The following is a 110605-nucleotide window of genomic DNA, read 5'->3' as shown; positions in this document are numbered from 1 at the left end:
CTGGGAGCGGTCGATCAGGCCGACGGGCGGGGCGGTGAAGGCCATGCCGATTTCTTTGGTGAAGCTCGCCTCGGCGTCGCCCAGCAGGTGGATGCCGGCCTTGTCGGCGCCGGTGTCCTTTGCCCATGCGTCCAGCACGAAGGGATCGTTGACCGACACGCAGATCACCTCGGCCACGCCGGCCTCGCGCAATTTGTCCATGTTGTCGATGAAGCTGGGCATGTGGGATGTGGAGCAGACGCCGGTGAAAGCGCCGGGCAGGCCGAAGATTACGACCTTCTTGCCGGTGGTGATGTCTTTCAGGGCCACTTGTTCGGGCCCCTCAGCGCCCATCCGCACGAAAGTTGCCGATGGTAGCGTGTCGCCGACCGAGATTTGCATGATTGTCTCCCATTTTCTATTTGCTGTTCGCGGCATTCAGGTCATGAGTTGCCGCTGAAGCGCCGGAATGCAAGGGAGTATGGCCATGGATATCGTCGTGATCGGGGCAGGGCAGGCGGGGTCGTCGCTGGTGAGCAAGCTGCGGGCGTTGGGCCATGAGGGCGGTATTACACTGATCGGCGAGGAGCCGGTGGTGCCCTATCAACGCCCGCCGCTGAGCAAGGCCTACCTGCTGGGCGAGATGGACATTGAGCGGCTCTACCTGCGCAGCGAAGAGTTTTATGCCGAGCAGAACATCACCCTGAAGCTGGGCACGCAGGTGACGGGGATCGACCGCGAGCACCGGGAGGTGCATCTGGGCGAGGAGCGGGTGAAATACGACATGCTGGCGCTGACAACGGGCAGCACCCCGCGCCGCCTGCCTGCGGCGATTGGCGGTGATCTCGACGGTGTGTTCACCGTGCGCACGCTGGCTGACATCGACCGGATGCAGCCGGAGCTGGGCGCGGGCAAGAAGGCGCTGATCATCGGCGGTGGTTACATCGGGCTGGAGGCGGCGGCGGTGTGCGCCAAGCTGGGGCTGGATGTGACGCTGGTGGAGATGGCCGACCGGATTTTGCAGCGGGTTGCCGCGCCGCAGACCTCGGATTACTTCCGCGCGCTGCACAAGAGCCATGGCGTCGACATCCGCGAGGGCACCGGGCTGGAGAAGCTGATTGGCGAGGGCCGTGTGAGTGGCGCGTTGCTGACCGATGGCGAAGAACTGGCGGCGGACGTTGTGATTGTGGGCGTGGGCATCACCCCCTGTACCCAGATTGCCGAGCTGGGCGGGCTTATCCTGGACAACGGGATCAAGACCGATGCGTTCGGCCGCACTTCGGACCCGGCGATTTTTGCCGCCGGGGATTGTGCGTCTTTTCCGTGGAAGGACGGGCGCATCCGGCTGGAGTCGGTGGGCAATGCGATTGACCAGGCGGAGGTGGTGGCGGCCAATATGCTGGGGGCGGAGAAGCCCTATGTCGCCCGCCCATGGTTCTGGAGCGACCAGTATGACACCAAGCTGCAAATCGCCGGGCTGAACACCGGCTATGACGAGATCGTCACCCGGGGCGAGGGCGATGCGGTGAGCTTTTGGTATTACTGCGGCGACGAGCTGCGGGCGGTGGATGCGCTGAACGATCCACGGGCCTACATGGTGGGCAAGCGGCTGATCGAGGCTGGCAAGAGCCCCGACAAGGCGGCGCTGGCCGACCCGGCGACCGAGCTGAAGGCGCTGCTGAAGGCGTGAGGATCGTTGGTGGCAAGTTTCGCGGCACGGCGCTGGCGGCGCTGGGCAAGGGCGATGCGGGGGCGCATTTGCGGCCCACGTCCGACCGGGTGCGGGAGGCGCTTTTCAACGTGCTGGCGAGCCGGGGCGGCGTGGAAGGCGCGCGGGTGCTCGACCTCTTCGCCGGGACCGGGGCGCTGGGGCTGGAAGCCCTGAGCCGGGGCGCGAGCCATGTGACGGCGGTGGATGACGGGCACAAGGCGCGGGCGCTCATTCGGGAAAACATCGAGAAGCTGCGCGCGATGGGCGAGGTGAAGCTCTATCGCCGCGATGCCTGCCGGATGGGCGAGAACCGGGGCGCGGCGTTTGACCTCGTGTTTCTTGATCCGCCCTATGGCAAGGGCCTCGGGCAGCGGGCGCTGGCCTCTGCCGTGGGGGGCGGCTGGATTGCCGAGGGGGCGCTGATCGTTTGGGAAGAAGCCGCGCCGATGGAGCCGCCGGAGGGGTTTGCGCTGGAGGGCCACAGGGCCTATGGCGACACGCATATAACCCTGATGGAGCGCCAATGACCCCGGAACTTGTGATTTTTGACTGCGATGGCGTGCTGGTGGACAGCGAGGGGCCATTGGCGGCGTTGGCGGTGGAAGACCTTGCGGGGCATGGCTTTGAGGTTGCGCCGGACGACTTCCATGACCGTTTCGTGGGCGGCACGCTGGCTGATGTGGAGCGGCGCTTGCGCGAGGCGGGGGCAAAGCTGCCCGAGGGGTGGACCGACAGCCTTTATGAAAAGGTTTTTGTGCTGATGGACGCGGGCGTGCCGTTGAGCGAGGGCACGGCGGAGATGCTGGACTGGCTTGAAGGCGCGGGCGTGCAGGTGGCGGTGGCCTCCAACGGACCGATGCGCAAGATGCAGGGCTCGCTTGGCGCGTCGGGGCTGTTCGTGCGGTTGGGCGGGCGGATCTTTTCGGCCCATGATCATGGCACTGCCAAGCCACAGCCGGGACTGCTGCTGAAGGCGGCGGAGGCTGCCGGGGTGCATCCGGCGCGGGCTGTGATGGTGGATGACAGCCCGGTGGGCGCGGCGGCGGCAAAGGCCGCCGGGATGCGGTTTTTCGGCTATGTCGAACATGGCAATGCCGAGAAGATGGCGGCGCTGGACGTGCCCTTGGTGCGCTCGATGCGCGAGCTGCGCGCAGGGTTGGAGGGGTTGGGACTTGGCTGACAAACCGGCACTCCCGGACCACTTCTGCCCCGGCTGCGGCGCACCGCAGAAGGTTTTTCTCCGCTATCCTTGGTACTTCTGCCGCGATTGCGTGAAGACGGCGACCGATGGCGAGGGGCGGACAATCGTGACCGGGAATACCGCGCTTTATGGCGGGTTTGGCTGGCGCTATGCGGACGAAGACAGTGACGCGGTGCGCGAATGCTCCGGGGTGATTGCGCTGATTGCGCGGCGCTCGGTGTACATTCACGAGGCGCGGTTTGGCGGGGTTGTGGCGGAGCCGATGTTTTCGATGGCGCACCCCGACCGCGCGCGGGTTTGGCGGATTGACGGGCGCTTTCCGGTGGAGCCGACGGGCTACAAGCCGCGTGCGCCGCGTGGGCGGACGGCAGAGACAAAGCCCGCCCCCAAGCCGGAGCCGCGGGGGCGGAAGCGCTAGGCTGTGATGCGCCACACAATGGCGGCGGGGCTTTATGGCGGGGCCGGTTAGCTGTAGGTGGGGTGGAAGCGGCCTGCGGGCGAGAGCGTGAAAATCTCTGCCCCATCGGCGGTGATGCCGACAGAATGCTCGAACTGTGCCGAGAGCGACTTGTCGCGGGTCACGGCTGTCCAGTCATCTGACAGAACCTTGGTTTCGGGGCGCCCGAGGTTGACCATCGGTTCGATGGTGAAAAACATGCCCTCTTCCAGCACAGGGCCGGTGCCGGGGCGGCCATAGTGCAGCACGTTGGGCGGGGCGTGAAACACCCGGCCCAGCCCGTGGCCGCAGAAATCGCGCACCACGCTCATGCGGTGGCTTTCGACATAGCTTTGGATCGCATGGCCGATGTCGCCGAAGGTTTTGCCCGGGCGGGCCGCCTCGATGCCGTGCATCAGCGCATCATGGGTCACCTCGATCAGCCGCTCGGACTTTCGAGAGAGATTGCCGGCCACGAACATGCGCGAGGTATCGCCAAACCAGCCATCGACAATCACCGTGACGTCGATGTTGAGAATGTCGCCATCCTTCAGCTTTTTCTCGCCGGGGATGCCGTGGCAGACCACGTGGTTTACCGAGATGCAGGAGGCGTGCTTGTAGCCCTTGTAGCCGATGGTGGCCGATTTGGCCCCGGCGTCGTTGACCCGCCGCTCGATCTCTGCGTCGATCTCGCCGGTGGTGGCGCCGGGCACCACAAGGGGAATGCAGGCATCCAGAATTTCTGCGGCCAGCTTGCCTGCTGCGTGCATCCCGGCGAAGTCTTCCGCCGCGTGAATGCGAATACCGTCTCGTGTCAGCCGCTCGCGCGTTTCATCCATCATAACATCGTCTCTTGGAGTTTCTCTCACCAAATAGGCCCTTTGACCGCGAAACGCTAGGTCGGCTCTGGCCACTTCCGCTTTCAAGCCGGAACGTTTTTTGACATGGCGGCGTTGAGGCATTGTGAACACGGCGTTTTTTGCGCCGCATATGTCATGTGACGCAAGGGAAAGACGGGACATACCGGCATGGAATTTCTGAACGATCTGATGAGCACGCCTGTAGGGGCGGACAAGGTGTTGGGGGACTATCTGACGATAGGGTTCCTGGCCTCCATCCTCGGCAGCGTGGTGACGGCGATCCTGATCTTGATTGTCGGTTTCGTTATCGCCGGGTGGGTGAAACGGCGGATCGTCGCCATTGCCGAGAAGAACCCGAAGCTGGATGACACGCTGTTCCACTTCCTTGGCAATATCGTGCGCTGGGTGATCCTTGGGTTCTGTTTCCTGATCATTCTCAACACCTTCGGGGTGCAGACCACCTCGATCATCGCCGCGATCGGTGCCGCCGGTCTGGCGGTTGGCCTTGCGTTGCAGGGCACGCTCTCGAACGTGGCGGGGGGCGTGATGATCATCGTGTTCAGGCCGTTCAAGATGGGGGATTTCGTGGAGATCAACGGGCAGATGGGCACGGTGAAGGACATCACGCTGAACACCACCGAAATTGCCGACCTCAGCAATGTGCAGGTGATCGTGCCCAACAGCGATGTCTGGGGCAACACGATCAAGAATTACTCCACCAACAAGACCCGCCGCGCGGAGTGGACCTTTGGCGTGGGCTATGGTGCGAACCTTGCGAAGGCGGAGCAGGTGATCCGCGACACGATCATGGCTGACAGCCGCTCCAAGACCGATCCTGAGCCGTTCTTTCAGGTGACGAACCTTGGCGACAGTTCGGTGGATTTCCTCGTGCGGGTCTGGGTCGATGCGGGCGATTACTTTGCCTACAAGGCGGATATCACCCGCAAGGTGAAAGAGGCGCTGGACAGCGCGGATATCGACATCCCCTTCCCGACGCGGACGGTTTACACGATGGCCGCCGAGTGAGGGCTGCCGGGGTGGTGGGCAGATTGCCCACCCTACAGTAGCGGAAGCGGTGCGCCCGGGGTGATCGCCTCGGGCGTTATGCTGCATGAGAGCGCCATGGCCTCGACCCCGGCGGCGCGGGCGGCGTTGAAGGCCTCAGCATAGGCCGGGTCGATATCGGCGGCGACGGAGACGCGGGTGGCGTCTGTGCGTTGGACGAGGAAGAGCACCACGGCGCGGTGGCCCTGCGCGGCCATGGCGGCGAGGTCGGCCATGTGGCGGGCGCCGCGGGCGGTGACGGTATCGGGGAACTCGGCGAGGCCCGGTTGGCGCATGAGGGTGACGCTCTTGATTTCGAGGTAGCAGGCGGGGCCGGTGCCGGTGAGCAGGAAATCCACCCGGCTTTTCTCGCCATAGGGGACTTCGGCGCGGATCTCGGCGTAGCCGGTGAGGCCGGGCACGGTGCCGGCCCGCAGCGCCTCGGCCAGCGCGCGATTGGGCAGGGCGGTGTCTATGCCGGTGAAGTGGCCGCTCTCGTGCTCCACCAGACGCCAGCCGAATTTCAGCTTCTTCTTCGGATCATCGTTGGGCTCCAGCCAAACCCGGGTGCCCGGCTCGGCCAGCCCGGTCATCGCGCCGGGGTTGGGGCAATGGGCCACCACCTCGCGGCCATCTTCCAGCTGAACATCGGCGAGGAACCGCTTGTAGCGGCGCAGCAGGCGGGCCGGGACGAGGGGGGTGGCGAAGCGCATGGGGCGGGCCTATACCGGCAGGCAGGAAGGCTCAAGGAACGACCACCCATGAATAACCCGACCGCCGCGATGCTGGTGATTGGCGACGAGATCCTCTCTGGCCGCACCCGTGACAGCAACATGCACCACTTGGCGGGGGAGTTGACCAAACGGGGGATCGACCTGCGCGAAGTGCGGGTGGTGAGCGATGAGCGGGGCGCGATTGTGGCCGCCGTTCAGGCGCTGTCGCTGCGCTTTGACCATGTGTTCACCTCCGGCGGCATTGGCCCCACCCATGATGACATTACCGCCGAAGCGGTGGCCGCCGCCTTTGGCACCACCGCGCCGCAGCGCGCCGATGCGCTGAAGCTGCTGGGCGATCACTACGCGGCGCGGGGCGTTGAATTTACCGAGGCGCGCAAGCGGATGGCGCGGGTGCCGGAAGGCGCGGCGCTGATCGAGAACCCGGTGAGCATTGCGCCGGGTTTCACCCTTGAGAACGTGCATGTGATGGCCGGGGTGCCGAGCGTGTTTGAAGCGATGGTGGCGGGCGTGCTGGCCACGCTGGAAGGTGGCGCACCGCTGCTCAGCCAGAGCCTGCGGGTGATGCAGGGCGAGGGCGTAGTGGCTGATCCGCTGGGCGCGCTGGCGGAGGAATTTGCGGACCTGTCGTTTGGCTCCTACCCGTTTCAGCAGGACGGGGCCTATGGCACCAACATCGTGGTGCGCGGGCAGGATGCCGCGCGGCTGGATGCGGCGATGGTACGGCTGGCGGAGCTTTTTGGCACGTGACACCCGACCTTGACGCCCTCTTCGCCGCGCTTGATGCCACATGGCCCGCAGCAAGCATGGTGGAGGCCGGGGCGTGGCGGGTGCGCGAGGGGGCCGGGGGCGGAAGCCGGGTGTCATCGGCCACAACGGCAGATGAAGAGGCCGATCTATCGGAGATGGAAGCCGCCCAAGCGGCGCTGGGGCAGACCCCGCTGGTGCGGCTGCGGGGCGAGCAGGCGCGGCTGGAGGCGCGGCTGGAGGCGGCGGGCTACGTGTCGAAAGACCCAACCAACATTCGCCTCGCCCCGGTTGAGCGCCTCGCGGCGGGCGCCTTGCCGCCTGTTCGGGTCTTTGCGGTGGAATTTCCGCCGCTGACCATTCAACGCGAGATGTGGGCCGAAGGCGGCATTGGCCCGGAGCGGGTGGCGGTGATGGAGCGGGCGAAAGGGCCGAAAACGGCGCTGCTGGGCCGCGCGAATGACACGCCGGCGGGCACAGCCTTTGTGGCCTTGGATGGCGATATTGCCATGTTGCACGCGCTGGAGGTGCGCAGCGTGATGCGTCGGCAAGGGGCCGCCGTCAACATGATGCGTGGCGCGGCGCGTTGGGCACAAGATCATGGCGCACGCTGGATGACAGTTCTCGTCACGCAACAGAATGCCGCGGCAAATGCGTTGTATGAACGGTTAGAAATGGATTTGGTGGGCCACTACCTGTATCGTCAGGGGCAGGCCCGACAAGAGGCCCGATGAGAGGCAGAGATTTGGCAAAGACTGAGAGCGTGACAGCGCTCGACCTTCCCATGGTCGACCCGCTGCCCGAGGATACGGCGAAGTACTTCGACATTTGCGAGGAAAAGCTGGGCCTCGTGCCCAATGTGCTGAAGGCCTATGCCTTTGATATCGACAAGCTGAACGCCTTCACCGCGCTCTACAATGACCTGATGCTGGCCGACAGCGGGCTGACCAAACTGGAGCGCGAGATGATCGCGGTGGTCGTCTCTTCGATCAACCATTGCTTCTACTGTCTTGTCGCCCACGGGCAGGCGGTGCGGGCCCTCAGCGGCGACCCGGCGCTGGGGGAGCAGATGGTGATGAATTACCGGGTGGCCGACCTGCCCGAGAAGCAGCGCAAAATGCTCGATTTCGCTGCAAAATTGACAGAATCGTGCGCCAAGGTGGATGATGAAGACCGCGCCCTGCTGCGCGCTGTCGGTTGGAGCGACCGGGACATCTGGGATATCGCCTCGGTTGCTGGCTTCTTCAACATGACCAACCGTGTGGCGACGGCAACGGAAATGCAACCGAACCCGGAGTATCACGGCCAAAACCGATGACCCTTCGACTGGCCCTTCTGGCCGCAACGCTGTTTGCCCCCTGTGCGGGCGTTGCCGATGCCCTCAGGCTGGAGTTTCCGGCCGGTGCCCGCCAGACGGCGGAGCAGGTGGAGAGCTTTGGCAGCTACCGTGTTGCGATCAGCCCCTTCCGCAACGGCGACATCCAGAGCCTTTGGGCCGAGGGGCAGGTGCGCCAGCAGGCCTGGCAGGTGCAGACGCGGGGGATGACAACGCTGCAATTGCTCGCGCCGCTGCGCGAGCAGGTGGAAGCGGCGGGCTTTGAGGTGATCTTTGAATGCGAGGCGCGGGAGTGCGGCGGCTTTGATTTTCGCTATGCCACCGAGAACATCCCCGAGCCGGATATGCATGTGGACCTTGGCGATTATCGCTTCATGGCCGCGCATCGGATGGGCGAGGAGCGGCCTGAGTATGTGTCCTTCCTCGTGAGCCGCTCGTCGGGCCGGGGGTTTGTGCAGATCACCCGCGTCGGGCCGGAAGAGGCGGAGGCCGATGTGCTGGTGGCCTCGACCAAGAACCCCGACATTGCCGCGCCTGACCTTGCCGTGGAGCCGGATCAGGATGAGGTGGCCGGGCCGCCGGTGGGGCTCACGGCCCCGAGCACCACGGCGATGCCGCTCACCCAACAGCTTGAGATTCATGGCCGTGCAGTGCTGGAAGATCTGGATTTTCCCACCGGGTCCTCGCGGCTGGAGGCGGGCGATTATACCTCGCTCGATCTGCTGGCGGGCTACCTGAAGACCCACCCGGAGCGCTCTGTTGTGCTGGTGGGCCATACTGATGCCGAGGGCTCGCTGGCGGGCAATATCGCCCTGTCGAAAAAGCGCGCCGGGGCGGTGCAGGCGCGGCTGACGGCGCTGGGCGTGCCGGGCAGCCAGATCAAGGCCGAGGGCGTGGGCTTTCTGTCGCCGCTCACCTCAAACCTGACCGAGAAGGGCCGGCAGGCCAATCGGCGGGTGGAGGCCATTCTTTCATCAACGGAATAATCGGGCCGCTCGTCCGCCCTTCGAGGCGTCCTCGCGGGGGATGGCGGGGGCGGCCAGCGGCATTTCATCACCGCTGATCCGGGCGGCGTGCTGATTGACGTGATCACCCCGATCCCGCCGTCACCGGAGTTTGCGGCGCAGTTCGAGCAGGGGGCGGTGCCGCTCTAAAGAAAATAGGCCGGGCAATGCGCCCGGCCGAGTTTGTCTTCTGGGGAAACATTGGCAAGCCAGTGGCTTACCAGGTATCCGGGCCCTTCGTTGCGAAACTCTGGACCAGGAAATCAATGAACGCGCGGACCTTCGGCTGGGTGAAGCGGCCGGGCGGGTAAACGGCGTAGATGCCCAGCATCTCGACCGGAAGATCGGGGATGGCCTCTTGCACAAGGCCCTCTTTCTCGGCCTCGCAGTAGAGGAAGTTGGGCAGGTAGGCGATGCCGAGGCCGGAGATTGCGGCGTTGAGCAGCGACTGGCCGTCGTTGACGGTGAGCCAGCCGGCGGTGCGGACCTGACGCTTTTCGCCCGAGGGGGCGGCGAGCTTCCAGACGTTGCCGGAGGACTGGTTGGAATAATGCAGCAGCTTGTGCTCGTTCAGATCGTCGATCTTTTCGGGGCGGCCATATTTTTCGAAATAGGCGGGCGAGGCGATCATGCGTTTGGTGGTGTCGGCCAGCTTGCGGGCGCGCAGGGTGCTGTCTTCCAGCTCGCCGATGCGGATGGCCATATCGAAGCCTTCCGAGATCAGCTCGACGTAGCGGTTGTTGAGCACCATATTGACGGTAATGTCCGGAAATTCGCGGAGGAACTCGCCCAGCACGGGGCTGAGGTGGTTGACCCCGAAGTCGGTGGCGACGGAAATGCGCAGCAGCCCGGAGGGGGCCGATTGCATGGAGGTGACCAGCGCATCGGCTTCGCCCGCGTCATTGAGCACGCGGCGGGCGCGGTCGTAATAGGCAAGGCCGATCTCGGTGGGAGACACGCGGCGCGTGGTGCGGTTGAGCAGGCGCGCACCGAGCCGGGCCTCCAGAGAGGAGACGTGTTTTGAGACGGCGGATTTCGAGATCCCCATTTTCTTGGCCGCATCTGTGAAGCCGCCTTGGTCTACGACCGTGGCGAAGGCTTCCATTTCGGTCAGACGATCCATACCGCACTACCTTTGCTCGTGTTATTTCCGAGCTTGGGTATGGCCATCAATTCGGGCGCAAATGGGACGGGAGCCGGACAATACCGGGGAAATCCGGGCGATCGTAAGGCCAGTGGAAACGTGTGGACGTAGGGGCAAGTGCGGCCATATCGGACTTAAGCCCCTGTTACGCAAGAAATATGTCGGAAAAACCCTGTTTTTGGGCTAAAAAGGCTGTGGGGGCCGGTAGCGGCAAGGCCTTAACCTTGCCGCTCCTTTTGGGCCGCTCGTGGCGCGCCGTCAGGCCGCCTTGCGGGAATGTTCGCCTTCTTCGATCTCCTCAACGATCTTGGAGACGAAGGCCTTGAGGTCGTCAGGCTTGCGAGAGGTCACGATTCCATTGTCGGCCACCACTTCGCGGTCGACGTAATGAGCGCCTGCGTTCTTCAGGTCGGTCTTGATGGAATTGTAGCAGGTCATCTCGCGGCCCTCGACAATGCCAGCCTCGATCAGCACCCAAGGGGCGTGGCAGACGGCGGCAATGGTTTTGCCGGTGTCGTGGAAATCGCGCACCAGCTTGAGCACGTCGATCTCGACGCGCAGCAGGTCGGGGTTGATCTGGCCGCCGGGGATGACGAGGGCGTCATAATCGGCAGAGGCAACGCTAGAGATTTCGGCGTCTGCCTCGGCCTCTCGGCCCCAGTTGGCGCCTTCCCAACCAGTGATCGGCTTGCCGTCAAGCGTGGCCACATGAACCGTGGCCCCCTTGGCGCGGAGTTGGTCACGCGGAAATTCGAGCTCGGACTGCTCGAAGCCGTTGGTGGCGATCATCAGAATCTTTGCGTCTTCGATGCGGGGCATAAGAATGCTCCTCCTTCTTGCTTCGGATGTGCCGACTCAACGGGAAAACCGGGCGGGGGTTCCTGCCTGCGGATTAGCAGATTGGCGCTCACGGCGCGGCGCGGGGAATTCTGGGCAGAACCCGGCGCAGCGGCGCGTTTGCGGTGGGCGGCAAAAGGATCAGCGGGCGGGGCAGGCGGGAAAACGCAGGCCGCGGAATTCGAATTTGGCGGTGCAGCGCCGGGGTTTGGCCGACCGGCGCGGGAGGCATGGAAAAGCGGAGGGTGGCGGACTTACTTCTCTCGTGCAGGCCGCGGCAAGGATGACAGCCGGGGCCGCTTAACCAACTGAGAGGAAGTTAAGAGTAATGACCAAGATCATGATGACAGCCGCAACCATTGCTGCCTTCGCCGCTGCGCCGCTGATGGCCCAAGACGCGCCGATGGTGGAAGACACGGATGGCAACGGCACCTTCTCGATGGAAGAGATGCAGGTGGCCTACCCCGACATCACCGAGGAGATCTTTACCGAGATCGACACCTCGGCTGACGGTGAAGTGGACACCGCCGAATGGGAGGCCGCCGTGGGGGCGGGCCTTCTGACCTCCGGCTAAGACCGGAGCGGCGGCGGGGCAGACCCTACCCATTCCCAGGCGCCCCGCCGCCATTTTTGCAAGTGGCATACTTGCGTGGAGCCGTCAGCCAGCGTGAAGCGGGCTGGCGGTTTTGCATGTTTAAGGCTGTGCGGCCCGCCTCAGGGCGCGAGGCTTGGCCAGCCTGCCAGAAAGGCCTTGCGGGTGAGGTTGCCCGGGGGAGCCTTTGCTGCGCTCCTGCGCCTGTGTCAGCCGGGCGAAGATGAGCCTGCGCCCATCCTTCTCGGCCCAGCCGACATACCAGCCGTAGCCACGTGCATAATCGAAGCTGCGATCTGCGCGGCGGGGGTAGGCAGTGCCGGTTTTGCCGTGCAGGTGCCAGCCGCCGCTTTGGTGGCTTTCGGTGATGGCGCGGGTTTGCGCCATGGCCTGCGGCGACACGGGCAGGGAGCCGGTGGTGAGGCCGCGCAAGAAGGCGACCTGCTCGCGTGGCGAGATGGCCAGCGATGAGGCGATCCACGCGCGTTCGAGCCCGTTGTCATGGCCCGGGTCGCCGGAGAAATCGGCGTTGCCGTAGTTCAGGCGGCGGGCGTAGCGGGTGAGCGTGGCTGCGCCGAGCTGGCGGGTCAGGCGCTGGGAATACCAGACCACGGAATAGCGCAGCCAATCGGTTGGGTCGGTATTGCGCGTCCAATTGGCCCCGCCCCAGTCGGGGTCGCCCTGCTGGAAGGGCAGCACGGGGGCATGGGGGCCGGTGAGCAGCCCCGCGTCATAGGCGATGACGGCGAGGGCGAGCTTGAAGGTGGAGGCGGGGGTGGTGCGGGTGTCGCAATCGCCCTCCTCCAGCAAGGTCGCGCCGGTGCTTGCCTCGGTGACGAGGGTGCAGAGCGTGCGGGGCGCGGCCTGCGCTGCCGGGGTGAGGGCAAGGAGGAGGAGGGCGGCAAGGAGCGGGCGCATGGAGGCGGTGGGCAGATTGCCCACCCTACGGGCGGTCGTCTTCGATGTAGTAGCGGATGTTGTCTTCGAAGCTCTCATCGGCCTCAAGCCCCAGTTTCAGCGCCTTTTCGGGGCGCAGGTCAAAGCGCCAGCCTTTGACGATGGCCTGGATCTCGGGGTCGTCGTTCCATGTGATGAGCTTTTCGGCTTCGGGGCCTGCCACCGCTGTCATCGCGTCGATGCATTGGCGGATCGTGTGCATCTTTCCGGGCATCTGCACGGCGCGGTTGGGGCCGAAGTCTTCTGCCGGGATTTCGGCGCCTTTCACGAGGTTCTCCACGCATTTGCGCGGGGAGAGGTAGTAATGCGGAAAGCTGTCATCCACCGGGCAGTTGGCCTCCACGCCGTTGAGCGGCTCGCGGAAGATCGACGACATGAAGGAGGAGGCGGCGAGGTTGGGCTTGCCGGGGCGCACCGAGATGGTGGGCAGGCGGAAGGCGCGCCCATCGACGAAGCCCTTGCGAGAATAATCCGTCACCAGCATTTCACCGATGGCCTTTTGCGCGCCGTAGGAGGTTTGCGGGTTGAGGGAGGAGTGATCCACGATCGGGTCGGGCGTGTCGCCGCCGTAGACGGCCATGGAAGAGGAGAACACGACCACCGGGCAGGTGCCGAGGGCGCGGGCGCGCTCCAGCACGTTGATGGTGCCGTGCATGTTGATGTTCCAGCCAAGGTCAAACTCGGCTTCGGCCTGGCCCGAGACGATGGCGGCGAGCAGGTAGATCACGTCGGTATCGGCGGTGATGGTGGCTTCCATCGAGGCCGGGTCGGTGATGTCGCATTGCGCGGTATCGACCGTAAAGGGGGCCTCTACGGGCGCGGGGGCGACGACATCGGCCAGCGTTACACGGGTGATCTCCTTGCCGCGCAGAGTGCCCTTGGCGGCGAGGGCTTGGGCGAGTTTTTGGCCGACAACGCCGGCGCCGCCGATGATGAGGATGTTCATTTGCTGTTTCCTTCGAAGATGGACGGGACCAGCGCGCCGGGCGCGCAGATGACTTTGGCGGCCAGTTGCATGGCGGCGCGGGCGGCCTCTTCGGGCGGCTCCTCTTGCGCCAGCCCGGCAAGGAAGCGAGCGGCGAAGCTGTCGCCCGCGGCGGTGGAGTCGATCACCTTGTCGACCGGCTCGGCCTCGATTTCGGTGATGCCTTCGGGCGTGGCGAGGGTGAGCGCGCTGGCGCCGTTTTTCACCGCGATGATATGCGCCCCGGCCTCGCGGTAGCGGGCGACCGTGTGCTCGGGCGTGGCATCGCCGAACAGCGCGGTTTCCTCGTCAAATGAGGGCAGCACAATGGAGGCGGCGGAGGCCCCGAGGGTGAGGCCGCGCTTCATTTCGGCTTCGTTGTCCCAGAGGCGGGGCCGCAGGTTGGTATCGAAGCTGACGGTGGCGGGCGAGGAGCGCAGGGCGTTGCAGAGGCGCACGCGCTGATCAGGCGGCAGGATGGCCAGCGTAATGCCGGAGACGTGGATCATATCGGCCTGCGCGAAGGTGGCGGCGAGCCAGTCGGTATCTTCGCCCAGCATCCGGGCGGCGGAGTTGCTGCGCCAGTAGGAGAAGCTGCGTTCGCCGTTGTCGGTGGCGATCATGTAGAGGCCAACGGTGCGATCGGGAATTTCACGGATTGCGGGCGTGATCCCCTCGCCTTCGATGAAGCGGAGCATCTCGGCGGAGGTGGCATCATTGCCGACGGCGGTGGCGTAGGTGACGTTCCACGCCGCGGGCAGGCAACGGCGGGCATACCATGCGGTGTTGAAGGTGTCGCCCGCGAAGCCGCGGCGGTAGGTGTCTGGCCCGGTCTGGGCCAGTTCGACCATGCATTCGCCGATGGCGAGGAAGCGGCTCACAGGATCACCTGATGCTCGGCCTGCCCGGTGGCCTCGGGCTTGAGCAGGTAGGTGCAGCCGTCCTCCGGCGCGGGGTTCGGGTCTTCCTGAATGGCGGTGGTGACATAGAGCCGGTTTAGATCAGGGCCGCCGAAGGCCGGGCAGGTGGTGTTTTTGCCGGGCACGGGCAGGGCGCGCAGCTCGGTGCCATCGGGCGCGTGGACGGTGACCTTGGCGTGGCCGTATTGGGCGATCCAGAGGTTGCCTTGGGTGTCACAAACCGCGCCATCGGGGCGGTGGCTTTCGACGGGCAGGGTGAGCCATGGCTCGGGGTCGCCCTTGGGCCAGCCGTGCTCGTCCAGCGCCACGCGCCAGATCTGGTTTTTCGGGGTGTCCGCGATCCATGCGGTGGTGCCATCGGGGGAGAAGCAGGTGCAGTTGGGGATTGACCAGTTGTCCCACAGTTGCCGCAGCTCGCCGCGATAGTAGCGGTAATAGGCCCCTGCGCCGGTCTCTTTCTTGCAGCCCATGGTGCCGATCCAGAAGCCGCCTTGCGGATCTGCCCGGCCATCGTTGGAGCGGGTGGCAGGGTTATCGGCCTCCATCGCCGCGATCTCTTCGCGGTCGCCGGTGGTGAGGTTGAAGGTGAAGAGAGCGGCATCGGAAGCGATGAGCAGCGTGTCCCGGTCAACCCAGCCTGCTGCCGAGACGTAATGCTCGAACTCCCAGGTGAAGGTTTGGCCCTTCCGCTGGGTATGCATGTGGTGCTTGTTGATGTCGAACCAGAAGAACTCTTGCCGCTCGGGGTGCCACATCGGGCCTTCGCCAAGATTGCATTGGGTGTCGTCATAAAGCGTCATAGCAGGCCCCTCCCAGCGAGGTTGCGCATGAGGGCGGAGGTGCCGAAGGTCCACTCCGGCGCCTCGGTGGAGAGGCGGACGGTGTTGGTGAGGGTGCCGAGCAAAGGGGTGGAGATGGAGACGGTATCGCCCGCGTGGTGGGTGAAGCCCTGGCCCGGTGCGTCACGGTCTTTGACCGGGGCGAACATGGTGCCGAGGTAGAGAAAGAAGCCGTCGGGGTACTGGTGATGGCGGCCGATGGTTTGCTCGACGATCGAGGCGGGATCGCGGGAGATTTTCTCCATCGAGGAGGAGCCTTCGAGTGTGAAGCCATCGGTGCCGGTTACGCTCATCGTGAGGTGGGCTTTGCGCACGTCATCAAGGGTGAACTTGTCGTCAAAGAGGCGCAGGAAGGGGCCGAGGGCGGCGGAGGCGTTGTTGTCTTTCGCCTTGCCAAGCAGGAGGGCAGAGCGGCCTTCCACGTCGCGCAGGTTTACATCGTTGCCGAGGGTGGCACCGACGATCTTGCCCGTTGAGGAAACGGCAAGCACCACCTCCGGCTCGGGGTTGTTCCAGCTGCTCATCGGGTGCAGGCCGACGGATGCGCCGAAACCGACGGCGGCCATCGGCTGGCATTTGGTGAAAACCTCGGCATCCGGGCCGATGCCGACTTCGAGATACTGGCTCCAGAGGCTCTCGGCTTGCAGAACGGTTTTGACGTCCATCGCCTGATCGCTGCCCGGGGTGATGCCGGAGAGGCTGTCTCCGATCACGGATTTTACCTTGGCGCGGATCTCTTCGGCGCGGTCGGCATCGCCTGCGGCCTGCTCTTCGATGACGCGCTCGACCATAGACTCGGCAAAGGTGACTCCAGAGGCCTTGATGGCTTGCAGGTCTGCCGGGGCGAGGAGGCGCAGGGCATCGGGGCCGGCGGCTTCGGTGGAGGCCTCGGCCAGTTCGTCAAAGGTGCAAAGGAAGTTGCCGGGGGCGGAGCGGGCGGTGGCGGCCGGGTCTGGCTGCTCCAGCAGGGCCTGCATGGTGGGAATCGCCTTGGAGGTGATGTCCACCACGCGGTTTGCCTCAAGGCGCACCACGCAGGGGCCGACCTCGGGCTTCCAGACTCGGGTTGTCAGGACGGCCTGATCACTATTCTGCGGCAGCATGGGGCACCTCGTTGGTTGGCGGCAGAAGCTTGCCGGGGTTGAGGATGTTGCGCGGGTCAAACGCCTGTTTGATGGCGCGCATGTAGGCAAGGGCGGGGCCGTGCTCGGCCTCCATGTATCGCTGCTTTCCGAGGCCAATGCCATGCTCGCCGGAGACGGTGCCGCCAAGGCGGAGCGCGGTTTTGGCGAGCGCGCCGGTGAAGGCCTCGGCGCGTTGCATCTCTTCGGGGTCTGTCGGGTCAACGCTGACGCCGGCGTGGAAGTTGCCGTCCCCCACGTGGCCGACGATGGTGGAGGTGAGGCCCATTTCCACCGCGTCTTTCTGGGCTTGGAGCACCGCCTCGGCCAGCCGCGAGATTGGCACGCAAACATCGGTAGGCCAGAGGTGCTGGCCCTTGCCGAGCGCGGCGGAGGCGTAGTGCGCCTTGTGGCGCATGGCCCAGAGGGCGGTGCGGTCTTCGGCCTTCTCAGCCACTTGCCAGCCGGTTGCGCCGAAATCCTCTGCGATCATGGCGAAGGTTTCGGCCTGTTCGGCGACGGAGGCGGGGGTGCCGTGAAATTCGAGGAAAAGGTGGGGCACCTCGGGCAGGCCCGCGCCGGAATAGGCGTTGAAGCCTTTCACCATCATCTCGTCGAGCAGTTCGATCCGGGCCATGGGCAGGCCGGACTGGATGGTGGTGATGACGCAGTTCACCGCGTCCTCGACGGAGGTGAAGCGGCAGGTGGCGGCGCTGGTGGCCTCGGGGATGCCTTGGAGGCGCAGGGTCAGCTCGGTGATGATGCCCAGCGTGCCCTCGGAGCCGATCAGCAGGTGGGTGAGGTCATACCCGGTGGAGCTTTTGCGGGCCTCGGTGCCGGTGCGGATGACGGTGCCATCGGCCATGACCGCCTCCAGCGCGAGGATGTTCTCACGCATCGTGCCGTAGCGCACGGCGGTGGTGCCGGAGGCGCGGGTGGCGGCCATGCCGCCGATGGAGGCATCTGCGCCGGGATCGACGGGGAACATCAGGCCGGTGGCGCGCAGCTCTTCGTTGAGGCGCAGGCGGGTGATGCCGGGCTGGACGGTGCAGTTGAGATCTTCGGGGCGGACTTCGAGAACGCTCGCCATGCGGTTCATGTCAAGCGAGAGGCCGCCGGAGGTGCAGAGGTGCTGGCCTTCGAGCGACGAGGCGGCGCCGTAGGGGACGACGGGGCAGCTCTCCTCATAGCAGATGCGCAGGATCTGGCTCACTTCCTCGGTGGTTTCGGGGAAGGCGACGGCATCTGGCGGGGTGTCTGGGTAGTAGGTTTCGTTCTGGCCGTGCTGGTCGCGCACCGCGCCCGAGGTCACGAGGCGATCACCGAGGAAGGCGAGGCGGGTGATGGCGTTGGCTATCGTCATGTGAGGAAGCTCGCGTAGAGGGCGAGGGCGACCACGGCCAGCAGCGAGGCGGCCATGGCGTAGTTGATCTTGCGGTGCGCGCTTTCGGGCAGGTTGAGGCGGTGCAGCGTGGCCCCGGCCCAGAGCCAGCCGAGGTGGATGGGGATCCAGACGGCATTGAGGATCAGCACCTTCAGCACGGTTTCCCACACAAGGCTTTCCGGCAGGAAGGGGAACCCGGCGAAGAGCGCCGTGTTCACCGCGTAGGCCTTGGGGTTGATGGTTTGCAGCAGCACGCCGTTCATGATGCCGGGGGCGGACTTGGCCTCGATGAAGGCGATTTTGCTGCCCGCGAAGGCGATCTTGGCGGCGAGGTAGCAGAGGTAGGCGACCGAGGCGACGGTGAGGACGATGCGGATGGCAGGAACGGAGAGGACCACGGCGGCGAGGCCGGTGATGACGGCGAGGCCGACGAGGTTGTTGCCGATGAAGAGGCCGGTGACATAGCGCAGCCCGGGTTTGAAGCCGAAGCCCGAGCCGACGCCAGCCGTTGTCAGCACGCCCGGGCCGGGGGTGATGATGAGGAAGAAGACGGCGGCGAAGAAGGTGAGCATCAGAATTCCAGCTGGACCTTCATCGCGCGGGACTTGTCGGAGGCCGTGATAAAGGCCTTCGCATAGTCGGCCAGCGGGAAGCTGTGGGTGATGAGCGGGGTCACGTCTATCAGGCCCTTCTGCATCAGGGCGATGGCGGTGGCGAATTCTTCGTGGAAGCGGAAGGAGCCCTTGAGAGAGATTTCGCGGGTTGTGAGGGTGGTCAGCGGCACCGGGATGCTGCCGCCGAGGCCGAGCTGAACCAGGGTGCCGCGCGGGCGCAGGCCGACGACGGCCTGATTGACCGCGATGGCGGCGCCCGAGCATTCGATGGCCACGTCGAAATAGCCCTTGCCTTTGACATAGACCCCGAAGCCGTTGATGTCGGCGGCGGTGTTCACCGTGGTGTCGGCCCCCGAGGTGGTGGCGGCCTCCAGCGCGGGGTCGAAGATGTCTGTCGCCACGATTTCACCGGCACCGGCCTGGCGGACGGCGCGGATGCAGAGCTGGCCAATGGGGCCGCAGCCGGTGATGAGGACGCGCTTGCCGAGGAGGTCGCCGGCCTGACGGGTGGCGTGGAGGCAGACGGCGAGCGGCTCGGCCATGGCGGCCTGGGCGGCGGAGAGGCCCTCGGCCTTCACGCATTGGGAGGCGAGCGCCGTCAGCTCCTCGCGGAAGGCGCCCTGGATATGCGGGAAGGGCATGGCGGAGCCGTAGAAGCGCATGTTGAGGCACTGGTTGGGCAGGCCGCGCAGGCATTGCTCGCAAGTGCCGCAGGGGCGGGATGGGGAGACGGCGACGAGGTCTCCGACGGCGAGGCCCTCGACGCCCTCACCAAGCGCCGTGATCTCACCCGCGACCTCGTGGCCGAGGATCATCGGCTCGCGTAGTTTGACCGTGCCGAAGCCGCCGTTGTGATAATAATGCAGGTCAGAGCCGCAGATGCCGCCGCGGGCCATGCGCAGCGCAACCTCGCCGGGGCCGGGCGCAACGGCATTGCAGTCCTCAAGGCGCAGATCATGCGCCCCATGGGCAAACAGGGCCTTCATCGACGTGACTCCTCCCAGAGCGGGGCGGTTGCATGCCGCCTTAAATGGTATACCATTTGCATGAAGGCTCGGCCCCGGATTGTCAACGGGAGGGCGAGCGCGTGGGAGGACTTATGAAGATTTTTGACCTGACAGGGCGCCGGGCGCTCGTGACCGGCTCGTCCATGGGCATTGGCGCAGCACTGGCGAAGGGGCTGGCGGAGGCCGGGGCCTCGGTGGTGCTGAATGCGCGCAATGCGGAGCGGCTGGAAGAGGCCGCCGAAGGGCTGCGGGCGAGCGGGGCGGATGTGGAAACGCTTGCCTTTGACGTGACCGACGCGAGCGCGGTGCGAGAGGCGGTGGAGGGCTATGGCAAGCCGCTCGATATCTTGGTGAACAACGCCGGGATGCAGCATCGCGGGCCGTTGGAAGACTTTGAGCCGGAGGATTTTGACCGGCTGATGCGCACCAATGTGAACTCTGCCTTTTACGTGGGGCAGGCGGTGGCGCGGGGGATGATTGCGCGCGGCGCGGGTAAGATCATCAACATCGCCTCCGTGCAGAGCCTGCTCGCCCGGCCGGGCATTGCGCCCTACACGGCGAGCAAGGGGGCGATCACCAACCTGACGAAGGGCATGGCGACCGATTGGGCCAAGCACGGGCTGAACTGTAACGCGATTGCGCCGGGCTACTTCGACACCCCGTTGAACGCGGCGCTGGTGGCGGACCCGGAGTTTTCGGCATGGCTCGAAAAGCGCACCCCGGCGGGGCGCTGGGGCAAGGTGGAAGAGCTGGTGGGGGCCTGCGTGTTCCTCGCCAGTGACGCGGCGAGCTTTGTGAACGGGCATACGCTTTTTGTAGACGGCGGGATCACCGCCAGTCTTTGAGATTTTCTGGGAGGAAAACATGGCAGACAAACCAACCGTCGGGTTCATCGGCGTGGGATTCATGGGCCACGGGATGGCCAAGAACATTATCAAGGGCGGCTATCCGCTGGTGGTGAAGGGCAACCGCAACCGCACGCCGGTGGAGAGCCTGCTGGGCATGGGGGCGACGGAGGCCGCCAGCCCGCGCGAGATGGCCGAGCAATGCGAGATCATCCACATCTGCCTTGGCAACTCGCCGCAGGTGGAGGCGGTGTTCGAGGGCGAAGACGGCATTTTGGCGGGCGCGCGGCCCGGGCTGATCGTGGTGGAATGCTCCACCGCCGACCCGGTGAGCACGATGAAGCTGGCCGCCGCGCTGGAGGCCAAAGGCGGCCGCCTCGTGGATGCGCCGCTGGGCCGCACGCCGAAGGAGGCCGAAGAGGGCACGCTGGATGCGATGGTGGGCGCGGATGACGAGAGTTATGCCAAGGTGCTGCCGGTGATCGAATGCTGGGCGGGCACCATCAACCACCTCGGGCCGACCGGCAACGGCCACAAGATGAAGCTGCTGATGAACTTCGTCTCGATGGGCTACGCCTCGCTTTATGCCGAGGCGGCGGTGCTGGGGGCGAAGGTGGGGATTTCTCCGCAGCAGTTTCAGACGGTGATCGGCGGCTCGCGGCTGGGCAACGGGTTTTTTGACACCTTCACCCGGGGCTGCGTGGGGCGCGAGGCGGAGGTGCACAAGTTTACCATCCAGAATGCGAGCAAGGATCTGCGTTACGTGAACTCGATGGCCGTCGATGCCGGTGTGGTGAACGTGGTGGCCAGCGCGGTGCGGCACTATTTTTCTCATGTCGAGGCGATTGGCGCGGGCGGCGATTTTGTGCCTTTCGTCACCGACCATGTTGCCCGGTTGAACGGGTTGGATATGGAAGAGGAAGTGAAGAAGGGCTGAGGGCGGCTGCTCATCGGGCCCTTGCCTGACGGCGCGGGCGCTCTTCGCAGCGGCGGGGCGCGCGCCCGGGCTTGACCTTGCCGCCCAACCGGGCAACGTGGCGGCGCATCACAGCGAGGCCCAGATGGCTCTGACACCAAATGCCCAGGGTGCGCTCTGGATGACCGCCTCGATGGCGGGTTTTGCCGTTGAGGATGTGTTCATCAAATCCGCCGCCGGTGCGGTGCCGGTGGGGCAAGTTCTGGCGACCTTCGGGGTGATCGGCACGGCGATCTTTGCGGTGCTCTGCCTGCGGCGGGGCCAGCGGCTTGTGCATCCGGCGCTGTTTTCGCGCCCGATGGCGGTGCGCTGTGGCTTCGAGATGATGGGGCGGGTTTTTTACACGCTGGCTATTGCGCTAACGCCGCTTTCCACCGCCTCGGCCATCTTGCAAGCCGCGCCGCTGGTGGTGGCGCTTGGGGCGATGGTGGTGCTGCGCGAGCCGGTCAGCCCGGCGCGTTGGCTGGCGATCCTTGTGGGGTTTGCCGGGGTGCTGCTGGTGCTGCGCCCCGGGCTGGAGGGGTTTGATACGCTGGCGATCCTCTCGGTGCTTGGCATGATCGGCTTTGCGGGCCGCGATTTGGCCACCCGCGCCGCGCCGCCGGTGCTGAGCCACCTGCAACTCAGCCTCTACGGCTGCGCCATTCTGATCCCGGCGGGGTTGGTGATCCTCGCGTTTCAATCGGCCCCCGTGGTGCCCTCCGGCGCGGATGCGCTGCGCATTCTGGCGGCTTCGCTTGCCGGGGCCTCGGCCTATTACGCGCTCACCATCGCCATGCGGACCGGCGATGTGGGGGTGGTGGCCCCCTTCCGCTACACCCGGCTGGTGGTGGCGATGGTGCTGGCGGCGGTTGTCTTTGGCGAGCGGCCCGATACGGCGACACTGGCGGGGTCGGCGATTATCGTTGCTGCCGGGCTCATCGCGCTGGCCACCGGGCGGCGCAGGCGCCCTGTGGCACCCGAAGCCTGACTATTTGTAGAGGCCGGTCTTCACGGAAAGATCGGTCTCGGTCATCGCGTATTTCTGGACCATCCCGGCCTCGTCAAACAGCACGGTCAGGCTCTTTTGGTAGCCCTTGCGCACGCGGCCGAACATTCGCACGCCGGGGATGAAGCTTACCGCATGGGGGCGTAGACGTTCGTAGTTGTAGATCCAGATCTCGGTGCCGGCGGCGGTGAAGCTCTTTTGCTGCGGCGCGCCGAGCATGTTTTGCACCTGAATCTGGCTGGTGGTGCCGGGGTGCATCATTTGGGCAACCGAGGTTTCGGTTTGGTTTTTCATCGACATGTTGCCGCTGGAGCTGCAGGCGGAGAGGGCCGCAGCGAGCAGGGCGGCGCAAAGCAAACGGATCATGGGGCGTCCTTTATCGTCATCTGTCCCGTGGCCAATCTGCGTGCGAAGCGGAAAGATTCGGTAAACCGCGCCCGCCCCGTGATAAAAAATTTCACCACCCGCCAAGGATTGACGCCTCGGGCCCGTCCAACCAACGTGATGCGCATGACGGTGTCAGACCATTCTCTTGCCCTGGCCGCCGCGGGCGGTGACCGGGAGGCCTTTGCCTCGCTGCTCCAGCGGCATTACGACAGGCTATTTGCCTTTGCCTATCGCCTGACCGGTACGCGCGCCGAGGCCGAGGATCTGACGCAGGATATTTGCCTTGCCTTGCCCGCCAAGCTTGCCCGCTACGAGGGGCGCGCGGCCTTTAGCACATGGCTCTACCGGGTGGCGGTGAATGCCGCGCATGACCGGCGGCGCAGAGCGGCAACGCAGGCGAAAGCCGCCGATGGCTGGGGCGACTGGGAACAGGCCCGGCAGGCCGAAATGGCCGAAACGGCAGAGGCGGTGGACTGGCTCACCGCCACCCTGCGCAGCCTGCCCGAAGAACTGCGCGACACCTGCGCGCTGGTGCTGGGCGAAGAGGTGACACAGGCCGGCGCCGCAGAGGTGCTTGGTGTGAGCGAGGGCACAATCGCCTGGCGCATGTCGGAGGTCAAAAAGCGCCTCCGCGCGTTGGCAACCGAGGAAAGAGCGTCATGACCGACGAGTTCGACAAGCTGAAAGCGGCGATGAAATCCGCCCCGCCCGCCCCCGATCCGGAGGCGAAACAGGCGGCGACGGCCCTTGCCATGCAGGCCTTCGACGACCAGCGCGAAGAAAATCTCGCCACCCGCCAAGGATTGGCCGAGGGCGCGCGTCTCACCCCTGAAGGCCCCCGAAAGGCGGGGCTGCTGCAAGGAGTGAGAGAGATGTTTGCGAAGTTGAGCACAAAGGCGGGCCTCGCCGCCACCACCGGGATCGTCGCGGCAGGGTTGGCCGCCGTGGTTATCATCCCGCAGATGCGCGAGCCGGGCACCCCCGAGGTCATCACCGTCAACGAAACGCCAGTTGGGGCCGACGATGCCCGCACCGACCGTGCCCAGCTGGCCGATGACGATGAGGCGCGCGCTGGCGCAACCACAGGCGCATCTGTCCCCCCGCCCGAAGTGGCACAGACCGAGGCCGCGCCGAAGGTGGCGCAGGAAGAGGTGGCCGAGGCCGCACCGGTGACGGAAGCCCCGATGGAAGCCGACGCCATGCCCGATGTCGACGCCGAAGCCGCCCCAGAGTTGGCCGCCGGCGTTGCCCCCGCCCGCGCCCGCAAGGAGGGCACCGGTGCCCTTGGGCGCATCGCAGGCGCCTCTCAGCCCATGCCTGTGCCGCCGCCCTCCGATGGCTACGTGGCCCCGCAGGAACCCGATACCGAGGCCTTCCCCGAGGCCGAGGACAACCCGGTGAAGGTGGCCGCTGAAGAGCCGGTTTCGACCTTTTCGATTGATGTGGATACGGCGAGCTATTCCGTCGTCCGCTCCTCGCTCAACGCGGGCCGGATGCCGCCGGTGGATGCCGTGCGGGTGGAAGAGATGGTGAACTACTTCCCCTATGCCTACGCTGCGCCCGAGGCGGATGATCCGGCGCCGTTCAAACCCACCGTGGTTGTGGGCGAAACGCCGTGGAACCCCGATACCCAGCTTGTCACGGTGGCGATTCAGGGTGAACTGCCGGTGGTTGAAGACCGCCCGCCGCTCAACCTCGTCTTCCTTATCGACAGCTCCGGCTCGATGAACCAAGCCAACAAGCTGCCGCTGCTGAAGCAGAGCCTGCGCCTGATGCTCCCCGAGCTGCGCCCCGAGGATCAGGTGGCCATCGTCGCCTACGCGGGTTCCTCCGGCCTCGTGCTGCCGCCCACTCCGGCGGGTGAGCGCAGCAAGATCCTGAACGCGCTCGACAACATCGGCGCGGGCGGCTCAACCGCGGGCGCGGCGGGGCTTCAGCAGGCCTATGCCGTGGCCGAGGAGATGACCGAGGAGGGCGAAATTTCTCGCGTGTTGCTGGCGACGGATGGTGACTTCAACGTTGGCCTTTCCTCCCCAGACCAGATGAAGGAATTCATCGAAGACAAGCGCGAGAGTGGCACGTTTCTCTCCGTTCTCGGCTTCGGGCGGGGCAACCTGAACGATGCATTGATGCAGTCGCTGGCGCAGAACGGCAATGGGCAGGCCGCCTATATCGACACGCTGAACGAGGCCCGCAAGGTGCTGGTGGATCAGCTTACCGGCGCACTCTTTCCCATTGCGTCTGACGTGAAGATTCAGGTGGAGTTCAACCCGGCTGAGGTGGCCGAGTATCGCCTGATCGGCTACGAAACCCGCGCGCTGAAGCGCGAGGATTTCAACAACGACAAGGTGGATGCGGGCGAGATCGGCGCTGGCCATTCGGTGACCGCGATCTACGAGGTGACGCCGGTGGGCAGCCCCGCCGTGCTGAACGATCCGCTGCGCTATGGCTCCGCCGATGCCTCGGTGGCCCCCGCGCAGGCCGAGAGCGCCAACCCCGAGCTGGCCTTCCTGCGGATGCGCTGGAAGGAGCCGGGCGAGAGCGAGAGCACGCTGCTGGAGTTTCCGATCACCGAAGGCATGGGGGAGGCCACCAGCGAGACCCGCTTTGCCGCCGCCATCGCCGGGTTTGCCCAGTTGCTTAAAGGCTCCGACTACCTTGGGGACTGGAGCTACGCCGAGGCCATCGCGCTGGCCAACGGTGCCAAGGGCGAAGACGAATTTGGCTACCGCGCCGAGGCCGTCAACCTGATGCGTCTGGCCGACAGCCTCTCGCAATAACCCCCGAAATCCCGCGCCGCCGTCATCCCCTGTGGGCGGCGCGGATGCAGGCGGCTCAGCCGTCGAGCAGCGCCTGGATCTTTGCCGGGCGAACGGCCCCGGCCCGTCTTTACGGACGTCCCCGCCGGGGCCGTTTCATATGCTACTGTTCGCCGGGCCGAGCGCGGCCGCGATCCAGCCGCCCCGCCGTGGGGTGGGCAATCTGCCCACCGCCGGGTCACAAAATCGCCGCCTCCCCCTCGCCCTTCACCATCCCCGGCCCGCCGCCAAGCCCCGGCAGCAGCCCGTTCTCTTCCACCACATCCCCACGCAGCGCCCGCAGCAACTCCCGATGCCCCGCTGCCGCCTGCACCTGCGCACCAATCCCGGCCCGTGCCCGCGCGAGGTAGGCCTCCCACTTCGCCGGATCAAGCCGCCGCCCGGTGGCGAATTTGCCCTTTCCATATCCGGTTTCATACACCCGCTTGCCCAGCAGGACTGCCTGATAGGTCATCGGGCTGAACAGAGAGACAAAGCGGATGTCATGGTGCGTCGGCAGCCCGTATTGCCAAAGTTCGAGGTTTTCGGCGAGGCTGTCGGGCACCTCCAGCTCTTCGCGCGCGTCGATCCAGTATTGGTCATCCGTGCGGTTGCCGAGCGCGTAATGCAGGCAGATGAAATCGCGTACCTCGTTGTAAAGCTCGTCGACGAGGTGGTTGAACCGGTTGCGCAGCGGGTCGGCGAAGTCGCGGTCGGGGAAGTAGGCCACCAGCCAGCGCACCGCGGTGTCGATCATGTGGATTGCCGTGCTCTCCAGCGGCTCGATAAACCCGCCCGAGAGGCCCACGGCCACGCAGTTCTTCACCCATGCGTTCCGGTTGCGCCCCACCCGCATCGGGATCACCCGAGGCTCTGCGCCTTCGCCATCCTCCCCGAGATGCGCCAGAAACTCCGCCCGCGCCTCCTCATCCGTCCGGTGCGCGGAGGAAAACACATAGCCCGTTCCGATCCGGTTGAAGAGCGGCACGCGCCAGGCCCAACCGGCCCCGAGCGCGGTGCTTTTCGTTACTGAATCCAGCCGCTCAGGGTCGCGGTGCGGCACCTGCACTGCCATCGCCCGGTCGTTCGCCAGATATTTACCGTAGCTCTCAAACGGCTCGCCGAGCGCCTTGTTGATGATGAGGCCCCGGAAGCCGGTGCAATCTATCACCATCTCCACCGGATGCCGCCCGCCCCGCTCAAGCTGCAAAGCGGCGACATAGCCGCGTTCGTCCAACTCCACCTCCACCAGATCATCGAGCACATGCACCACCCCTCGGACCACGCAGTGCTCTTTCAGCAACCCGGCAAACTTGCCCGCGTCGAGGTGATAGGCGAAGCCCACCGGCGGCCCGGGCATCTGCCCCCGCCCGCGCGGCCCCTTCGCCTCGGCCGCCAGATCGACCGAGGGGGAGAAGGTTTGCACGAAATCCAGCCCGCCGGTGCCGAACTCCAGCGCGTATTCCGCCGCCGAGACGCCATCAATCGCGGGTGGGTGTGCAAAGGGGTTGATGTAATCCACCCGGTTGCCCTCGGCGTCCTCGTTCCAATGGCCAAAGACGACCCCGAGCTTGAAGCTGGCGTTGCAGGTGCGGAAAAACTCCCGCTCGTCGATCCCGCCCTGCTTCAGCGTGCGCGGCATGCCCGGCACGGTTGCCTCGCCCACGCCCACCGTGGGGATATTGGGGCTCTCGATCAGCGTTACCCTCACGCCGCCCTCGGGCCCGCCTTTCAGCATCGACTGAAGCAAGAGCGCCGTCATCCATCCGGCGGTTCCCCCGCCGACGATTGTCACCTCTCGGATCGGTTCACCCATGCCCAGTCCCCCACGTCCCAGCCGGTGTGTCACCTGTTATGAGGCTGACTTCGGGGCCAGCCTCGCTCAAGCGTTGCGGCTATTTCATCCGCTTGCTTTGCGGCTTCACCAGATGCGGCGTGTGATCGCCCTGCTGGAGGGTGTGGGTCAGTTCGTGGCCCATCAGCGCCGGTTTGCCCTCCATCTTCACGTCGAAGGAGAAGGGCATGAAGGCTGCGCCCGTCATCGCCCTTGCGCCGATAGCCCCCTTGGCGCTGCCCGCCACGTCTCCGACTGACCTCACGCGGATGCCCTTGAACCCCGCCTGCTGGAGCGCCTGCTGCACCTTCACCTTCTTGTGCGAGCCGGGTTTGGCCGCGCCGATGTTGGGGTAGGGGATCGGCACGGGGCCGCCCGGTGAGGGCGTTTTGCAGACGTCAGGGAAGGCAACCACCAGCGTGCCCTGCCAATCCTTCTTGAGCCCGGCCTGCGCCAGAGCCGCGGGCAGATTGGAGTGCCGCAGTTTCCGGCCCCCCTTCTTGCCCGAGGTCAGGATGATGGTGTCGGTTAACCCCTTGGCCGCATCGTTCAGGTTGGAGCTGCTCAGTTGCAGCTCCTCTTCTTCTTCCTCGTCCGGCATCGAAATCACTCCCTGCAAATAAAGGAGGATTATGCCACCGAATCGGCCCGTTAACACGCTGCGGCGCAGCGAGGCCGCTGCGCCTGCGGTTTGCTTGGGAGGTGCCTGGGGTGGCTAGATACCGCCCCGCGCCGTTAGCCGCGCCGAACGGTGTCGATCATCAGCTGCACGTTCTCCGGGTCGGCATCGGGGGTGATGCCGTGCCCGAGGTTGAAGATGTGCGGCCCGTGGCGGAAGGCCTCCACGATGCGGCGGGTCTCGTCGATGAGCGCCTGGCCGCCGGTAACCATGTGGGACGACTTGAGATTTCCCTGCACGCAACCGTCGCATTGCACATGTTCGGCGGCCCATTCCGGGGTGACACCATCATCCAGCGCCACGCAATCGGCCCCGGTCGCGGCGTGAAAACCGCGATACCGCTCGCCCGCGCCGCGTGGGAAAGCGATGACCGGCGTATCCGGGTGCTTTGCCTTCACGCCCGCGATGATTTTCTTGATCGGCTCGACGCAGTAATTCTCAAAATCATCGCCGCTCAGGCTTCCGGCCCAGCTGTCGAAGATCTTCACCACCTCTGCGCCCGCGTCGATCTGCATATTCAGATATTCGATGGTTGCCCATGTCACCCGGTCGATGAGCGCCTGAAACAGCGCCACATCACCGGATTTCAACGCGTGGGCCGGCCCCTGATCGGGCGTGCCGCGGCCTGCAATCATGTAGGTCGCCACTGTCCAGGGCGCGCCGGCAAAGCCGATAAGCGTTGTCTTTTCAGGCAGTTCGGTCGAGAGCTTGCCGACGGTGCGGTAGATCGGTGCGAGATGTTCATGCACTTCGTCGCCGTTCTTGAGCGCTTCAAACCCTTTGCGCAGTTCAATCGGCTCCAGCCGGGGGCCCTCGCCGGTGACAAACCACAGCTTCTGCCCCAGTGCCTGCGGGATCAGCAGGATGTCGGCAAAGAGGATTGCCGCGTCAAAATCGTAGCGCCGGATCGGTTGCAGCGTGACCTCGGTGGCGAGATCGGAGTTGTAGCAGAGGCTCAAAAAATCCCCGGCCTCGGCACGGGTGGCCTTATACTCAGGCAGGTAGCGCCCGGCTTGCCGCATCATCCAGATCGGCGGCGGGCTTACGGCCTCACCTGCCAAGGCTTTGAGAATGCTTTTCTTTTCGGCCATGTGCTGTCTCCTCGCTGGCCGTGTTGGTCGCCGTCTCGGGGCAAAGTGTCAAGTGCCGCATTGTCACGTCTCCGCCGCCGCGCTATCCCGCCTGCATGACCAAGACGCTCAAGATCGGCACGCGCGGCAGCCCGCTCGCCCTCGCCCAGGCCCATGAAACCCGCAACCGCCTTATGGCGGCCCACGGGATGCCCGATGAAGCCATTGAAATTGTAATCATTTCCACAACCGGCGACCGGGTGCAAAACCGGGCGCTGCGCGAGATTGGTGGCAAGGGGCTGTTCACCAAGGAGATCGAGGAGGCGATGCTTTCGGGCGAGATCGACATCGCCGTGCACTCCTCCAAGGATATGCCGGTGGAGCAGCCGGAAGGCCTTGTTCTGGATTGTTTTCTTGAGCGCGAAGACCCGCGCGATGCCTTCATCACCCTCGACGGGAAGGCTTTGGCAGGGCTGCCCGAGGGCGCCGTTGTTGGCACCTCTTCGCTGCGCCGCAAGGCCCAGCTGCTGCACAAGCGGCCCGACCTTTCGGTGGTGGAGTTTCGCGGTAATGTGCAAACCCGGATGCGCAAGCTGCAAGACGGTGTGGCCGAGGCGACCTTTCTTGCGCTTGCTGGCCTCAACCGCCTGAACGCCCAGCATATTTCGCGCCAACCGGTCGACCCTTCAGAGATGCTGCCGGCCATTGCCCAAGGCACCATCGGCATTGAGCGCCGGGCCGATGACGACCGGGCCGATGCGCTCCTTGCGCCGCTGCGCCATGAGTTGACGCACCACCGCACCGCCGCCGAGCGCGCCTTTCTCGCCGGGCTTGATGGCTCTTGCGAGACGCCCATTGCCGGGCTGGCCGCGATTGATGGCAACACCTTGGAGCTGCAGGGAGAAATCCTGCGCACCGATGGCTCCGAAGTGCTGGCAGGCAGCCGCTCTGGCCCCGTCTCTCAGGCCGCCGAGATGGGCGCGAGCCTTGCCGCCGAACTGCTCTCGCAGGCCACTGACGACTTCTTTGACTGGAAATAGCCTGCGCTACTCGACCTGTTCGATCAGCTCCATCACCTGCGGGCCGATGTCCTCGACAATTAGCCGCACCCCGCTGGCGGAAGGGTGGATTCCGTCGCCCTGCATGTGCTCGCGCCGCGCGGCCGCCTGATCTTCCAGCGCGGTCAGGGCGGCGAAGAAATCGGGGTAGAGCAGCGCGCCGTATTGCCCGGCCAACTCGGGATACATGGCGTCGAAGGCGGCCTTGTACTCGGGCCCGAAATTGCCCGAAGCGCTCAGCCCGACGAGCAGGACGGGCAGGCCCTTTGCCTCTGCGGCAGCGAGGATTCCATCGAGATTTCCGCGACTTGTGGCCGGGTCGATGCCGCGCAGCATGTCGTTGCCGCCGAGTTCCACGATCAGCGCATCCACGTCATCCGTCAGCGTCCAGTCCACGCGGGAGAGCCCGCCTGCGGTGGTGTCTCCGCTCACGCCGGCGTTGCGCAAATCCACCTCTGCGCCGCGCTCCTCCAGCCATGTTTCAAGCACCGGCACAAAGCCCTCATCCTGCGGCAGGCCGTAGCCCGCTGTCAGGCTGTCCCCAAGCGCGGCCACAACAACGGGTTGGGCATGGGCGACGGAAACCAGCAAAAATGTCGTTATAGCCTTGAGCGACAGCAGCTTGGCCCCATATCGGAATGAAACAGAAAGCGCGCGCATGACAGATCCGATCCTCTCCCTGAACGATGTCACCTTCACGCTCGACGGCAACGCCGGAAAGGTCAACATCCTCAAGGGAATAAGCCTCGATGTCGCCAAGGGCGAAACGCTGGGGCTGATCGGGCCGTCTGGCTCTGGCAAAAGCTCTCTCCTCATGCTGATGGGCGGGCTCGACACGGCAACCTCCGGCAGGGTCATGGCGCTGGGCCATGATCTGACGGCGATGGGGGAAGATGCGCTCGCCCGCTTTCGTCTTCAGCATATGGGGGTGGTGTTTCAATCCTTCCACCTCATCGGCACGATGACGGCGCTGGAAAACGTGGCCACGCCGCTGGAACTGGCCGGAATGCCGGACGCTTATGAGCGCGCCGAGGCCGAGCTTGCCGCCGTGGGGCTTGGGGACCGCGCCCACCACTACCCCTCGCAGATGTCGGGCGGTGAGCAGCAGCGGGTGGCGCTGGCCCGCGCCATTGCGCCGCGCCCCGATATTTTGCTGGCCGATGAGCCGACCGGCAACCTCGATGCCGCCACGGGCGATGCGGTGACAGACCTGCTCTTCGACCTTTCCGAGAAGCACGGCGCCACCTTGGTGCTAGTGACCCACTCGCGCCAGCTTGCTGCCCGATGTGGCCGGGTTGTGCGCCTCGCTGACGGGCTGATTTCGCCCGAAGCCAAGGCTGAGGCCGCCGAATGAGCCTTGCCCAGTCGGTCCGGATCGCCCGGCGCGAGCTTCGTGGGGGCCTGCGCGGCTTCAAGGTGTTCCTCGCCTGCCTCGCCCTTGGCGTGGCCGCCATTGCCGCCGTGGGGCTGGTGCGCGAGAGCCTCTCGGGCGGGCTGATGCGTGAGGGAGCCACAATGCTTGGCGGCGATGCCGAGCTGCGGTTTACCTATCGCGCGGCGGGTGAGGCGGAGCAGGCGTGGATGGCCGAGCGGGCGACCCGGGTTTCGGAGATCGTCGATTTTCGCTCGATGGCCCGCGCGGGTGAGAACACCGCGCTAACGCAGGTGAAGGGGGTGGATGATATCTACCCGCTTTATGGCGAGATCCGGCTGGAGCCTGCCATGCCGCTGGACGAGGCGCTGGCCGGGGCTATTGGGATGCCCGGCGCGGTGATGGACCCTTCGCTGATGGCGCAGCTGGAGCTGGAGGTGGGCGATACCTTTGAGCTCGGCACCGCAAGCTACTATCTGGCGGCGGCGCTGACGCTTGAGCCTGATGCCGCAGGCTCCGGCTTCTCGCTTGGCCCGCGCACGCTGCTTTACCGGGCGGATCTTGAAGGCTCTGGCCTGCTTGCGCCCGGCACGCTGTTTGAAACCAACTACCGCCTCGCCCTGCCGCAGGGCACCGACCTTGCCGGGATGCGCGAAGAGGCGCTTTCGCAGTTTTCCGATAGCGGCGCGCGCTGGCGTGACAGTCGCAATGGCGCGCCGGGGCTGAACCGCTTTGTCGACCGGATCAGCGCCTTCCTCGTGCTTGTTGGCCTTGCGGGCCTCGCGGTGGGCGGCGTGGGCGTGTCGGCGGCGGTGCGGGCCTATCTTGAGCGCAAGACGCCGGTGATCGCCGTGCTGAAAACACTGGGGGCCTCGCGACGGACCATCCTCTGGGCCTACCTGATCCAGATCGGGGCGCTCTCGGCGCTGGGCATTGCGGTGGGCCTCGCGCTGGGCGCGGCCGCCGTGCTGGCGCTGGCTCCGGTGCTGGAGGCGCGCCTGCCGCTGCCCACCGAGTTCACCGTCTATCCCGGCCCCTTGGCTGAGGCGGCGCTCTATGGGGCGCTGACGGCGCTGATCTTTACGCTCTGGCCGGTGAGCCGCGCTGAAGAAATCCGCCCGGCGCAGCTGTTTCGCGCGCTGTCGGACACCCGCCGCCACCTGCCGCGCCCGCTGGTCATCGTTTTGACGCTTGCGCTTGCGGCGCTGCTCGTTGGAGCGGCGGCTTATTTTTCGGGCCTCTGGATGCTTACCGTCTGGGCCGCGCTTGGCGTATGCTTTGCCCTCTTGCTCCTCCTCGCAGCGGCGGCGGGCATCCGCAGGCTGTCGCGGCGTCTGTCGCGGGCGCGGTGGGTGCGCGGCTGGCCCGCGCTGCGGCTGGCGCTTGGCTCGGTGGGCGGGCCGGGGCAGGAGGCCTCTGCGGTGGTGCTCTCGCTTGGGCTTGGGCTTTCGGTGCTGGCCGCTGTGGGGCAGGTCTCTTCCAACATGCGGGCGGCCATTCAGGGCGATCTGCCAGAGGTCGCGCCCTCGTTCTTTTTCATCGACATCCAGCCTGATCAGATAGGCCCGTTTCTCACCCGTCTCGACGAAGACCCGCAGGTGAACCGGGTGGATACCGCGCCGATGCTGCGCGGCGTTGTGACCCGGATCAACGGCCAACCGGCCACCGAGGTTGCGCCGGACCATTGGGTGGTGCGCGGCGATCGTGGGCTGACCTATGCCACCACCCAGCCGGAGCGGGTGACCGTTTCGGAGGGGGAATGGTGGCCGGAAGACTATGACGGCCCGCCGCTGATGAGCTTTGCCGCCGAGGAGGCTGCGGAGATTGGGCTGCGGATTGGCGACGAGATCACGGTGAACGTGCTGGGCCGCGAGATTACCGCCACCATCGCCAGCTTCCGCGAGGTCGATTTTTCGACCATGGGGATCAACTTCGTGATGACCTTCAACGCCGCCGCCCTGCAAGGCGCGCCGCACAGTCATATCGCCACGGTCTATGCCGAAGCCGAGGCGGAGCCGGCGATTTTGCGGGACGTGGCGCAGACATGGCCCAATATCACCGGGATCGGCGTGCGCGATGCGATCTCTCGCGTGGCGGGACTGCTGGAGGGCATCGCGGCGGCGATCACATATGGCGCGCTGGCCTCGCTGGTCACGGGCGGCGTGGTGCTGATTGGCGCGGCGGCGGCGGGGCAACCGGCGCGGGAGTTCGAGGCGGCGGTGCTGAAGACACTGGGCGCGGTGCGCGGGCGGGTGCTGGCCTATCTGGTGCTGCGCGCGGCGTTGTTGGGGCTGGCCGCCGGGGTGGTGGCCATCTTCGCGGGCGGGCTCGCGGGCTGGGGCGTGACCACCTTCGTAATGGAGGGGGACTACAGCTTTGAGCCGGTCTCTGCCGTTGCCATCGTGACCGGCGGGGTGCTGGCCACGCTGCTGGCCGGGCTGGGCTTTGCGCTCAGGCCCCTCGCAATGCCACCGGCGCGTGTGCTGCGCAGCGCAGAGTGATGTCAAAAGATAAAAGCGGCGGGCTTAACGCATTGGAATTTCAGCGCTAACGGCATTTGTCACCAAAAACCATCTTCCCTTACGCGGCGGCATTTGTCAGTCTCTGCACATGATTTCGGTGGGGTCACCCCGGCCACCGCCGCCCATGAGAAGGGAAGGACGAAAGGTAATGATGACCAAATTCAAGACCCTCAGCGCCGTGCTGGCGACGACTGCGGTGGTCGCCCTCGGCAGCACCGCCTGGGCGCAGGACAAGGAAGGCGCCAACGCCGCCGATGGCGCGGGTGGCGGCGAGGCCGGTGCGGTGGCCCAGATGGCCATGGCGCAGGATCTCTACGCTTACGGCTCGGCCAACAAGGACGCGCTCTCGATCATCACCGCCGCCAAGATCGCCATGTCGGTCGAGGCCGAGGACGTTGAGCGCGAGAAGGAAACCAAGGACATCGAAGGCTACGAGGGCGCCGAAGAAGGTGAAGGCGTGGACGCGCCGACCACCCCCGAGGAGATGCTTGCCGAGGCCGAGGAACTGGCCGGTGACGACGAAGCCCTGAAGAGCATGATTGCCGACATCAAGGCCGAGGGCTCCCGTGGCCGCATCGGCGGTGCCTCGCGCACCCTGTCGCGCCTGCCTGCTGGCAAGACCGACGTGTTCAAGGTGCCGTTCTACGGCGGACGCCTCGCTGAGCTGGCCATCGTGGGCGACGGCGATGCCAACCTTGACCTCGTGGTGACGGATGAGGGCGGCAACGTGATCTGCCTCGACCGCAGCTACTCCGACAAGCTCTACTGCTCGTGGACCCCGAAGTGGGATGGCTACTTCTTTATCGGCGTCCGCAACCAGGGCCGGATCCGCAACAGCTACTACATCCTGACGAACTGATCCCTCCGGACAGATCGAAGACCAAGCGCCGCCGGGGCATTCCTCCGGCGGCGTTTTCTTTGGCTGCTGTCAAATTGCGCGCCCTGCGGGTGCATTCCTTTGTGTGCGGCCCCCTCCTCGGCGCGTCATGGCACCGGCGGGCGGGGCGGTGGGGTTGGGATGTGCGGCGAGCTAGGGGAGGGGGCCGGGGGATATTTGCCCGCAAGAAAATGAGAAAGGGGCGCCGAGTTTCCCCGGCGCCCCTTGGCTGTGGTGTTGAGGCGTGATCAGGCGTCGAAGCGGTCGGCTTCCATCACCTTGACCCAGGCTGCGATGAAGTCTTCGACGAAGCCGTGCTGGGCATCGGACTGGCCGTAGATTTCGGCAATCGCCCGAAGCTGGCTGTTGGAGCCGAAGACGAGGTCGACGCGGGTGGCGTCATACTTCTTTTCGCCGGTCTTGCGGTCTTTGCCGATGAAGACCTTTTCGTCGCCCGCGTCTTCCCACTTGGTCGACATGTCGAGCAGGTTGACGAAGAAGTCGTTGGTCAACTGGCCTTCACGACTGGTGAAGACGCCCGCCTTGGAGCCGCCGTGGTTGGCACCCAGCACCCGCAGGCCACCCACCAGCACCGTCATCTCGGGGGCGGTGAGGGTGAGAAGCTGGGCGCGATCCACCAGCATCTCTTCGGCGGAGACCGAGAAATCAGCGCCCATGTAGTTGCGGAAGCCATCGGCCATCGGCTCCATCGGCTCGAAAGCCTCGGCGTCGGTTTGCTCGGCGGTGGCATCCATCCGGCCCGGGGTGAAGGGCACTTCGGTGGGCGAGCCCGCATCGGCAGCGGCCTTTTCGACGGCGGCGGAGCCACCCAGCACGATCAGGTCGGCCAGCGAGATCTTCTTGGCGCCCTGTGCGTCGAACTCGGATTTGATCCCTTCGAGCACACCCAGCACGCGGGCCAGCTCGGCGGGTTCATTCGCCGCCCAGTCCTTTTGCGGTGCGAGGCGGATGCGTGCGCCGTTGGCCCCACCGCGCAGGTCGGAGCCGCGGAAGGTGGAGGCGGAGGCCCAGGCGGTTTTTACCAGATCCGAGACCGGCAGCGCGGCGAGGAGCTTTTCCTTCAGCGCGGCGATATCGGCGGCGTCCACCAGCGGGTGATCGACCTCGGGGATCGGATCTTGCCAGATCAGCTCTTCGGCGGGCACTTCCGGCCCGAGGTAAAGCTCTTTCGGCCCCATGTCGCGGTGAGTCAGCTTGAACCACGCCCGGGCGAAGGCATCGGCAAACTCTTCCGGGTTTTCGTGGAAGCGCTTGGAGATCGGCCCGTAGATCGGGTCGAAGCGCAGGGCGAGGTCGGTGGTGAGCATGGTGGGGGCGTGGGTTTCGCCCTCGCGGTGCGCATCGGGCACGGCATGCTCGCCGTTCCAGTCCTTCGGGGTCCACTGATGGGCACCGGCGGGCGACTTGGTCAGCTCCCACTCGAAGCCGAAGAGGTTGTCGAAGTAGCCGTTGGACCATTTGGTCGGCGTCGAGGTCCAAGTGACTTCGAGGCCCGAGGTGATGGTGTCGGCGCCCATGCCGGTGCCGTGGCTGTTGGTCCAGCCAAAGCCCTGCTCGGCCATGTTGGCCTGCTCCGGCTCAACACCCACGTTGGCGGCATCGGCGGCGCCGTGGGTTTTGCCGAAGGTGTGGCCGCCTGCGATGAGCGCAACGGTCTCTTCGTCGTTCATGGCCATCCGGCCGAAGGTTTCGCGGATGTCCTTGGCGGAGGCCAGCGGGTCGGGGTTGCCGTCGGGGCCTTCGGGGTTCACGTAGATCAGGCCCATCTGCACGGCGGCGAGCGGGTTTTCCAGCTCGCGGTCGCCAGAGTAGCGGGAGTTGGGCGCATCGGACTGGGCGAGCCACTCATCCTCGGCGCCCCAGTAGATGTCTTCTTCCGGCTCGAACACATCGGCGCGGCCACCGGCGAAACCGAAGGTCTTGAAGCCCATCGACTCCAGCGCGACGTTGCCGGTGAGAACCATCAGGTCGGCCCAGGAGATGGCATTGCCATACTTGGCCTTGATCGGCCAAAGCAGGCGGCGGGCCTTGTCGAGGTTGGCGTTGTCGGGCCAGCTGTTGAGCGGGGCAAAGCGCTGGGAGCCGGAGCGGGCGCCGCCACGGCCATCGGCGGTGCGGTAGGTGCCGGCGGAGTGCCATGCCATGCGGATGAAGAACGGACCGTAGTGGCCGAAGTCGGCGGGCCACCACTCTTGGCTGTCGGTCATCAGTGCGGTGAGGTCGGCCTTGAGCGCCTTCAGGTCGAGGCCCTTGAAGGCTTCGGCGTAATCAAAATCCTTCAGCGGCGAGGTGCCCGGCGCGTTCTGGTTGAGGATCTTCAGGTTAAGCTGGTTGGGCCACCAGTCCTTGTTTCCGCGTGCGGCGAGCGTGTGCATCACCGGGCATTTGCTGATGTTTGAAAGTTCGGCTCCGTCCATCGGGCGCTCCTGTAGCTGGATGTGGCGTGCGGGAAAGGCCAGCGCCCTGCGGCGCCGGTGATTCCTCCCGTGTGAGGGCAAGCTACCAGCTATGCGGTATCAGGAAAAATTGGATTTGCAGATTTTGTTGATAAGGCGATCTTATGGATGCGGCTATTCTGGCTGCCAGTCTGCCCGGGTCATCGCGATAAAGCTGTTGCCCGCGCCGCCGGGCACGTTGCGATCCACGATGTCGCGCACCGTGGCCGTTTCCTGAATTGCCTCCCATCCGGGGGCTGAAAAGGTTTCTGGCACAAAGACATGGCGGGAGAGCAGCGGGTTGGTCAGGGCCTGGCTGAAGGCGTCGAGCGCGACGAAGACCAGCACAAGATTGGGGAGCGGGCTGTTGGGCACGCGGTCTTCGCAGAACAGGCCGACGAAGAAATCTACCTGATCGGGGCTGGCATAGTGCCGGGCCAGCTCTGCGGCCACATCCGGATCGGAGGAAATATCCTCAAAGCTCTGTGGCCGGTCCTGCTTGAGATAGGCGCAATAGTCGGAAAAGCTGGCCAGCTCGCAGTGCCTGTCTTGCAGGATCGAGGCCTTCTCTACCTCCAGCAGCGGGGTGGCGGTGTTGCGTGGGCCCAGCTCCGCGGCCGGGGTGGCGCTGACGGTTTCGAAGGCCTTCAGCAAGCCGCCCTCAAGGAGCAGGGTATTGTTGCGCAGGGTCCCGGCGAGGGGCTGCGGGCTGCCGCCCCACGGCATTTCGTCGGGGATCAGCGCGTGCCAGCGATAGAGCAGGCTGAACTCGGTGGTGATCCAGTTGGGCTTGTTCCAGCTTGCCTCCCACGCCACCGATGGGTCGGCCTTGAGGGCGAAGGGCAGGGGGGAGATGTGGTTGATGTAATCCTCCACCACCAGCTTGATGAAGAGCACGATCATCGTGTTGCGGGCGGTTTCGAACACGCGGGTATCGTTCCACTCGGGGTGCGCGGCTTCGATCTCGCCCGCCAGTCGGTTGTGCTCGCGCAGCAGGAGCGTGTTGAGCATTGCCACCTGAGGCACGGAGTTGACCCGGTCGCCCCCCACGGCAAAAAGCGTGTCGCGCTGGGCGGGGGGCAGATCTTTTTGGCCAAGGGCCGGGTCCAGCACGGCGAACTGCGGGTCGGGCGCGCCGTCTTTGTAGAGGAACGGGGGATACTCCTCGCCGTTGATCTGTTGCGATTTCAGCCGCCCCTTGCGCCCCTTCTCCTCCGAGCAGAGCCTGAGCGCGACGGTTTGCGCATGGGTCCGCCCGTAAAGCGTGCAGAGGTCTATCTCGTGGTTCGATGTGTTCCGCCGCAGGCGCAGCTCCGGGTCTTCCCCCTCGGCGATCAGCTCGTCGGTTTCGGTGCGCAAAAATCCGTCGGTCAGGTATTGGGCGAAGGTGGGGAACAGGCAGGTGGACTTGGGGCACAGCCGTTGCACCCCGGCGCGCCGCTCGAAGAGGGGCAGCAGGCTTTCCACCTCCGGCAGGTTGCTGCGGCGCTGCGGTGGCAGGTGCCTGCCGCTCCACCGGCGGTCCGTCAGCCCGCGCCATGACACGTAGTCACCGATGGTGCTGAGCGGATGCGGCCGGCTGCGCGCCCGCTTCACCACCCGGTTGATCGCCCAGCGATTGGCCAGCTTCGCCAGCGGCGGGATTGCCTCGATGATGGAAAACAGGGTGCTCTGGATGGAATAACGCAGGCTGGGCATGGCGGGCTCATCAATTGCATCAAGGAATACCGCGAGTATGCCTTGGAGAGCCGCCGCCGTCCCCGCCCGGGCTTCCTGCCATGCCGCAATTCACGCTTCATTTACGCCAGAGCGGCGCTTGGGGGCGGCTTTGTGCGTGGTAGGAAGGTCAGACGCTTTCCGGCGTGGAGATCTCGAAGCCGAATGTGACCCGATGTGCCCCACCATCGGGGCCGCCGGTTTTGGCCTTCATCAGCGTGGCGATGGTTTCGCGGGCGAAGCGCTTCATCGGGTGCGAGATGATCATGGAGAGGGTGCCGTCGATCAGGGCGGCGCGTGTATCGTCGAAGAGTTCGTAGCCGACGGCAACAAAGTCATCTCGCTTCGGCATCGCCCTCAGCGCGGCAATTGCGCCCGTGACACCGCCGCCGGAAATGTAGAGGCCGCAGAGGTTTGGGCGGTCGGTGAGCAGCTTTTCCACGTGCTCACGCGCGACAGCGGCGGATTCGTAGGTGGGGAGCGGTTCGAGAACGGAGAACTTGGCGTTGTGCTCGCGGAAGTAGGACCGAAAGCCGCTTTCGTTCATCTCTTGGTTCCGAAGCCGGTGAGAGCCGACAAGCACGCCGATCTCGCCGGGTTCACGCACCATCTTGTCAAAGGCCCAGGCAGCGGTTCGCCCGACCTTCCAGTTGTCGAGCCCGACAAAGCTGATGTTGCCCTGCGCTGTCAGCGGGCCGATGAGAGACACAATCGGCACGCCGGTTGCCAAGACCGAGTCGATGGCATCTGCGACGAGCGGGTGCTGGGGCGCGACAATGGCCAGGGCTTCGCAATGTTCGCCCATCGTGAGAATGTGCTTGGCGACCCTCTCGGGTGTCAGATCTTCAAGAAACTCGACGGTAAGCTCGATCTTGTGGCCTTCATAAGCCTCTGCGGCCGCGCCAACAGCATCACCCAGATTGCGATAGAAAGCCCGTGACCCCCTTTGCAAGAGCACGCCCAGCCGGTGCGTGGTGCGGGTGGACTTGACGGCATGCTCTATCGTTCCGAGGCCGTAAAACCCGATTTCTTCCGCTGCGGTCAGAACCCGCTCCTTGGTCGGGGCGCGCACGGACTCCGGCTGATTGAGCACACGGTTCACCGTGGAGACCGACACGCCAGCGGCCTTTGCGAGGTCAGGGATCGTTGGTCTCTTCATCTCATTTCATCTCAAAAATCCATCGCCCCGAAGCTAAATGAGACGAAAGTGCGCTTTTGGTAGAATTAGCCTTGATGCGGATAATGTCAAAGGGGCATTTGAAATGCGTTGATAGTGCTCACGAGGGAATCGAGACTTCAACGTTTTGGGGGAGGCCCAATGCACAATTGAGAGATGAACGAGCTGCTCTGGCAGGCCGGTCATCCTGTGCGCTCTCTCGCGAGCAAATCGGCCGCTTGGCCAACATATAATGTCGAGCCGCAAGAGAGCGGCTGTACCGATGGGAGGAAATCGACATGAAGAAACTTATCGCAACCACTGCTGCCCTTGCGATCACGGCGTCCGGTGCTTTTGCCGCCGATATCGCGCTGGTTATCGGGTCCAACCAGGACTCGTTCTGGAATGTCGTGAAGAAGGGTGCAGAAGATGCAGCCGTGTTAGTAGAGGCTCGCGGCGGATCGCTGAACATCCTGCAAACCAACAACTACGACAACTATGGCGCTGATCTGGCCACGCTGATCGAACAGGCGACCGCTCAGGGTGTTGATGGCATCGCGACCGTTCTGCCCGTTCCGGACGCACAGCTGCCCGCCATTCAGGCGGCGATTGACGCGGGCATCAAGGTGACCCTGCTGAACGGTGGTGGCGACAAGCTCGAAGAGTCCGGTGCGCTGAACTACTTTGGTTCGGACGAGTATGTGGCCGGTGTTGCCGGCGGCAAGTACATGGCCGAAGCCGGTGCCAAGCACATCCTCTGCCACATCCAGATCCCGGGCACGGTGAACCTTGAAGCACGCTGCAAGGGCGTTGAGGATGGCGCAACTGAAGCCGGTGCAAAGGCAACCATCCTGCGCGTGCCCGCAAACCTCGACGGTGACGTTGCCGGTACATCCGCTGCCATCGAAGCCGAGCTGAACGGCGACGAAAGCATCGACGCTGTCGTGAACCTGGCAACCTGGGCTGCGGACGCCTCCGCTGCCGCAATCGAGCAGCTGGGCAAGACTGGTGAAGTCAAGCTGGGCACCTTCGACCTGAGCCCCTCCACGCTGGACCGCATCAAGGCCGGCACTCAGACGATGGCCATCGACCAGACGCCTTACTACCAAGGCTTCCTCTCGGTCTCCACGCTGGCCGCTCACATCGATTTCGGCACCAAGATCGCCACCCAGCCGGTGCTGACTGGCCCTGCGATCGTGGACTCCTCCAACATCGACGCGACCTTCGCAGGTGTTGAAGCGGGCACCCGTTAAACAGGTCTCCCTGGTGGCCAGCCAACCTTCGTGTTGGCTGGCCGTCCGAACAGATTTTTCAATCACATGACCCAACCGCAGACCTAGCGGGGAGAGAACCCTTGGCCCATACCGAAACATCAAGCTCAGAGGCTCCGAGCCCGAAATCCGCAACATCCCGGTTTTCATTGGGAGAAATGTTCCGCAGCCCAGCCATGGGCGCGTTCGTCGGGATGGTCATCGTGTTTGCCATCTTCGCGATGTTCGGCTTTGCGCGCAATTTCCTCTCGATCGCGGGCTTTGCGAATTGGATGAACTTCGCCAGCACCGTTGGCATCATCGCGATCCCGGTCGCCTTTCTGATGATCGCGGGCGAGTTGGATATTTCGACCGGCGCGGTTTTGCCCGCCTCCGCCATGATGCTGGGGATCAGCGTCAACCACTACGATGTTCCGATGTGGCTTGGCATCATCATGACGCTGACGATGGCCGCGAGTGTTGGCTTGGTGAACGGCCTTTTGGTGACGCGGACGCAGGTGCCCTCTTTCATCGTGACACTCGCCACGCTTTTCGCGGTTGGCGGCCTCACGCTCGCCCTTTCGGACTTTCTGATCAACAACACCAACGTTTCGATGCAATCGCCGGATTGGGCCAAGGCGCTCTTTGGCACGCGTTACTTTGGCTTCCGTTCGGCGGTGTATTGGTGGCTTGCCCTGATCGTGGTGTTCTGGTTCTTCCTGCACAAATCGCCTTGGGGCAACTGGGTGTTCGCCGTCGGCGGTGACCCGGAGAGCGCGCGCAACGCGGGCATTCCGGTGAACAAGCTGAAGATCTGGCTCTTCATCCTGTGCTCGGTCTGCACCGCGCTTGCCGGGATGTGCCAGGTGATCCAGTTCAACTCGGCCCAGTCGGCCACGTTCTTCAACATGATCTTCTTCACGATCATCGCGAGCGTTGTCGGTGGTGTGCTGTTGAACGGTGGCTTTGGCTCGGTTGCCGGGGTGGTGTTTGGCACCATGACGCTCGGCATCGTGCAGCAGGGCATCAACTACACGGACATCGACAGGAACCTTTCACTGCTGATCATCGGTGTGATGCTTCTGATCGCGGTTCTGATGAACGGGACTTTCCAGAGACTCGCAACCAGCTGGTCGTCCGGCAAGAAGGAGGACTAAGCCATGTCGAATACAGAGAACGTTCTTGAGCTTCGCAATGTCGACAAGTCATTTGGGCCGATCGACGTGCTCCACGGCATCAGCCTTTCGGTCAAGGCGGGCGAAGTGCTTTGCCTGCTGGGCGACAACGGTGCGGGCAAGTCGACGCTGATCAAGACCATGGCCGGGGTGCACGCCCCAACCAGCGGCGAGATCCTGATGGATGGCAAACCCATCAGCTTCAGCGGGCCGAAAGAGGCCCAGGAGGCCGAGATTGCCTGCGTGCACCAGTTTGGCGGCACCTTCCCCCTGATGTCGATTGCCCGCAGCTTCTTTGCGGGTGTCGAGCCGACCAAGGGCTGGGGCCCCTTTCAGGTGTTCGACCGGGAAAAGGCCAATGAGATCGCGGTGCGCGAGGTGCGCAACTTCGGGATCACGCGGATTGAAGATGGCGATCGCCTTGTCGGCGGCCTGTCTGGCGGTGAGCGGCAGTCTCTTGCGATTGCGCGTGCCGTCTACTTCGGCGCACGGGTCTTGATCTTGGATGAGCCGACGGCGGCACTTGGCGTGAAGCAATCGGCGCACGTTCTGCGCATCGTGAACGAGGCCAAGCGGCGCGGTCTGGCGGTGATCTTCATCACCCACCAGGTGATGCACGCAATGGCCGTGGGCGACCACTTTGCCGTTCTGATCCGGGGCGCGATTGCTGCGGACTTCCGCAAGGGTGAGAGATCCCGAGAGGAAATCGCAGACCTCATGGCGGGGGGCGAGTCGATGACCGACCTCGAAGCCAGCATTGAGGGCGAGACCGCGACAGTTTAGGGCTGCTCGCGAATCCGTTGGGCCTTGCTCCAACGGGGCACTGATAACTGAAATGAACCGAAGCCGGCGGGCCCCATGCCCGACCGAACGGATGGAGACTGTCGGATGATCCGATTGGCAATCATTGGCGCGGGCCTGATGGGGGAAGACCATGCTCGTATCGCAGCCCGGGATCTTCCGGGGGCGCAGGTGCAGGTCATCTGCGATATGGACCGGTCTCGCGCGCAATCCGTTGCCGACGCGACCGGCGCGGCAGACATCTCAAGCGAGCCCGAGGCCGTGGTGAGCCGTTCGGATGTGGATGCCGTAATCGTGGCCTCGCCGGACTTTACCCACGCGCCGCTCTCGAAGGCCTGCATCGCGGCGGGCAAGCCCGTGCTGTGCGAAAAGCCCCTGTCGCAATCCTCGGCAGAATGTCTCGAAGTCATCGAAGCGGAGCAGAACAGTGGAAAGCAGCATGTGATGCTGGGCTTCATGCGCCGCTACGACCAGTCTTACATCGAGATGCGTCAGGCGCTGAGTGATGGCGCACTGGGGCGCGCGCTGATGATGCACAACTTTCACCGCAACGTGGAGACGCCCGCGGCGGATTTCACCGGGGCGATGGCCATCACCAATTCTGCGCCGCATGAGTTTGACGTTGTCCGCCACGTGCTCGGCACCGAGTTTGTCAGCGTAACGGCCCATCAGCCGCGCCGCTCTGACGCCCGCGTTGCCCCGGTGGTGATGGTTCTTGAAACCGCAGACGGTCAGCTGGTGACCATCGAGATCAATAACAACGCCGCCTACGGCTATGACGTGCGCGCCGAACTTGTGGGCGAGGCTGGCTCAATTGCCATGAACAACGTGGCCTACACGCGGACAGATATGAAACTGGCCTCCAGCACCCGCTATGACGCGGATTGGCGGGGCCGGTATCACGAAGCCTATGTGCGGCAGAACCGGGATTTCCTCCGCTTTGTTGAAACCGGGGCCTTCCCCGCAATCGCATCGGACTGTTGGGACGGGTATTGCGCGGCGATCGTCGCCGAGGCCGGGGCCAAGGCGCTGGCAACCGGCCAGAAGCAGCCTGTCACCCTGATACCGAAGCCAGAATTTTACGCGGCCAGAAAGGGAGTTGCGGCATGAAACTTGGATTTGTGTCCGACAGCCTCGGCGGCATGGGGTTTGAAGAGATGCTGGATCACGCCGCCCGCATGGGCGTGTCGGGGATCGAGGTGAATACCTGCGGCTGGTCCACCGCGCCGCATTGCCGGATGGATGACCTTCTGGGCAATCCGGAGGCTCAGGCGGCCTTTCAACGTGCGTTCGAAGACCGCGGCCTTGAAATCATCTCGCTCAACGCGAATGGCAATCCGCTTCATCCAACCGACCCCAAGCAGGGCGAGGATTTGAAGAAGACCCTGCGCCTTGCCGGTGAGATGGGGATCAAGACCGTTTGCACCATGTCCGGCCTGCCTGCGGGCAATGCCACCGACACGATGCCCAACTGGGTTGTCTCTTCATGGCCGCCGGAAACGCAGGATATTCTGCGCTACCAATGGGACGAAAAGCTGATCCCGTTCTGGACCGAGATCGCGCGCCTCGCTGCCGAGAACGGCGTTGAGCGGATCGCGCTCGAACTCCACGGCAACCAATGCGTCTATAACGTGCCCTCGCTGCATAAGCTGCGCGCGGCGGTTGGCCCCGTGATCGGGGCAAACCTCGACCCCTCGCATCTGTTCTGGATGGGGGCCGACCCGCTGGTTGCAGCCGAGGCATTGGGGGACGCGATCTATCACGTGCACGCCAAGGATACGCTGCTCAACGCGCCGGTTCAGGCCACCACGAGCCTGCTGGAGAACGGCTCGCTCATGGATATCCCGGCGCGCAGCTGGTCCTACATCACGCTTGGCTTTGGCCACGGCGAGGAATGGTGGCGGCAGTTCTGCTACCGGCTGAAGATGGCGGGCTACGATGGCTGGCTTTCGATCGAGCATGAGGATGTGCTGCTGAACTCGCTTGAAGGCCTTGAAAAATCGGTCGCTCTGCTGCAGGGCGTGATGCCCGGCAGGCCCGCAGACTACAAGCCGCAGGATATCTGACAGGGCGTTTCAGTTTGCGCTCTGTGGGGAGGTGGTGTGGCACGGCAACGTACTGCACCGGCGTGCCGGGCGCTGCGGTTACATTAGTGCGCGTGCCGTCCGGCGGGCAGATCGACGCCGCCCACCGTAACCGGTTCCTTCGCCCTGCGTCGCCACGCCACCACCGAAGACGCGTAGCGCAAACCCTCTTCCACGGCGTTCTTGGCCTGTGCCGGATCTTTTGCGATCGCCTGCCATTGCTCGGGACGCGTGTAAGCCGCTGCATCGGCCGATTGGAAGAGCGCAAGCTCGTGACAAAGGGCGAACTCCACGCGAACGGGCGCAGTCGTGGATGGTGGCTGACACAGGAAGGCCGGGCACTTCACGGCGAAGTGCTCCGTGAAGCGCTGGAGCGCCAGCGCATCCTCCTCGACGGCTACAGCAAGGAGGAGATCGAGCAGTTTACCGGGATGCTGCGGCGCTTTCTGGCCAACCTCAACGTTCTGACTGGCAAGACCGGCGCGTGAAGCTGCGCCATGCGCGGCATGCCTGAGCCCCCCGAGGCGTCAAGGCCCCTTGCCGGCGTCACGCCTCGACGATGCGCTCGGCAGGCCGGCAGGCGCGCAGGCCAAGCCGGGCAACCAAGCCCATCACATCGGCAGGAGAGCGAAGCCCAACCCACCGAGTTCGTCAGCCTCCTCGCCTGAAACCTTTGCCGCCCGTGCACCCCCAGACCCGACCACCCGATCGCCGCGCAAGAATCTGCAACTATCCCCCTGACTGACCGTGGAACCGCGCCTCCCCAAGCAGCGGCACGCCGCTCCCCGTGCCCGGGCAGCTCAGGGGGAGAGCAGTGGATTGAAGATCCTCGCGTCGGTGGTTCGATTCCGCCCCGACCCAGTGCATCGCGCAGCGATGTGCGTCGTTCGGGCGCTGTTGGGGGTGCCGTCTTCAACTATTGTCGTGAAGGGAGACTTGGTAGCGGGGGACCGTCTTGAGTTTCTGCCCCCACTGAGGTTGGCGGCGTTTGGGGTGTAGGTATTAGGGGAAATCGGTCTTGGGGTTACCGGAGGAATAGAACTCGATCTAGCGGGTTGGCTTTTCCCGTAAGTATCTCAACATATTGACTTTATGAGGCCTGAATGGGCGGTGGCTCTACCAGCCTTGAGCGCGTCGGTGAGTTGCGTGCGCCTCAGGGTAAACCTGTAGAAATATCCTGCCCGGGCCAATGCCGGGCTGGATTCAGGCGGGGCTTTTAGGAGGGAAGATGAAGGACAGCACGCTGGGATCGACCCCAAGATGGCGCCGACAGTAAACTAGACTCCAGAGGTTCCAGGAAATGGATGTCAGCGCCACCGAAAGAGCGGCGCCAAGGGTGCCTCCGAACCAGCAAAACACGGGCAGGGTCAACAGAGAGATCCCATTGCAAACCACAAAAATGCGCGCGATGGCTTTTTCGTGGCCGGACATGCCCAAAAGGACCCCACTGGATCCGTTCAGCCCGTTGACGGCAAAGCCAAAGGCCATGATGACCAGCGGTAGATAGGCTTGGGAAAACCCCGCGCCGAAAATGCGCAGAATCTCACTGCCCCAAATGAGCAATGTGAAGAAACCGGCGCACGCGGTTATGCCCGCCAGCAAAGATGTAAAGCGGCAAATTTCTTGGACTGCTTCTAGATCTTCTTCAGAAACAGCTTTTGAGATCAAGGGCGACGCAATAATATTGGCCGCCAAAAGAGCCAGGCTCATCACTTGAGCCGTTTTGAGCGCGGCGAATAACGGGCCCGTATCTTCCTTGCCAATCATCACTCCAATAATGATCACTGACAGTGTGGGGCCCACAAAATTCAGAGTCGACGTAAGCCAGAAATAGCGGGACATTATTGACCAGTCCGCATGACGGGAGCTTTGGAACATCGTAGACAACCAGTGCCCGGGCCATCTGCCGCAAAAGAACAGCTGAACAACGCAAAGGCACCACAGCGCAGCCGCTGAGACTGAGAGCGCTTGAGTGGCGGTTGGAGTTGCCCAACTCAAGTGCAAAACCGCAAGGCAATACAGGATAATCAGTAAACGCCAGGCTATGTCGCGCGGCGCAATCGCCAGTGCTAGTCTTCCTTTGACTCGCAGCACCGACGATAAAAACTCGGTCAGCGCCAGGGCCGCCGCAAGCGCTATGGAGGGAAACAGCGAACCATCCACCGACCAAGTAAAAACAAACTGCGACAGAAAAAGTCCCGCCGAAGTCATAACAAAGACAAGCGACATCCTGTGAACAGAGAAAATGATGAGGTGCGGGACTTGTCTGCTGTCTTTCAACATGTGCATGGTTGGCAAAACGCGAAGAATAAGCTGCTGCTGTCCTGCAAGAACAACCACACCCATGAGGCTCGAGATACTGAAGACAAAGCTAAAACTTCCAAACTCGGAAAATGTCATTGCCCGAGCCAGTACCACAAACATGGCGTAGGATAGTACGGCACCTGAACACTTCAGCACAAAAGCTGTAAGCGCACCGCTTAAAAGCCTTCTGACAAGAGGCGGCATGTTCACTAGCAAAGTCTCCAACAGGGAAAACTAAATTTCAGTCTGCGCGGACTGTCTGGTTGCCTTGTTGTCTTGCTGCCTGATGGAAATTTCGTTTTCCCGAGTCGGGAACAACCCGGCGACCCGCAAAAGTGCGTGGTCACTAATGAAATTCGAGGGAGCAGGACACGCCTTCCTCCTGACATCCAGAACCGCCCAGAATTCTCACTTTCGTCCAGATTCAGGGGAGTATTCACGCTTTCAAGTCTTCAGCGTTTCCGAATTCATAGCGAAATCGGGTTAGATCGCTTTGGTATTTCTGCCGGACCAGTTCAATGTCCTTGGGCTTGTAGTAATCCAAGGGATCTTTCGCAACGCGCCGATTGTTGTGGGTGATGGAGTCACGCAATTCGACACCAATTCGTTGGAAAAGATCGGGCAATTTTTCTTTGATGTCTTCTAACTTGATGACCTCGTCCACGGCTGGGCGCCCATTAGCCCCTGCCTCCCAAGCATCAATGGACCAAGTGCCGTACTGACGCCATTTTTGATGCCTCCGGCCACCGCCACCGTGACCCTTTGTGTCAATTCCGCGAAGCCATCGGGAAAACGCAACCGGCTGAAAACCGAGGCGGCGCTTCATTTTTTCGACGCCATCTACTTCGATGATCATCTCATATAGAGAGACTAGCCTCCTATACGGATTTCGAACAAATGTGAACTTGAAATATGAATCAAAATTCAGCCCCCTTTCTCGAAATACTTTCTGGGTATCACGTGGTGACATGTGAGAGTAAAAGGGAGTTTCCCGACTACGGGTACGATATACTCCTACAGGCTCCTCATTGTACTCATTTAACATGTCACGTACGGATTCAGATCCAGTCTTTGGGTTGGAAAAAAAGATAAACTTCTTGCTGTGGGAAATGATCACCATATTCTCCCTAAGTTCAAACTTCCTGAGTTGGTTTTCATATCAGATACGCCGGGCGTTTGTTGATCCGGCCATCTTTTGGAACTGGCTGTGTTCTGTTGGCGGGCGACGCTCCACAGGGCGGCCGGCACAATTAGCACCAGCCAGTACTCGTAGAGACCCCGGTAGCCGGCCACAAAGACAGCGCTGAGGAAAAAGGACAGCAGCAGTACCTTCAGGTTCTTGGGAGCTGGAAAGCTGGTGCGCAACACCTGAGCCAGGAAATACAGGGAAAGCAAAATTTGCAGCAGCCCTAGGAGTCCCTCCTCGAAGACTCGCGAGATCAGGAAGGAATTTACACCGATAGCGTTGAGGTCGACGGCCAGCCCCAGTTCGCGGACGATCAGCAGATAGAGGACCGCAACCTCAGAGTTGTTGCCGAGACCAACCCCCATGATATTGCCTTCTAAGAAGTACCTGGCGGCGGCGACTACTGAGGCGTAGCGAATGTCTGCGCTGCGTCCTGCCGAGGCATTTGCCCCCAGCCGCTCAGCGTAGAAGGTGAGGACAAAGACCAAAATGACCAAGCCAATCACTAGCAGGATCAGCGCAAGCTTAAAGAGCGTGTTTGCGGTCAATCTGCGGCCCTCAACAAAGGCGTAGATGGCAACAACCGGGAAGATCACAAGCACCGAAGTTGACCGGGTGACGGCCATGTTAAATATGGCTAGGCATAACATCAGGAACGGCAACGGACTGATGACGACCCGCCCTTTAATTGAGACCGCCCTGGCTACCAGGATGATGATGAAAGGGATACTCATCGCGGCAAATAGCGATACTTCGGGAAGCAGAGCAAAGGCACGTCCGTATTGCGGGGGCAGGCTGAAGTTGAGATTGTTTCGAAAATCCAAGTTTTCGGCCCCGATCGCGAACTGTAAAAAGGCCAGAAGGTGGGACACATAACCACCAACCATGAACAGGGAAACGAAGGCTCGCTGCCCTGTTGGCGCCGACAGTGCGGCGGCGATCAATACCGAGAAAATATTCACGAAAACGAAGTAATAGGCAGCAACCGGGAGCGCCCCGTTATTTAGGGTTCCAAACACCCAAGAAAGGTTTGCTGTTAGAAGCACAATAAAGCTGCAGCGGTCAATTCTCGTGATGTACCAAATGGCGATCAGGCAACTTGCGCAGGTGATCAGGTCCAAGGGCTGCAGGAACACGCCACCGACCGGCAGCGCCAGGCCTGGCAGCCACAGGAAGGCCCCCGCGGCCCCGACAAACCATCCAAGAGGGCCGGAACGCCTAAGCCGCATGGTTCTTCATAGCCTCATAGGCCAGGGCCTGATGCTGCAGTGCGGCGCGCAAGGCGTCCTCATCTAGCTGGCTAATTAGGTCACCATCGGATTTCCTATAATAGACCCGGGAAAGCCTTTGTTTCACGGACTTGGGCACCTGGCGGCGCAGCAGAAGCAACAGGCCGGAGCTGTGAAGGTACTCATTCAGCCGATGGAACCGAGGCAGGGCGGTTCCGTTGGCAGCTTCAACCGAAATGTCAAAGGCGCTTTCAAGCCCGAGGAAGGCTGAGATCCTCTGCAGTATTCTCTGTGGGTGTGCGAACATATCTTCAGCGAAGACTATTAGAGCATTGTTGCCAAAAGCCCGAGTATAGCGGGCCACCGATTCCGTGACCTCGCTGGGGCGCAAGAGAAAGTGGCCCGGGATTTCTAGCTGACCACCTTGCTCCAGCTGTAGCTGCCGGGCGATCTGCGGAACGTTTCGGCCGATGCGGTGCTGCAGCAGGTAGTGGGACCGTGCGCGGGCGACCGGGTCGCGCAGTAAGATTACGATCTTGGCGTCTGGCGCCGTCGCGCGAATTTTGTCTGCAGCCTCCGGGCAATGCAGATATGTCGTGGAGGCATCTAAGCGCCAACGTGTATCCATCGCCTCAAACAGATAACTGTACTGTTCAGGCGTGCGGAATACGGCAAACTGCATCCGATAGTTTTTGCGGCGGGCGACATAATCTGCTGGGTCCACGTCATTGAGCTGATGCTCTCTGACGTATTCCTCGGAAAACTCGTGGTTGGAGAAGTAGTTTGGCTCCTTTATCGGGCTGCTCGAGATATCCGGGTGAGATTCGAGCCAAGCGCTGAGCTGAGTCGAACCGGAGCGCGGCGCCGCGACCAAGAACAGGTTTGCGATCTTCTGACCCGGGATCGCGGCAGGAGTGTTCATTTGGCGACTCCGGTCCGGGCGGATAGTAGGGTCCGGCAATGTGAAACTGCAAATTCCGCAGCGCCGAAACTGAAACCGGTGTGGGTTGCAATCGCCAGCAGGAAGGTGGTGAACCGCAGGTGCGGGGAGGAGAATCCAAACCGCCCGCAATCCCGCCAAGCCAGCAGCGCAACAGGTGCGAAATACGCCAGTGACAAGGTGAGAAACGCCGGCGAAACTATCAGGGTCAGAAATAGGACACCTAGCAGGAATGGAAGGACCAAAATCGGCAGCAACTGTCGCAATTTGGGTGTGACGGCGTGCTTTGCAAGATTTTTCAATCTGTAGAAGCCATTGCGCCGCATCTGCTTCCAAGTGCTGGCGATAGAATCTCTGGGTATGTAGCCGATCGAGTTGTCACCATCAAGATAGATCCTATACCCGGCCCTGGTCAGGCGATGGTCCAGTTCCGCATCCTCGTTGGCAATGAAGCTCTCGTCATAGCCGTTGACATCCAGAAAGGCCTCCAACCGAAACAAGGCGTGGTGGCCGTGATCGACCCATTGACTGGTAGAATGCGCCCGGTGTGCGGCACCACCATTTCCGAGCCAGCTGTTGAACAACACATGGGCGGCCTTTTGAACGTTGTTTCCCTCAACCGTATGCATCGGCACAACCACACTGTCGGCTCCATGGATCTCGGCCGTAGCGATCAGCGACTTCACAAAATTCATGGGATAGACACTGTGCGCGTCGATTCTGACTAGATAGGCTGGCTGCCTGTTTGCCCTGTCCCAGGCCATCTCAGCGGCCAAGTTTACAGCCGCCGCTTGGGTGCGTTGCGCATTCCGGACAATTTCCAAATTTGGATATCCTAGCATTTTCGCCGCCTCAACCGTGCCATCCAAGCTATCGCCGTCACAGACAATGACATCGTAGTCCTGAAATCCATCGTCGCGGGACAGCATCCCAATCGTCCGGGCGATGTGTTTTTCTTCGTTGTAAGTTGGCACGACAATCGTGACCCGTCTAAGTGTGGCTTTCATAGCAAGAACCTAAGCTGTCCGAAAGTGTCGAGCGTTCAGATCTGAACTGATTGCGTGAATCAACTCGGCGATTTCATTGTCAAATTGCACGGCACGGGCCAGAGCTCTGTTGTCTTTTTGTGCTTCTGACAAGCTCTGCAGCTCGTCCTCGGGCAGTTCCAAAAGCTGGGAGATATTGTTGACCGCTTCATCAAGGTCCGCATAACGCTGGCGAACGCCTTCGACTAATTCGGTGACGCCTCCTCCGTTGAACACGATCGGAATACAGCCCAGCATAAGCATCTCAGCGACCGCGATGCCGAAGTGTTCATTCCGATAGCAATGTAATCCGAACTGAGCCTTTGCAATCAATGCGGTTTTTTGCGGGTCGGAGGCGTCTGGATGAAGGTTGACTGCTGGGTGGCGTCTGCAGATTTGAGCCAGTTCTTGAGCATAGCGGGTGTTGGCGCGTCCTACGATATCCAACGTGCAATCATAGCCACGTTCACGTAGGCGGTCGATAATGGTGATGGCGTCTTCAAGCCGCTTATTGGGGACAATTCGACCCAAGCATATGAAAGAAAAACGGTTCTTTTTCTGTAAGGCGGTGTCCGCGTCCAAGTCGAGCTCGACGCGTGGGTAAAGGACGTGAGTGTTCCTTATCCCCCAAACCCTAGAGACAATCCCCCGGGTCCATTCTGAGTTTGTGACTGTGATGGTCTCCGGGTCGTCTGCGATGGAAGGTGCCGCGATCATCCGGCAGATCCAAGCGTAGATTTTTCTACCCAGCAGCGAGATTTTTTTGGTTCCGTCGACCCCGAGGTAAGAGAGCATCTCGGTTAGCGTAGAAAATAACGCCGGACAATGCATGATGCGTACGGTTTTACAGGCGGTTTTGGGGCCTTCGCCATAGGTGTATACCACCAGATCATGATCCATGCGAAGAACCCGCATATAGCGGCATACCGCTGCGTACTTTAGGAGGGAGAGGGATTTAAAGGGTGGAAAGGTTCGGAATAGCCGAAGAAAAGCTGAATCCTTGATTAGTCGATCATCTTGAAACAACCCGTTTACGTCGAGAATAGATGTTTCCCACCCATTTGCATCAAGAGCGCGCTTGAAGGCGTTCGCATAATCCTCTGCGCCGCCGCACTGTCGCAAATCGCTGTGGACCAACAAAGCTTTCATGATCATCTCTAAATCTGGAACATCAATTTCATACTCGACTCAACGGATCCGAAGCTACAGTGATCTCCGCTTGGCGTTGCGCTTATATCGTAAGCCCCTATTTTATCCACAAAAGAGTTTCCCTTGATCTTCTTCCCAGTCATTGCCAGCTCGCGAAACGCATATGGGCCGTGGTGTAGTAAAGGGCTGCGCTAGCGGCTTGGAACGGAATCCCAATCCAGTTCGCTGCAGTGCAGCAAACACTGTTTATCGCAGAGAGACAAGCCCAAGTTTACCACCTTTGCTTGTATCGGCGAGCGACCGCCACAAAGTCGTTCAAGATTCTACTGCCTAGACTTAGTGAGGATGGTGCCCGGGGGCGGAATCGAACCACCGACACGAGGATTTTCAATCCACTGCTCTACCCCTGAGCTACCCGGGCACGGGGAGCGGGACGCCGCCCCTCAGGGTGACGCGGTTCTACGGTCACTAAGTGGGGATGGCAAGAGGGGTTCTGTCAGAATCTTGTAGGCTGTCAAAGCGCCTTGAAGAACAGGTTTGAAGGGATGGCAATGGAGGGTAGTCGGCTCGCTATCAATCACCCAGCATGACATTCTTCCAGATCTTCACCTCGACCACTTTTTCCAGCTTTCTGATCGGAATTCTTCCATAGTCGCCGTGGGCGGGACGGTGCTGTCTCATTTCCACATATTCAGTCTGGCCGCAGCGCGAACATGGGAAGGGCGGTAAGTGCAGCGGGTGCTGGGGATCAACGATCTTCATCAGGTCAGACGGCGTGGAATAGATCGCGCGACGGCACAGGTTGCAACGGATCAACAGCAGCAGGCCATCCACAGCCGCATCCTTGCTCGAGCGGAAGGGCTTACTGGGGTGAGCGCGGATGGGTGGGCGACCTGCTGGCATGGCGGGAACATATGGAGAACACGCAACGCCCGTCCAGTCGTTCATTCAGGTTCTTCGCGCATCCCGATACCTTCGCCTATGACCTGCATCCGCTCCGCCGGGAATGCTTCCAACAGTTCAACCGCCTCGTCAGGATCGCCGTTCAACCACATCTCATAGTCATCGGGCGCGAGAACCAGCGGCATGCGGGTGTGATAGTGCGCTGCCAAGCTGTTCGGTGATGTCGTGACGATGGAAAAGACCATAGCGTCGATCTCTGTTTCGCCCAGGGTGCCGCGCTGATGTCGCCAGATCCCCGCAAAGGCAAATCCTGCCGCGTCTGCCACATTGAACCAGTGGTACATGGCCGGATTTCGCCCTATGGCCTCCGCATAGGCGGTGGCAGGGACCAGGCAGCGGCGGTTGACGAAGCTATCCTTCCACAAGGAGGCCGACCGGATCTTGTCATCTCGGGTGTTGTTCCATGCCTGGGGCTTGAGCCAGTTGCCCGTCTTCTTCGACTTGTTGGGCGTTAGGAATCCCCAGTGCGCCCGGATCAAAGACCGCTGCCCGTCACCGGACGTGACGATTGGCGCATCGTACTTTGGGTATATCGCTGGCAGGGCGGGCATATTGCCCAAGTCGGTTCGCGCGACCGGCACGTCGAACAACTGACGCATTGCCTCGTGAGGCATCTTATTGGAGTAGAGATTGCACATGGCGAGACCAATATCACGACGAGGCGTAGCTGAGAATGGCGGCTTCGAGCCCGAATTGACCGATGCTGCGTCGTGTGCGACGGTCAGATATCAATCATGATTTCAAATAAGTTCGTGAGGCCTTCATGGATTTTCTGACCGCTTTGGGAACTATTTCCAAGTCTGGGTTAGCGTTGCTGGCGACCATGGAGAGCAGTGCCGACCCTAGTAGGGTGGCAATCTTCGAAACCTATCGTGGCGTTATCTCTATGAATGCCCGAATGGGCGAGGCAGAGAAAGTTCTGCTGGCCGTCCATCAGGATGTTTCAAACATCCCTGCTACACTTCGTGAAGCTTTGCACGATCAGGAGGCACGCAAGGCCACTTCTGCGCTCCGGGCCGTAGCTGAGGGGCAACTGACCGCCTATGAGCGTTATATTGACAATATTGGCTCCGATGAACTCAGCCTCGACCGAGCACATGAAATATATTCGGAAGACCTTGAGAGAAGGTTTGATCGTCTGGAAGAGGCCATTATACAAGTCATCGACACAGCTCCCCTCGCGCTGGATGAAGTGTTGGCCGGAATCGCGATGGAAATCTACTTCCTGCGAAGGGAGGGCAACAGTTCCGAGGCCATTAAATCCACCATTGATGCTCGGTTCGAGCGCCTAAATGAGGCCGTTGAAAACAGTCTGAACCCGATGGTTGCCGAGGCAAACGCACAACTTATGTCGGCGAGATCAGCAGTAGAGGCTGATACCAATTTGAGCGATTGGACTGCTTCTGGACCCCTTGTTTTCTATCCCGCATCGTTCCGAATCTCGTGGTCTTCACAGGCTCTATTTGTTTCGTGTGTCCACGTAACCCAAACTGAGCTTGATGCTGATAGAGGTCTCTATCTCTTAGAAATGCTATCTCCCTTCCCTCTTTATGAAACGTTTTCCGCCACTCAGCAGGTGGGCGACTCAGTCGGTCAGCACTCCTTTGCTACCTGCGGCACAACGTTCTCTGCTAAAACTTCTGAGGGTGCTCGTGGATCACTTTATCCAGTTAGCACCTCTGTTGCGGTAGAAGGGCGACGCATTGACTTTGTTGAAACACATCCACAAGCCCCCGATGGGTTTGTTAGATTCAATGTAGTTCATGATGAAAGATCTAAGCGGGTCGCAAATCTGAACACTCTGCTAGAACAAGCCAATCTTGCAACGACTCGATATGCAATTCTTGTCGAATACCGCGACAACTTGCTGGCCGCGATGTCGGAAACGCAGAGGAATTTGGAACAATACGCCACGCTTGCAGTCACTGAAGAGCTTGACAAAAGCTTTCTTGCCGAAATCGAGCATCTAGGAACTGCACTCGGAGAGTCATCTCGGGATGGCCGCATTTTCGAGATCGGTCGCCAGGAAGCGGCACTAGAGGATGCCATTTTGCGGCGGCAACTGGTTGAGGCAGCGATGGCGGCGGATCGCCAAATCGCGGCTGGACAAGCCCGCTTCCAAGCCGAAATCGAAGCCTCTCAATCGAATGACAACGCTCTACTTCGGAACTTCCTGAAGCAAATTGGTCTGGGTGTTCGGGTCTTCAAAGCGGCAGAGACCGCGTATAAGCGGGTTCGCTCGTTCGAAGAGCAACTGGCAGGTGCATCGCCTGACGACCGCTACGACGTTGCAGCGGCCCGCGAGGCGCTCAGCAAACTGGAGAACCTTGGCATTCCTAGCGAACCTCCGACCAGCTCGGAACTGACAGCTCAAGAGGTCGCGGCACAACAGTTTCTCGAAGCGGCTTTCGCAGGAGACCTAGAGGTTCTCGCTGAAAAAGTGGCCGGTGCTGTTAGTCCTACTGAAGTGACAAAGGTAGTGCTGCGAGATGCGTCAAACGCTCCTGGCGAAATAATTGAGATGCGCGGCGTCGCCGAGCGTTATCTCCTCGCAATTATTGGAGCTCGAATGAATTGACTCGACAATGCTTGGGTCAAAGCCGACCTTAGACGGCGAAGACCTAACGGCAGCAAAGTCCCGCGTAACGGTCATCCGGCGGGTAGTTGGAACGCCGTCACAGGGATGCCAAAGGTCGGCCCTTCGCACTAACTTTCGTTGCCCAGGCAAGCCGCCTCGAACTGCTTGCGAGCAGCCGTCAGGCCCTCAGCGGTGCGTTGGGTGTCCTGCCGGGAGGGCAGAAAGAGCGAACGGGCCCAGGCTTCACAGAGGGCACGCTCAGTCGCGGTAGAGGATGTCTTCGGGTCGCACGCGGCGAGCGCCAGCAGCATCGACGCGGCGGCGAATGTTTTCAGCGTTGCGAATGTCGGCCTCACGGGCTCTCTCCCTCTCTTTGCGCGCGCCGCTGCGGGCGGCGAGATTGAAGAACAGCAGGCCGGCGAGGAGGAGCCCGCCGGCTGCGATGAGTGTGCGGCCGAGGGCGGAACCCTGCAGCCAGACGAATAGGCCCACCTCAGCGCCCCAGATGCGCGCCGGAGCGGGCATCCTCGACACGAGCGGCGGTGACCTGACGCCAGAGCACGTAGCCGACGACGCCCAGCCCCAGCACGAGCAGCGCGGGCCAGTGGTCGGTCACCATTGCAGTGAGGGTCGGCAGGAGGCCCTGCGCCTTATCGGCAGCCTCGGTGGCCGCATCGATCACCGGGATCGCCGCGCCGGCCGCCACGACGACCTTGCCGGTATCGGCGGCCTTGATGGTCGAGGATCCACGGGTGCGCAGCTCGGATGCGGTCAGCTGCCGCTCTGGGCGCTGCGGGGCCTTTTCGAGCGCCGCCCAGGTGCGCTGGCCCACGATCCCGTCGACCGACAACCCCGCCTCGTTCTGGAAGTCGCGCACCGCAGCGCCCGTGCGGGGGCCGAAGACCCCATCCCGCTGGCCGGCGAAGTAGCGCAGGCTGCGAAGCTGGTCTTGCAGATCGAGCACAAAGGCCCCCCGCGCGCCCTCGCGAAGAGTTGGGCGGCCCATCTCGGCCTGCGCGGCATCGGCACGCCGAATGCCGAGGATCCGGCTCACCGGGTAGCGCTGGTCGCTGACCTTGTTGCCCTGGTTGCCGCCGCGCAGGATCACCTTGTCGCCGTTGAAGCCGACCAGAAAGGCGACGTGCCCCTGCCAGCCATCGGGCGAGCCACGCCACAGCACCACGACGTCCCCCGGGCGCGCAGCGGAGAACTCCACCTTCTCGCCCCAGTCGAGGTAGGAGCGGGCGTTGAGCTTGCCGGTGCCTGTGAGGCCAATCTCAGCGAGCACGGCACCAACGAAGGCCGCGCACCAAGGTGTTTCATCGTCGCGCACGTTGCCATGGCCGGAGGCCTCGAAGAAGGCGATGACTTCGGGGTTATGCTTGGTGCCGGGCCATTCGGACAAGCCGACATGGCGCCCGGCTGCCTCAAGCAGCAGAGCGTTGTATTTCATCTTCAGTCCTTTCGGTTAACGGGGGCGGGTGCGGTCCTCGAGCCGCACGAGGTATTCGAGGGTTCTCTCGTCGCGCGCGCGGCTTTCGTCCTCAAGGTCGCGGAGGTGCTTGGCGAGGCGCGTCATGTCCTCGCGCAAGGCGACGACCTGGGGAGTAATGTCACCGGCGCGACAGTTCGCCGCCTCGATGGCGCCGGCAACGGCGGCGGAAGTGGGCTTGCCCTTCCTGGCACCGATCACCGCCGCCATCCCGGCTCCGATCAAGGTGCCAGCTCCGGTCATCAGCACCATGAAATCCTGCTCAGACAGGCCGAGAAATGCTGGCATCTGCACCGCTCCGGTATGCTGCAAGTAGATCGAAGAGGGCGAGCAGGCCGTAGGTTGCTGTACCAGTGCCTAGCGCAATGCTCTGCTGAAACGGCCCACCAGCGGTGATCCATTGCCAGCCGAAGGTGACGGCGAGCATGGCGAAGATCGTAGCGCCAACCGTGGCTCCCACAGCCCGAACCATCGGCGAGCGCCGCCAGTTACCGTTGATGTAAAGCGCAGCGATGCGCGACGAGGCCAGGAGAGCCAACGACGTCGAGATCATCGCCTCATCAAAGTTGAGATTGCGAAAACCAGCGTATCCTGAGCCAGCGAAGGTGTCGCCGGGAAGGGCGAGCGTCAGAGCGAAGCCTAGGAGCACGGCCGAGGTGAGCCACTCGGTGGCACGACCCTGTTCGATGATGGCGAAGGCGAGGCGGCGGGGCATCACACCGAAAAACCGGCATCATCTGAGAGCACTTCAAACAGATCAACCCGGTCCAAGTGAAAATGATCGTCGCGGCTGACGTTGTTGGTGTCATAGCGCACTCGCCACGTAAGCGTTCCGGCAGACAGAACTCGAAAGGTGTGCGCCCAACGATAGAAAGCCGTCATGTTACCGTCACCGGGCGCGTCTTCAATGTCCGTGGTTCCGCTCGCCCCCGATGTAGGAAATGCGCTTCCTGTGCCATCAACAACGTCGATAAACGACCGCACGGAACCGGCGCTTCCAAAGGTGCCTCCCTGCTGTTTGTATGCACCAACGGAGACAATTTGATATGTGCGCCCAACCATATCCTCCGTGACAGTGAAACTCCCGCTGACATTGGCCGGGGTGGATGTGGCGGCAGTATCAACTTCGATAGCGCCGGTCCCCGAGGCAAATTCGCCCGCCGTGGTGGTAACAGCCAGAGCCGAGCCGCCCGGATTTTTTGACAAACCAGCCGTGCTGCTCCCGTCAACTAGAGATTCAACAAGACGGCGATTTTCAAATACCGCGCCGACCTTTCCGGTCAATCCTTCGATTTCTGCCAAGCCCTCGAATGCCGAAAAGTCGTCGGTAACACCGTCCGATGCGACACGGGGGGCGTTGCTCCAAACTAGGCTTCCAGGGCCTTGGTCATCCGTCACCTCATACCACTGGCCAGCATCGCGCGAAGCGGTCGTTGTAAACGGAACCTCAGTCGGAACCGGGGCATAGATGGAGCCACCATCACTGACGAGATAGCCTGCATGGTTCACCTCCAACCCAGTAGTAAATGCCGTCACATCTGCGGCGCGGGAGTTCATCAGCTTGGCTTTAGCCGAGCTGCCCAGCAACTGCGCTCCTACAAGCCCGGGGTTCTTTACATAGACCTTTGCACCATCCACCGCGCAAACCGCACTTGTCGCCCGGCGCAATGTCATTTTGCGGGGGTTTTCAATGGTGAGCCGGATGCCCGGCCCCTGCGCCACTATCGCTTCCTCAAGGTTCGGGTTGTTGACACCCGGATTGCTGGTGATGCCCGGATTTTCCCAAAGGATGTTCGACAGGATTATGTCCATGATCTCGTCTTCGTCGTAATTGACCGCACGCAACAATTCGCGATAGCCGGTGTGAACTCGACCGAGGCTGAACACGCATCTATTTTCCTCCCACGCCGTTCCGGCCTCATAGAAGGCAAATAGAAGGCTTGTCCCTGTTGCGCCGGTGATAGCAAAATCATACATCGACCCGACTGAACGAACCTCAAGCGAAATGCCCCCCGCGTCCTGAATTGTGCCGTTATTTGAAAGTCCCGTGTCGTAGGTTCGGCCACCCGCCTGCTTCGCTGTAAAGCCCCGGCCTGTCCAGTTTGCGTATTCGCGGATCAAGGCGGTTCGTTTCTTGCCGCCATAGATAAACAAATCTTCAAACGTCAGGTCATTACTCACGCCCCCTTGCGTCCCTTGGCCTACCTCGAAAAGCACATCGGCGTCGTAATCGTCGGAAATAGTCAGGTTTCCGATGTGCGAGCCTTGCCCCTCAAGACGAACGCTAGAAGCCGCCGCCGTTCCCCAGATCGTCGTGCGCCGCCTGTCGGACCCCATCACCCTCGCGCCATTGGTGCTGACCCTGCCGCTGATATGGAGCTTCCCTGCAAGCAAGAGATTGTTAAACCTGTCATCGGTTAAGACGTTGTTTAGAAGTGCGAGTTGGTCGTCAGTGTTTTCCTCCGCCAGCATCGCCTGGGCGTCGGCTTTGCTAAGGAGATCCATAAATTTGACCTGCTCACCCATCCGCGCATTGGAGATCATGCGCAGGTATCCAGCACTATCGCTGCCATCGACCTTGAAGGGGGAGCGGGCGAGCGTGACCTTCAAGCCGCCGGAGTTCTCAACGTAGTCGTCGGTCGCGGCCTGATCCGCCGTCTCAACGACAACACCGTCTCGCGCGACCTGCAACATGCCCTCAGGAAGCTCCTCTTCCGTCCGAGTGTCAGCCAGCATTATGGCCGTGGTGTCGTGCAGAGTTCGCTTCGAGATCGCCTGCCCACTGATCCCATCGAGATCCAGAACCGTGTCCCCGTTCGCCGTGTAAGGCGAAGACGTATCGATCAAGAAAGACTCGCCATTAACCACCCGCGCTTGTCCATCCCGCAGGTTCTCATCCTCCAACATCTCGGAGATTGATCCCGAAGGCAGCCCCGCGATCATCTCGTCGAGGAGCGTCTCGATCTCTGACGGCACCGGTTGATGCGCAAACGAAACAGGGCTGCCCCGGAAGACTGCCCGCGGCGATTTAGTAAGATCCATGAGTGTGCTCTCCTGCTTAGGTCACGACGGCCGTGAACGCGCCCTCGCGCGTGCCGGCGATGCCGGATTGGTTCACCGGCTCGATCCAGTAGTAGTAAGTGTCGGGGGCGAGGCCGCTGTCGGTGTACTCAACCGGCATGTTTGCGCCGCTGACCACACGCTCGATCAGCCCGCCAGCGCCGGGGAAGGCCAGCACGGTCGAACGATAGATGTCGACGGAGTGCTGATTGCTATCGTTCGCCCCCTGCCAGGTGATCACGGCCTCACCGATGCCTGCGGTCACATCTGCGTCGACGAGATCGTCAGGTGGCTCGGTGTTTTCGAGCGCTGTGATTTCCAGCGGCGGTTCCGGCGCCCACCCCGTGAGCGGGGATAAGAAGCCCGTTCCTTGGATCTGCGCCTCGTAGATCTCACCATCCTCGATTGCCGTGAAGACAAAGACGGTCTGGCCATTGTCGACCTTGAAGAACTGCCATTCGGTGTCGCCCTTCTTTCGGATGCGGAGCCGCGCGCCAGAAACCTCTTCACCCGGCACCCAGGTGTACTGGATGCCGACACCGCTGATCACCGTCGCTGCCAGCCCGCTGGGCTCATCTTCGGCAGGCGCCGGGGCCACATCGCCAAACTCGGGGGGCTCAGGCTCCTCCTGTGCCGCGTCAAAGGCAAAATCATCCTCCTCGACGGACACCGCCGAAAGGTCAAAGGTGTGGTTCGCGTTCCGCCAAAGCTCCCCGACCTCAAAGACCTCGTCGATGCCCAGGGCCGCGAGCTGAACGCGGACAAAGCGCTGCCCCACCACCCGGTAGCCAACTAGGTTCAGCGATCCGGATAGCCGGTACTTGGCATGCTTCATCCGACCGATCCGCTTGTTGAGACGGGAGGCCTGATTGTGAGATGACACCATGAGCAGTTCGGGCTGCTCCACGTTGCGTCGGATGGTGTTGTCGATCACGTATTCGCCCGAGGGAGCCTCGCGCCAGGCGTTGTCGGGCGAGATGTAGATGCCAGCCACGGCGGAGGGCGTGTCGGAGCCATAGCGCGTCTCCGTGAGCTCAAGGCTCAGAAAATCGGCGTCGGTGAGCGTGACGGTCGGCTCAATGTATCGCCCGACCCGGAAGCCGACCTTGCCGTCCGGCCCCTCGAAGATGAAGGCATCGCATGCCGCGGCCAGCTGGGCGCGCTGCGCCTCAAAGTCCATGTCATCACTGATCGTACCGTCGATGCGCCAGCGCGGCTGGGTCTCTCCATCGCGGTCAGTGACGATCTGATCGCAGACGTCGGCTTCATCGGCGATCCCGTCGAAGAGGGGTTGCCCCATCAGCTCTCCCAGCCAGTAAGCAAGGATTAGCGCGGCGTTTCGGGTGAATCCCGTGGTGTCGTCGCGGGGATCATAGATCTGGCTGTGGCCGTCAAAAACAGGCGTGTATGCCCCCTCGCGGCCATTAGGGTAGATCTCGGTGAAGTCTTCCGCCGGCGGCCGCCGGGCCCAGATGTGCGCACCGGAAAGCCCCTTGAAGTCGTGGGCTGAAGTGATTTCGTCGAAGGCATTCACCAGTTCGGCATCGGCGACTTGGTCGCTCGCGCCATAGAAGGGCCGGATCCGATAATAGCCGTCCATCGGCTCCGTAGTTACGGTGCCATCCGCATCAACTTCGACCAAACGTTCGTCGAGGTAATGCTGAACGATGCCGGAAATCGGGTGCGCCGCGAGGATCGGGCTATAATGGCGCTTCCAGCCACTTCGGCCGGTCACGATATCATCGTTCTTGGCCGCGCCGGTGAAGCCAAGCGGCCCGCCCTTGCGCACCCGCCCAAAGCACCACTCCGCATAGACCACCGGCTGCGCATAGTTGGCCATGCGAGCCGAGGGACGGGGGGCCTCGAAGTTTGGCCGGGTCAAGGCGGTGACCAGATAGTTCAACCCGACCGACAGGAGGACACGTCCGACCAGGGAACCCGCGATCGCCGTCGTTGCGCTGTAGCCCAGGAAGTAAGCGCCGCTCAGGTAGGCTCCAGAGAAGAAGCCGGCACCGGAGATGGCAGCCACCACACCCGAGAAAAACGCCGCCACCGGGGCGGCAGTCGCCGTCTTCGGCGGCACGATAGCGGTGGTGAACGTGAGCGCCAGTACGGCCGCGCGGGTGCTACACTTCATAGCCGACACTCCAGAAGGCTTCGACCTGCACCAGTTGAGGCAATCTCGTGGCCGCGCCGCTCAGCCCCTTGAAGCCCCAGGCTGATCCCAGGAACATGCCGCCAACCGCCCAGCGGGGCTCATCGGCAAGGCGCAGCAGGCCCACATCGCCGACCCGAAGATCATTGCCTCGACTAAGCCCCGCGTTTTCCTCGGCATACCGGACCGCGACCGACATCGGGTCTCGCATGAAGCCGGTCACCTGCTGACAGCTCAGAGCATCCCAATAGGTTCCGCGCACATCGGCCGCCGGATCCAGGCCGTGGACCTGCTGGATCCAGTCCGCCAGCACCAGCATGCAATCGCTCTGACCCCAGACATGCGGTGTCGCCGCCCAGCGATGCATCTCTGCAATGTGGGGCGCCACAGGGCGCGGATCCGGCGCGTTCATCCGAACAGCCTCTGCTCTTGGAAATTGCTGGTCGGCATGAACTCCAACGAAGGGTTCGCCTCCCCAATCAGGATGCCATGCCCTTCGGTGCTGAGCGTGATCCGCCTCGCGGAGCGCCGGCTCTCGGCCCAGGACTCGACCCCAAGCGACATCCGGCGATCGAGAGGGCCGGTCATCGCATAGGTCACCCGTCGCATGATCCGTGTCAGCCAGAGCTGGGGCGGCAACACCGGGGCATAAAGCTCCTCGACGGAGGCCAGCGGCTGCCAGTAGAAGGTCGCCTCGCGGCCATTCAGATAGTCAAGCCCAAGCTCCTTGATCTCGGCGATGAGTTCGCCCTGGTCGGGATCCTGGAAGAAAGCCATGTCGAGAGATCCGGAGGGAGAGACGCCGTCGATCGCCGACTGGAGCCGGCCGACCTGCAGCATTGCAGAGCCAACCCACGTTTTGCCGTTGATGTCGGTGAAGGCACCATCGGTGCCGATCATGAAGCCGAAGTCGCCGTCGGGCGTGTTGATGTTCACCAGGTCGAGGATCCCGACCACCTGGTCCCGCGGGTTCCACTGCGCGTCTGACAGGGTCATCGGTTCAGCACCTCACGGAAGGAGAAAGATGGCAGCGCGATGTGATTGCGCCCGTAGTTGAGCACGCCCATCTGCGGCTCGACGATTTCGAAAAGGCCCTGGGCCTGCATGTGGATCTCGGCGCCATCCGGGATCGCAGCTCGCAAGGGCATCCGGATCGTGACGTCGTAGAGATCCGTTCCGGCATCCACGACGGAGGTCACCAGGAATGGCCAATCGGCATGGCTCAGGATCTGCCCCTGCTTCGGCGCGCGGCCCCCCACGGGGGAGACATCAATGCGCAGCGTGGTGGCCCCCTGAGAGGCCGCCCCGACGTTCAAGCAGACCGCGACGGCGGCATAGCCCATCCCGGTGGAGAACAGCGGGCCGGTCGAGTGCGGGATGCCGACAGACGCCTGCACCCCAAATTCCAGCGCGTCGAAGCCGAGCGGATCGACGATATCGAGCCTGTAGAGGTTCTTCATCCCCTGCGCCTCGGCGCGCAACGCCCGCCACGTGAGAATCTGCTCGCGGCGCAGGCGAAGGCTGGGCGTCCCGACCCATCTCGGGAACGCATTCACTACGGTCTGCGACACATCGGCAAGCGAGGCCGAGTTGGACTGCTGCCGCCAGTCGATATCCCAGGTCATGTCGAGCGCCAGCATCAGGCTGCGCGGCACCGTGATGATGTCGCGCTGCATCAGCTCACCGAGGTGCCGCGCGCGCCGACTTGCTGGAGGCGCGCATTCAGGGTGCTCCGCTCAGCCTGTAGAGCTCCACCGACGATCTGGACCGACTGGCCGGCGGCTTGCTGCAGGATCTGCCCCACCAAGCCTTCCGACAGGGCCACCTGCACCACGGATGCGCCGCCTTCCTGCTGGGCCCGCGTCTCGTCGATGACGCGCTCCCGTGGGTGCACCATCGCCAGGTAACCGCCCTTGCCATCGAGGCCGCCGCTGCGCGGGCCATATCCGGTGTGGCCGCCGCCGTCGAAGCTGAAGACAGATCCGACGATCTTTCCGAACCAGCTGCTGCTCCCGCCGAACCCCGACATGTCGAAGACCGACTTCAGCGCATCGCGGATCGCGCTATTCAGGATGTCGAAGGCGATGCCTTGCCAGACAGCGCGAAGACCTTCGCGCAGATCGTCCCCATACACGAGAGTGCGTGCCATCGCCTCGGACACGCCATCGATGCCGTTCGTGAGATAGTCGAAGCCGCCGGCATCTTTCTCCAACTGCTCGCTCAGCTGGGCCTGGTAACGGGTAAAGGTCTCGGTACTGATTGCCCCTGCGTCGAGTAGGTCCTTGGCGTGGCGCAGCTCGGCATTGTACTTCTCCTGTGCCGTCCGCGTGGCCTCAAAAATGCGCTCTGCATCGCGAAGCTGGTCGTTCATCGCCTTCTGAGAGGCGGAGGCGCCCCCACCGCCGCCGCGGGCGTTTTTTACCTTGGGCGCCCGAGACGGATCGAACGGCGATACGGATCCCGCATCTTCGCGCAAGCGAACCATCTCGGCTTTAACCGGGTCATAACGAGGATCTCGCGGGTCGAGTATCACCGGATCGGACGATCCCCCCCCCATCGCGAGGATCTTCGAAGCATTGGCAACACTGATACCGAGGTTATTGGCCAGCTGCGCGGCGGTGCTCGCGGCGGCGGCGATGCCGGAGGCGATGTCGATCTTGGCGAGCTCCAGAGCCTGAACGGTGCCGTCCCGCAAGCCGTCGTAGAGCGCTACGCCCCAATCCGACGCACCCTCAAGCCCGTTCGAGACCTCGAAAATGTAGGTCGTGAGCCGGGCCATCGCTTCGGCCTGCGCCTGCGCACCATTGGCCTGTCCGATCTCGGCGAAGCGGGCGAGCACCTCGCGCGCCTCTTCCTCCGAGACACCAAGGGCCTCACTGAGCTTGTCGAGGTTCTTCGCGGCGTTCTGAACGTTGCCAAGCTCTTCGGTCACGCTGACGAAAGCGGACTCAAGTTCACGCAGCCGCTCCGGGTTGTCGCCCAGATCGGCGGCAAGCGCATCGTAGGCAGTCTCCGCCTGCAGTTCGAGCTCGGCGATCGTCAGTGTCAAATCGCGAAACTGTTCCGGCAAAAGGTCAAGCGCGCTGCCTGCACCCAGCTGATCAGCAATGCCTCGCGCAACGCCCTGCAGGGCGTCTTCTGCCCGGATCGATGCGATCTGGCGGTTGATCTCGAAGATCGCCTTCGCCTCGTCGGTGAGGCGGCCATAGGCGTTCTGCATCTCGGCCGCCGACGCGCTGGCCGCGCTCTGAGCCTCGCTTATGGCGGAGATACTTTCGCCAAGCGCCTTGAGCTGATCATCAAGTGCCTCCGCCGCATCGCCCCCATCGAAGAGGGCCGCAACAAAGGGAACAAGTGCACCAACAGCAACACCGGCCAGAATACCCACCGTCCCTAATCCAATCGCCATGTCGGGCAACTGGATTGCCAGTGCCCTTACATAGTCGCCGGTCGCCGCGCCCTGCTGGGCGACTTGACTTAGCTGCAGGCTGACGTTGCGGAGACCTGGGTTCGCCGACCGCGTGGAGCGATCGAGCGCCTGCATACCGTCAGCGGCGCCACTGTAGGCGGCCCGCGTCTGCTGCAGCAACTCGGCGGCCTGCCTCTGGGAGATCGCACCATTTTCCACGGCACGGTTCACCAATTCTTGCGCGCGGGCAAACTGCTGCTGAGCACGGAAGGTCGGGTCGATAGATGCCTTGAGGGCATCAACCTGCTTCTGGCTGCCCAGCGTTGCTTTCTCGAAGACCGAAGCGGAGGCCGAAGCACTCTTGGCTCCCTGGTCGATCTTGCCGAAGGCCTTCTTTCCTTCCTCCCCGATGCCGAGGAACACGGCGCGCACGCGGTCGCCGCCATCGGTCGTCAGTCGGACTGAGACTTGCTTTGCCATTCGTCGTCTCCGGGGCTTTCAGTATCGTTGAGGGCAGCGACCATTTCCCGCTCGATCTGCGGCAGAAATTCGGTCACCGCGAGGCGGTTGAGGCCGAGCGCATCGGCCATGGCGAGGGCGGCGGTCAGGTCATACCCGAGGATCCGCGGGGCCATCCCGCCCGTGGTGCGCAACTGGTGGCCGAGGCGGAGTGCTAGATCCCAGACCTGCCGCCCATCGAGGGTTTTTGGTTGGTTCAGCCGGTAGGGGCAGGTGTCGCAGTGCCCGGTGCATCCGGCGCAGTATTCTCCGCCCCCGTGCTCGGCGAAGTGCCATCGCGCGAGGGCGGTGAGACGTTTCCCTCCAGGAGGGTCTCCATATGGGCCAGCATGTAGTGCTTTTGCCAGGCGCTGTAGATCTCGGGTACCTCGAAGAGCGCCTGTAAACCCTCAGGATTAAGGGCTGCCTCTTCTCCCGCCTCGTCGCCCACGCCGCGCCAAGCCACCACTGCAGCTTCCGCCACGCAGAGCGACCAGTAGAAGCGGCGCATCCCGAAATCCTCATCGTCCCCTTCCTCGATCGCCAGCGAGATCCCGGCCTCGTCGAGCCGCTTGCGGTAGGCGGTACGCACGCTCTCAGTCAAGGTTGTGGAGTAGGGCAGAACCTCAAGTTCCACCCCGAAGCCAAGGTCGATCCACTCGGGATCGCGTTTCAATGAAAGACGTAGCATCAGTAACTCTCCACGGCGTTGATAAGGGCAATGGTGGCCATCGGATTGCCATCGGCCTGCAGCGCGGCTTTCCAGTCGAAGGTCGCGCGCACGCCTTGCGGCCCCTCGATTGGCTTTTTGGGCCGAGAGAGGAACACCCGAGGCACCGACAGGGTCAGGCTTTGTCCGGTCCCCCGCTCATAGGCGAAGGTGAAGGCGGCAGAGCTGCCCGCGATTGCCTGGTTGAACAGGGTCAGGCTGTCGAAACGCGCCACGAGTTGGCCTGACAGCATGGCCTGGCTGGGGTCCAGACCGTCGATCAGCCCGTCGTTGCGGATCACTTCCACCCGGTCGAGGTTGTTGGTGTAGTTGACGGTCACCGACTCCACAGAGGCGAGGTCGGAGCCGCCACGGGTGATCGCCCCGTGCGGCTGCATGAAGCGGTAGCGGTCATACTCGTCCAGCGTGCCAGCATTGCTCGAGGTGTCGGGATCATCGACACCCTGCGCATAGAGGCCCAGGTTGGCCTGCGCGCGACCGGCGCGGCCCATGTCCCAGGACATGGTATTGACCATGACACCCTTGATCATCTCGAAGCTCGGCACCTCTGGGAACTGCCGCTCAAGCGACAGGCTCGGCAGGCTCCAGTTCCCGGTCGCAAAGGTGTGGGTATAGGGCCCGGCACCGGTGGTGGTGGGTGCCCCGAAGGTTGCTTTCAGCCAGACCCCGAAGCTCTCGGTGTCCATCGGCACCACCAGCGAGCCTTCGGCGTTCAACACGTCGAGATCCGGTTCGAGAGGATCGCGACCGAAGCCGAGAAGATCGGCATCGAGAAGCTCTTGGCTGGCGTCGATGTCGTTACCGGCGAGGTAGGGCAGCTTGAAAAAGCCGCTGGCTGGCGAGGTGCCATAGGTGGATTCGAATGCGGCGGCGAGCAGCGCCCGCGCGCCTTGTGCGCGTGCCATGGTGTCGGTCTCCTTTGGTCGGGGTTCAGGCCAGCGGGTCGCTGGTGGCGTAGCTGAGGGTCACCGTGATCACGGCGGCCTTCACCGGGTAGGTGCCCGGAGAAGGAAGTTCGGACGGAGCCGGCGCACCGGCCTCCACCCAGTCGCAGAGACCGCCGAGAGTGCGATCGGCGGCAATGGCCGTGCCGACCGCGACCTTCAGCGCGTCGAAGGCGGCATCGTTGGTGGATCCCTGCACAAAGATCTCCAGCTCTGCCGCGTGCGCGTAATGGTAGCTGAGCGGCGACATGGCGATCTCCGGCTCGCCGGGGTCTCCATCTCTCAGGATCAGGAGCCCACCATCGGGAACATCCTCTGGCAGGACCAGGTTGCGCTCTGCAGCGGGGCCAGAAATGGCCTCGATCACCGTGAAGAGAGCGGCGAGGCGGGTTTCAGCGGCAGAGGCCATCTCAGTCGGTCCACCCTGCCTCGATCGCCGCGCTTAGTCGGTCCACGGACTGGTTGGTAAGTCTTACGAGGTCGAGGCGTTTCTTCAGCTTCACCTGCGGAACCAGCACAAAGATCAAAGCAGTGGTCGCTCCCGTCAGAATGCCATCTTTGCGGCGGCGACCGCCATGCTTCCGGGCCAAACGTGGACGCTTCTTTCCCTTCGACAGCCGCGCATCGTCGGCGACGAGCAGGGCCGAGCCGCCCCGGCGGTAGACGAAGCGAAGCTGCATGCCATTGCGCTCCTCCCAGTCACCGGGCGTCATCCTTCGGTTGCCAGGCAGCTTGCCAGCGGCGGGCAACGGAATAGCCAGCCAAGCGCCGTTCTGCGCCCGGATCAGCGAACCTTCTTGGTGCGCCGCAACGATATGCGGCGCCTTGGAGAAGATCATGGTCGCGGCGTTGAGCGAGGCTGTCCCGGTCGGGAACATCACGTTCTGCACGGTGAAGGCTAGTCGGCGGCCCAGGCCAGCGGAGACGATGTTCTCGCGCCAGCGGTTCTTGAGCGTGTTGCTCTCCTGCCGGACGGCATTGGTCACGGACCGCTCGCCGCGCTCCACCTCTTCGTCCATCAGGCGCAGCAGATCGGGGGTGGCTTCAACGCTGAACTGCATCAGGCGGGCCTCAGATCCACGCGCCACCAAAGGCGCTTTTCGTCGCGCAGCGGTTTGCCCTGAACGACATAATTCTCGCCCCCCACCGTAAAGGCATCGCCCTTGGCGGGGGTTGCCACTTCTGACACCGGCACGAGGATCCGCGTGGTGTCGGAGGCGAGCTCTGCCCCGGCGAACCCTATCGTCTCATCAGGGCGCGACGGGATGGCCCGGACGGCGACTGGAGCGCCGCCGTCCGGAGTGTATGTGACATCCTCACCGAAGCCCTGGGCATCGGCGAAGATCGCCGCCGTATCGGCAGCAAGGTCGATCACGAGGAGGACCCGCCACCGGAGGCGGCGTTTGCGGCAGCTTCGGCATCGGCCTTCTTCTTGGCCTCTGCTTCCGCAGCCGCCTTCGCTTTCGCAGCCGCGTCGGCATCCACCGCCTTCTTGGCGGCGGCCTTCTTCTTGGGCTCCTCCCAGTCGAAAAGCGCACGGCTCAAGCGGTCGGGCTGATCGATCTGGAAGGTCTCACCGCACTTGAACATCACGCTGCCAGAGCCAGCCACTTCATAGGAGCCTTTGCCCTTCCCCGGTTTCAGGAGATGCGCGCGACGTTTCGCCTGCTCGGCGGTGAGTTTCAGCTGGGCCGGCGCTGAAACGCCGGCCCCTGTTGGGGCGATCACAGTAACCTTCTTCATGGTCACACCATCTGCGCGAGGCAGGCCCGCTGCCAGTAGCCCGGACCGACGTTGCGCAGCGCCTTGATGCCGTAGTGGTGCATGTCTTCGTCGAACTCGAGCTCCGAGCCCTCCGCGACAGCCGCCACCTTCACACCCTCTTCCTCCTGGCGAACCATCGCCGAGGTGGTGGCGTCAGCACGGAAGACGGAGATCTTGTCCGTCCAGGTCAGGCGCGGGTTCATCGCGAGGCTGAAGCTGTAGCCATCGAGGTTGGTCAGCAGGTTGGTATCCCCGCCGCCCAGAACCGGGTTGTGGATGGCCGCAGCCGCCGCCTGGAAGAGCGGGGTCGGCACCATGACAAGGAACTCGCGGGCCATTTCGTTCATCGGCTCGCCCTGGTCATCCTTGAAGCCAAGGATCTGGGTCACGGCATCGAAGATGGTCGCACGCATCTCCTCCGGCGAGGGGGCCGTGGGGCTGCCATGCACTGCAGCACCCACCGCCGAGATGTCGGTGGTGATGTCGTTGGACTGGGTGCCGCTGTCACCTTCCGAGTGGTCAGTGTCGAAGAAGTATTGGCCATCGTAGCAGACCGTGCTCTCGGCGTTGGCGATGAGGGTGGAGAGCAGGCTCTGCCAGTGGGTCACCGCCCGCTCCGCCATCTCATCGACCCGCACCATGATCTGGCCGGTCTTGTCGCGGCGGATCCAGTCCACCGGAACTTCGAGGGTGGCCTCGAACTTCTTGTTGGCGATGGTGATGCCATTCTCGCGGAAGCCCTTGGCGTGGCGTCCACCGATCCATTCACGCATCACCGGCGCCATGCCGAGCCATTTGTAGGTTTCCGACTCCTGATCGGAGTTGAACAGCATCGAAATCTTGCCGACCCAGCTCGCCTCCGTCATCTGCTCGAGGCGGTTGTAGAACGTGCCGATGATGGCACGCGACGAAAGTCCCTTGTTCGCGGTCATTGTCCGTTCTCCTTAGGCGGTGGCGACAGCAACGGCGCTGTCATGCGCCGCGGCGAGCGCCGCATCGAATTCGACCACGGCGGAGCCCGTCGCGATCCAGCGGCTCACGAAGCCGATCAGCGAGTTGCTGCCAGCTGTGAGGGTGAAGGTGTTATCGTCCGACGCGTAAACCGCCGGGCGATCATTGGCGGTGATCGCGAGGGCGCTGATCGGCAACACGGCGCGGCCCTTGGTGCGAACCCGGCAGCGGATGTCGCCGGCGGAGCCGCCCGAGTTGTCGGCCTGCTCGAGGCAGAAGCCCAGAAACCGGTCTCCCGCTTCCAGCGGACGGGCATAGCCGGAGCTATTCTCGCCGACGGCGGCGCCTTCGTAGAGGGTGTCAGCGGCGATCACGGGGTATTCCTCGAGCTCGCCGAGCTGGTAGTCACGCGGGGTATCCGCGGCGAGGGTGGTCATGGTCCTGTCTCCTTCAGGTCAGGCTCAAGCCGCAGCGCGGTTGAGGATTTTCGCCAACCCGGCGGCATTCGCTTTCGCGTAGGCCATCCAGGCATCCTTGTTGCCGCCGAACTCGGCGCGCAGCTTCTCGTCGTCTTCCCAAGCCGCTGCGGCCTGTTCCTCCGGCGTGCCACTCGCGGCAGGCTTCTGAGGCGGGGTCTCGGCTTTCGGCAGCGGCGTGACGGCGGCCGTCCCATCGGCAGCTTCCAGCCCCGCCAGCGTCTTGCCGCCGGCGGCCTTCTCGGCTTTGACGATCTCCAGAGCCGCCTTTTCGGCGCTCCAGCCTTCGGCCTTGGCCTTGGCGATGAGCTCGTCGTGGCCTTCCATCGCCAGTTCGTCGATCTCGGCCACGCGTGTGCGCTCAGCAGCGAGGGCCTCATCGACAGCGGTGGTGATCGCGGTTTCGGAGGGTTTCGCGGCGGCCACTGCGGCCTCCCCGATCTTCTCCACGAGGTCGGCCCGGTGCTCCTGCAGCGCGGCCTGGGTCAGGTTCTCCCATTCCATGGGGGTCTCCTTTGCTGCGGGGGCGGGGACCGCGGGAAATTCATCGCGGCCCGCCAGCTCCGCGATCAGGGTATTCAGGGTTCCGGTGCCGTCAGCCATTCCGCGACGGATCGCTTCGGCACCGTTGAAGACGAGGCCCTGACCGAAGTCGGACATCACCGTTTCTTCAGACACGCCCCGGAACTCAGCCACGGCCGCCACGAACTCGGCGCCGCCGGCATCGACCAGCGCCTGCATCTCGGCCTGTCCTTCCGGGCTTCCGGGATCGAGGCGCTTGTTGGGCGACTGCTCGGCCACCACGCGGATGACCCGCGCGCCGAGAGCTTCGAGCATGGGCTCCATGTCGATGTATTCGATGACCGTGCCGATCGAGCCGACCATGGTGCCCGACCCGAGCACGATCCGGTCGCAGGCGCTGGCCAGCCAGTAGCCTGCCGAGGCACACATGCCGCCAACGAAGCCAGTCACGGGCTTGGGCCCACTGTCACGGATGGCGCGCCCGGCATCGGCGCATCCGGCAACCATGCCGCCGGGAGTATCAAAATCGATGACGATCTGCTCCACGGCCCGGCTGTCCTGCGCGAGAGCCAGGTCTCGGAGGATCTCGTCATAAGACCAGAACCAGTAGGAGAAGGAGCGCATCAGCATCCCGCGCGCCGGGATGATCGCGACCCCGTCCTGCACCCGGGCGAAGTCGGAGCCCTCCAGCTGCTCGCCATGGCCGAGCGACATCGGCGCGCCATTGCCCTCCATATGGGCCTCGCGCTGCCGGACGGCTGCCGCGATCATCATCTCGTCGGGGCGCATCGCCCAGACACGAGCGCCCTTGTCCACCAGCATCAGGAGGTCTCCTCGTCGTTGTCGGTTTCGTCATCGTCGTCATCCGGCTCGGGCGCCGCAGCCGGGGCGCTGGCGGCACGGTTGCCGACCACGTCATTCGAGCCATCGCGGGCACGCCGGCGCTGAACCTTGCGCGCATCCACGCCAAAGCGCGCGGCGGTGATCCGGGTCAGCGTGTCGGCCCCCATCTCGAGGTATTTCTCGTCGGCGGTCGCATCCTTCACTGGATCGATGGTGATCCGGGCCGGGCCCATCCACTCAGCGCCGAGCCAGGCGCGGCGGCGCAGCGGATCGTGGAAGAACCCGGGAGCCTGCAGGAGCCCGCGCGCCACGGCCTCGGTGATGACGTCCTCATAGGCCGTCTGGCAGAACTGCTCGACATGCAGCGCCCGCTCCGCCCTGAAGAACTGCCAGGCCATTTCCAGCGCGGCTTTCGAGGCCGAATAGCTGGCCTGGAACTTCTTCATCAGCAGCTCATAGGGCAGATCGGTGCCCGCCCCGACTTCCTGCGCGATAGCCTCGATGAAGGGCGAGAACTGCGGGTTTGGCCGACCCGGCGCAAAGCTCATGATCTGCTCGTTCTCCATGAGGTTGAAGATCTGGCCAGGCCCGGTGACCTCGATCGGGTTGCCGGTCTCACTGGCCCCGCCCGGCTGGGCGGCGCCGGTGGAAAGCCCCTCGCCCAAATCCCCATCCGGTGACTTCATCCCGATGGCAAAACATGCCGAGATCACCGCCGCCATCAACTCCGCTTCGGAGTAGCGCGAGCGCTGCTTGAGCGCCTCGATCACCGGCGCCAGCATCGGCGCATAGCGGGTCAGATCCGGGCGCCAGCGCACCCCGTGGATATGCACCACCTGCCGCCGCCCTTGGGCGTCATAGATCGGGATCTGTTGCCAGGTCGTGCCCGCGATGCGCCGGTCGATCTGGTGGCGGCTGGCCACATGGATGCGCAGGGCAGCGCCATCTGCGTCCACCTCCACGCCACCGGCAATGGTGTCGCTGTCCACCCGCCAATGCGGGTTAGAGACCCGGTCCGCCTCGACCATCTGGTAGCAGGTGGCGAGCAACCGGCCCTTGCGCGGCTTGAACCGGCGGATCCGGAACACATCCCCCGAGAGCAGCCGCGAACGGTAGGCCAGATCCTCAAGCCCGGCGAAGCTCTGCGCGCGCGTCACATCGCAGTCGGTGCCCTGCGCCCAGTCGGTCCAGATATCGAGCGCGAGCTCCTCCCACTCTTCCGCCTGATCGGCGCTGATCCCGAGCCGCTCATGGTCCACCTCGGGCCGAAGCACATGGCCCGCGCCGATCACGTTCACCACCTTGGTGGAGATCGCGCTCTGCGCCAGCGGATCGTTCCGCACCAGGTCGCGGGAGCGGGCATAGAGATCCTCAAGATCCGGCAGGGTGTCCGCATCCGCGCTGGCGGTGAGCGGGCGCCACATCGAGGAGCTGCCCCGCCGCCGGGAGCCCGCAACATAGCCGGTGGCCTCGGCGGCGGCGATTGCGGCGCGCGCCTTGATCCGCTTCACACCGTGGGCTGGCGCAATGGCGTTGATCGCCCGGTCTAGCGGCGTCATCCTGACCTTGAGGCGACGGCTCACAGCGGGCGCACCGTGCGGAAGGCACCACCCCGGCGGGAAGCCCGTTTGATCTTGCCAACCAGACGCTCTTCCTCGCGCTGAAGCGTGGCGAGGTCGAGCTTGGTCACTTCCTGCCCGTCGATCCGGTAGCTCTGGTGGCCACCCGTCAGCAAAGCATCAATGGCCGCCTGCACCTTGGTGAGGCGAGCTTCATAGTCAATTGTCGGCATGTTACCTCACTTGGCCGCGTACGCCGCGCGGGCGGCGGGCTGGCCCGGTTTCCTTTGGCGCTACCGTCACCGGCGGCGCGATCTTCACTTCAAACAGGTCGCCCTGCGTGTCGTCTGCCTGCGGCGCTTCGCCGAAGCGTTCCTGCCGCAGATGCTCCCACTGCTCCGGCTTGAGCCCGTCGAGCCGTAGGTGATGGGCCATCGCCCGCGCGTAGCAGGCGAGATCGAGCGCCTCGTTGGGGCGGCCCTGCAGTTTTTCCCAACGGTGGGTCACGATCCCGGAGCGGGTCTCGACCTGCTTCAGGTATTCCGAGGTCAGCTGCTCGGCGTAGGCGAGGTCGATCTCGCCCGACAGAACCATCGCGCCCGACCGCAATGCTCCGGTGTCCTGTTCAGGCCCCATCAGCGCCTTCCGGATCGATCCGTAGAGATCGGACTTCAGAGCGAAGGTGCCGACGGGCCAGATCGTCGCCCCTTTCGGCACCCGTTTGCCGTTCCACTTCACGTCAACCTTGCGCGGCGTGCCGATGAACGGTGCGGTGCGGCCGTCGCGGCCATCAATCGCAAACACTCCGGCCCGGCCCCGGCTGTAGTTGTAGACCATCTGGCTCGAATACCCTGAGTCCACGGCCCAGGCGTCCGGCGCGACGGGGTTGCCGTAACCTCCCGGGGCGTAGCGCCGCGACATCATCATCTCGTCATGCGCCGCCCAGGTGGCGAGGTCTGTCGGATCGCCCTCGATCACACCCCAATCGACCAGCCAGCGGGTCATGCCCTCAGACCAGCCCCAAACCGCCCATTCCAGCCGGTTGCCCTGAACGTCGGTTGCTCCGGTGAACACAACCGGCCCGACTGGTGGCTTTTCCTTCGCGATGGCGGAGATCCGACAAGCGAAGAGCTTCTCCGCGTCCGGCGCATCGCCCCGATCTTCCCAAGCCTCACCCAGCACCTGCTGAGTGAACACCCGGAGCCGCTCGGGATTGTCCTTCGCCTCAAACCACTCCGCGACGATCGAGTCCCAGCTGGTGAAGACGCTGTAGGCCTTCCAGATGTGGAACCCGCGGGAACGCGTCGACTGTGGCCTGCTCTGCCAGTCCTCCAGCTCGTCGGCTGGAAACTCTAAACCGGGCCCATCCTCGCCAGCCGTCGGGATCCAGACACCTGCCTGCAACATCGGCCCTTTGTCGACGTGCTCGATCACACAGCCGTTGGCGCGACATGCGAACCACGCCCGATGCGGCCAAGTCTCGCTCTCCCACTTCAGCCGATCAAAGGTCAGAACCTGATAGGTCCCGCAATGCGGGCACGGGATGTAGCGTCGGCACTGGTCCGACACGGCGAACATCTCCGACACCCGGCAGGCCCCGAGGATAGACGGGGTCGAGACCCAGAGGCGTTTGCGATCACGCTCATAGGTCTCTGTCCGTTTCTTCAGCTGCGCGACCGGATCACCGCGCTCCCCGGCCTCGGCTGGCCACTCGCTTACCTCGTCGGCGATGGTGTAGCGCGCCGAAAGCATTTGCAGGCCCTTCGAGCTCCCCGCGAAGGTGATCTGGGCAAACCCACCCCGAAACCGCTTGAACGATGCCGTCGAGCCCTTCTCGCTCCGGCTGGTCTCATCGAGCACCCGCACCCGGAGCGCCGGTGTCTCGTCGATCGCGGGCTGCAGCTTGGTCCGCACGAACTTGCCGCTCTCATCGATCGAGGGCAGCACGATCATCATCGGGCCCGGGTCCTGGTCCACGATGTGGAGGAACCAGTTGATCGCGGTTTCCGACTTTCCCACCTGGGCGGAGGCCACCACCACGATGTCTTCCGCCGGATCTTCCGGCCCGAGCGCTTCCATGATCCCCACCAGGTGCGGGGTCCGCTCATTGCGCCAAGGGCCGGGGTAGCGCGACCCGCTCTGCGCCGAGACGATCCGCTTCTGCTCCGCCAGCTCGGCCACCGAGAGGCGCGGTGCTGGCTCGATCGCAGAGGCCAACCCCTCAAGAAACACCGGCCGCGCATCTGGCAGCCGGTTGAGGGCCTCAAGCCGCATGGGCGGCATCATCCTCTGGGCCAACGGCCTCTCGCAGCGCCTTGGCGATCTTGCCCATCAGCTCGGCCATCATCTCGTCGAGCGCGACTTCCATCGCCCGCGGATCATCGATCCGCGCCAGCGCCTCGGCCCGGTCCTTCACCATCTGGGCCGTGACCCGCTTCATCACCGCGCCGGCATCGGCTGCCGCGATCTCCACGTCCTTGCGCCGCATGGTCAGCTCCAGCCGGTCGGCTAGGTCGAGCTCTGCGGTGACAGCCTTGGCCTCTTCGGCCCGGGCTCGGTGAGTGTTGATGTCGGTCGACGCCGACTTCTCTTCGCTCGCGATAGCCTTCGGCTTCGCCGCGCTGCGGCCGGGTTTGGCCTTTGCCTCCGGATCGGCGGGTGCCCTGGTCTGCAGCGCCGGGTTGATCACCGTGTCCCGATGCGCCCGCAGCTCCTCGACGCAGACACGCCCCTTCTCATCTTTCAGGGCCGGGTGCTTTTTCACCCACCGCGAGATGGTGGACTTGTTTGCGCCGAGCTGCCGGGCAGCTTCGGTCATCGTCACCCGATCCATCTCAGTCGCCCTGGTCTCCTGTTGCGGTTGCACCCCTTCGCCGTTGCACCACCCCCAAAGAGTTGCACCCTCAGAAAACTCGCCAACGAGTGAACCGATGCGCTCCGCCGCACCGTATACGGATTAGCGCCGGAAGGACCCGTGATCGGGTGGGAATGGCAGGGGTGGATACAAAATATGCCCGGGCTCTGGGGAGGCGCCGGGCATATTTAGTGATTATGCATATTTCATGCCATCCGGCGGACCTAACAGTCAAGCGCTTTCTCGCTTCGGGCGATCCATGTGCTGCCGCGCAGCAGCCACGAGAGGGTCGCGGTACCCTGCCATCACATCCAGCCGCTCGGCGAGCGCGATGTGTAACTTCTTGCGAAGGCTCCCCTTTTCCTTCCACCCGTGGTTCTCGATCAAGGTCGGGATGCTCATGTCATAGATGCAGATCGCATCGACCAACATGCGGTTCGAGATCGCCCGGCGCTCTCCCCGCTCGCTCGGACGCACCCGCTTCACCTCCAAAGCCAGGCCATCACCGATCCGCTGGCGCAGCTGCTCGATCTCTCGACCACGGATCACGACCCGGTCGATCCAGTCGAGATCACCGCCGCCACCGCCGCCGGATGGCATGGCCTCGACGGATGAGCACCGGACCCCAGCCGACATGTGCCACCGCACCAGCTCACCATAGGTCCGCCCCATCTCCACCTGAGCAGGCGTTAGCGGTGCCGCAGATCCTGCGCGCCCTGCCTGCTCGGCCATGCAGTCGAAGACATCCTTGGCGCGCATGGCCTTCCGGCCCTGGTAGCCATCAGGCTTGACCTCCCAATCACCTTCCCCTTTCGGGTAGTAGCGCGAGGTCTCGACGACCACGACGCCCTCACGAGCAGGTGCGTCTGGGATACTCGGCCCGCATACCTCGGGGGTGGCCCCACGCAGATGGCGCTTCAGCACAGCCACCCGCTCAGCATCCAGCGGTGGCAAGGCGGCGTCCGGATCGCCACGCTTAAGCCGCCGCTCTTTCTTCAGCAGGAACTCCAGCTCAGCCGCCCGGGCCACCATGGCCGGACGGTGCAGAGGCATCGCACTCATGCCGCCACCTCACCCTCGACGATGTTCACCAGCTCCTCGCAGCGGGCAATCGCCGCGCGGCGCGCTTCGATGAACTCGAGATCCGAGGGCCGCAGATGGGCACCATCCTCCTGCATCCGCAGCATACGGTTAAACTGCGCGACGTTCTCAAGGCCACGCTTTTTAATCTCGCTCTGCGCATAGGGGTTCGGCCAGCGCCGGTTGCGCCGCAACTCACCGAGCAACTCCGGCCCCCAGCCCTCCGCCATGGCCCGCCGCCCGAGGTCATTGGCAAAGACGGCCCGCATCAAGGGCGACTGGGCAATAGGCGGCGCTTGGATCTCTGCGGCAGCGGTCAGGATCACCTGGGCAACCGGGAAGCGATCATGCTGCGGCCCGCCCGCGCGCCCCGCCGCCACCTCGGCCAGAGCATCGAGACTGAGCGGAGCCATATAGGCGAGCTTGGCGCAAAGATCGGAGGTCATCACCTGATACTGCTCCTTCGTCATGCCGGTGGGCCGCATCAGCCCCCGCTTTTCCAACTCATCCACCAAGCGCTCCCGCACCCGCTTCTCCCCCGCTTGCTGCTCTGTGCTGTCCATCTTCTCTGCCCTCTTCTCTGCCTGCTCCGCTTCCTGTCTAGTGCCCCGCTACGAGCGCCTTTCGGCTATTTCCTTTTTACATTTCATTGTCTTTCTCCTTATCGATGTGGACATTAGCTAACGGTAATTAACGTCCGCTAATGTCTGTTGGACACTGACGGACACTAGGCTTTGGTCTTTTCAGGGAACCTCCCGGCCCGGATCTCGGCAACGCAAGCGGAGAGGGCAGTGTGCAGCTCTTCGGCGGTGCGGCGGGTGCCCCCGCGCTCATTGATGCGATCCTCGATGTAAGAGCTGATCCAGCGCACCTTGCGCGGATCTTCAGCGATCTGCGGCGAGAGTTGCGTGATGTCTTCGGTGAGCCGTTTGAGCCTGCGCGCTTCCGAGGCCGCCTCGACGCGGGCGTTGTGATTGGCCCGTGAAGCGAAGGCCGCCAGCACGATGCGTGTCACCACTGGATGCATCAGACGGATATCGTCGCCGCAGCGGCAGGGACGCCAGCCGTGGAGTGGCCCGAACTCAAGCGTGCAGAGCTGCTCGAAGGTGCCCCGATCGACGGCGGGCACGATCATCCGCGCGAGCCTTTCCGTGTTCTGCGGCAGCGTGCCGACCGGCGTCTCGCCATGGGCGAGGTTCACTAGCTCGAACCACATGCTCTTGCACTCATGTGTGCCCTGCCAGCGCAGATCGGAGCTGAGCCAGCGCCGGAACTCCCATTGCACGAAGCCATGGGAATCCAGCCGCGCCGCCGGATCGAGGGGGTATTCCTCGAGCAGGTCAATATCGATGGGAGAGATGGCGCGCAGGGCGGTCATGCAGCCTCCTGACGGGCCAAGTAAGCCATTGCAGCAGCGAGCAAGCGCTGCTGGCAACTGCCACGCGCCTTGACCGTGCGGATGTAAGTTGGCTTCAGCCCCAGCGCCAAGGCCGCTGATCGCATCGAGGGGAACTCCACTCCGGCGATATTAACCGGGGTGCCGCGCCGAGTTTTCATCGAAGCAGGCGCGGCCACGAAGTCTTCACGACCTTTCGCAACCGCGTTGCGTATGGTGGACTCGCTGACTTTGAGCGCGCGCGCGGCGCTCCGCACCGACGTATAGACCCGACCTCGGATCCGCACCGGCATGACGGAGCGCCGAAGCCCCTTGCCCTGTCCTAACCCGCATTGCGCAAGTCTGCCGGTGGCATGTGCAGCCGAAACCGTGGCATGGCTCACCCCGAGCGCCCGCGCCGCTGCGGCAAAGCTCGGGTAAGTCGTTCCACGTATCGTAACCGGCTTAGGGCTCGCCATCAGGAAGCCCCCCGCACGGGCGACCACTTGATGGCCCAATAGCTGGAGAACCGGCCCAGAACTGGATAGATGATGCCCCCGCGCACAAGGATCGCCTTGGCAGCATCCGCTCGATCCTGCAGGGTCTCCGTGCCCCGCCATGTGATCCGCCGCAGCCTCATGCCCCCACCCATCACAGCAAGACCTCCTGAGCCGGATCTTGAACCTCCTTGAAGAGCCGCCGCGTCACCGGCTCACCCGCCCAGCCCTCACGCCAGACGAACCAGCTGTTGCGCTGCGCGGGGTTGCCGAGGCCGCGAAAATCAATCTTCCAGCAGATCTTGTATTCGATCGAATAGGGGTGCTCGGCGAGGAGGGCATCCATCCCGTTCTGCCGCGCAAAAGGCCACTCGGCTGAGAGCAGGAGCGCAAGGTATCGTGGCTGCATTTCGAGGCAGTGGCGCAGCCACCGACAATGGCCCTTGGCACTCACCTCGCAGTAAGGCGGGTTTGTGATGATGATGGGCGCAAGTGCCTGATCTGGGCTGAAATCATAGAAGCTGCGCAGCAGCACGCCGGGGTGGCCGCGATCAACAATATCGCTGCCCAAAACCTCGAACCCGGCGCCAGAGAGCACGCGGGCCATGTGGCCGCCGCCCACTGCAGGCTCCCAGATCGGCCCGCCGATGCCAGCGATCGCGCCCAGCTCGGCCGAGATCAGCGCCCGCGTGGGTTCAGGCGGCGTGGGGTCATAATCGAGTGGATCTCGCGGCGCGTCAGCGCCCGGTGCGTCCTGCAACGGCCAATCGCCCCCAAGCGGCAAGCGCGGCGGCGCGCCTCGGATCGCCTTGAAGAGCGGCTTTGCAGACGGCGCGCTCATGACTGGCCCTCACCATCAAAAAACTGCTGCTCCAGCTGGCCGAGCAGCACATTGCCATCCCGCCCGGCGCGCCAAGCCAGCAGCGCTTCCTTCAACGCCAGCTCAATGGCGCGCCGCCGCTCACCCCGGGCGGAGCGAATGCGATCTGCGCGCGCGCGGCTCATGAAGGGTCGCTTTCGACGATGGTGAGCATCTGCTGCATAACATCAATCGCTTCGCGCAGCTCCTTCATCACCTCGGCACGCTCGGTGGGGGTGAGGTCATTCGGATCTGCGCTGGCATGCGAGAAAGCGCGGATGATCGCGGCGTGAACCTCGCCAGCCTCGATCGAACTCTGCGCGGCCAATGTGTGCAGGCAGCCGGTGGTGACACCGATGCGTCCGACCCGCTCGAAAAGATGGGTGGTGAGCGGGAAGGCCCCGAGACCATCTTCGAGCGCGCGCATGGCTTCAACAGTCACGCCGATATGGCCCGCACACATCTTCGACACAGTGCCTTTGGAGCAGGCGCCAAGACGCGCCTCGATGGTCGCGGCGGCGGCATCGACCCCGCCGATGCGCTCGACCAAACCACGGAAAATGGCGCGGGAGGCCTCAGACATGGGAAGCCCCTGCATCTCCACGCAACCAAGCGAGCAGTCGCTCGGTATTTTTCCTGTCCAGAACGACACGCAGCACCTCGCCGTCTTCGAGATCAAACGCGAGGGCCCTCCTCCCTTGCGGGTCAGGTGGAAGAACACATCGCACAGCTACGGGAGAGTAGGATGGTGGGATACCGGCGCGCGTAACGTCAGACATGGGAAACCTCCATTCCTTGGGGGTGGACGCGGGCCGTGCCATTGGGGCAGCATGGAGCAGATTGGTTCATCTTTTTTGAAGTGTTCGTATGAGTGCAGAAGAGCAGCAGTTCACCTCCGAGATCAGCTTCACTTACCGGACGGCAAGCGGTCGATCTGGACCACGGCGAATACTCCCCCTTGCGACGGCGCCACTCGATCTTGTTACAGGCATAGACATGACGACGGGCTTGGTGCGAACGTTCCAACTTGCGCGAATGGGCAGCATAGCCACCCCCAAAACTGCAGAAGAACTTCCGGCGCGTGCTTATTTCGATGCCTGTGGCGAGCAAATCCGGACGAACCTTGCCGAGACGAGAAGGGGCAGGGACATTGCTCTGAACCTCTGGAAGGACATGATCAGCCCTCTTTCTCTGCTCATCGCTGCCGGTGCCACAAACAAATCCGAAACCCTTTCTCCCACCCAGGTCGATATAGCCATGGAGTACGCAGCGCGAGAGTCTCGCTTTGGGGTTCTGGCTGGAGACTTTATGCCTGGGGAAAAGCGGGACGCATGGCCAATTTTGCGGGATATGATTGCCCGCGCGCGGCCCCGCGCCGACCACCTCCGCTTCTTTCGCCACACCGTTTCCAGCGACTGGGAAAACCCGCGACGAAGCCGGGCACTGAAAGAGGCGATCACCGAGATCGAGCGAGCTCGGCGTCGACGGCAACATACCTAGGGTTAGGAGCTTCACGCTGCTTCCCCCCGATTTGCCCTTCCAGCATCGGCTGCTACGACGCGCATGACATCTTCAGCGGCCAACGCAATTCCGGCGTCCATCGCCGCTTGGAAGATCGGGTAAAGGAACGGCGCAGGGATCGAGTTCACCTGTATCCACTTGTCGACACGCGCCTTTCCAGCGAGTCCAATTGCATCAGCGAACGCCAGCCGGCTCGGCCAGAGAGCCACAATGTCCCTTACTGAGGAAGGTTTATCCATGACGCTTACCGATATGGACGTTTCTTCCATCTGTCAAGCAAGGACAAATCTTCAATGGAAGTTTTTTCCACGGCCAGCATAGTCCCCGCCAAACGACAAAGGTGCGCTTACATGAACCCCCTCGACACACGCCTAGTCGGACAGCGGCTTGTGGCACTGAGAGACTACCACAACCTCAAGCAGGGCGAGTTCGCGGATTCGGTCGGGATCGATCGCTCCAGCTATTCCAAAATCGAGAACGGAACCAAACCCCTCAAGGCCGAGATGGCCTATGAAATCGCAGAGAAGTGGGGTGTATCTATGGACTTCCTTTATCGCGGTCGCCTGACAGAACTCCCAAAAAGACTTGCCGATATGCTCATGACGAACCGCACCAAGGGCGATCTATAAGCCCTATCTATTGAACACCCAAAGATACGCGCGGCAGCAAATAGCACCCGCTCATCAATATCATAATTCATCACCCTATCCCAAGAACATTTAAAGAACACCCATCATTCTGCCCAAGCTAGCTCCGCATATCAATTGACGTTTCTTCCATGTTTAAGATTGACAATGGAAAAATCTTCCACAAGTGTGCACTCCATCAACCCGATGGAGGCACCCCATGCGAGACCATACCCCTTCCGACACAACGCCGCTCACGCCTGACGAGCTGGTGCCTGACCCGTTCCTGCGCGACATGGTGCGCGAGACCCCGGCCCGTCAGGCCGCCCGGGCCCTGGGCGAAGTGAGCGTCGAAGACCAGCGTTTCTGGTCGATGTATGGCCCTGACATCATCGCCGAGCTGCTTGCGCTGCGCCTGCTCTCCCGCGGCGGGCTGCTCTCTGGCGCATGCGCCGAGGTTGTTAGCCTCAATCAAGAGCGCCGCGCCCGCCGCACCCACCTTCGCCCCGTTTTCGGCTTCACCGATGGCCCGCAGGGGGCCGCGTGATGGCTTGCGGGCTCTTCATCACTGCTGGCTTCGCTCTCCTGGTACTGCTGTTCATGAACCTGAGGAGCGAGCCATGAGCGTTCTGCCTCGCTTCGCCCGGTTCTGGATGGTCTGCCGCAAGCCGACCGGCCCACGCTCACGAAGCGAGCCTAAAGCCCGGTTCTCCAGCCTCGGCGATGCCCGCAACACCGCTGCCACTCTGGCCGAAGAGGCCGATGCGCCCTTCCTGATCCTCGAAACCGTCGAGGTGATCCACCCCGGCGACCTCGCCCCGCAAAGGAGCCTTATCTGATGTCAGTCTACGACCTCTCAGCAGATCGCGCCGCGCGCGTGGAGCTGGCCCGCTCGGTCCTGAGCTTCGCCCGCAATGCCTCCGACGAAGGCCTCGCCGCCGCCTGCCGCACGCTGCGGCGCGATGGCGATCCGGTCGATTACGACAAGGCTGTGTCCACGCTTAAGTCGCTTGGTCGAGACGATGTACTCCCGCCGTCGGGCTTCCAGCCCGGAGAAACCTGACGGGATCAACTGGCCGGGACGGCGCTGCTGCCGCTCCGGTGATTTTCAAAGCCTTGCAATTCAAAAGACACCGCCACTCCCCAGATCTTCGCAGTCGCTGCAAACCCCTTCCTCATCGATGCGCTGCTGCACCAGTAAAAAGGAACCCTCCGATGGCACAAAAAAACGAGATCAACTTCCTCGAGTTCCTGCAGACCTTCCGCCGCGGAGAGTTGATCCGCGAAGCGAACGACCAGCTCGAGGAGCTGGTGAGGGCGGTGAAGGACACCGGCGGCAAGGGTGAGCTGAACCTGAAGCTTCCATTCAAGATCAACGACGCGGGCCAGATCGAGTGCGTCCCGCAGGTGGCGATGAAACGCCCACGGCGGCCGATGGGCACCGGGATCTACTTCGCTACAGAGGATGGCCAGCTCACGCGTCGGGATCCCGACCAGGAGGACTTCCTGGACGAGCTCGAGGAGCGGCGCTCTCGCAGTGACGACGTGCATTGAGCTCCTGCTCACACTTTCCCAACCACCGAACCAAGGAGGGCATCATGCCCAAGAAAAACGACGAAACCGCCAGCTACCCGGCAGAAGCCGAGGCCAAAGCGGCTTTTGACGCCACCCTGACAGCGGCTCGCTTGGCTGATCCCGTCATTCCCGGCGAGCACGGTGTCCGTCACTGCATCCTTCCGGAAGGATATACCGCACACGACATCTCGGATCGCTACGCGCTGCCCCCCCGCATCCAGCAGCGCGTGCAGGTGGACGATGCTGACTCGCTGACCACCTATGCGAACCGGTTCTCCGACGAGCGCTCACTGATCGTCGCGGACCTAGACAAGCTCCAGATACACGCGGAGCTGGACTGGCATCGCCACAACCAGTCGAGCGAGGGTTCACTGGACGCTCAGGCGACCAAGCACACCGCCACCCTCCAACTGCGCAATTCGGAGGAGTTCGCCCGTTGGTCGGAGATCGAGGGCAAGCTGCTAGACCAGATGGCCTTTGCCGAGTTCCTCGACGAAAACTCGTCCGACATCGTGGATCCCGATCCAGCCGTGATGCTGGAGGTCGCCCGGGATCTCGAAGCGACCCAGGGCGTCAGCTTCAAGGCGAGCACCCGCTTGCAGACGGGCGAGCGGTCCCTGCGCTACGAGACCGAAACACACACCAAGGGTGACCTGGTGGTACCGCAGCGCTTCACCCTCTCCATCCCGCTGTTCTTCGGCGAGGAACCCTCCGAGATCGTCGCCTCTTTCCGTTTCCGGCCGAACCCAGACGGGCTGAAGCTTGGTTTTGTGTGGCGTCGGGTCGAGTGCGTGCGCCAGGCCAAGTTCCGCGATATCGCATTCCGGGTCTCGGAGCACACCGGTCTGCCGGTTGTGCAAGGCCGCCGGGCCTAAATGGTGCCCCACACCCACCGCCAGCAAACTCACGGAGCCTGACCGAAGCTGGCGGTCACTTGCCGGGGCGGGATCTGCCCTCGCCCCGGTCCCTTCTTCACCCATCCCGCGGATGAGCCGCTGGATCCCCCACCCTGAACATAAGCCGGGCCGGGTGGGGGGAGCTTGGAGCCCAAATCATGCCAGAGGCCCACATGACCAGAACCAAACTCACTGACCTCAACGATCACCTCTTCGCCCAGCTCGAGCGGTTGGGCGATGAGAGCCTAACGGCTGAACAGATCGAGACGGAAGCAAAGCGTGCCGCATCGATCGTGGAGATCGCCGATCAGATCACCGAGTCGACGAAGCTGCGCCTCGGGGCCGCGAAGCTCTTTGCTGAGCACGGCGCAAATATCCTGCCCCACCTGCCAATGATCGGCAAAAGCGACGAGCCGACGGCGACTGAATGAAGGGCGCGCGGATCACCTACTCTGAGGCCGAGCTGATCTTCATCGAGCTGCTGCGCGAAATGCCGCGCAAGCTGCTGCATGCTGAGTTCGTAGCCTGGACGGGGCGGACCGACGTTTCCGTTTCGAATATCTCCGCGCTCTGCAAGCGCAAGGGCTGGACGACCGGCCGCGATGGAAGGTTCGCGCCCGGTCAGGTTCCTCCGAACAAAGGCCGGAAGGGCTTTTGCCCGCGCGGCAGCGAGAAGGGCTGGTTCAAGAAGGGTGAACGCAGAGGCGTTGCCGCGCGGCTCTACAAGCCGATCGGCACCGAGCGGATCACGCGAGAAGGGTACCTCGAGCGTAAGGTCAACGATGACATGCCGTTGCAACGAAGATGGCGCACCGTGCACCTGATCCGCTGGGAAGAGCTGAACGGCCCCTTGCCCGAAGGCCACGCCCTAAAGTGCCTGGATGGCAACAAGACGAACACCGACCCTAGCAATTGGAAGTGTATCCCGCGCGCGATGTTGCCCCGGCTGAACGGGCGCTTCGGCCGCGACTACGACGACGCACCTGCCGAGCTCAAACCGCTGATCATGGCAACGGCCGAGCTTGAGCATGCAGCCAGAACAAAATCCGAACCCAAAGGCCAAGAAGCGGAGGCGCGCTCCTGATGCCCTCACGCCCTGCTCATCGCTCGACGCCGGATCCCCGGCTGCTCGACTTCGTGCGGGCCTTGGCGCGGGCGCATGCACGTGCTGATACTGAAGGCACCGAACTGAAGGAGCCGACATGCCCGAGCGCCGCCGAGCCGCGATCTACGCGCGCTACTCGACAGACTTGCAGAGCGACCGATCGGTCGAAGATCAGATTGCGCTTTGCAGCACCTACGCCGCCCGAGAGGGGCTGAGCGTCACCCGAACCTATCACGACCGCGCCAAGTCGTCGGCCTCGATGCTGGGGCGCGACGGACTGCTGACGCTGATGGAGGATGCCCGGGCGGGCGCTTTCGATGTGCTGGTGGTTGAGGCGATCGACCGGATCAGCCGCGATCAGGAGGATCTCGCGGGCCTGCACAAGCGGCTGGAGTTTGCCGGTGTCGAGATCCGCACGGTCCATGGCGGTCGGGCGAGCATGATCGAGATCGGAGTGCAGGGCCTCATGGGCCAGATATTCCTTGCGCAGAACAAGGAGAAGATCAGGCGCGGGCTGGCCGGCGTGGTGCGCGATGGACGAAACCCGGGCGGCCGTGCTTATGGCTACACGCCGGTCCCGGGCCAGCCCGGCGAGCTCACGATTGTCGAGGCCGAGGCAGAAGTGATCCGCCGGATCTGCCAGGACTATGTGAGCGGCAAGGGCCCCAAGGCTATCGCCGCCGAGCTGAATGCAGAGGGCATCGCGCCACCGCGCGGCGCGCGCTGGAACAGCAGCACGCTCCACGGCAACCCGGCACGCGGCTACGGCATCCTCTGCAATCCGCTCTACGATGGGCGTGTCGTCTGGAACCGCGTCCACATGGTGCTCGACCCCGACACCGGCAAGCGCGTGAGTCGCACCAATCCGATGTCCGAATGGCATGAGGCCGAGGCCGAGCATCTGCGAATCGTCCCTGCGGAACTCTGGGCGGACGTGGAGCGGGTCCGTGAGAGCCGCAAGGGAATGCGGGGCAGGCGCCATACCTTCGCGCCCGCCAGGCCATTCTCAGGGCTGCTGCGCTGCGGTTGCTGTGGCGCAGGTATGTCGATCCAGAAACGCCGGGGCACGTCGATATGGCTTCGCTGCAGCCGCCGTGCCGAGAGTGGCGATTGCAAGCAACGCAAACGGCCCCGCCTCGACAAGATCGAGACCGCCATCTTCGAGCGCCTCACCGAGGAACTGCGCGATCCCGCCTACGCCAAGGCCTACCTGGATGAGTACTCTGCCGAGCGGCAACGCCTCGCCCGAACCGCCGGCAAAGCCCGCGCTCGCCTGGAGCGCGAGGCCGCCCGGGCCCGCGCCGCCTATGACCGCGCCTACCGGCTCTATGTCGATGGAGTGACGGACGGCGACAAAGCGAAGGCAGATATCCTCGCCAAGCGCATAGCTGCAGAGCAGGCAGAGGCGCGACTCGTCGATCGTGACGCCGAAGTGCCGGTGTTGGAGATCCACCCCGTTGCCGCAGACCGCTACCGTCAAGCACTGGTCCAGTTGCAGCAAGAGACCGATCCGGAAGCTCTGAGAACCATACGTGAACTAGTCAGCGAAGTGGTTATCACGCCTACAAAAAATGGCCACGATGTCGAGGTGAAAGGCTACATCTCAGCCCTTGTCGGACCTGAGTGTAGGCAAATGCTGGTAGCGGAGGAGGGACTTGAACCCCCGACACGCGGATTATGATTCCGCTGCTCTAACCACCTGAGCTACTCCGCCAGAAGCGAGGGCCGATGTAGAGGCCGGGCGGCGGGGCGTCAAGGGGGAAATCCAGTGGAAACTGTGGCTATTTCGGCAACAATGCGATGCCTGACCCTCCATCAATCACGCATCACCCGCCATCCACCGGTTAACCGCCATTTTCCCGCGGGCTCCGGGCGGCTATCCTGCTGCCAACACCACTGGAGACCGCCCCTGTGCAAGCCGCCCCTAGCCTGACGAAAGACATCGTGCTTGTCGGTGGCGGCCACGCCCATGCGCTGGTGCTTCGCCGCCTCGGCATGGCCCCGCTTCAGGGTGCGCGGCTGACGCTTATCAACCCCGGCACCACCGCGCCTTATTCGGGGATGCTGCCGGGCCATATCGCCGGGCATTACCCGATCGAGGCTCTGCAGATCGACCTGCACCGCCTTGCCCGCTTCGCCGGGGCCCGGCTGATCGACGGGCGCGCCACCGTGATCGACCGCGCGGCTCGCGAAATCACCGTGGAAACAGCCGAAGGCACCCGCCGGCTGGTCGGCTATGACATCGCCGCGCTCGACGTGGGCGTCACCTCCGATATGCCCGCGCTTCCGGGCTTTGCCGAGCACGCGTGCCCCGCCAAACCGCTTGATGAATTTGCGGCGCGGTGGGCGCGTTTTGTGGCCGCGCCGGGGGCGGCCCGGGTGGTGGTGATCGGCGCGGGGGTGGCTGGGGTTGAGCTGGCCATGGCCGCCCGCCACCGGCTGGCCGGGCTGGGCCACAGCCCGTCTGTCACCCTCGTCGATGCGGGCGCAGCGCTTTCGGCGCTGGGCGGCGGGGCGCGGGCGCGGCTGTTTGAAACCCTGCGCGCCTCACACATCACCCTGTTGGAGCAGGCCCGCGTGGCCCGGATCGAGGCCGAGGCCGTCGCCCTTGAAGATGGCCGCAGCCTGCCCGCCGATTTCGTCATCGGCGCGGGCGGGGCGCGGCCCCACGACTGGCTGGCAGACACCGGGCTGGCCCATCACGAGGGCTTCCTGCGGGTCGGCCCCGACCTGCGCAGCACCACCGACCCAGCCATCTTCGCCGTCGGAGATTGTGCCCATTTCGAGCCGGACCCGCGCCCCAAGGCCGGTGTCTACGCCGTGCGCGCCGCGCCGGTGCTGGAGGAAAACCTACGCCGCAGCCTGCGCGGTGAAACCCGGCTCAAACCCTTCCGCCCGCAGCATGACTACCTCAAGCTGATTTCGCTGGGCGAGAAGGCGGCACTGGGCGAAAAACTCGGTCTCATCACCTCGGGGCCGTGGGTCTGGCGGGTGAAAGACTATATCGACCGCAGCTTCATGGAGAAGTTCACCAGCTTCCCGTCGATGGAGCCTGAAGGCGACGAGAGCGAGCCCATGCTCTGCGCCGGGTGCGGGGCCAAGATTGCCCCCACCGCGCTGAAGGCCGCGCTGGCCGAACTGCCCGCGCCGGAGCGCGATGACGTGGTGAGCCTGCCCGGTGATGATGCCGCGATCCTCGCCATGGAGGGCGATTGGCAGGTCATCACCACCGATCACCTGCGCGGCTTCACCGAAGACCTCGCCCTGATGGCCCGCATCGCTGCCGTTCATGCTCTTGGCGATGTCTGGGCCATGGGCGCGCGTCCGCAGGCGGCGCTGGCCTCCGTCACCCTGCCGCGCATGGCGCCCGAGATGCAGGCCCGCTCCATGCGCGAGGTGCTTGCCGCCGCCTCCGCCATTTTCCGCGCCGAGGGGGCAGAGCTGGTGGGCGGGCATTCGTCGATGGGCGCGGAGGTGCAGCTGGGCTTCACCGTCACGGGCCTGCGCACGGAGTTTCCCGTTGGGCTTGAAAACGCGCAGGTGGGCGATGCGCTGATCCTCACCAAGCCGCTGGGCACCGGCACCGTTCTGGCCGCCGACATGCGCGGGGAGGGGCGGGCGGCTTGGGTGGCCGCTGCGCTCGCCTCCATGGCCCGCCCTCAGGGCGATGCGGCAAAGCTGCTGGCCACGGCCCATGCCATGACAGACGTAACAGGCTTCGGCCTCGCCGGACATTTGCTGGCGATCTGCGAGGCCAGTGGTGTGGCCGCCTCGCTGAAGCTTTCCGCCATCCCCCTGCTGCCCGGCGCCGCCGAACTCGCCGCGCAGGGCATCCGCTCCACCCTCTGGGACGAGAACCGCGCCGCCGTAGCCGCCCGGCTCGGCCTGCCCGCCCCCGCACCCCCCGAGGCAGACCTGCTGTTTGATCCGCAAACCGCCGGCGGCCTCCTCGCCGCCGTCCCTCCGGGCCGGGCCGCGAAGCTGCTGGAAGAGCTGAAGGCGCTTGGCTACCCGGCTGCCCGGATCGGGCAGGTCATGGCGGGCGAGCCCTTTCTTCGGGTGCAGTGACCCGGTACATTTTCTTGCCGGAAATACTCCCACCGGAGGTCTTGAATCCCTTCTGGCGCACCAAAAGCGGTAGGGGCCTCCGGCAGCCGTAGTGTCAGCCAGAAAAGGAAGCGAGATACGCCGCGATGCTGTCGGCGGCGCGCTCCAGCCCGTCTTCGTCCAGCGTAATCTCCAGCGGGGTTTCTGGCCTGTCGGAGCGGCGCGATTTGGCATAGCGCGGGTCGTAGTGATGCAGGCACAGCTCGCCTGCCAGCGTCACCACATCGCCCGCCGCGGCCATCGCCTGCCAGCTTTCGATCCGCTCGCGGCCATGCAGCCGGATGAGCTGGGAGAGGAGGCCGTTCAGCTGCGCCGGGTCGGTGGCCAAGTCGTCGTAAACGCGAGCGAGGTAACGGGCGCGGTCCTGCAGTGCGGCGTGGAGGGCGATGCGTGGCGCGGCCAGCATCTGCTTCCAGAGCGCCGGGGGCACCAGCCGCTCGCCCACCTTCGAGCTTTCGGCCTCCACCAGCACGGGGCGCGCCGGGTCCAGCCCCGCCAGCGCCTGTATCAGCGCGCTCTCAAAGCCTTTCTGCGCCGGTTGCGGCCCCATGTTGCCCAGAAGCGAGCCGCGATGGTTGGCCAGCCCCTCAAGGTCCAGCACCTGCCCGCCGCGCGCCGCCACTCTGTGCAGCAGGTCGGTCTTCGCGGTGCCGGTGTTTCCATCCAGCAGCACCACCCGGTGCGGCAGCTCACCCTCGTAGAGGGCCTTCACCACCGCCCGCCGGTAACTCTGGTAGCCGCCCTCCACCTTGTCGACCCGCCAGCCGATCTGGCCGAGGATGGTGGCAAACCCGCCGCTCCTCTGCCCGCCGCGCCAGCAGTAAACCAGCGGCTTCCACCCGCCATCCTTGTCGGCCAGCGGCCCTTCCAGATGCGCCGCCGCGTTGCGCGCCAAAATCGCCGCGCCCACCTTGCGGGCCAGAAATGGCGAATCCTGCACATAGATCGTGCCCACCTTCGCCCGCTCTTCGTCAGAGAACACCGGCAGCGAGATCGCGCCGGGCACATGGTCCTCGGCGTATTCCGAGGGCGAGCGCACGTCGATCACCGTGTCGAAGGGCAGGGGGGCGCTAGAGAGCGGATCGGGCAGGGTAAAGGCCATGAGCCGGGTTACCGCAGCCACGCGGCGCATGGAAGCGTGTCAATTGCCGTCACAAACACTGCAGAGCCTTGCCCGGGGCGATTTCCCCAATAGTATCGGCCCCATGACGCCACGGCACCTCCCCCTTGCCGCGCTCACCGCGCTGGCCCTCGCCGCCCCCGTAGCGGCCGAAACCCGCGCCCTGCTGATCGGGGTGGGGGATTACGAATACCTCGACGCCGACCTGCGCGGCCCGGTCAACGATGTGGCGCTGATGGCCCGCACGCTGATGTCGCGCGGGGTGGCCCCCGAGGATATCACCGTGCTCACCACCGCCCCCGATCTTCTGCCTGAGGGCGTGGTTGTGGGCGTGCCCCGCCGCGAGGCAATCCTCGCCGGGCTGACCGAGGCCGCAGAGGCCACGGGCGAGGGCGATACCGTGTTTTTCTACTTCTCCGGCCACGGCTCGCAAGCGCCCGACCTCGATGGTGACGATCAAGGCGGCTATGATGAAATCCTGCTCCCATCCGATGCAAAGGATTGGAAGGGCAGCGTTGGCGCTGTCGAAAACGCGATCCTCGATGACGAGCTGCGCGCCGCCGCCGAGGCGATCATGGCCGACGGTGCCGCCCTTGTGGCCGTGCTCGACGCCTGCCACGCCGCCACCGGCTTTCGCGCCATGCCCGGCAAGGGCGCGGCCCGCTATATCGAGCCGACGCTGCTCGGCATCCCCGAGGCGATGGAAGCCGCCGATGCGCGGCCAGCCCCCGCGCTGGAGGGCGACTTTGCCTTTCTCTATTCCTCCCAATCCGACCAGCGCAGCTTTGAATACCCCCATGGCGACCCGGACGACCCTGCCAATTGGTATGGCGAGTTTACCCGCGTCCTCACCACCGTCATGGCCTCCACGCCCGATCTGACATGGGATCAGCTGCTTGCCGCCACCATGGACGGGATGCGCAAAGAGACGGCCACTGCCACCCAAACCCCTGATGGCGAAGGGTCTATCATGTCTGCCCCGGTGTTTGGTGGGGCTGAGGCCGGGGCGCGGATGCGGGTGGACGGCCAGTTGAAGGCAGGCAGCCTCTCGGGCCTCACCGAGGGCAGCGAGGTTACCTTCTACGCCGCAGCCGCAGGCGGCGCGGCGCTGGGCACGGCGACGATCACCAGCCTTACCCCGCTGGAAGCCACGCTTTCCGCCGTGCCAGAAGGCGCAAAATACGCCGAGGTCACCTCCCTCGCGCCCGCAGAGGCCACGCCCCTGCGCCTTTCCGCCCCCGTGGTGGCCGACGGCGAAGACTACACCGAAATCACCGCCGAACTCGCCCGCCTTCAGGCCGAGGGCCTCGTCGATGGCGTCACATGGAACGCCCCGCAACCCGACCGCGCGCTTGTGCTGACAGGCGGCCTGCTCGCCATCACCGGCCCCGATGGCGTGCTCGATCCGGGCGGCCCCGGCTCCTCCCCCCGGTTCGCCGCGCGCGACCTCGCCGAAGCCCTTCCGCGCCTCGCCCAGGTCCAGCGCCTCGAATCCGCGCTGACACAGGCCGAGGCGGGCGCCAAGAAAGGCTTCACCATCTCCGGCCCGCCCGTGAAGGTCGAGGCCGAGATGATCCCAGCCACCTGCGAGGGCGAAACCGGCACGCCGCAGCGCCCCGCGCCCGAGACCGTGCCCCATTGCGCCCAACTCTGGCTCCACATCCGCAACACCTCCTCCAAGGCGCAGGACGTCACCGTGCTCTACCGCGACAAGAGCTTCACCATCACCGCCATCTTCCCCGGCTCAGGCGCCTCCAACCGGCTCAACTTCAACGAGACGGTGCCGGTGGGCATGCTGATGGTGAACGAGGGCGAAGGCTTGGCGCTGGAAGAGGTCATCGTGCTTGTCACCCCGGCCGAGGATGGCGCCCCGCGCACCGCACTCACCGGCCTTGCCAACGACGGCCAGAGCCGGGGCACCGGCAACCCGATGGAACAATTTATCGAGGCCGCCGCCGCCCCCCCCGGTGAATCCTCACGCGATTTCAGCTTTTCGACGGCACCCGCCCCGCTTACCGTAACGCGGATCCCGGTGCGCATCACACCCAAGGACGACTGAAGGAAGGAACAACGGACATGAAATTTGCAGCGGTACTCGTGGCGCTCGCGGGGCTTGGCCTCGGCACCGCCACGGCACAGGATTTCTCGGCAGACGGCAGCGCCTCGCCCTTCGCATGGGCCGAAAGCGGCGAGAAAGCCCAGCACATGGAAGAAAAGGCCGCCGAAGACAGCGGCAGCCGGGTGATCGGCGGCGAAGTGGCCGACGAGGGCGCATGGCCCTGGCAGGTGGCGCTGATGATCAAGGGCAAGGGCGTGACCCCTCAGGCGCATTTCTGCGGCGGCTCGCTGGTGCTGGACCAGTGGGTGCTGACCGCCGCGCATTGCGTCCACATGCAAGACCCGCAGGGCCAGTATCGTGACATCAACCCACAGGCGATCCAGGTGCTTGCAGGCACCAACACCATCGCCGAAGGGCAGGGTGATCTGATCGACGTGGCCGCGCTCTACCGCTTCCCCGGCTATGTCGGCGGGGTGTTCGACAACGACATCGCCCTCCTCAAGCTCGCCCGCGCGCCGCAGGTGCCCTACCAGACCATCAAGATCCCCGATGCCGAGCTGGGCGACCTGCTGGAGCAACCCGGCGTCACCACCACCGTCACCGGCTGGGGCCTGATCGACGGCGGCGAACACCCCGAAGACATGCGCCAGGCCGATATCCAGATGCTGCCGCGCGACGCCTGCAACCAGGCGCTGATGGAGGCCCGCGCCGAAGTGGCCGCCAAGGGCTTCGTCTTCGCCGCCAAAACCTTCGGCCTCACGCCGGAAGACGCGCAGGGCGCATGGGAAGAGCTGGTCAGCCGCGCGCCGATCCCGATCTCCGAGAACATGATCTGCTCGGGCACCTACGAGGGCGGCAAGACGGCCTGCTCGGGTGACAGCGGCGGCCCGCTGGTGGTGAAGGTCAATGACGAGGGCCTTTACATTCAGGCCGGCGTCGTGAGCTGGGGCCTCTCCGGCGAGGGCGGCAAAAACTGCAACGAACAGGCCAAGTTCTCCGCCTACACCCGCACCGCCAACTACCTTGAATGGCTGAACGGCATCATCGCCGCCAACCCGTAAGCGGCAGCGGATCAAAACAGGCAGGGCGGCCGGGGAACCCCGCGCCGCCCTTTGCTTTGCCCGCTCTTCATCCGACTGTCACGCGCGCGTTACCTTAACGTCACCAACCGGGCGCATCTCTCCCCGCATAACAAACAGGGGACTCCCATGCACCGCACGCTTCTCACATCGGCCCTCGCGCTTGCCGCCGTCACCGGCGCCGCGCAGGCCGAACAGGTCTTCAACCGTATCGCCTCCTTCCCGGTGGCCTCCAACATGGCCGAGGGCGAGGACCGCGCCCGCGAGACCTCCGCCGAAATCATCGACGTCACCGCCGACGGCATGACGCTGGTTTACACCGACAGCCCGCTTGGCGTGCTGGGCCGGATCAACATCACCGATCCCGCCGCGCCCGCGCCGCTGGGCAATATCGCGCTGGATGGCGAGCCCACCGCCGTCGCCGTGCTCGGCTCCACCGCCTTCACCGGCATCAACACCTCCGAGAGCTACACCGCCCCCTCCGGTCGCCTTGCCGCGATTGACGTGACCTCCGGCGAAGAGCTGGCCTCCTGCGACCTCGGCGGCCAGCCGGACTCGGTTGCCAAGGCCCCCGATGGCTCCTTCATCGCCGTGGCGATCGAAAACGAGCGCGACGAAGACCTCAACGATGGCGTCCTGCCGCAAATGCCCGCCGGCTTTGTGGTGAAAATCGCCCTGACCGATGGCGCGCTCGATTGCGACAGCCTGCAAAAGATCGAGATGACCGGCCTCGCCGAGGTTGGCGGTGATGACCCCGAGCCCGAGTTCGTCGACATCAACGCGCTGGGCGAAATCGTCGTGACCATGCAGGAAAACAACCACATCGCCGTCATCGGCGCTGATGGCACCGTGGCCTCCCACTTCTCCGCCGGTGCGGTGGACCTTGAGGGGATTGACGCCACCGACGAGCGCGGTGCGCTGCTCTTCACCGAGAGCCAGCAGGGCCGCAAGCGCGAGCCCGATGCGGTGAAATGGATCGACGATCAGCACTTCGCCACCGCCAACGAGGGCGACTACGAAGGCGGCTCGCGCGGCTGGACGATCTTTTCCAAAGACGGCACCGTGGTTTACGAGAGCGGCACCAGCTTCGAGCATGCCCTCGTCCAGATCGGCCACTACCCCGACAAGCGCTCTGACGCGAAGGGCGTTGAGCCCGAGTCGGTCACCTTTGGCGAGTTCGGCGGCAAACCGATGATCTTCGTCGGCTCCGAGCGCGGCTCCATCGTCGGTGTCTACGACGCCACCGACCCGGCCAACCCCGTGCTCACCCAGCTCCTGCCCTCCGGTGTCGGCCCCGAGGGCTATGTCACCATCCCCGAGCGCAACCTGCTGGTGTCGGCCAACGAGAGCGACCTGATCGAAGATGGCGGCGCGCGCGCCCATGTCATGCTCTTCGAATATGCAGAGGGCGAGGCGGCCTATCCGCAGCTTACCTCCGAAGGCATGGAAGAGCTCACCGGCTGGGGCGCGATCTCGGGCATGGTGGCCGAGGGCGAAAGCACCGTCTGGGCGGTGTCCGACAGCTTCTATGGCTACCAGCCACGCATCTTCAAGATCGACGTGGGCAGCAAGCCCGCACGCATCGTCGAGGCCATCGACATCACCCGTGCAGGCCACCCCGCGCAAAAGCTCGACCTTGAAGGCATCACGCTGGACGGGCAGGGCGGCTTCTGGCTCGCGTCCGAGGGCCGCACCGACCGGGTCATCCCCCACGCGCTCTACCATGTGAACGCCGAGGGCGAGATCGAAGAAGAGGTGGGCCTGCCCGCCGAACTCATGGCGGTGGAAAAGCGCTTTGGCTTCGAGGGCATCACCCTCGTCAACGGCACCCTCTGGATGGCCGTGCAACGCGAATGGGCCGATGACCCCAAGAACACCGTCAAGCTCGTGGCCTACACCCCCGAGAGCGGCGAGTGGGGCGCGGTGCGCTATACCAAGGAAGAGCCCGCCACCGGCTGGGTCGGCCTCTCCGAGATCGTGGCGCATGGCGATCACGTCTACCTCGTGGAGCGTGACAACCAGCACGACGACCGCGCCGTGACCAAGAAGATCACCCGCGTGTCGCTCGACCAGATGCAGCCCGCCCCGCTGGGTGGCGAGTTGCCGCTGGTGACCAAGGAAGACGTGCGTGACCTGCTGCCCGACCTCAAGGCAGGCGGCGGCTACGTGCTCGACAAGGTCGAAGGGCTGGCGATCTTCTCCGACGGCACGGCCTGGGTGAGCACCGACAACGACGGCGTCGATGACCACTCCGGCGAAACCATGTTCTTCACCGTGGGCCAGCTCGGCACCGGCTACTGAATTTACCTCAAGCCTTTTTGACAAAGCGCCCCGGTGCGGTTCGCCGCGCCGGGGTTTTTCATTCCGGGGGGATGTGCCCGTTCGGAGCTGCCGCGGCCAAGTCATTGTCTCTGGTGACGATAGCGCCGATGCTGAAGCCATGGCCGCCGAAATAGAGTTCTCATTCCACGCACTTACAGCTTCCGCGCGACGGCACATTCGGGTCTTTCAGGTTCACCAGTTTTTTGACCGCTTTGCCATGGGCCTGACGGTGGCTGTGGTTGCCCTTGCGTTGACCGACAGAGGCATGGACCTCTTCCAGATCTCGCTTCTCTTCGGGGTTTATTCGCTGACGACGATGGCGATGGAGCTGCCTTTTGGCGGCCTGGCCGACAGCATCGGCCGCAAGCCGGTCTTTCTAACGGCTGTCGTCGCCAGCCTGATTTCGCTCGCGCTCTTTCTCTCGACCCGCGATTTTTATGTTCTAGCGCTTTCGTTTGCCTTCATCGGCTTTGGCCGTGCCCTTCGGTCAGGCACGCTCGATGCGTGGTTTGTCGAAACCTTCAGAGCCGCTGCACCCAAGGTGGATGTGCAACCCGCCCTTGCCAAAGCGCAATGGGCCAATGCCGTCGGCTTGGCCTTGGGAGCCATTCTGGGAGGCCTTTTGCCGGATGCTTTCGGTTCGGTGGCGGAGAACCTCGGGTTCAGCATCTATGACGTATCCTACGCCGCAAGCTTTTGCGTGATGCTGGGCGTGTTTGCGTTCACCATCTTGGCCATTGCCGAACCCCCGCGCCCGATGAGCGCGACGGCTCTCAAGCACGGCTTCGCAAGCGTGCCACGGGTGATAAAGAACGCGAGCCTTTTGGCCCTGAAACATCCCGCACTCTCTCTCCTTCTGGGAGCCTTGGCGGTCTTTCTGATGGCCACAAACCCTGTTGAAGTGATCTGGCCGACCCATGCAAAACCCATGCTGGGTGAGGGTTACGCAAATACCGTTATCGGTATCGTAACGGCGACCTATTTCTTCTCGATCGCTCTCGGCGCTTCCCTGTCGCCCCACGTCAGCCGGATCTTCCGGCGGCGGCACGCCCTGACGTTGGCGGCGGTCTTCGCAGGCCTGGCGGTCGTCCAGGTCGCCTTGGCATTGCAGGGCGGCATCATCGGCTTCGTGGCGGTCTTCATCCTGTATTCCGTCCTCCTTGGCGTCAGCGAAACCCCTGCCAGCAGCATCCTGCATAGCTGCGTCGAAGACCGCCAACGCTCGACCATGCTGTCGCTAAGATCTCTGATTCAGCAGTTGGGCGCTGCGCTGGGTCTGGTTCTGGTCGGAGCCGCCGCAAAGCTCTACTCCACACCGATCGCGTGGATGGTGGGCGCGGGGTTTCTCCTTATTGCCGTGATCCTGACCTTACTCTTGGCCAGACGGTTGGCCTGAGGCGCCGATAGCCCGCAGTCGTGCGCCCCGCCTAGACCGCCGACAGCCCCGCACAGAACGCGCGCAGGGCTGTCACCTCCGGCCCATCTGCCGCGCAGATCGCCGGGTCGGTGCCATAAAGCGTTACCGCCGCCTCGATCTCGCCCTGCCAGTCCAGCACTGGCGCGGCGATGGCGGCAAGGCCGGGGATCAGCTCGCCGCTGACCGCCGCAAACCCCGCCCTGCGTATGGCCTCGCGCAGCCCCTCGCCGTCGCCGCCCTCCTCGGCCAGCCGCGCGGCAATCACCGCCTCCGGGGCCCAGCCCAGAAAGGCCCGGCCCGAGGCCGAGCGCTTCAGCGGCATCACCGTGCCCAGCCCGAGCGTGGTGACGACGAAGCGCGGGGCCCGTTCCCAGCGCACCACCACCGCGCCCGCGTTGCCCCAGACGCTGAGCAGCGCCGTCAGCCCGGTTTCTTCCACCAGTTCAGGCAGCGCATCGGCAGTGCGGTTGACCAGATCCACCCGCGCCATCCCGGCCACGCCGAGCGCCACGGCCTCGGGGCCAAGGTCATACTTGCCGGAGCGGCCCGCTTGGCTCACCAGCCCGGCGGAGATGAAGCTGGCGAGGTAGCGATGCGCCTTGCTCGCGGGCATGTCGGCGGCGCGTGCAATCTCGCTCAGCCCCACCGGACCGCCTTGCCGCGAAAGCACGTTGAGCAGCCCAAGTGCCGCATCGAGTGAGCTTAACCCTTCAGCCACCGATCACCTCCCTGAGCGGGGCCACATCGCCCGCGCGTATCCGCCCGCCATCTTCGATAAACACGCCCCGCACCTCCTCGCCTTCAATCACCAAACGCTCCCCAACCGTGCCGCTATAGTCCAGCCGCAGGCTCTTGCGGCCCCATTCTCCGGCGCTCATCTCAAGCCGCAACACATCTCCATCAAAACCCGGCGAACGGAATCGCGCATCGGCGGAAATCAGCCCCAGCCCCCGCGCGCCCAGCTGCCTGCACAGCGCCGCATGGCCGCCGTGCTGCGCCTTGAGGAAGGTGTGAAAGCACCTGTCAAACCAGCGGAAGTAATTGGGATAATAGACAATTCCCGCTGCATCACAGTGCCCGAAGCTGATGTCGACATCCAGGGTAAAGAGGCTCAAATTTCCGCTCCGTAAAACCTATTGCATAATGCGGAACTACCGCCTAACGTCACAGTCGCACAAGACCAAACCGCAGGGGAGGGCGGAATGGCCAAGCCATCATCTATCGACATCATCGGCGGCGGCCCAGGCGGGCTGACGGCAGCCATCCTCGCAGCCCGCGCCTTTCCGCAGGCCCGCGTCACGGTGCATGAAGCCGCGCCGCGCGGGGTGACATGGGGCTTTGGCGTCGTGTTTTCCGACCGGGCGCTGGATTTCCTCGCCAAGGACGATCCCGAAACGCACGACCTGATCGCGCCGCGCATGGAGCGCTGGCAGAACATGGTGCTCAACCACCCCGACGGCGCGGTCACGCTGGACGGCATCGGCTTTGCCGCCATCGGCCGGTTGGAGCTGCTCACCATCCTCACCGCCCGCGCCGAGGCGCTGGGCGTCGAGCTGCGCTTCGGTACCGAGGCAGACCCGGCCTCGATGCAGGCCGACCTCATCATCGGTGCCGATGGCCTCAACTCGCGCTGCCGCACCGCGGCCAACGCGCCCAGCCTCGGCCACATGTCGAACCGCTTTGCGTGGTTCGGCACGCCGCGCCCCTTCGATGCGCTCACCCAAACCTTCATCCGCCACCCCAAGGGTGCGCTGAATGCCCACCATTACCGCTACGCGCCGGATATGAGCACCTTCATCGTCGAGCTGGAGGAAGCGGCCTTTGACGCCCACGGCTTTGCCAACATGGGCGAGGAGGAGAGCGCCGCCTATTGCGCCAGCCTGTTCTCCGATGTGCTCGAAGGCGCGCCTTTGCTCACCAACCGCTCGATCTGGCGGCAATTCCCCAAGCTCTGGTGCGAGACCTGGACGGCGGGGAACATGGCCCTGCTCGGCGATGCGGTGCACACCGCGCATTTCTCCATCGGCTCCGGCACCCGGCTGGCGATGGAAGATGCCATCGCGCTCATCACCGCCATCTCTGGCGCTTCTTCGCTTGAGGCGGGCCTTGCCGACTACCAGCAAAGTCGCCCGCCCGTGGCCCGCAAGATCGTGACCGGGGCAAACACCTCTGCCGCGTGGTACGAGACCTTCTCGCAGCACATGGAAATGCCGCCGCTCGACTTTGCCATGTCTTACGTCACCCGCTCTGGCCGCGTGCCGACCGAAAAGCTGCGCGCCCTCTCGCCTGGCTTCATGGCTGAATATGAGGCCGCGCAATGATTGATCCTGTCCGCACCCCGCCCGGCGCCGTTGAAATTGGCTTCGACAAGGCCGACCACCCGAATTGCGCCGAGATCCTCTGGCAAAACCTCGCACGCAACCCGCAAGCCCGCGCCCTCACCGGCCCGGCGGGCGACCTCACCTATGGCGAGCTGATCGCCAGCGCCGCGCAATGGGGCCACGCCTTCACCGCCGCCGGCCTCGCCCCCGGTGACCGGATCGCGCTGTTTCTCGACGATACGCCGAGCTTTCCGGCCGCGTTCTTCGGGGCCACCCGCGCGGGCTTTGTGCCGGTGCTGCTCAACACCATGACCCCGCCCGAGCTGCTGGCCTTCTACCTTGCCGACAGTGGCGCGCCGCTCGCCGTGACCGAGCCGCAGTATGCCGATCGCTTCCCCGAGGGGGCGCCTGTCATCACCGACCACGCCGCCTTCACCTCCGGCCATCCCACCACGCTCGACGCCGCGCCAACCGGCCCGGATGACATGGCCTTCTGGATGTATTCCTCTGGCTCGACGGGCCGCCCAAAGGGCATTGTCCACCTGCATCACGATATGGCCTACAGCCAACAGAGCTTCGCCACCCATGTGCTGAAGCTGCGCCCCGATGATGTGTGCTTTTCCGTGCCCAAGGCCTTCTTTGCCTATGGGTTCGGCAACAGCTTCACCTTTCCCTTCGCCGTGGGGGCCTGCACCCTGCTGATGCCCGGCCAGCCCAAGCCGGCCGCCGTGCTCGACATGATCGAAGCGCACGCGCCAACCGTCTTTTTCGGCCTGCCCACGCTTTACACCGCGCTCATCAACGCCCCCGGCGTTTCTTCGCGTGATCTGGGCTCGCTGCGGCAATGCATGTCGGCGGCCGAAATTCTCTCGGAGGATGTCTTCACCCGCTGGCAGTCGCTCACCGGCCTGCCGCCTATCGAGGGCCTCGGCAGCACCGAGATGCTCCATGTCTATCTTTCCAACACCGCCACCGAGCAACGGCTCGGCGCGGCGGGCAAGCGGGTGCCGGGCTATGAAATCGAGCTGCGCGCGCCCGATGGCACCCCCACGCCCTCGGGCGAGGATGGGGTGATGTTCGTGCGCGGCCACTCCTCCGCCCCCGCCTATTGGAACCGCCCCGACAAGACCGCCGAGACGATGGACGGCGACTGGATCAACACCGGCGACCGCTTCATCGAGCGCGAGGGCTTCTACTACTTTCAGGGCCGCGCCGACGACCTGGTCAAGGTCTCCGGCCAATGGGTCTGGCCGCTGGAAGTGGAACGCGCGCTCAACGAGCACCCCGAGGTGGTTGAAAGCGCCGTGCTCGCCCACGAGCTGCCCGACCGCCGCATGACTCTCTCCGCCCTTGTCGCCCTGCGCTCCGGCCCTGCGGATGAGGGCGCGGTGAAGATGTTGCAGGCTCACGTCAAGCAGGTGTTGCTGCCCTACAAATATCCCCGCACCATACGCTTCGTCACCGACCTGCCCAAAACGGGCACTGGAAAGATCGACCGTCAGGCTGTCAAACTGGCGCTGCAAGCGAATGAGAAGAATATTGCCTAAAGCGGCAATATATTGCACAAATCATGCGACGCCTGGCACAGACCGGTGCGCACCTAGGGAGGAATAACATGAAAAAGCTACTCACGGCGGCCTGCGCGGCCAGCATCGTGGCCACCGGCGCCCATGCCGAGTCGGTCAAGATCGGCTTCGTCACCACGCTCACCACCGGCGCGGCGGTGATCGGCACCGATATGCAAAACGCGGTCAACCTCGCGGTCGAGCACCTCGACGGCAAGGCGGGCGACCTCGATATCGAGGTGATCTTCGGCGATGACCAGTTCGCCCCGGAAGCGGGCAAACAGGCCACCGACAAGCTGGTGAAGCAGGATGACGTCGATTTTGTCGCCGGTTACATCTGGAGTCACGTGCTTCTGGCCTCGCGCAAATCGGTGCTCGATGCGGGCAAGTTCCTGATCTCGGCCAACGCAGGCCCGAGCCAGATGGCCGGCAAGCTCTGCGACCCCAATTTCTTCTCCACCTCATGGCAGAACGATCAGACCCCGATGGCGCTGGGCGAGGTGCTCAACCAGCAGGGCGTGAAATCGCTCTACCTGATGGCCCCCAACTACGCCGCCGGCAAAGACATGACCGCCGGTGTGGAGCGCGCCTTCAATGGTGAAATCGCGGGCAAAGACCTCACCAAATGGGGCGCCGACGCGCAGCTCGACTTCTCGGCAGAGCTGGCCAAGGCCAAGGCTTCCGGCGCAGACGGGCTCTTCGTCTTCTACCCGGGTGCGGCAGGCGGGGCCTTCATCAAGCAATATGACCAGGCCGGCCTGAAAGACACGCTGCCGCTCTACTCGGTCTTCACCGTCGACGCGCTCTCGCTGCCCAAGCTGCAAGAGGCCGGCTTCGAGGCGGTGCTCGGCTCGCAGACCACGCAGGAATGGGATCCGACGCTGGACAACGCGGCCAACAAGAAGTTCGTCACCGACTTCAAGGCCAAGTTCGGCACCTACCCGAGCTACTACGCGGCGCAAAGCTACGACTCGATCATGCTGATCGCCTCCGCCGTGGCCAAGGTCGGCAACACCGAGGACAAAGACGCCATCCGCGCCGCCCTCAAGGCCGCCGAGTTCGACTCCGTGCGCGGTGATTTCAAGTTCGGCACCAACAACATCCCGGTGCAGGACTTCTACCTGCGCGAAGTGGTGGCCGATGCCGATGGCACCTGGACGACCAAGGTTGTGAGCACTGTCTTCGAAGATCACGTCGACAGCTTCGCCGCCGAATGCTCGATGGAATGACCTGAAATCCGGACGGGCAGGGGGCCTTTCCCTGCCCGCCCAAACCGCGAGACATCCGTGGATACCTCTCTCCTCATCATCCAAACGCTGAACGGGTTGCAACTTGGCCTGCTGCTGTTCCTCGTCGCCTCCGGGCTGACGCTGGTCTTCGGCATCCTCGATTTCGTCAACCTCGCCCATGCCTCGCTCTACATGCTCGGGGCCTTCATCTGCGCCTCGCTGACCTACCTCGTCGGCAATTTCTTTCTCGCTGTGTTGCTGGCCCTGCCGCTCACGGCGGCGCTCGGTTGGGCGGTGGAGCGCTTCATCGCCCGCCCGCTCTATGCCCGCGACCACCTCGACCACGTGCTCGCCACCTTCGGCCTGATCCTCGTGTTCGATACCGCCGCCCACCTGATCTGGGGCCCCGAGGGCATCGCCGTGCCGCTGCCCCCCGCCTTCACCGGGCAAATCGAACTGTCCGAAACCCTCGTGATCCCCACCTACCGCCTCGTCATCATCGCCGCAGGCCTCGTTGCGGCAACTGGGCTCTACTGGATGGTCACCCACACGCGCCTCGGCATGCTGATCCGCGCCGGCGCCTCCAACCGCACCATGGTCGCGGCGCTCGGCATCAACATCGAGCTGCTCTTCGGCCTCGTCTTCGCGCTGGGCGCGGCGCTGGCCGGGCTGGCGGGCATGCTGATCGCGCCGATCACAGAGGCCAGCATCGGCATGGGCAACCAGGTCATCATCACCGCCTTCGTCGTCATCATCGTCGGTGGCATCGGCTCGATGAAAGGCGCCTTCATCGCCGCCCTGCTGATTGGCCTGATCGACACGCTGGGCCGCAGCTTCCTCGACGACATCTTCAAGCTGGTCATGTCGCCCGATGCCGCCGAAAACTCCGCCCCCGCGCTCTCGGCAATGCTGATCTACATCATCATGGCCTGTGTCCTCGCGCTGAAACCGCAGGGCCTGTTCCCGCCGAAGGTGCGGTGAGGCCGATGACGCACCAAAAGAGATTCAAGTCTTCCGGCGGGGACATTTCCCGCAAGAAAATGGACAATTTGATTCAAATTGCTCCCGTTTGGGCGCACCACCCTGCGCATTTTCTTGCTGCAAATATCCATGCAAACGGCTGGCCCCAAGCGGAGTGCCAGCCATGAGTCCCCGCACAATCGCCACCCTTGTGGCCATGGCCCTGCTCGCCGTGCTGCCCCCGGTGTTCTACTTCACCGGCAACGCCTTCTGGCTCGATCTTGCCACCCGCCTCACCATCCTTGCCAACGCGGCCGTCAGCCTGAACCTGATCCTCGGCTACGGCGGGCTGGTGAGCTTCGGCCATGCGGCCTACGTGGGCCTTGGGGCCTACGCGGTGGGCATCCCCGCCTACCATTGGCTCTACGGCGGGCTGGAGGACCTTGGCCTCGCCACCACCTCCGGCCTTGTTCAGATCCCGCTGGCCATGGCGGTCTGCGCGCTCTTCGCACTTGTGACCGGGGCGATCTGCCTGCGCACCAAGGGCGTCTATTTCATCATGATCACCATGGCCTTCGCCCAGATGGTCTATTACGCGATCGTTTCGATCGAGGAATACGGCGGCGACGATGGGCTGGTGATCGACACCCGCTCAGAGCTGCCCAGCATCAACCTTGATGACCCGCTTCAGCTCTTCGGCCTCGCCTATGTGTCGCTGCTCGTCGCCATGCTGATCGTGCGGATGGTCACCCGCTCGCGGTTTGGCATGGTGCTGCGCGGGGCCAAGGGCAATGCCGAGCGGGTGCAGATGATGGGGCTGAATACCTATGCCTACCGGCTGACAGCCTATGTCATCTCCGGGGCCATGGCGGGCTATGCCGGGGCGCTCTTGGGCAACTTCACCACCTTTATCAGCCCCGAGATGATGGATTGGACGCGCTCCGGCGAGCTGATGTTCATGGTCATCCTTGGCGGCGGCGGCACCACCGGCGGGCCGGTGCTTGGGGCGGCGGCCTTCATCATCCTCGAAGAGTGGCTGAGCCATTACACCATCTATTGGCACCTTCCCTTCGGACTGCTGCTGATTGCCGTTGTGCTCTTTACCCGAGGCGGGCTGATGGGCTTTTTCCGGGGGCGCAAATGAGCATTCTGGAAACCCGCAACCTGATGAAGAGCTTTGGCGGCATCCGCGCCACCGATGACCTTTCGCTCACCGTCGAGCCGGGCGAGTTGCACGCCATCATCGGCCCCAACGGCGCAGGGAAGACCACGCTGATCACCCAGCTCTGCGGCTCGCAGCGGCCAGACGCCGGGCAGGTGTTGTTCAAGGGCCGCGACATCACCGGGCTCGCCGCCCACAAGCGCGCGCGTCTCGGCATCACCCGCAGCTTCCAGATCACCTCGCTGATCCTCGACATGACTGCGCGCGAGAACATCGCGCTCGCCGTGCAGGCCCGCGCAGGCTCGTCCTTCCGCTTCTTCCGCGCCGCCGCCTCGGTGGAGGCGATCCAAGCCCGCGCGACGGAGCTTCTCGCCCGCGTCGGCCTTGCCGAAAAAGCCGATCTGCCCACCCGCGCCCTCTCGCACGGCGAGCACCGCCACATGGAAATCGCCATTGCGCTGGCGAGCGAAGCCGAGCTGATGCTGCTCGATGAGCCGATGGCCGGTCTCGGCCCGGAGGAAAGCGCCCGCATGGTGGAGCTGTTGCGTGGGCTGAAGGGCAAGCACACCATCGTGCTGATCGAGCACGATATGGACGCCGTCTTTGCCCTCGCCGATCGTATCTCGGTGTTGGTCTACGGCCATATCATCGCCACCGGCGCGCCCGCCGAGATCCGCGCCAACAAGGAGGTCGAAGCGGCCTATCTGGGGGAGGAGGTCTGATGCTGACGGTCGAAAACCTGCAGGCCCATTACGGCCCCTCCCAAGCGCTCTTTCGCGTCTCGCTGCAAGTCAACGCCGGCCAGGTGGTGACCCTGCTGGGCCGCAACGGCATGGGCAAGACCACCACGATCAGCGCCATCATGGGCATCCTCAAACCCAGCGCCGGGCGGGTGCGGCTGGAAACCCGCGAAATCGCCGGGCTGCCCTCGCACCGCATCGCCAACCTCGGCCTCGGCCTCGTGCCCGAAGGCCGCCAGATATTTCCCAACCTGACCGCGCGCGAAAACCTCGTTGCCACCGCCTCCAACCACCTTGATCAGCCCGATCCCTGGACCGAAGAGCGGGTCTATGCCCTCTTTCCTGAGCTGGAAAGCCGCGCCAGCTCCATGGGCAACCTGCTTTCGGGCGGCGAACAGCAGATGCTCGCGATCGGTCGCGCGCTGATGACAAACCCGCGCCTGCTCATCCTCGACGAAGCCACCGAGGGCCTCGCCCCGCTGGTGCGCGCCAAGATCTGGGAGGCGCTTGGGCAAATCCGCGACACCGGCCTCTCCATCCTCGTGGTCGACAAAAACCTGCACGACCTGATGAAGCTCGCCGACCGCCACACCATCATCCAGCGCGGCGAAACCGTCTGGCAGGGCACCTCGGCGGAGCTTGAGGCGGATGTCGCGGCACGGGAGAGCTACCTCGGCCTGTAGGGTGGTCAATCTGCCCACCGCCCGACCGATCCATTAACTTAACCACCCCATGCGAATTCCCGTATGCATGGGATGTGCATCGCATGTGCATGGGATGTGCCCCGACAAAATCGCGGGTTAACGCCTCAGAACGCCTTGAAGGTTAATGTGGTGAGCGTCCGCTCAACGCCTTCAACGCTGGAGACCGTATCGTTGATGAACTGGCCGATATCTGCGCCCTCGGGCGGGTAGAGCTTCATCAGCAAGTCCCACTCCCCGGAGGTGGAATAGAGCTCCGAGTGAATCTCCTGCAAAATCAGCTCCTTGGCCACCGAGTAGGTGGTGCCGGGGGTGCAGCGGATCTGGACGAAAATGGCGCTCATCTGGGGTCTCCTTGCTGGTCAGGCTAGCGCGAAATTACAGCGGCGCAAGCACCCATCCGGCGCCTTCCAGCTTCGCCCGCACGGACCGGGCAATTGCCAAGGCTTCCGGGCCGTCACCGTGCAGGCAAATCGTGTCGATCCGCGCCGGTATCTCCTTGCCGTGGATGGAAAATATCGCGCCGCTTTCGATCATGTGAAGCACCCGCGCAGCGGCCTCTTCGGCATCGTGGATCATCGCGCCGGGCTTTGAGCGGTCCACCAGCGTAGCATCGTCCTCATAGCCACGGTCGGCGAAAATCTCGCAGGCATACCGGGCCTTTAGGGCTTCCGCTGCCCGTTGCTGCGCGGTCTGTGCGATGACCATCAGCACCAGATCAGGGTTAACCGCCAGCGCCGCCTCGTAGCAAACCCTTGCCATCGCTTCATTTTCCGCCGCCATATTGGCCAGCGCCCCATGCAGCTTGAGGTGCCGCACCTTGCCCCCGGCCTTGCCCGCCATCGCCATAGCCGCGCCGAGTTGATAGGCGACAAGGTTTCCAAGCTCCTGATCCGAAAGCGAAACTCTACGCCGCCCAAAGCCCTGCAAGTCGGCAAACCCCGGATGCGCGCCAATGCCAACGCCATTTTTCACCGCTGCCGCCATCGTCGCGGCCATCACATCCGGGTCGCCTGCATGAAAGCCGCAGGCCACATTGGCGGATGTAACCACCTGTAATATCTCCGAATCCTGCCCCATCACCCAGGGGCCAAAGCTCTCGCCCATATCGGCGTTCAGGTCGATTTTCCGGCTCATTCGTCCTCCAGTTCATCGCCCTTGGTGGCACCGTCCACCAGTTGATAGCCCAGCAGGTCGGGGATGTCGTGCGGGTCGCGCACCCGGGGCGCAACCGACTGTTTCAGCCGCGCCAGAACCGCCGCCTCGTTCTCCCATGCCGCATCGGCTTCCTCCAGCGTAACGGGTTGAAACTGCAGCGCTTCCCCGGCTTGTGCCTGCGCCAACCGGGGCAGGTCGGCGGCAATCACCGTGCCGATCCTCGGGTAGCCGCCCACGGTCTGGCTTTCGGCCAGCAGCACATAGGGGCGACCGTCGCCGGTCATCTGAATGTCGCCACTTGCGATGAAATCCGAGGCCAAACCCTTGGTTTCGCTCTCAAACGGCTCTCCTTCAAAGTCCAGCCTCACGCCCTGCCGGTTGGCCTGCGGCGCGCGGTGAAACCCGGTGGCGAAGAACCGCGCCCGGACCTCCTGCGCAAACAACTCCGTCTGCGGCCCCGGCATCACCCTGAGCGTCCCGCCGCCCAGCCTGCTTTCCGGCTCCAGCACTTGCGCCGCAGCGTCTGGGTCGTCATCGCGCCCCACGGCCAGCTCATCTCCCGCTGCCAGCAATTTCCCAACACCTGCAAGCAGATGCGCCGCGCGCGAGCCGAGCCATTCATCGCCAAACACCCCGCCCGCAAAGGCCAGGTAGCCGTAGTTGCCGGCCTCCGCGCCGCCCACGCGCAGCACCTCGCCCGGCGCGAGCAGCGCGGTTTCGCAATGCCCAAGCGGGCGGCCCTCCACCTCGGCTTTCATCCTTGCGCCCGTCAGGCACAGGCGCACCGGCGCATCCACCGTGAAGCGCCCGCCTGCGCCCGCCATTTCCAGCGCCGCCAAGGGCTGCGCCTGCCCAAGCAGCGCCGCCGCCTCCAGCAGCGCCAGCCGGTCCGCCGCGCCGCCCCGGGCGAGGCCCCGCGCCACCCATCCGGGGCGGCCCATGTCTTGCACCGTCACGCCGGGGGCCACGTCGATCACGCGCAGGGTTGTCATGCCATATCCTCGGCCACGGCCCCGCCAAGCGGT

117 protein-coding genes, 3 tRNA genes and 1 pseudogene (2 of these 121 cut by a window edge) are annotated in these 110605 nt (G+C 63.8%); 49 read left to right on the top strand and 72 right to left on the bottom strand.

The genetic code is table 11. The features are described from left to right. Nucleotides 1-381 carry the 5' portion of a peroxiredoxin gene (locus tag FHY55_RS19815; protein WP_140015834.1) on the bottom strand. It extends 108 nt beyond the left edge of the window, so the window shows 381 of its 489 coding nt (coding positions 1-381); its start codon is at nt 379-381; the stop codon falls past the left edge of the window. Nucleotides 382-466: 85 nt separating this feature from the next. Between FHY55_RS19815 and FHY55_RS19810 the strand changes: the two genes are divergently transcribed. From FHY55_RS19810 to FHY55_RS19795, 4 genes are read left to right on the top strand one after another with little or no spacing between them, the layout of a single operon-like run. Next, nucleotides 467-1669: an NAD(P)/FAD-dependent oxidoreductase gene (locus FHY55_RS19810; protein WP_140015833.1), complete on the top strand. Its 1203-nt coding sequence runs from the start codon at nt 467-469 to the stop codon at nt 1667-1669. Then, entirely contained in the window at nt 1666-2217 is a 552-nt protein-coding gene (rsmD, locus tag FHY55_RS19805; protein ID WP_140015832.1) for a 16S rRNA (guanine(966)-N(2))-methyltransferase RsmD, read from the top strand. The genes FHY55_RS19810 and rsmD overlap by 4 nt, the downstream gene beginning before the upstream one ends. After that, complete coding sequence (locus FHY55_RS19800) at nt 2214-2870, top strand: HAD family phosphatase (protein ID WP_140015831.1); 657 nt, start codon at nt 2214-2216, stop codon at nt 2868-2870. The genes rsmD and FHY55_RS19800 overlap by 4 nt, the downstream gene beginning before the upstream one ends. After that, the gene (locus tag FHY55_RS19795) at nt 2863-3309 is read left to right on the top strand and encodes a hypothetical protein (protein WP_140015830.1); all 447 of its coding nucleotides are present in this window, start codon (nt 2863-2865) and stop codon (nt 3307-3309) included. The genes FHY55_RS19800 and FHY55_RS19795 overlap by 8 nt, the downstream gene beginning before the upstream one ends. Nucleotides 3310-3356: 47 nt before the next feature. Here the strand turns inward: FHY55_RS19795 and map are convergent, their stop codons facing one another. Further along, nucleotides 3357-4166, bottom strand: coding sequence for a type I methionyl aminopeptidase (map, locus tag FHY55_RS19790; RefSeq protein WP_140016207.1), 810 nt, complete (start codon nt 4164-4166; stop codon nt 3357-3359). 189 nt (nt 4167-4355) lie between these two features. On the opposite strand from map, the gene FHY55_RS19785 reads away from it, so the two are divergent. After that, a complete protein-coding gene (locus FHY55_RS19785; protein ID WP_140015829.1) occupies nt 4356-5213 on the top strand; it encodes a mechanosensitive ion channel family protein in 858 nt (285 codons plus the stop codon). A gap of 32 nt (nt 5214-5245) precedes the next feature. On the opposite strand, the gene sfsA is transcribed toward FHY55_RS19785, so the two are convergent. Beyond that, complete coding sequence (sfsA, locus tag FHY55_RS19780; protein ID WP_140015828.1) at nt 5246-5944, bottom strand: DNA/RNA nuclease SfsA; 699 nt, start codon at nt 5942-5944, stop codon at nt 5246-5248. A gap of 48 nt (nt 5945-5992) precedes the next feature. Here sfsA and FHY55_RS19775 point away from each other — a divergent pair, with 48 nt between their 5' ends. From FHY55_RS19775 to FHY55_RS19760, 4 genes are read left to right on the top strand one after another with little or no spacing between them, the layout of a single operon-like run. Then, entirely contained in the window at nt 5993-6715 is a 723-nt protein-coding gene (locus FHY55_RS19775; RefSeq protein ID WP_140015827.1) for a molybdopterin-binding protein, read from the top strand. Next, the gene (locus FHY55_RS19770; RefSeq protein ID WP_140015826.1) at nt 6712-7446 is read left to right on the top strand and encodes an N-acetyltransferase; all 735 of its coding nucleotides are present in this window, start codon (nt 6712-6714) and stop codon (nt 7444-7446) included. The genes FHY55_RS19775 and FHY55_RS19770 overlap by 4 nt, the downstream gene beginning before the upstream one ends. Next, complete coding sequence (locus tag FHY55_RS19765; protein ID WP_140015825.1) at nt 7443-8030, top strand: peroxidase-related enzyme; 588 nt, start codon at nt 7443-7445, stop codon at nt 8028-8030. Before FHY55_RS19770 ends, FHY55_RS19765 begins: the two co-directional genes overlap by 4 nt. Further along, the gene (locus FHY55_RS19760; protein ID WP_140015824.1) at nt 8027-9034 is read left to right on the top strand and encodes an OmpA family protein; all 1008 of its coding nucleotides are present in this window, start codon (nt 8027-8029) and stop codon (nt 9032-9034) included. Before FHY55_RS19765 ends, FHY55_RS19760 begins: the two co-directional genes overlap by 4 nt. Before the next feature lie 235 nt (nt 9035-9269). Here the strand turns inward: FHY55_RS19760 and FHY55_RS19750 are convergent, their stop codons facing one another. Together FHY55_RS19750 and FHY55_RS19745 are read right to left on the bottom strand one after the other, a co-directional pair. After that, a complete protein-coding gene (locus tag FHY55_RS19750; RefSeq protein ID WP_140015823.1) occupies nt 9270-10175 on the bottom strand; it encodes a LysR family transcriptional regulator in 906 nt (301 codons plus the stop codon). A gap of 279 nt (nt 10176-10454) precedes the next feature. After that, nucleotides 10455-11015, bottom strand: coding sequence for a type 1 glutamine amidotransferase domain-containing protein (locus FHY55_RS19745; RefSeq protein WP_140015822.1), 561 nt, complete (start codon nt 11013-11015; stop codon nt 10455-10457). A gap of 346 nt (nt 11016-11361) precedes the next feature. Here FHY55_RS19745 and FHY55_RS19740 point away from each other — a divergent pair, with 346 nt between their 5' ends. Continuing rightward, a complete protein-coding gene (locus FHY55_RS19740; protein WP_140015821.1) occupies nt 11362-11607 on the top strand; it encodes an EF-hand domain-containing protein in 246 nt (81 codons plus the stop codon). A 120-nt stretch (nt 11608-11727) separates the two neighbouring features. Here the strand turns inward: FHY55_RS19740 and blaOXA are convergent, their stop codons facing one another. The 8 genes from blaOXA to FHY55_RS19700 are packed head-to-tail and all read right to left on the bottom strand — an operon-like array spanning nt 11728 to nt 19410. Next, entirely contained in the window at nt 11728-12543 is an 816-nt protein-coding gene (gene blaOXA / locus FHY55_RS19735; protein WP_140015820.1) for a class D beta-lactamase, read from the bottom strand. 25 nt (nt 12544-12568) lie between these two features. Then, nucleotides 12569-13528, bottom strand: coding sequence for a D-erythronate dehydrogenase (gene denD, locus FHY55_RS19730; protein WP_140015819.1), 960 nt, complete (start codon nt 13526-13528; stop codon nt 12569-12571). Further along, entirely contained in the window at nt 13525-14427 is a 903-nt protein-coding gene (locus FHY55_RS19725; RefSeq protein ID WP_140015818.1) for a sugar kinase, read from the bottom strand. Before FHY55_RS19725 ends, denD begins: the two co-directional genes overlap by 4 nt. Next, complete coding sequence (locus FHY55_RS19720) at nt 14424-15266, bottom strand: SMP-30/gluconolactonase/LRE family protein (protein WP_140015817.1); 843 nt, start codon at nt 15264-15266, stop codon at nt 14424-14426. Before FHY55_RS19720 ends, FHY55_RS19725 begins: the two co-directional genes overlap by 4 nt. After that, entirely contained in the window at nt 15263-16408 is a 1146-nt protein-coding gene (locus FHY55_RS19715; protein WP_140015816.1) for a fumarylacetoacetate hydrolase family protein, read from the bottom strand. The genes FHY55_RS19720 and FHY55_RS19715 overlap by 4 nt, the downstream gene beginning before the upstream one ends. Continuing rightward, the gene (locus FHY55_RS19710; RefSeq protein WP_140015815.1) at nt 16392-17789 is read right to left on the bottom strand and encodes an FAD-binding oxidoreductase; all 1398 of its coding nucleotides are present in this window, start codon (nt 17787-17789) and stop codon (nt 16392-16394) included. Before FHY55_RS19710 ends, FHY55_RS19715 begins: the two co-directional genes overlap by 17 nt. Then, complete coding sequence (locus FHY55_RS19705; RefSeq protein ID WP_140015814.1) at nt 17786-18382, bottom strand: LysE family translocator; 597 nt, start codon at nt 18380-18382, stop codon at nt 17786-17788. Before FHY55_RS19705 ends, FHY55_RS19710 begins: the two co-directional genes overlap by 4 nt. Next, entirely contained in the window at nt 18382-19410 is a 1029-nt protein-coding gene (locus tag FHY55_RS19700) for an L-idonate 5-dehydrogenase (protein ID WP_140015813.1), read from the bottom strand. The genes FHY55_RS19705 and FHY55_RS19700 overlap by 1 nt, the downstream gene beginning before the upstream one ends. A 113-nt stretch (nt 19411-19523) precedes the next feature. Between FHY55_RS19700 and FHY55_RS19695 the strand changes: the two genes are divergently transcribed. The 3 genes from FHY55_RS19695 (at nt 19524) to FHY55_RS19685 (ending at nt 22222) form a co-directional block, all read left to right on the top strand. Next, nucleotides 19524-20276 carry an SDR family oxidoreductase gene (locus FHY55_RS19695; RefSeq protein WP_140015812.1) on the top strand — a complete coding sequence of 251 codons (753 nt, stop codon included), beginning with the start codon at nt 19524-19526 and terminating at the stop codon, nt 20274-20276. 19 nt (nt 20277-20295) lie between these two features. Beyond that, nucleotides 20296-21213 carry an NAD(P)-dependent oxidoreductase gene (locus FHY55_RS19690; RefSeq protein WP_140015811.1) on the top strand — a complete coding sequence of 306 codons (918 nt, stop codon included), beginning with the start codon at nt 20296-20298 and terminating at the stop codon, nt 21211-21213. Between the two features lie 124 nt (nt 21214-21337). Then, nucleotides 21338-22222, top strand: coding sequence for a DMT family transporter (locus tag FHY55_RS19685; RefSeq protein ID WP_140015810.1), 885 nt, complete (start codon nt 21338-21340; stop codon nt 22220-22222). On the opposite strand, the gene FHY55_RS19680 is transcribed toward FHY55_RS19685, so the two are convergent. Continuing rightward, nucleotides 22223-22606, bottom strand: a complete 384-nt coding sequence (locus FHY55_RS19680; RefSeq protein ID WP_140015809.1) for an outer membrane protein assembly factor BamE — start codon at nt 22604-22606, stop codon at nt 22223-22225. A gap of 144 nt (nt 22607-22750) precedes the next feature. Here FHY55_RS19680 and FHY55_RS19675 point away from each other — a divergent pair, with 144 nt between their 5' ends. Continuing rightward, nucleotides 22751-23290: an RNA polymerase sigma factor gene (locus tag FHY55_RS19675; protein ID WP_140015808.1), complete on the top strand. Its 540-nt coding sequence runs from the start codon at nt 22751-22753 to the stop codon at nt 23288-23290. Next, nucleotides 23287-25407, top strand: coding sequence for a VWA domain-containing protein (locus FHY55_RS19670; protein WP_140015807.1), 2121 nt, complete (start codon nt 23287-23289; stop codon nt 25405-25407). The genes FHY55_RS19675 and FHY55_RS19670 overlap by 4 nt, the downstream gene beginning before the upstream one ends. 217 nt (nt 25408-25624) lie before the next feature. Here the strand turns inward: FHY55_RS19670 and FHY55_RS19665 are convergent, their stop codons facing one another. From FHY55_RS19665 to hemE, 3 genes are all read right to left on the bottom strand, one after another. Further along, on the bottom strand, nt 25625-27241 hold the full coding sequence (locus FHY55_RS19665) for a tryptophan halogenase family protein (RefSeq protein WP_140015806.1): 1617 nt from the start codon (nt 27239-27241) through the stop codon (nt 25625-25627). A 79-nt stretch (nt 27242-27320) separates the two neighbouring features. Continuing rightward, nucleotides 27321-27860, bottom strand: a complete 540-nt coding sequence (locus tag FHY55_RS19660; protein ID WP_140015805.1) for a PAAR-like domain-containing protein — start codon at nt 27858-27860, stop codon at nt 27321-27323. Nucleotides 27861-27994: 134 nt separating this feature from the next. After that, complete coding sequence (hemE, locus tag FHY55_RS19655) at nt 27995-29029, bottom strand: uroporphyrinogen decarboxylase (RefSeq protein ID WP_140015804.1); 1035 nt, start codon at nt 29027-29029, stop codon at nt 27995-27997. Between the two features lie 95 nt (nt 29030-29124). Between hemE and hemC the strand changes: the two genes are divergently transcribed. Beyond that, nucleotides 29125-30048 carry a hydroxymethylbilane synthase gene (gene hemC / locus FHY55_RS19650; protein ID WP_140015803.1) on the top strand — a complete coding sequence of 308 codons (924 nt, stop codon included), beginning with the start codon at nt 29125-29127 and terminating at the stop codon, nt 30046-30048. Nucleotides 30049-30054: 6 nt separating this feature from the next. On the opposite strand, the gene FHY55_RS19645 is transcribed toward hemC, so the two are convergent. Continuing rightward, nucleotides 30055-30726: an arylesterase gene (locus FHY55_RS19645; protein WP_140015802.1), complete on the bottom strand. Its 672-nt coding sequence runs from the start codon at nt 30724-30726 to the stop codon at nt 30055-30057. Between FHY55_RS19645 and FHY55_RS19640 the strand changes: the two genes are divergently transcribed. The 3 genes from FHY55_RS19640 to FHY55_RS19630 all read left to right on the top strand — a co-directional run bounded on the left by FHY55_RS19640 (nt 30725) and on the right by FHY55_RS19630 (nt 34819). Next, nucleotides 30725-31420 (top strand): ABC transporter ATP-binding protein, encoded by a 696-nt coding sequence (locus FHY55_RS19640; protein ID WP_140015801.1) that lies wholly within the window; start codon nt 30725-30727, stop codon nt 31418-31420. The genes FHY55_RS19645 and FHY55_RS19640 overlap by 2 nt on opposite strands. After that, nucleotides 31417-33939 (top strand): ABC transporter permease, encoded by a 2523-nt coding sequence (locus FHY55_RS19635; protein WP_140015800.1) that lies wholly within the window; start codon nt 31417-31419, stop codon nt 33937-33939. The genes FHY55_RS19640 and FHY55_RS19635 overlap by 4 nt, the downstream gene beginning before the upstream one ends. Before the next feature lie 169 nt (nt 33940-34108). After that, nucleotides 34109-34819 carry a hypothetical protein gene (locus FHY55_RS19630; RefSeq protein ID WP_140015799.1) on the top strand — a complete coding sequence of 237 codons (711 nt, stop codon included), beginning with the start codon at nt 34109-34111 and terminating at the stop codon, nt 34817-34819. Between the two features lie 266 nt (nt 34820-35085). Here FHY55_RS19630 and katG read toward each other — a convergent pair whose 3' ends face one another. The 3 genes from katG to FHY55_RS19615 form a co-directional block, all read right to left on the bottom strand. Next, the gene (gene katG / locus FHY55_RS19625) at nt 35086-37275 is read right to left on the bottom strand and encodes a catalase/peroxidase HPI (protein ID WP_140015798.1); all 2190 of its coding nucleotides are present in this window, start codon (nt 37273-37275) and stop codon (nt 35086-35088) included. A 153-nt stretch (nt 37276-37428) separates the two neighbouring features. Further along, nucleotides 37429-38991, bottom strand: coding sequence for a peroxidase family protein (locus FHY55_RS19620; RefSeq protein WP_140015797.1), 1563 nt, complete (start codon nt 38989-38991; stop codon nt 37429-37431). 148 nt (nt 38992-39139) lie between these two features. Further along, nucleotides 39140-40168 carry a LacI family DNA-binding transcriptional regulator gene (locus tag FHY55_RS19615; RefSeq protein WP_140015796.1) on the bottom strand — a complete coding sequence of 343 codons (1029 nt, stop codon included), beginning with the start codon at nt 40166-40168 and terminating at the stop codon, nt 39140-39142. A 296-nt stretch (nt 40169-40464) separates the two neighbouring features. Between FHY55_RS19615 and FHY55_RS19610 the strand changes: the two genes are divergently transcribed. From FHY55_RS19610 to FHY55_RS19580, 7 genes are all read left to right on the top strand, one after another. Further along, nucleotides 40465-41418, top strand: a complete 954-nt coding sequence (locus tag FHY55_RS19610; protein ID WP_140015795.1) for a substrate-binding domain-containing protein — start codon at nt 40465-40467, stop codon at nt 41416-41418. Between the two features lie 176 nt (nt 41419-41594). Beyond that, complete coding sequence (locus FHY55_RS19605; protein WP_254695376.1) at nt 41595-42572, top strand: ABC transporter permease; 978 nt, start codon at nt 41595-41597, stop codon at nt 42570-42572. Nucleotides 42573-42575: 3 nt separating this feature from the next. After that, a complete protein-coding gene (locus tag FHY55_RS19600) occupies nt 42576-43373 on the top strand; it encodes an ATP-binding cassette domain-containing protein (protein ID WP_140015794.1) in 798 nt (265 codons plus the stop codon). A 105-nt stretch (nt 43374-43478) separates the two neighbouring features. Beyond that, nucleotides 43479-44501, top strand: coding sequence for a Gfo/Idh/MocA family oxidoreductase (locus FHY55_RS19595; protein WP_140015793.1), 1023 nt, complete (start codon nt 43479-43481; stop codon nt 44499-44501). Beyond that, nucleotides 44498-45457: a sugar phosphate isomerase/epimerase gene (locus FHY55_RS19590; RefSeq protein ID WP_140015792.1), complete on the top strand. Its 960-nt coding sequence runs from the start codon at nt 44498-44500 to the stop codon at nt 45455-45457. The genes FHY55_RS19595 and FHY55_RS19590 overlap by 4 nt, the downstream gene beginning before the upstream one ends. A 272-nt stretch (nt 45458-45729) precedes the next feature. Beyond that, nucleotides 45730-45963, top strand: coding sequence for a hypothetical protein (locus FHY55_RS19585; protein ID WP_140015791.1), 234 nt, complete (start codon nt 45730-45732; stop codon nt 45961-45963). Nucleotides 45964-46268: 305 nt separating this feature from the next. After that, nucleotides 46269-46336 (top strand) — tRNA-Phe (locus FHY55_RS19580). Between the two features lie 342 nt (nt 46337-46678). Here FHY55_RS19580 and FHY55_RS19575 read toward each other — a convergent pair. The 9 genes from FHY55_RS19575 to FHY55_RS19535 form a co-directional block, all read right to left on the bottom strand. After that, entirely contained in the window at nt 46679-47875 is a 1197-nt protein-coding gene (locus FHY55_RS19575; RefSeq protein WP_140015790.1) for a lipopolysaccharide biosynthesis protein, read from the bottom strand. A gap of 340 nt (nt 47876-48215) precedes the next feature. Beyond that, complete coding sequence (locus tag FHY55_RS19570) at nt 48216-48899, bottom strand: sulfotransferase family 2 domain-containing protein (protein ID WP_140015789.1); 684 nt, start codon at nt 48897-48899, stop codon at nt 48216-48218. Next, nucleotides 48893-50086, bottom strand: a complete 1194-nt coding sequence (locus tag FHY55_RS19565) for a hypothetical protein (protein ID WP_140015788.1) — start codon at nt 50084-50086, stop codon at nt 48893-48895. The genes FHY55_RS19570 and FHY55_RS19565 overlap by 7 nt, the downstream gene beginning before the upstream one ends. 97 nt (nt 50087-50183) lie before the next feature. Then, nucleotides 50184-51116, bottom strand: a complete 933-nt coding sequence (locus tag FHY55_RS19560; RefSeq protein ID WP_140015787.1) for a sulfotransferase — start codon at nt 51114-51116, stop codon at nt 50184-50186. Beyond that, nucleotides 51113-52141, bottom strand: a complete 1029-nt coding sequence (locus FHY55_RS19555) for a glycosyltransferase family 2 protein (protein WP_140015786.1) — start codon at nt 52139-52141, stop codon at nt 51113-51115. The genes FHY55_RS19560 and FHY55_RS19555 overlap by 4 nt, the downstream gene beginning before the upstream one ends. Before the next feature lie 9 nt (nt 52142-52150). Next, nucleotides 52151-53314 carry a glycosyltransferase family 4 protein gene (locus tag FHY55_RS19550; RefSeq protein ID WP_140015785.1) on the bottom strand — a complete coding sequence of 388 codons (1164 nt, stop codon included), beginning with the start codon at nt 53312-53314 and terminating at the stop codon, nt 52151-52153. A gap of 340 nt (nt 53315-53654) precedes the next feature. Beyond that, nucleotides 53655-53729 (bottom strand) — tRNA-Phe (locus FHY55_RS19545). A gap of 152 nt (nt 53730-53881) precedes the next feature. Next, nucleotides 53882-54256, bottom strand: a complete 375-nt coding sequence (locus tag FHY55_RS19540) for a hypothetical protein (RefSeq protein WP_140015784.1) — start codon at nt 54254-54256, stop codon at nt 53882-53884. Continuing rightward, the gene (locus tag FHY55_RS19535; RefSeq protein ID WP_254695375.1) at nt 54253-54885 is read right to left on the bottom strand and encodes an SOS response-associated peptidase; all 633 of its coding nucleotides are present in this window, start codon (nt 54883-54885) and stop codon (nt 54253-54255) included. Before FHY55_RS19535 ends, FHY55_RS19540 begins: the two co-directional genes overlap by 4 nt. Nucleotides 54886-55034: 149 nt before the next feature. Between FHY55_RS19535 and FHY55_RS19530 the strand changes: the two genes are divergently transcribed. Next, nucleotides 55035-56849, top strand: a complete 1815-nt coding sequence (locus tag FHY55_RS19530; protein WP_140015782.1) for a hypothetical protein — start codon at nt 55035-55037, stop codon at nt 56847-56849. A 258-nt stretch (nt 56850-57107) separates the two neighbouring features. On the opposite strand, the gene FHY55_RS20625 is transcribed toward FHY55_RS19530, so the two are convergent. From FHY55_RS20625 to FHY55_RS19380, 33 genes and pseudogenes are all read right to left on the bottom strand, one after another. Beyond that, nucleotides 57108-57341 carry a hypothetical protein gene (locus FHY55_RS20625; RefSeq protein WP_168223068.1) on the bottom strand — a complete coding sequence of 78 codons (234 nt, stop codon included), beginning with the start codon at nt 57339-57341 and terminating at the stop codon, nt 57108-57110. 1 nt (nt 57342) lies between these two features. Continuing rightward, on the bottom strand, nt 57343-58302 hold the full coding sequence (locus FHY55_RS19520) for a TIGR02594 family protein (RefSeq protein ID WP_140015781.1): 960 nt from the start codon (nt 58300-58302) through the stop codon (nt 57343-57345). Nucleotides 58303-58317: 15 nt separating this feature from the next. Then, nucleotides 58318-58629, bottom strand: a complete 312-nt coding sequence (locus tag FHY55_RS19515) for a hypothetical protein (protein WP_140015780.1) — start codon at nt 58627-58629, stop codon at nt 58318-58320. Beyond that, nucleotides 58604-59056: a hypothetical protein gene (locus tag FHY55_RS19510; protein ID WP_140015779.1), complete on the bottom strand. Its 453-nt coding sequence runs from the start codon at nt 59054-59056 to the stop codon at nt 58604-58606. The genes FHY55_RS19515 and FHY55_RS19510 overlap by 26 nt, the downstream gene beginning before the upstream one ends. Then, a complete protein-coding gene (locus FHY55_RS19505) occupies nt 59056-61383 on the bottom strand; it encodes a hypothetical protein (RefSeq protein WP_140015778.1) in 2328 nt (775 codons plus the stop codon). The genes FHY55_RS19510 and FHY55_RS19505 overlap by 1 nt, the downstream gene beginning before the upstream one ends. A 16-nt stretch (nt 61384-61399) precedes the next feature. Then, entirely contained in the window at nt 61400-63538 is a 2139-nt protein-coding gene (locus tag FHY55_RS19500; RefSeq protein ID WP_140015777.1) for a fibronectin type III domain-containing protein, read from the bottom strand. Next, on the bottom strand, nt 63528-63923 hold the full coding sequence (locus tag FHY55_RS19495) for a hypothetical protein (RefSeq protein ID WP_140016204.1): 396 nt from the start codon (nt 63921-63923) through the stop codon (nt 63528-63530). Before FHY55_RS19495 ends, FHY55_RS19500 begins: the two co-directional genes overlap by 11 nt. A gap of 41 nt (nt 63924-63964) precedes the next feature. Then, nucleotides 63965-64552, bottom strand: coding sequence for a hypothetical protein (locus FHY55_RS19490; RefSeq protein ID WP_140015776.1), 588 nt, complete (start codon nt 64550-64552; stop codon nt 63965-63967). Continuing rightward, nucleotides 64549-65232, bottom strand: coding sequence for a hypothetical protein (locus FHY55_RS19485; RefSeq protein WP_140015775.1), 684 nt, complete (start codon nt 65230-65232; stop codon nt 64549-64551). Before FHY55_RS19485 ends, FHY55_RS19490 begins: the two co-directional genes overlap by 4 nt. Further along, on the bottom strand, nt 65232-67445 hold the full coding sequence (locus tag FHY55_RS19480; protein WP_140015774.1) for a hypothetical protein: 2214 nt from the start codon (nt 67443-67445) through the stop codon (nt 65232-65234). The genes FHY55_RS19485 and FHY55_RS19480 overlap by 1 nt, the downstream gene beginning before the upstream one ends. Then, nucleotides 67418-67600: a hypothetical protein gene (locus FHY55_RS19475; protein WP_140015773.1), complete on the bottom strand. Its 183-nt coding sequence runs from the start codon at nt 67598-67600 to the stop codon at nt 67418-67420. The genes FHY55_RS19480 and FHY55_RS19475 overlap by 28 nt, the downstream gene beginning before the upstream one ends. Before the next feature lie 80 nt (nt 67601-67680). Further along, complete coding sequence (locus FHY55_RS19470; protein ID WP_140015772.1) at nt 67681-68154, bottom strand: hypothetical protein; 474 nt, start codon at nt 68152-68154, stop codon at nt 67681-67683. Continuing rightward, nucleotides 68154-69098, bottom strand: coding sequence for a phage tail tube protein (locus FHY55_RS19465; protein WP_140015771.1), 945 nt, complete (start codon nt 69096-69098; stop codon nt 68154-68156). Before FHY55_RS19465 ends, FHY55_RS19470 begins: the two co-directional genes overlap by 1 nt. A 25-nt stretch (nt 69099-69123) precedes the next feature. Then, the gene (locus FHY55_RS19460) at nt 69124-69546 is read right to left on the bottom strand and encodes an acyl-CoA transferase (protein ID WP_140015770.1); all 423 of its coding nucleotides are present in this window, start codon (nt 69544-69546) and stop codon (nt 69124-69126) included. A 1-nt stretch (nt 69547) separates the two neighbouring features. Beyond that, nucleotides 69548-70225, bottom strand: a complete 678-nt coding sequence (locus FHY55_RS19455; protein WP_254695373.1) for a DUF6441 family protein — start codon at nt 70223-70225, stop codon at nt 69548-69550. Next, on the bottom strand, nt 70198-70512 hold the full coding sequence (locus tag FHY55_RS19450; protein ID WP_140015768.1) for a hypothetical protein: 315 nt from the start codon (nt 70510-70512) through the stop codon (nt 70198-70200). Before FHY55_RS19450 ends, FHY55_RS19455 begins: the two co-directional genes overlap by 28 nt. Continuing rightward, nucleotides 70509-70880, bottom strand: a complete 372-nt coding sequence (locus tag FHY55_RS19445; protein WP_140015767.1) for a hypothetical protein — start codon at nt 70878-70880, stop codon at nt 70509-70511. Before FHY55_RS19445 ends, FHY55_RS19450 begins: the two co-directional genes overlap by 4 nt. Nucleotides 70881-70882: 2 nt before the next feature. Continuing rightward, nucleotides 70883-71833, bottom strand: coding sequence for a Mu-like prophage major head subunit gpT family protein (locus FHY55_RS19440; RefSeq protein WP_140015766.1), 951 nt, complete (start codon nt 71831-71833; stop codon nt 70883-70885). Between the two features lie 12 nt (nt 71834-71845). After that, on the bottom strand, nt 71846-72289 hold the full coding sequence (locus FHY55_RS19435; protein ID WP_140015765.1) for a cytoplasmic protein: 444 nt from the start codon (nt 72287-72289) through the stop codon (nt 71846-71848). A 24-nt stretch (nt 72290-72313) separates the two neighbouring features. Continuing rightward, nucleotides 72314-73672 carry a S49 family peptidase gene (locus FHY55_RS19430; RefSeq protein ID WP_140015764.1) on the bottom strand — a complete coding sequence of 453 codons (1359 nt, stop codon included), beginning with the start codon at nt 73670-73672 and terminating at the stop codon, nt 72314-72316. Next, nucleotides 73672-75276 (bottom strand): phage portal protein, encoded by a 1605-nt coding sequence (locus tag FHY55_RS19425; RefSeq protein WP_140015763.1) that lies wholly within the window; start codon nt 75274-75276, stop codon nt 73672-73674. The genes FHY55_RS19430 and FHY55_RS19425 overlap by 1 nt, the downstream gene beginning before the upstream one ends. Next, the gene (locus tag FHY55_RS19420; protein WP_140015762.1) at nt 75273-75485 is read right to left on the bottom strand and encodes a hypothetical protein; all 213 of its coding nucleotides are present in this window, start codon (nt 75483-75485) and stop codon (nt 75273-75275) included. The genes FHY55_RS19425 and FHY55_RS19420 overlap by 4 nt, the downstream gene beginning before the upstream one ends. A gap of 1 nt (nt 75486) precedes the next feature. Then, on the bottom strand, nt 75487-77538 hold the full coding sequence (locus FHY55_RS19415) for a phage terminase large subunit family protein (protein WP_140015761.1): 2052 nt from the start codon (nt 77536-77538) through the stop codon (nt 75487-75489). Beyond that, nucleotides 77516-78085, bottom strand: a complete 570-nt coding sequence (locus tag FHY55_RS19410; protein WP_140015760.1) for a hypothetical protein — start codon at nt 78083-78085, stop codon at nt 77516-77518. Before FHY55_RS19410 ends, FHY55_RS19415 begins: the two co-directional genes overlap by 23 nt. Before the next feature lie 252 nt (nt 78086-78337). Next, a complete protein-coding gene (locus tag FHY55_RS19405) occupies nt 78338-79168 on the bottom strand; it encodes a hypothetical protein (protein WP_140015759.1) in 831 nt (276 codons plus the stop codon). Next, on the bottom strand, nt 79165-79749 hold the full coding sequence (locus FHY55_RS19400) for a hypothetical protein (RefSeq protein ID WP_140015758.1): 585 nt from the start codon (nt 79747-79749) through the stop codon (nt 79165-79167). Before FHY55_RS19400 ends, FHY55_RS19405 begins: the two co-directional genes overlap by 4 nt. Before the next feature lie 164 nt (nt 79750-79913). Continuing rightward, nucleotides 79914-80564, bottom strand: coding sequence for a hypothetical protein (locus FHY55_RS19395; protein WP_140015757.1), 651 nt, complete (start codon nt 80562-80564; stop codon nt 79914-79916). After that, complete coding sequence (locus tag FHY55_RS19390) at nt 80561-80965, bottom strand: NUMOD1 domain-containing DNA-binding protein (RefSeq protein WP_254695372.1); 405 nt, start codon at nt 80963-80965, stop codon at nt 80561-80563. Before FHY55_RS19390 ends, FHY55_RS19395 begins: the two co-directional genes overlap by 4 nt. Before the next feature lie 6 nt (nt 80966-80971). Continuing rightward, nucleotides 80972-81040: pseudogene (locus tag FHY55_RS20990) on the bottom strand (hypothetical protein); the annotation flags it as partial. After that, entirely contained in the window at nt 81040-81213 is a 174-nt protein-coding gene (locus FHY55_RS20620; protein ID WP_168223067.1) for a hypothetical protein, read from the bottom strand. The pseudogene FHY55_RS20990 and the gene FHY55_RS20620, both read right to left, overlap by 1 nt. Continuing rightward, nucleotides 81213-81899 carry a hypothetical protein gene (locus tag FHY55_RS19385; protein ID WP_140015755.1) on the bottom strand — a complete coding sequence of 229 codons (687 nt, stop codon included), beginning with the start codon at nt 81897-81899 and terminating at the stop codon, nt 81213-81215. The genes FHY55_RS20620 and FHY55_RS19385 overlap by 1 nt, the downstream gene beginning before the upstream one ends. Then, the gene (locus FHY55_RS20615) at nt 81896-82063 is read right to left on the bottom strand and encodes a hypothetical protein (RefSeq protein ID WP_168223066.1); all 168 of its coding nucleotides are present in this window, start codon (nt 82061-82063) and stop codon (nt 81896-81898) included. The genes FHY55_RS19385 and FHY55_RS20615 overlap by 4 nt, the downstream gene beginning before the upstream one ends. Further along, complete coding sequence (locus FHY55_RS19380; protein WP_140015754.1) at nt 82060-82500, bottom strand: hypothetical protein; 441 nt, start codon at nt 82498-82500, stop codon at nt 82060-82062. The genes FHY55_RS20615 and FHY55_RS19380 overlap by 4 nt, the downstream gene beginning before the upstream one ends. A 284-nt stretch (nt 82501-82784) precedes the next feature. On the opposite strand from FHY55_RS19380, the gene FHY55_RS19375 reads away from it, so the two are divergent. Further along, the gene (locus FHY55_RS19375; protein WP_140015753.1) at nt 82785-83417 is read left to right on the top strand and encodes a hypothetical protein; all 633 of its coding nucleotides are present in this window, start codon (nt 82785-82787) and stop codon (nt 83415-83417) included. An 11-nt stretch (nt 83418-83428) separates the two neighbouring features. On the opposite strand, the gene FHY55_RS19370 is transcribed toward FHY55_RS19375, so the two are convergent. Next, complete coding sequence (locus tag FHY55_RS19370) at nt 83429-83677, bottom strand: hypothetical protein (protein WP_140015752.1); 249 nt, start codon at nt 83675-83677, stop codon at nt 83429-83431. Between the two features lie 111 nt (nt 83678-83788). Between FHY55_RS19370 and FHY55_RS19365 the strand changes: the two genes are divergently transcribed. The 9 genes from FHY55_RS19365 to FHY55_RS19325 all read left to right on the top strand — a co-directional run bounded on the left by FHY55_RS19365 (nt 83789) and on the right by FHY55_RS19325 (nt 89321). After that, nucleotides 83789-84067, top strand: a complete 279-nt coding sequence (locus tag FHY55_RS19365) for a helix-turn-helix domain-containing protein (RefSeq protein ID WP_140015751.1) — start codon at nt 83789-83791, stop codon at nt 84065-84067. A 217-nt stretch (nt 84068-84284) separates the two neighbouring features. Continuing rightward, nucleotides 84285-84611: a hypothetical protein gene (locus FHY55_RS19360; RefSeq protein WP_140015750.1), complete on the top strand. Its 327-nt coding sequence runs from the start codon at nt 84285-84287 to the stop codon at nt 84609-84611. Nucleotides 84612-84684: 73 nt separating this feature from the next. Then, a complete protein-coding gene (locus FHY55_RS19355; protein ID WP_140015749.1) occupies nt 84685-84903 on the top strand; it encodes a hypothetical protein in 219 nt (72 codons plus the stop codon). Continuing rightward, the gene (locus FHY55_RS19350; RefSeq protein WP_140015748.1) at nt 84903-85127 is read left to right on the top strand and encodes a hypothetical protein; all 225 of its coding nucleotides are present in this window, start codon (nt 84903-84905) and stop codon (nt 85125-85127) included. The genes FHY55_RS19355 and FHY55_RS19350 overlap by 1 nt, the downstream gene beginning before the upstream one ends. Before the next feature lie 152 nt (nt 85128-85279). After that, nucleotides 85280-85618, top strand: a complete 339-nt coding sequence (locus FHY55_RS19345; protein ID WP_140015747.1) for a hypothetical protein — start codon at nt 85280-85282, stop codon at nt 85616-85618. Nucleotides 85619-85662: 44 nt separating this feature from the next. Continuing rightward, nucleotides 85663-86514 carry a DUF2303 family protein gene (locus tag FHY55_RS19340; RefSeq protein WP_140015746.1) on the top strand — a complete coding sequence of 284 codons (852 nt, stop codon included), beginning with the start codon at nt 85663-85665 and terminating at the stop codon, nt 86512-86514. Nucleotides 86515-86708: 194 nt separating this feature from the next. Beyond that, nucleotides 86709-86966 carry a hypothetical protein gene (locus FHY55_RS19335; RefSeq protein ID WP_140015745.1) on the top strand — a complete coding sequence of 86 codons (258 nt, stop codon included), beginning with the start codon at nt 86709-86711 and terminating at the stop codon, nt 86964-86966. After that, nucleotides 86963-87619, top strand: a complete 657-nt coding sequence (locus FHY55_RS19330; protein ID WP_140015744.1) for an HNH endonuclease — start codon at nt 86963-86965, stop codon at nt 87617-87619. The genes FHY55_RS19335 and FHY55_RS19330 overlap by 4 nt, the downstream gene beginning before the upstream one ends. A 118-nt stretch (nt 87620-87737) precedes the next feature. Further along, nucleotides 87738-89321, top strand: a complete 1584-nt coding sequence (locus FHY55_RS19325) for a recombinase family protein (RefSeq protein ID WP_140016203.1) — start codon at nt 87738-87740, stop codon at nt 89319-89321. Here FHY55_RS19325 and FHY55_RS19320 read toward each other — a convergent pair. Next, nucleotides 89278-89354, bottom strand: a tRNA-Met gene (locus FHY55_RS19320). The genes FHY55_RS19325 and FHY55_RS19320 overlap by 44 nt on opposite strands. Nucleotides 89355-89551: 197 nt before the next feature. Between FHY55_RS19320 and selD the strand changes: the two genes are divergently transcribed. Further along, complete coding sequence (selD, locus tag FHY55_RS19315) at nt 89552-91708, top strand: selenide, water dikinase SelD (protein WP_140015743.1); 2157 nt, start codon at nt 89552-89554, stop codon at nt 91706-91708. Between the two features lie 94 nt (nt 91709-91802). Here the strand turns inward: selD and mnmH are convergent, their stop codons facing one another. After that, a complete protein-coding gene (mnmH, locus tag FHY55_RS19310) occupies nt 91803-92849 on the bottom strand; it encodes a tRNA 2-selenouridine(34) synthase MnmH (protein ID WP_140016202.1) in 1047 nt (348 codons plus the stop codon). Nucleotides 92850-92952: 103 nt separating this feature from the next. On the opposite strand from mnmH, the gene FHY55_RS19305 reads away from it, so the two are divergent. From FHY55_RS19305 to FHY55_RS19290, 4 genes are all read left to right on the top strand, one after another. After that, on the top strand, nt 92953-94926 hold the full coding sequence (locus tag FHY55_RS19305; protein WP_168223065.1) for a caspase family protein: 1974 nt from the start codon (nt 92953-92955) through the stop codon (nt 94924-94926). Between the two features lie 17 nt (nt 94927-94943). Then, on the top strand, nt 94944-95987 hold the full coding sequence (locus tag FHY55_RS19300) for a serine protease (RefSeq protein ID WP_140015741.1): 1044 nt from the start codon (nt 94944-94946) through the stop codon (nt 95985-95987). Between the two features lie 147 nt (nt 95988-96134). Continuing rightward, the gene (locus tag FHY55_RS19295; protein WP_140015740.1) at nt 96135-98306 is read left to right on the top strand and encodes an esterase-like activity of phytase family protein; all 2172 of its coding nucleotides are present in this window, start codon (nt 96135-96137) and stop codon (nt 98304-98306) included. Between the two features lie 139 nt (nt 98307-98445). Then, nucleotides 98446-99723, top strand: a complete 1278-nt coding sequence (locus FHY55_RS19290; RefSeq protein ID WP_140015739.1) for an MFS transporter — start codon at nt 98446-98448, stop codon at nt 99721-99723. 31 nt (nt 99724-99754) lie between these two features. Here the strand turns inward: FHY55_RS19290 and FHY55_RS19285 are convergent, their stop codons facing one another. Both FHY55_RS19285 and FHY55_RS19280 read right to left on the bottom strand, forming a co-directional pair. Then, nucleotides 99755-100462: an IclR family transcriptional regulator gene (locus FHY55_RS19285; protein WP_140015738.1), complete on the bottom strand. Its 708-nt coding sequence runs from the start codon at nt 100460-100462 to the stop codon at nt 99755-99757. Further along, nucleotides 100455-100859: a thioesterase family protein gene (locus FHY55_RS19280; RefSeq protein WP_140015737.1), complete on the bottom strand. Its 405-nt coding sequence runs from the start codon at nt 100857-100859 to the stop codon at nt 100455-100457. The genes FHY55_RS19285 and FHY55_RS19280 overlap by 8 nt, the downstream gene beginning before the upstream one ends. Nucleotides 100860-100946: 87 nt before the next feature. Between FHY55_RS19280 and FHY55_RS20835 the strand changes: the two genes are divergently transcribed. From FHY55_RS20835 to FHY55_RS19245, 7 genes are all read left to right on the top strand, one after another. After that, nucleotides 100947-102065 carry an FAD-dependent monooxygenase gene (locus tag FHY55_RS20835; protein ID WP_140015736.1) on the top strand — a complete coding sequence of 373 codons (1119 nt, stop codon included), beginning with the start codon at nt 100947-100949 and terminating at the stop codon, nt 102063-102065. After that, on the top strand, nt 102062-103612 hold the full coding sequence (locus tag FHY55_RS20830) for a benzoate-CoA ligase family protein (protein WP_140015735.1): 1551 nt from the start codon (nt 102062-102064) through the stop codon (nt 103610-103612). The genes FHY55_RS20835 and FHY55_RS20830 overlap by 4 nt, the downstream gene beginning before the upstream one ends. A 68-nt stretch (nt 103613-103680) precedes the next feature. Next, complete coding sequence (locus FHY55_RS19265) at nt 103681-104859, top strand: ABC transporter substrate-binding protein (protein ID WP_140015734.1); 1179 nt, start codon at nt 103681-103683, stop codon at nt 104857-104859. A 57-nt stretch (nt 104860-104916) separates the two neighbouring features. Beyond that, complete coding sequence (locus FHY55_RS19260; RefSeq protein WP_140015733.1) at nt 104917-105840, top strand: branched-chain amino acid ABC transporter permease; 924 nt, start codon at nt 104917-104919, stop codon at nt 105838-105840. Nucleotides 105841-106003: 163 nt separating this feature from the next. Continuing rightward, entirely contained in the window at nt 106004-106963 is a 960-nt protein-coding gene (locus FHY55_RS19255) for a branched-chain amino acid ABC transporter permease (protein ID WP_140015732.1), read from the top strand. After that, on the top strand, nt 106960-107703 hold the full coding sequence (locus FHY55_RS19250; protein WP_140015731.1) for an ABC transporter ATP-binding protein: 744 nt from the start codon (nt 106960-106962) through the stop codon (nt 107701-107703). The genes FHY55_RS19255 and FHY55_RS19250 overlap by 4 nt, the downstream gene beginning before the upstream one ends. After that, nucleotides 107703-108404: an ABC transporter ATP-binding protein gene (locus FHY55_RS19245; RefSeq protein WP_140015730.1), complete on the top strand. Its 702-nt coding sequence runs from the start codon at nt 107703-107705 to the stop codon at nt 108402-108404. Before FHY55_RS19250 ends, FHY55_RS19245 begins: the two co-directional genes overlap by 1 nt. Before the next feature lie 125 nt (nt 108405-108529). Here the strand turns inward: FHY55_RS19245 and FHY55_RS19240 are convergent, their stop codons facing one another. The 4 genes in view from FHY55_RS19240 to FHY55_RS19225 are tightly spaced (at most 34 nt apart) and all read right to left on the bottom strand, a layout consistent with a single transcriptional unit that may run on beyond the window. Beyond that, on the bottom strand, nt 108530-108766 hold the full coding sequence (locus FHY55_RS19240) for an Lrp/AsnC ligand binding domain-containing protein (RefSeq protein WP_140015729.1): 237 nt from the start codon (nt 108764-108766) through the stop codon (nt 108530-108532). Between the two features lie 34 nt (nt 108767-108800). Beyond that, nucleotides 108801-109559, bottom strand: coding sequence for a LamB/YcsF family protein (locus FHY55_RS19235; RefSeq protein WP_140015728.1), 759 nt, complete (start codon nt 109557-109559; stop codon nt 108801-108803). Beyond that, a complete protein-coding gene (locus FHY55_RS19230; RefSeq protein ID WP_140015727.1) occupies nt 109556-110572 on the bottom strand; it encodes a biotin-dependent carboxyltransferase family protein in 1017 nt (338 codons plus the stop codon). The genes FHY55_RS19235 and FHY55_RS19230 overlap by 4 nt, the downstream gene beginning before the upstream one ends. Then, nucleotides 110569-110605: the 3' portion of an allophanate hydrolase subunit 1 gene (locus FHY55_RS19225; RefSeq protein ID WP_140015726.1), read on the bottom strand. It continues 680 nt past the right edge of the window; only the last 37 of its 717 coding nucleotides appear in the window; its start codon lies beyond the right edge, outside the window — the gene reads right to left on this strand; the stop codon is at nt 110569-110571. The genes FHY55_RS19230 and FHY55_RS19225 overlap by 4 nt, the downstream gene beginning before the upstream one ends.

Origin of the sequence: Oceanicola sp. D3, assembly GCF_006351965.1 — a bacterium.
Classification (GTDB): Bacteria; Pseudomonadota; Alphaproteobacteria; order Rhodobacterales; family Rhodobacteraceae; genus Vannielia.
The sequence above is the reverse complement of the archived record's forward strand: the minus strand, read 5'-3'. Positions and strand labels throughout refer to the sequence as shown.

Excerpts from the sequence above, each read along its gene's own strand:
- FHY55_RS20835 (WP_140015736.1), top strand. The coding sequence starts at position 100,947 with ATGGCCAAGCCATCATCTATCGACATCATCGGCGGCGGCCCAGGCGGG.
- FHY55_RS19515 (WP_140015780.1), bottom strand. The coding sequence starts at position 58,629 with ATGCCAGCATTTCTCGGCCTGTCTGAGCAGGATTTCATGGTGCTGATG.
- FHY55_RS19620 (WP_140015797.1), bottom strand. The coding sequence starts at position 38,991 with ATGCCCAGCCTGCGTTATTCCATCCAGAGCACCCTGTTTTCCATCATC.
- FHY55_RS19375 (WP_140015753.1), top strand. The coding sequence starts at position 82,785 with ATGAGTGCAGAAGAGCAGCAGTTCACCTCCGAGATCAGCTTCACTTAC.
- FHY55_RS19520 (WP_140015781.1), bottom strand. The coding sequence starts at position 58,302 with ATGAAATACAACGCTCTGCTGCTTGAGGCAGCCGGGCGCCATGTCGGC.
- FHY55_RS19300 (WP_140015741.1), top strand. The coding sequence starts at position 94,944 with ATGAAATTTGCAGCGGTACTCGTGGCGCTCGCGGGGCTTGGCCTCGGC.
- FHY55_RS19510 (WP_140015779.1), bottom strand. The coding sequence starts at position 59,056 with ATGCCCCGCCGCCTCGCCTTCGCCATCATCGAACAGGGTCGTGCCACC.
- FHY55_RS19335 (WP_140015745.1), top strand. The coding sequence starts at position 86,709 with ATGACCAGAACCAAACTCACTGACCTCAACGATCACCTCTTCGCCCAG.
- FHY55_RS19570 (WP_140015789.1), bottom strand. The coding sequence starts at position 48,899 with ATGGTGATCATTTCCCACAGCAAGAAGTTTATCTTTTTTTCCAACCCA.
- FHY55_RS19630 (WP_140015799.1), top strand. The coding sequence starts at position 34,109 with ATGATGACCAAATTCAAGACCCTCAGCGCCGTGCTGGCGACGACTGCG.
- FHY55_RS19670 (WP_140015807.1), top strand. The coding sequence starts at position 23,287 with ATGACCGACGAGTTCGACAAGCTGAAAGCGGCGATGAAATCCGCCCCG.
- FHY55_RS19750 (WP_140015823.1), bottom strand. The coding sequence starts at position 10,175 with ATGGATCGTCTGACCGAAATGGAAGCCTTCGCCACGGTCGTAGACCAA.
- FHY55_RS19240 (WP_140015729.1), bottom strand. The coding sequence starts at position 108,766 with ATGAGCGCCATTTTCGTCCAGATCCGCTGCACCCCCGGCACCACCTAC.
- FHY55_RS19560 (WP_140015787.1), bottom strand. The coding sequence starts at position 51,116 with ATGAACACTCCTGCCGCGATCCCGGGTCAGAAGATCGCAAACCTGTTC.
- FHY55_RS19370 (WP_140015752.1), bottom strand. The coding sequence starts at position 83,677 with ATGGATAAACCTTCCTCAGTAAGGGACATTGTGGCTCTCTGGCCGAGC.
- FHY55_RS19325 (WP_140016203.1), top strand. The coding sequence starts at position 87,738 with ATGCCCGAGCGCCGCCGAGCCGCGATCTACGCGCGCTACTCGACAGAC.
- FHY55_RS19605 (WP_254695376.1), top strand. The coding sequence starts at position 41,595 with ATGTTCCGCAGCCCAGCCATGGGCGCGTTCGTCGGGATGGTCATCGTG.
- FHY55_RS19305 (WP_168223065.1), top strand. The coding sequence starts at position 92,953 with ATGACGCCACGGCACCTCCCCCTTGCCGCGCTCACCGCGCTGGCCCTC.
- FHY55_RS19575 (WP_140015790.1), bottom strand. The coding sequence starts at position 47,875 with ATGACATTTTCCGAGTTTGGAAGTTTTAGCTTTGTCTTCAGTATCTCG.
- FHY55_RS19490 (WP_140015776.1), bottom strand. The coding sequence starts at position 64,552 with ATGACCCTGTCAGACGCGCAGTGGAACCCGCGGGACCAGGTGGTCGGG.
- map (WP_140016207.1), bottom strand. The coding sequence starts at position 4,166 with ATGGATGAAACGCGCGAGCGGCTGACACGAGACGGTATTCGCATTCAC.
- FHY55_RS19695 (WP_140015812.1), top strand. The coding sequence starts at position 19,524 with ATGAAGATTTTTGACCTGACAGGGCGCCGGGCGCTCGTGACCGGCTCG.
- FHY55_RS19740 (WP_140015821.1), top strand. The coding sequence starts at position 11,362 with ATGACCAAGATCATGATGACAGCCGCAACCATTGCTGCCTTCGCCGCT.
- FHY55_RS19395 (WP_140015757.1), bottom strand. The coding sequence starts at position 80,564 with ATGACCGCCCTGCGCGCCATCTCTCCCATCGATATTGACCTGCTCGAG.
- FHY55_RS19685 (WP_140015810.1), top strand. The coding sequence starts at position 21,338 with ATGGCTCTGACACCAAATGCCCAGGGTGCGCTCTGGATGACCGCCTCG.
- FHY55_RS19530 (WP_140015782.1), top strand. The coding sequence starts at position 55,035 with ATGGATTTTCTGACCGCTTTGGGAACTATTTCCAAGTCTGGGTTAGCG.
- FHY55_RS19745 (WP_140015822.1), bottom strand. The coding sequence starts at position 11,015 with ATGCCCCGCATCGAAGACGCAAAGATTCTGATGATCGCCACCAACGGC.
- FHY55_RS19615 (WP_140015796.1), bottom strand. The coding sequence starts at position 40,168 with ATGAAGAGACCAACGATCCCTGACCTCGCAAAGGCCGCTGGCGTGTCG.
- katG (WP_140015798.1), bottom strand. The coding sequence starts at position 37,275 with ATGGACGGAGCCGAACTTTCAAACATCAGCAAATGCCCGGTGATGCAC.
- FHY55_RS19365 (WP_140015751.1), top strand. The coding sequence starts at position 83,789 with ATGAACCCCCTCGACACACGCCTAGTCGGACAGCGGCTTGTGGCACTG.
- denD (WP_140015819.1), bottom strand. The coding sequence starts at position 13,528 with ATGAACATCCTCATCATCGGCGGCGCCGGCGTTGTCGGCCAAAAACTC.
- FHY55_RS19430 (WP_140015764.1), bottom strand. The coding sequence starts at position 73,672 with ATGCTGGTGGACAAGGGCGCTCGTGTCTGGGCGATGCGCCCCGACGAG.
- FHY55_RS19405 (WP_140015759.1), bottom strand. The coding sequence starts at position 79,168 with ATGAGTGCGATGCCTCTGCACCGTCCGGCCATGGTGGCCCGGGCGGCT.
- FHY55_RS19350 (WP_140015748.1), top strand. The coding sequence starts at position 84,903 with ATGTCAGTCTACGACCTCTCAGCAGATCGCGCCGCGCGCGTGGAGCTG.
- FHY55_RS19610 (WP_140015795.1), top strand. The coding sequence starts at position 40,465 with ATGAAGAAACTTATCGCAACCACTGCTGCCCTTGCGATCACGGCGTCC.
- FHY55_RS19420 (WP_140015762.1), bottom strand. The coding sequence starts at position 75,485 with ATGCCGACAATTGACTATGAAGCTCGCCTCACCAAGGTGCAGGCGGCC.
- FHY55_RS19380 (WP_140015754.1), bottom strand. The coding sequence starts at position 82,500 with ATGTCTGAGGCCTCCCGCGCCATTTTCCGTGGTTTGGTCGAGCGCATC.
- FHY55_RS19775 (WP_140015827.1), top strand. The coding sequence starts at position 5,993 with ATGAATAACCCGACCGCCGCGATGCTGGTGATTGGCGACGAGATCCTC.
- hemC (WP_140015803.1), top strand. The coding sequence starts at position 29,125 with ATGACCAAGACGCTCAAGATCGGCACGCGCGGCAGCCCGCTCGCCCTC.
- FHY55_RS19460 (WP_140015770.1), bottom strand. The coding sequence starts at position 69,546 with ATGGCCTCTGCCGCTGAAACCCGCCTCGCCGCTCTCTTCACGGTGATC.
- FHY55_RS19235 (WP_140015728.1), bottom strand. The coding sequence starts at position 109,559 with ATGAGCCGGAAAATCGACCTGAACGCCGATATGGGCGAGAGCTTTGGC.
- FHY55_RS19810 (WP_140015833.1), top strand. The coding sequence starts at position 467 with ATGGATATCGTCGTGATCGGGGCAGGGCAGGCGGGGTCGTCGCTGGTG.
- FHY55_RS19495 (WP_140016204.1), bottom strand. The coding sequence starts at position 63,923 with ATGCATCGCTGGGCGGCGACACCGCATGTCTGGGGTCAGAGCGATTGC.
- FHY55_RS19765 (WP_140015825.1), top strand. The coding sequence starts at position 7,443 with ATGAGAGGCAGAGATTTGGCAAAGACTGAGAGCGTGACAGCGCTCGAC.
- FHY55_RS19400 (WP_140015758.1), bottom strand. The coding sequence starts at position 79,749 with ATGGACAGCACAGAGCAGCAAGCGGGGGAGAAGCGGGTGCGGGAGCGC.
- FHY55_RS19590 (WP_140015792.1), top strand. The coding sequence starts at position 44,498 with ATGAAACTTGGATTTGTGTCCGACAGCCTCGGCGGCATGGGGTTTGAA.
- FHY55_RS19645 (WP_140015802.1), bottom strand. The coding sequence starts at position 30,726 with ATGCGCGCGCTTTCTGTTTCATTCCGATATGGGGCCAAGCTGCTGTCG.
- FHY55_RS19660 (WP_140015805.1), bottom strand. The coding sequence starts at position 27,860 with ATGCCGGACGAGGAAGAAGAAGAGGAGCTGCAACTGAGCAGCTCCAAC.
- mnmH (WP_140016202.1), bottom strand. The coding sequence starts at position 92,849 with ATGGCCTTTACCCTGCCCGATCCGCTCTCTAGCGCCCCCCTGCCCTTC.
- FHY55_RS19800 (WP_140015831.1), top strand. The coding sequence starts at position 2,214 with ATGACCCCGGAACTTGTGATTTTTGACTGCGATGGCGTGCTGGTGGAC.
- FHY55_RS19540 (WP_140015784.1), bottom strand. The coding sequence starts at position 54,256 with ATGAACGACTGGACGGGCGTTGCGTGTTCTCCATATGTTCCCGCCATG.
- FHY55_RS20620 (WP_168223067.1), bottom strand. The coding sequence starts at position 81,213 with ATGGGTGGGGGCATGAGGCTGCGGCGGATCACATGGCGGGGCACGGAG.
- FHY55_RS19355 (WP_140015749.1), top strand. The coding sequence starts at position 84,685 with ATGAGCGTTCTGCCTCGCTTCGCCCGGTTCTGGATGGTCTGCCGCAAG.
- FHY55_RS19485 (WP_140015775.1), bottom strand. The coding sequence starts at position 65,232 with ATGCAGCGCGACATCATCACGGTGCCGCGCAGCCTGATGCTGGCGCTC.
- FHY55_RS19435 (WP_140015765.1), bottom strand. The coding sequence starts at position 72,289 with ATGACCACCCTCGCCGCGGATACCCCGCGTGACTACCAGCTCGGCGAG.
- FHY55_RS19245 (WP_140015730.1), top strand. The coding sequence starts at position 107,703 with ATGCTGACGGTCGAAAACCTGCAGGCCCATTACGGCCCCTCCCAAGCG.
- FHY55_RS19720 (WP_140015817.1), bottom strand. The coding sequence starts at position 15,266 with ATGACGCTTTATGACGACACCCAATGCAATCTTGGCGAAGGCCCGATG.
- sfsA (WP_140015828.1), bottom strand. The coding sequence starts at position 5,944 with ATGCGCTTCGCCACCCCCCTCGTCCCGGCCCGCCTGCTGCGCCGCTAC.
- FHY55_RS19760 (WP_140015824.1), top strand. The coding sequence starts at position 8,027 with ATGACCCTTCGACTGGCCCTTCTGGCCGCAACGCTGTTTGCCCCCTGT.
- FHY55_RS19410 (WP_140015760.1), bottom strand. The coding sequence starts at position 78,085 with ATGGATCGGGTGACGATGACCGAAGCTGCCCGGCAGCTCGGCGCAAAC.
- FHY55_RS19250 (WP_140015731.1), top strand. The coding sequence starts at position 106,960 with ATGAGCATTCTGGAAACCCGCAACCTGATGAAGAGCTTTGGCGGCATC.
- FHY55_RS19675 (WP_140015808.1), top strand. The coding sequence starts at position 22,751 with ATGACGGTGTCAGACCATTCTCTTGCCCTGGCCGCCGCGGGCGGTGAC.
- FHY55_RS20830 (WP_140015735.1), top strand. The coding sequence starts at position 102,062 with ATGATTGATCCTGTCCGCACCCCGCCCGGCGCCGTTGAAATTGGCTTC.
- FHY55_RS19640 (WP_140015801.1), top strand. The coding sequence starts at position 30,725 with ATGACAGATCCGATCCTCTCCCTGAACGATGTCACCTTCACGCTCGAC.
- FHY55_RS19385 (WP_140015755.1), bottom strand. The coding sequence starts at position 81,899 with ATGAGCGCGCCGTCTGCAAAGCCGCTCTTCAAGGCGATCCGAGGCGCG.
- FHY55_RS19415 (WP_140015761.1), bottom strand. The coding sequence starts at position 77,538 with ATGATGCCGCCCATGCGGCTTGAGGCCCTCAACCGGCTGCCAGATGCG.
- FHY55_RS19465 (WP_140015771.1), bottom strand. The coding sequence starts at position 69,098 with ATGGCACGCGCACAAGGCGCGCGGGCGCTGCTCGCCGCCGCATTCGAA.
- FHY55_RS19265 (WP_140015734.1), top strand. The coding sequence starts at position 103,681 with ATGAAAAAGCTACTCACGGCGGCCTGCGCGGCCAGCATCGTGGCCACC.
- FHY55_RS19230 (WP_140015727.1), bottom strand. The coding sequence starts at position 110,572 with ATGACAACCCTGCGCGTGATCGACGTGGCCCCCGGCGTGACGGTGCAA.
- FHY55_RS19360 (WP_140015750.1), top strand. The coding sequence starts at position 84,285 with ATGCGAGACCATACCCCTTCCGACACAACGCCGCTCACGCCTGACGAG.
- FHY55_RS19470 (WP_140015772.1), bottom strand. The coding sequence starts at position 68,154 with ATGCTACGTCTTTCATTGAAACGCGATCCCGAGTGGATCGACCTTGGC.
- FHY55_RS19445 (WP_140015767.1), bottom strand. The coding sequence starts at position 70,880 with ATGAAGAAGGTTACTGTGATCGCCCCAACAGGGGCCGGCGTTTCAGCG.
- FHY55_RS19475 (WP_140015773.1), bottom strand. The coding sequence starts at position 67,600 with ATGGCCCCGCGGATCCTCGGGTATGACCTGACCGCCGCCCTCGCCATG.
- FHY55_RS19500 (WP_140015777.1), bottom strand. The coding sequence starts at position 63,538 with ATGAAGTGTAGCACCCGCGCGGCCGTACTGGCGCTCACGTTCACCACC.
- FHY55_RS19480 (WP_140015774.1), bottom strand. The coding sequence starts at position 67,445 with ATGGCAAAGCAAGTCTCAGTCCGACTGACGACCGATGGCGGCGACCGC.
- FHY55_RS19330 (WP_140015744.1), top strand. The coding sequence starts at position 86,963 with ATGAAGGGCGCGCGGATCACCTACTCTGAGGCCGAGCTGATCTTCATC.
- FHY55_RS19705 (WP_140015814.1), bottom strand. The coding sequence starts at position 18,382 with ATGCTCACCTTCTTCGCCGCCGTCTTCTTCCTCATCATCACCCCCGGC.
- FHY55_RS19440 (WP_140015766.1), bottom strand. The coding sequence starts at position 71,833 with ATGACCGCGAACAAGGGACTTTCGTCGCGTGCCATCATCGGCACGTTC.
- FHY55_RS19255 (WP_140015732.1), top strand. The coding sequence starts at position 106,004 with ATGAGTCCCCGCACAATCGCCACCCTTGTGGCCATGGCCCTGCTCGCC.
- FHY55_RS19535 (WP_254695375.1), bottom strand. The coding sequence starts at position 54,885 with ATGCCTCACGAGGCAATGCGTCAGTTGTTCGACGTGCCGGTCGCGCGA.
- FHY55_RS19690 (WP_140015811.1), top strand. The coding sequence starts at position 20,296 with ATGGCAGACAAACCAACCGTCGGGTTCATCGGCGTGGGATTCATGGGC.
- blaOXA (WP_140015820.1), bottom strand. The coding sequence starts at position 12,543 with ATGCGCCCGCTCCTTGCCGCCCTCCTCCTCCTTGCCCTCACCCCGGCA.
- FHY55_RS19665 (WP_140015806.1), bottom strand. The coding sequence starts at position 27,241 with ATGGGTGAACCGATCCGAGAGGTGACAATCGTCGGCGGGGGAACCGCC.
- FHY55_RS20615 (WP_168223066.1), bottom strand. The coding sequence starts at position 82,063 with ATGAGCCGCGCGCGCGCAGATCGCATTCGCTCCGCCCGGGGTGAGCGG.
- FHY55_RS19600 (WP_140015794.1), top strand. The coding sequence starts at position 42,576 with ATGTCGAATACAGAGAACGTTCTTGAGCTTCGCAATGTCGACAAGTCA.
- FHY55_RS19785 (WP_140015829.1), top strand. The coding sequence starts at position 4,356 with ATGGAATTTCTGAACGATCTGATGAGCACGCCTGTAGGGGCGGACAAG.
- hemE (WP_140015804.1), bottom strand. The coding sequence starts at position 29,029 with ATGGCCGAAAAGAAAAGCATTCTCAAAGCCTTGGCAGGTGAGGCCGTA.
- FHY55_RS19595 (WP_140015793.1), top strand. The coding sequence starts at position 43,479 with ATGATCCGATTGGCAATCATTGGCGCGGGCCTGATGGGGGAAGACCAT.
- FHY55_RS19710 (WP_140015815.1), bottom strand. The coding sequence starts at position 17,789 with ATGACGATAGCCAACGCCATCACCCGCCTCGCCTTCCTCGGTGATCGC.
- FHY55_RS19505 (WP_140015778.1), bottom strand. The coding sequence starts at position 61,383 with ATGGATCTTACTAAATCGCCGCGGGCAGTCTTCCGGGGCAGCCCTGTT.
- FHY55_RS19635 (WP_140015800.1), top strand. The coding sequence starts at position 31,417 with ATGAGCCTTGCCCAGTCGGTCCGGATCGCCCGGCGCGAGCTTCGTGGG.
- FHY55_RS19715 (WP_140015816.1), bottom strand. The coding sequence starts at position 16,408 with ATGCTGCCGCAGAATAGTGATCAGGCCGTCCTGACAACCCGAGTCTGG.
- FHY55_RS19290 (WP_140015739.1), top strand. The coding sequence starts at position 98,446 with ATGGCCGCCGAAATAGAGTTCTCATTCCACGCACTTACAGCTTCCGCG.
- FHY55_RS19345 (WP_140015747.1), top strand. The coding sequence starts at position 85,280 with ATGGCACAAAAAAACGAGATCAACTTCCTCGAGTTCCTGCAGACCTTC.
- FHY55_RS19555 (WP_140015786.1), bottom strand. The coding sequence starts at position 52,141 with ATGAAAGCCACACTTAGACGGGTCACGATTGTCGTGCCAACTTACAAC.
- FHY55_RS19680 (WP_140015809.1), bottom strand. The coding sequence starts at position 22,606 with ATGATCCGTTTGCTTTGCGCCGCCCTGCTCGCTGCGGCCCTCTCCGCC.
- FHY55_RS19550 (WP_140015785.1), bottom strand. The coding sequence starts at position 53,314 with ATGATCATGAAAGCTTTGTTGGTCCACAGCGATTTGCGACAGTGCGGC.
- FHY55_RS19700 (WP_140015813.1), bottom strand. The coding sequence starts at position 19,410 with ATGAAGGCCCTGTTTGCCCATGGGGCGCATGATCTGCGCCTTGAGGAC.
- FHY55_RS19295 (WP_140015740.1), top strand. The coding sequence starts at position 96,135 with ATGCACCGCACGCTTCTCACATCGGCCCTCGCGCTTGCCGCCGTCACC.
- FHY55_RS19340 (WP_140015746.1), top strand. The coding sequence starts at position 85,663 with ATGCCCAAGAAAAACGACGAAACCGCCAGCTACCCGGCAGAAGCCGAG.